Origin of the sequence: Subsaximicrobium wynnwilliamsii (assembly GCF_007997225.1) — a bacterium.
GTDB classification, from domain to species: domain Bacteria; phylum Bacteroidota; class Bacteroidia; order Flavobacteriales; family Flavobacteriaceae; genus Psychroserpens; species Psychroserpens wynnwilliamsii.
This window is the reverse complement of record NZ_VORM01000021.1, coordinates 1-80,889: the sequence shown is the minus strand read 5'-3', so window position 1 is coordinate 80,889 and position 80,889 is coordinate 1. Positions and strand designations below refer to the sequence as shown.

Here is an 80,889-nt window from a genome sequence, read left to right as displayed (position 1 = left end):
CCAACAAACCAAATAACATTCGTGTATTCGTGGCAGTACTATACTTCATACCGAATAACCTTCCCCAATATCTTTCGTAACGCGTCCTCAACCCAGCAAACCAAATAACATTCGTGTATTCGTGGCACTACTATACTTCATACCGAATAACCTTCCCCAATATCTTTCGTAACGCGTCCTGAACCCAGCAAACCAAACAACATTCGTGTATTCGTGGCAGTACTATAACTCATACCGAAGAACCTTCCCATTTCTTTCATAACGAGTCCTGAACCCAGCATACCAAATAACATTCGTGTATTCGTGGCACTACTATACTTCATACCGAAGAAGCTTCCCCAATATCTTTTATAACAAGTCCTGAACCCAACAAACCAAATAACATTCGTGTATTCGTGGCAGTACTATACCTCATACCGAAGAAGCTTCCACTTTCTTTCATAACACTTCCTGAACCCAGCAAATCAAATAACATTCGTGTATTCGTGGCAGTACTATAATCCATAACGAAGAACCTTCCCCTTTCTTTCGTAACTTTGCAATTCTAAAATTTCAACATGCGTTTTAAAGTCAAATCAGATTTTCAACCTACGGGCGACCAACCTCAGGCCATTAAAAAATTGACGGCCGGCATCGAAGCCAATGAAAAATACCAAACCTTACTGGGTGTTACCGGTTCCGGTAAAACTTTTACCGTCGCCAATGTGATTGAAGAAGTCCAACGCCCAACCTTGGTTTTGGCACATAACAAAACCTTGGCTGCGCAGTTGTATTCGGAATTCAAACAATTTTTTCCAGAAAATGCTGTGGAATATTTCGTCTCCTATTACGATTATTACCAACCGGAAGCTTACATCCCCGTTTCTGGGGTTTACATCGAGAAAGACCTTTCCATCAATGAGGAAATTGAGAAAATGCGACTCAGCACCACCTCTTCCCTATTATCGGGACGTCGCGATGTGATCGTGGTGGCTTCGGTGTCTTGTTTGTATGGTATTGGGAATCCGGTGGAATTTCAGAAGAATGTCATTTCCTTGGAAATCAATCAGCAAATCTCAAGAACCGATTTATTGCACCGCTTGGTTCAAAGCCTTTATTCTAGGACGGAAGCTGAATTCAACCACGGGAATTTCAGAATAAAAGGCGACACTGTGGACGTTTTCCCAAGTTATGCGGATGATGCTTTTAGAATCCACTTTTTTGGCGATGAGATTGAGGATATTGAACAATTCAACATCCAAACCAACGAAGTGATTGAGCATTATGAGCGTCTCAACATTTATCCTGCCAACATGTTCGTGACCTCGCCAGATGTTTTGCAGGGCGCGATCAAGGAAATTCAGGATGATTTGGTCAAGCAATACGACTATTTTAAGGATATTGGAAAACACCTTGAAGCCAAACGCTTAAAGGAACGCACCGAATTTGACCTCGAAATGATTCGGGAATTGGGCTACTGCTCTGGCATCGAGAATTATTCACGTTATCTCGACGGAAGATTGCCTGGCACGAGACCTTTCTGCCTATTGGATTATTTTCCGGAGGATTTTTTAATGGTGGTTGATGAGAGTCACGTGACCATTTCTCAAGTGCATGCCATGTACGGTGGCGACCGAAGCCGAAAAGTGAATTTAGTGGATTACGGTTTCCGACTGCCTGCGGCGATGGATAACCGTCCGTTGAAGTTCGAGGAATTTGAAGCCTTGCAAAATCAGGTCATTTATGTGAGTGCCACGCCTGCCGATTATGAGCTTCAAAAAACAGGCGGTGTTTTTGTGGAACAATTGATTAGACCAACCGGACTCTTGGATCCCGTGATTGAAGTGCGCCCAAGTTTAAACCAGATTGATGATTTGATTGAGGAAATGCAACAGCGCATCGAGAAGGACGAGCGTACCTTGATAACCACCTTGACCAAACGTATGGCTGAGGAATTAACCAAATACCTTGACCGCATCCAGATCAGATGTCGCTACATCCACAGTGATGTGGACACTCTAGAGCGTGTGGAAATCATGCAAGATTTAAGAAAAGGGGTCTTTGATGTGTTGGTAGGCGTTAACTTGCTGCGAGAAGGTCTGGACCTACCGGAAGTCTCTTTAGTGGCCATTTTAGATGCCGATAAGGAGGGCTTTTTGAGAAGTAACCGCTCCTTGACCCAAACGGTTGGTCGTGCCGCGCGACACCTCAATGGGAAAGCAATCATGTATGCTGATAAAATTACCAACAGCATGCAAAAAACCATCGATGATACCGAATACCGACGCGAAAAACAGATCGCTTATAATACCAAACACAACATCACACCAACCGCGTTGAAAAAGAGCTTGGACAGTGCTTTATCAAGGAACTCGGTAAGCACTTACAGCTATGCCTTGGAAGCCGCCAAAGCTGCGGAACCTGAAAGCAAATATTTAACCAAGGAACAGTTGGAAAAGAAAATCAAGGAGAAACGCAAACTCATGGAGCAAGCCGCAAAAGCCCTCGACTTCATCATTGCAGCACAGTTGCGTGATGAGTTAAAAGGATATCAAGAGAAGTTGCAGGCGGTCAAGCAGTAGTCGTTGAAGATGAAGACGAAGATGAAGACGAAGATGAAGACGATCCCGATAGCTATCGGGAGAAGACGAAGACGATCCCGATAGCTATCGGGAGAAGATGAAGATGAAGATGAAGATGAAGATGAAGATGAAGACGAAAATGAAGATTTAAGCGGAAGTTGAAAGCACTTGATTATAATTTACAAATTGTATTAAGCCAAAGCAGATTGCTTCCCGCTTCGTGCCTCGCAGTCGCAATGACGGTTTCATTGAATCGTGGACTGGAAACTGAAGACCGAAGACCGAAGACTGCAAACTAATTATACTGCACCTTAAAGATATCTATCAAAAAATCTGGCGGCACGATTTTGTTGGGAAAACTCTCCATAACATAGAGCACGCGATTGATGCATTCATGACCGAGCCCCATCCGGAGTCCGAAATTATGCAGTTTTACCAATTCTCTATTGGTAATGGCTTGATCGAGATTCATGAGCAAAACCAACCTGTGGAATTGCACAATCCGCTCGCTATGCGATTTTAGATGCACATAAGTGACAGGATGCTCAAACAGGTAATCAAAATCTGCTTTTGGTATTTCCAACTGTTTTGAAATGCTAAACAGGAACTTATATTCAATGGATTTTATTTTATCGTCTGTTTGTGCAAATGAAATCATTTCTGAAAGCAAGCTCAATTTTTCAACGCGATTTATCATAATAGGAAACGCTTTAAATTTGTTTTATAAAGTTAGTGAGATTAGCTTTTTGATAATCGTTGATAATCTGTCAGTTATCGAAAAAAAGTCTGCGTTTCGTCGCTATTTTCTCACTTTCAAAAGGTATTTAAGTGTAAGTATTTAAAAATCAGTACTTTGAGAATTAATTACGGTTCATCGATTTTTGAACTTTCAAGATCTATTATCGATAAACGGTGGGGGCATCCTAGTGTTAGATTTTACGTAATTTGCAATCTTTAAATTATAGCGATGAAAATAACCATTATCAGTATTTTATTTATTCTGCTCACACTTGGTTTCCTGCACGCCCAAAGTACCGCCGGCAGTCAGGTTTCGAAGTTTAAAATTGCTGCGCCACAGCTAGACACGCAAAAAATAATTTGGGTCTACACGCCGAAATCCTATAAAAAGTCAAAAAAAAATTATCCCGTGATATACATGTTTGATGCCCAAAATCTTTTTGATGCGGAAACCTCTTATGTCGGCGAATGGAAGATTGACGAATATTTAGACCGTCTAACAGAAAACCAAGTGATAATTGTAGGCATAGAGCACGGTAACGATAAACGACTTGAAGAACTCACGCCTTACCCCAATGAAAAATATGGCGGCGGCAAGGGCGACGACTTTCTCGACTTTATGATCAACACCGTGAAACCACATATCGATATTAGCTATAGAACCAAAACAGATGCTCCAAACACCAGTATTTTTGGTTCCTCCTTGGGCGGACTCATGGCCTGCTATGCCGTAATCAAACATCCTAAGACCTTTGGGAGTGCTGGCGTATTTTCTCCTGCTTTTTGGATCAATCCAGAAATTTATGAGCTTGTTGAAACTACTGAATTGCCAGAAAGTGCTTACTTCTATTTTATGGCAGGTGACCAAGAAGATGAGAATATGATAACAGACCAGCAAAAAATGCTAAGGCTTTTAACTGAAAAAGGAATTCCAAATGATCATATTAAGACAAAGGTGATTAAAGGCGGAACACATAATGAAGCCTTATGGCGTAACCAATTTCCTGAAGCCTTTGAGTGGTTGAACCAAAGAGCGTTTGACTGAAAGACATCTTCCTAGATTTCAAAATCATTATAAGGCCTCTAATTAAAGTTGATTTCATATATTTATAATTAATTTTAAAAAATTCAGTACAATCGGAAACCTTAGATTAAACAGCTTCAGAAAAAACTGTTTTCACAAGATTGATGCAAGTTTCACAACGATATAATTATACACATGACCAACAACGATATATTCAAAAAACTAAGAGTTGCGCTCAAATTGCGCGACGACGATATTATAAAAATCCTCGAGCTTGTAGATTTCAGAGTTTCTAAACCTGAGCTGAATGCGCTATTCCAGCGGGAGGATCATCCCAACTATGTGGAGTGTGGCGATCAAATATTGAGAAACTTTCTCAACGGATTGGTCATTCATCTGCGTGGCCCAATGCCAAATAAGCAAAAAAAAGAGGACTAAAGTATCATATTCCCAAAAATTTTCGGCGAAGCTCCATTTAAAAAATTAGCGTGTAACTTGCGACTTATACCAATCCCTAGTTATGTTTGAAACCCCATTAGCTCATAAAGTAATCCCTGATCTTTCCGAAGCGGAAATCAAGGCTCTCAATAAAAAGTACAAAGCACTTACAGCAACCGAACGCATAGCGGCACTTTACAGCGATTTTGATGTTTCTGAAGTGATGCTCACCAGCTCCTTCGCAGCAACCTCGGCGTTTTTGCTGAAGCTTTTTTCCGAAGTAAACCAAGAACAAACCGTGTTTTTCATTGATACCGGCTATCATTTTGAAGAAACGCTGCGTTATAAAAAAGAGCTGACCAAACGCTATGGCCTAAACGTCAAATCCATTGGCGCCATTAAAGAAGAGCACGAGTTTACAACCAAGGATGAAACTTGGAAGAAAAATCCGGACTTTTGCTGCTCAATCAATAAGGTAAGACCATTAGACATCATCAAGAATCAATATAAGGTTTGGGTTTCTGGTTTGATGGAATGGCAAAGTGACCACCGCTCTACCCTAGATATTTTCGAAATGCGCGGTGAGATATTGAAGTTTTATCCGTTGTTGGACATCACAAAGGAAGCACGCGATGCTTACATCAAGGAGTACGATTTACCGTTTCATCCCTTAGTGGCCAAAGGATATAATTCCATAGGTTGCTCACACTGCACGGTGCCTGGAGAAGACCGCAGCGGTAGGTGGAACAATAATCCAAAAACCGAATGTGGCTTGCACCTCTAATCCAAATCGTCTAAACCAAGGTCTAACGGCTAAGACTTCAGTTTTTCAAGAACAGCATCCAATCCCAATCGGCAGGATCCCCTATCCCAACACTTGGCGTATATAAAAACAATTGTATTTTGGCTTCCGGATTACTTTGTCTAAAGTCTTTTACAACAGCCAACTTATCAATCGCGCTCCAAATAGTGGCAAGGTTCATATCTTCCGGATAATAAGCGTATTCATCATACATGACTTTTGAGAACGCTTCAGCACTTGGCAGCGGCAACGCTTCTTCCAAAGTCTCAAAACTGGAGGCTGGTTTGATGCTGGCAGGGTATTCCATAAGGCCAAGTCCCATCCAAATGATGGTACCATCAAACAATAAGGTGTTTGAATTTGCGGAATACAACTGGATCCCTCCAAAATCTCCGGGCGCTTGATAGGAAGATGTAATATCGAAATCTGAACTGGGCTCAGCAACTACAATTTGGGTACCGCCTTCAAAAGCATGAGTGGTAAAATCTACCTTGAGCATCAAAACATCAGACTCCTGCAAGTCATCTATTGCTTCCGTAGCATCTTCTGAGCAACTAAATAACAATGCCAGCATTAAAATAAATGTGATTGGTTTCATAATAGTCATGCGTTTAATGGTTCATACTAATTGTTTTGGTCAAGTTTGAAATGCAATGAATTCTACTGCTGAAGCTAAGTATAAACAAATCAGTTTAAAGATACAAAAACTTAGCAATCTGAAAGTTAGGGCAAAAAAGGATTCGCAAGCATGGTTTATTCCAGTTTCACGTATTTTTCCCTACAAGCTTCAATGCAGGGATAATCGATTATTAAATTGGTCGCACTTATTTCAAAAACTAAATTAAAATCTGAGCAATCGGCGATGCTGATACTGGCATCGGTTTCAGAATAGGTGCCAGCGGATGGTTCTCCCACATCTGAAAACACCAAGCATAAATTGGCATTGGAGCTCAAACTTCCATCCGCCTCAAAGGTGATGGTTTTTGAACTAGTTAGAGGCTGGAAATCCCCGCTACCGTCTCCGGGATCGCCATAAAACGCAACCAATTGCCATTGGCCAACCAGCGTCAAATCGTTTTGGGAGGCATCGTCGTCGTTGGCACAGGAGTTTATCAAAAGCAGACTCATAACACCAACAAGAAGTCGTTTCATACTAAAGCGATTTGATTAGTAGATGCTTAGTTCAACAAAAGGTTGCGTAGGCGCATAAAAAAATCCTTCAGCTTTTAAAAACCTGAAGGATTCGTTGTAATTATTTTATTGCTTTTATTATGCCAAAACCTGCTGTACTTTATCGGCAGCTTCTTGAAATTCTGTTGCACTCATCAAGTCCAAACCAGCGTTGTCAAGCAACTCCTTCGCCACATCGGCATTGGTGCCTTGCAAGCGCACGATGATTGGGACATCAATACTTCCCATGTTTTTATAAGCATCGATCACACCTTGCGCCACACGGTCGCAACGTACAATACCACCAAAAATATTGATCAAGATTGCTTTCACAGCCGGATCTTTCAAAATGATTTTAAAGGCAGCTTCCACACGTGCAGCATCTGCAGTGCCACCAACATCCAAGAAGTTTGCTGGCTCACCCCCTGCTTGTTTGATCAAATCCATGGTCGCCATCGCCAAACCGGCACCGTTGACCATGCAACCTACGTTACCGTCAAGATCCACATAATTTAAACCTAAAGCTCCTGCTTCAACCTCAATTGGGTTTTCTTCGCGAAGATCCCTAAGATCTTTGTAATCTTTATGTCTGTACAATGCATTGTCATCGATAGTCACTTTGGCATCTACTGCCATGATCTTGTCATCACTGGTTTTAAGGACCGGGTTGATTTCAAACAAAGACGCATCAGACTTCACATAAGCGGTGTATAATGCGGTCACAAATTTGGTCATCTCCTTAAAAGCCACCCCCGAAAGTCCTAAGTTGAAGGCAATGCGACGTGCTTGAAAAGGCATCAAACCTACAGATGGATCCACTTCTTCATTAAAGATCAAATGAGGCGTTTCTTCAGCTACTTTTTCAATATCCATACCACCTTCGGTAGAGTACATGATCATGTTACGACCCGTGGCACGGTTTAAAAGTACCGACATATAATATTCGTTGGGCTCATTTTCGCCTGGATAGTACACGTCTTCTGCGACTAAAACTTGATGCACTTTTTTTCCTTCCGCCGATGTTTGTGGCGTTACCAAGTTCATCCCGATGATTTCACCTGCAATCTTTTCAACTTCCTTAAGGTTTTTGGCCAATTTCACGCCACCGCCTTTTCCACGACCACCTGCATGCACTTGCGCTTTAATAACGTGCCAGCTTGTACCTGTTTCTGCAGTTAATTGTTTTGCAGCATTTACTGCGTCATTTGCATTTTGAGCGACAATCCCACGTTGGATTCGTACGCCAAAACTCGCCAATATGTCTTTACCTTGGTATTCGTGTAGATTCATTTGATTTCGAAATTTATGGTTGTGCTTGGATATAAGTATTCCGAAGCATTTTTTTACAGCCACAAAAATAAACATACTAATAGTTTTTACCAATATTTTTCCATTGAGATTATGCGCAATGGAGAATTGGAAAAAAAACCTTAAAACTTTTAGGGAATTTACATGCATTTCATAAAAAAAAGAAATTAGTTTTGTGTTTCACAAATACTATAACCAATGGAAGGGAATACCTTATTACAGATTGCAAAGGACTTTGGAAGTCCAGTTTACGTTTATGATGCTGAAAAAATCCAGTTTCAGTACAAACGCTTGACCTCGGCATTTAATAAGGTAAAACACTTGAAATTGAATTATGCAGTCAAGGCCTTGTCAAATATTTCGATATTGAAACTCTTCAACCAAATGGGTTCTGGCCTAGATACGGTCTCCATTCAAGAAGTGCAATTAGGCCTAAAGGCAGGTTTCAAGCCAGAACAGATCATCTATACACCCAATGGTGTGTCTTTAGACGAAATCGAAAAAGCTGCTAAGCTAGGCGTGCAGGTCAACATTGATAATCTTTCGATATTAGAGCAGTTTGGCACCAAACACCCAAAAACGCCGGTCTGTATTCGTATCAATCCGCATGTGATGGCTGGAGGAAACACGAACATTTCGGTTGGACATATTGACAGTAAATTTGGAATTTCAATACATCAAATTCCGCTTTTATTGCGCATTGTTGAAAACACGAAAATGAACATCAACGGCATCCACATGCACACCGGAAGCGATATTTTAGACATCGATGTTTTTTTATATGCCAGTGAAATTTTATTTGATACCGCAAAACATTTCACACAACTCGAATTTATAGATTTCGGCTCGGGCTTTAAAGTCCCTTATAAGCCTGGCGATATAGAAACCAATATTGAGGAATTGGGCGAAAAACTCAGCAAACGCTTCAATGATTTCTGTAAGGAATACGGTAGGGAATTGACGCTTGCCTTTGAGCCCGGAAAGTTTTTGGTGAGTGAAGCTGGCTATTTTTTGACCAAGGTAAATGTGGTCAAGCAAACCACCTCCACGGTATTTGCGCAAGTGGATTCTGGTTTCAACCATCTCATAAGGCCTATGCTCTATGGGTCTCAACATGAGATTAGCAACATTTCCAATCCCGAAGGTCGCGAACGTTTTTACAGCGTCGTGGGCTATATTTGTGAGACCGATACTTTTGCCAACAACCGTCGCATCAGCGAGATCAAAGAAGACGATATCTTGGCTTTTAAGAATGCTGGTGCCTATTGTTTTTCTATGGCTAGCAATTATAATTCGCGCTATAGACCTGCGGAAGTCCTGTGGTACAAGCAAAAAGCGCATTTAATAAGAAAACGGGAGACCTTTGAAGACATCTTGAACCATCAAATAGCGATAGAGATCTAAGCAAAAGATTAGATATTGGAAATGAGCTAGGATTATTATGGTAATGAGCCATTAGGTTATGTTGTTTTCATTTACATTTGGTACCGCTTAAAAGTCATAAAAAACACTATGAACCGACAGATTCCACCTAAGATCATACGCCAGATCTTTGTACTCCTGCTCATACTCTTTATGGGCATCTTAATCATAAGGGAAACCATTCCCTATTTGAGCGGTGTGTTGGGTGCCATTACCTTTTATATCTTGCTCAGAAGATGGATGGTAGCACTTGTGAAAAGGTACAATTGGAAACCAGCCTTGGCTGCATTAACACTCATGCTTGCCTCTTTTGTGGTGATTTTAATACCATTGACGGGATTGGCCTTAATGCTTGGCAACAAAATTACCAAAGCTGTAAATAACAGTGAAAAGGTGGTCAAAGCCTTTAAAGAGCAATTTAGCAGGATTGAAGACGCCACTGGAATTGACATCAACTCACAAATTGACACCAAATCCATAACAACTTGGTTCTCCCAGAGTTTACAGGATATGGCGGGTGGAACCTTCAACGTGTTTATCGCCATTGGCTTGATGTATTTTATGCTGTATTTCATGTTGACCCATCGCAGAGAACTACGGGAGTCCTTACGTGAATACATTCCAATGGGTATCGATAATTTGAACACGATTGGTAAGGAAATGCAAGTCATGGTCAAATCCAACGCTATTGGGATCCCGTTGGTTGCGTTGGCGCAGGGCATCATTGCTTTGATTGGTTTTCTAATCTTTGGTATTGATGATCCTTTCTTCTGGTTTGTGATTGTGACTATAGGCTCCGTAATCCCATTTGTAGGTACTTTTGTGGGTATTATACCTGTTTTTCTGCTTACCCTCTCCAGTGGCACGAGCTTTCAAGCTTGGGGTGTATTGATTTATGGTATTGTGGTGGTAGGCTCCACAGATAACATCATTAGGCTGTATGTTCTCAAAAAACTGGATGATGTTCACCCCTTAGTGACTTTGATTGGGGTAATAGTTGGAGTGCCCTTATTCGGTTTTATTGGCTTAATTTTTGGTCCTTTATTGATAAGTCTGTTTATGGTAGTCGTGAAAATTTACAAGGAAGAATACGGTAAAAGTAAAGAGCAAATTGACAAGGAGCATCTTTAATTGGCACAGTGGCACTTAAAAGTTGGGTAATAAAACCCTCTGGAAAGATTCAAATTGCAAGGGTATAAAAAAGCACTTATACACTAATAAATTATCTGTTTTCAGCAAATATTTTCCTTTTAATTTTAATCCTTTTTTTTTTACTTCGGAAGGCATCTGCAGGATTCACGGGCTAAAAGCCTATTGATCAACCACAATCTCCATGATTTAAATTAAACGAAACGCTTTTCAGGCTAAAACGCGTTTTTCTATTTGAGGCTAATCAAAATCAGGAGCCAATTATTTGATTTTATTTAATTATATTGACAAAATATTAACACATCTTGACTTTTTAAGTAGCACTAACCAATTAGACCATTAAATCCCTAATTAAATGGACCATATTGAAAAACGCGTATTGACCTCTAAAAAACCATCCATTGCAAACGACGAACTAAAGTTTTTGAGCTCCATCCAAAATTCCATCGCAATGGGCTCTTGGGAAATCAACCTACAAGAAATGGATCTCAAATGGAGCGACATGACCAAAAAGATTCATGAAGTTTCATCAGACTACAAACCAGACTTTGAGGAGGCCATTCATTTTTTTCCGGAAGGAAAATACCGAAATCGTCTTTTGGAAGTTTTTGACAGAGCTGTAAACTTGGGGGAAAATTACGATGTTGAGCTTCAACTTAAATCTGCAAAGAACAACATCAAATGGGTTCGGTCCATTGGGTATCCCATTTTCGAAAATAACAAATGCATAAAAGTACATGGCGTATTTCAAGACATTACAGATAGGACCAACAGAATAGCTGACATTTTACTAAAGGAAAAACAAATCAATAGCACTTGGCACCACTCACCAAACGGGATGGCCATTATTGGTTTGGATGCCAAGCTCAAATCTGCCAATAAGAGCTTATGCCAATTTTTAGAATATACCGAGAATGAATTGATTGGCTTAAATTTCTCCCATCTTACCTATCATGAAGACAAAGAGGTTGCAACTGCCCAAGTGCTCGAAATGATTGAAGGCACAAGAGATCATTTTGAGGCTGAAAAACGATACATCAGCAAAACCGGTAAATTGGTGCCCTGTTTGGTAAACGTTACCATGTTAAGGGATAATAACAATGTGCCAATGCATTTTATCGCTAACCTTACCAATATTTCAAAAATAAAAAAGGCAGAACAGGATATAAAGAATCTGTTAGACACCACAGAAAGTCAGAATCTACGCTTGTTGAATTTTGCACATATCGTTTCGCATAACTTGAGATCACACTCTGGCAATCTGCAGATGTTGCTTGATCTGGTGCAAGATGAAATCCCAGAATCCACAGATAACGACTATTTCCCCTTGATCAATGAAGCTGTGAATAATTTGAGCGAAACCATTTTCAATCTCAATGAAATTTCTAATATCAATACAAGAGTCAATAATGACATAGCATCTCTCAACTTGCTGCATTTTGCAGAAAAAGCAATAAGCAACAACAGGGCAAAAATCTTAGAAACCAACGCTGTCATAGTACTGGATATTGATAAAAGCATTGAAGTTTTGGCGATCCCTGCCTATCTCGATTCCATATTGCTTAATTTTGTGACCAACGCAATTAAATACAGACAACCAAATGTAGCGCTCTTGATAAAGCTCAAAGCACAAAAAACAGACGAGCATGTTCAGTTAGATATTGAAGACAATGGATTAGGCATTAACCTTAACTTACACAAGGATAAGCTCTTCGGTCTTTACAAAACCTTTCATAAGCATGACGACGCTAGGGGTCTAGGCTTATTTATTACCAAGAATCAAATAGATGCCATTGGCGCAAAGGTCACAGTTACCAGCACTGTTAATGAAGGCACTACATTTTCACTATTTTTTAGATATGAATAAAATCAACTTGACCTGCATCATTGATGATGATCCCATCTTCATTTTTGCTGCAAAACGTATATTAAAAGTTTCAAATTTCTGCAATAATTTTACCATATTCAATGATGGCGAAGAAGCCATTAATAAGCTTAAACCCATTATAGAATCTGGCGATAACGTCCCAGATATCATTCTGTTGGATCTCAATATGCCAATTATGGACGGTTGGCAGTTTCTTGATGAATTTATCAAAATGAAAACCACCAAGCAAATCGCACTTTACATTGTAAGCTCTTCCATTGATCCTGTAGATCTGGAAAAAGCCAAAACCTACGAAACAGTGACCGATTTTATCATCAAACCCTTATCCAAGGCGAAATTGGAAAAAATCACAGCCGACTTTAGGTAGTCGACCTTGATTTTGTTTTATTACTTTACGTATATCCGCAAACAGTACTAAAAGTCAATTTTAATATCCCATAGCGAATATGTCTTTACCCCTCCCGATAGCTATCGGGACTAAAGAGTGTTCATATTCTCAAAATTTAGAATGATTCTAAAATTTTTACTTCAGCCGCGGCTGATGGGAGAAACAAAAAATTTTTGCGTTTTTAAGTTTAGAATATCTATTAGGACGCAAAGCGGCTATGCATTTATTACTTTTAATTAGAACCGTTCTTAAATACGTCATTAGGTCTATTTTAACATAATTTGCCTGTGTTATTCGTATTTTACTTAAAAATATAAAACTATGGCAACCAAAGGAAAGTTCTGGACCCAACGCAAACCTGCAGATATGCATGGCGATGGTGTTCATTTTAATGAAGAGCAACTCGCTAGAAAGGAAGCAAAAGAAAAAGAGGACAAAGAAAACGAAAATAACGCCGTAAAACCTGAAGAGTAATCCTCAAAATTTTACAAGCGATTCATGAATAAATCCCTCTAGACTATCATTGACTCTCGCGTGATACCATTGCCCGGTTTGCGCCAAAATGACTAATGGTTTTTCGCCTTTCAAATCTGTAATCTTTTCGTTCTTAACACCAGCGCCAGTGCGCAGCTCGTTGACGCGTAATTTAGTACTGCCAATTTGAGGCAGTTGCTGAAAGTCATTTTCTGGAATTGTTTTACGAGCTATGAAGGGAAGCGGATCGATGGCGCCCGCAAACGTATAAATCCCATAATGCAAATGTGGACTTGTTGTTCTAGCATTGCCCGTATTACCTACGAAGCCTAGTGTATCGCCAAGTCTCACTTTGGCACCACTTTTTACTGCAATACTATCTAAGTGCGCATAATATTGCGATTGGCCAAAGCGCCGGTCACGCAACCAAACCTGTTCGCCGCCAAGTCCGCGATTTCCAACGCTAGATACATACCCATCGCTGGCAGCAATAACAGCAGTACCTCTTTCAGCAAAGATATCCACACCTTCATGTGACCTTGCACCGCCACTTCGAGATGCGCCCCAAAAACTTTGAATGGCGCTATTTTCTTTTCCACTAACAGGAAAAAGATAAGTGGGTTCCGTAAAAATTATCATTACATAATCACGCATTTTTTGTATTCGCGATACTATTACAAGTTTATACCTTCCATTTTTGATGACTTCGAATTCCAGTGCATTTTCATTTGGCATATTAGAAAAAAGCGGCTTTTTTGACACAACCGAATCATTTTCAAAAGCATACACGTCTATTAGTAGTTGCAAACTATCTGCTTCATTTTTGGTAAATACTTTAAAACGTTCGCCTCTTTTTAACTCAAGTGTGTAAGCCAGTATCTTAATTGATGCGCTATCTGTTTTAGTACTTACTGCGGAAGGCAAATCTAATCTTAAAGCATTCTGTTTTGCTTCAGAATAGGTTATTTCATAGTGCCGATAAAGACTATCCTCAGGTTTCAAATCCCTTTCAAAAAGATCCCTAGCGGAAGGATTGGTAATGGCATCAGACAATTTTTGGACTTGTGTGCAGGAAGCAAATACAAATAAGATTAGGAGCAGTTTTATATTCCATTTCATGACATTGAATGTGCAGAAACCGTACCAAAATTTGTGCGCTGTGGCATAGATGACATTTGGTATGAGTGTTTTATTAAAAAAGTAATTCGACAGAGGAATGCCCGCCACTGTTGGTGTTTTCCACCAACAGCTACCCGAATGTCCAAACCATCTCCCAAGCCTCCAACCAAATCTGCCGAGACAGAATCTTCGGAAACCAAAGTGCTAAAAAATCAGAATTTTCAGGAATCAACCCTTTGTTGCTGGAAAACACCAACAAAGGCATTCGCTTTCAAATCAAAGCTTAGCTTTTCTGGCTGTGTGTTGAGACTATCGGAAGCAGAATGTTCTGAAAGCCAATGCCCGCCACTGTTGGTGTTTTCCACCAACAGCTACCCGAATGTCCATAGCGTCTCCCTGGCCTTCAACGAAACCCGCCGCGCCCGAAACTTCAGAAACCAAAGTGCTAAAAAATCATAATTTCAGGAAACAACCCTTTGTTGGTGGAAAACACCAACAAAGGCATTCGCTTTCAAATCAAAGCTTAGCTTTTCTGACTGTGTGTTGAGGCTATCGGAAGCAGAATGTTTTGAAATCCAATGCCCGCCACTGTTGGTGTTTTCCACCAACAGCTACCCGAATGTCCATACCATCTCCCAAGCCTCCAACCAAACCTGCCGAGACAGAATCTTCAGAAACCAAAGTGCTAAAAAATCATAATTTCAGGAAACAACCCTTTGTTGCTGGAAAACACCAACAAAGGCATTCCGTTTCAAATCAAAGCTTAGCTTTTCTGGCTGTGTGTTGAGGCTATCGGAAGCAGAATGTTTTGAAATCCAATGCCCGCCACTGTTGGTGTTTTCCACCAACAGCTACCCGAATGTCCATACCATCTCCCAAGCCTCCAACCAAACCTGCCGAGACAGAATCTTCAGAAACCAAAGTGCTAAAAAATCATAATTTCAGGAATCAACCCTTTGTTGGTGGAAAACACCAACAAAGGCATTCGATTTCAAATCAAATTGGAGCTTTTCTGGCTGCTACATGAAGACTTATGGCATGAGTAGGTTTCGCGATCTACTGCCCGCCACTGTTGGTGTTTTCCACCAACAGTTACGCGAACGTTTTTTCGCAGGTTTAGTTCTTCAGCTTTGTTTCGCTGCTTATAGTTTCAGTACCATATTTATCGATGAGATATACCAAAGCTGCCATTGAGGCCGCACCCAACTCCAATTCGCGTTTATTGACCGCTTCAAAAGTATCATTGGCGGCATGGTGGTAATCAAAATAACGTTGAGAATCGGGTCGCAATCCTGCCAAAACGATGTTATCATCCTTGAGCGGGCCAATATCTGCGCCACTTCCGCCTTTTTCAAAATAGTGAATCAAATACGGTTTAAACAAAGGGATCCAACTCTCAATCTTAACCATCATGGCATCGCTACAGTCAAAACTAAAACCTCTTGGGGTAAAGCCACCAGAATCACTTTCCAAAGCAAAAATGTGCTTTTCGTTTTTAGTTTTGGCCACCTCTGCATATTTTTTTCCACCTCGTAATCCGTTTTCCTCATTCATGAAAAGTACGGCACGAATGCTGCGTTTTGGTGTGATGCCACTTTCCTTGAGCAAGCGCAAGACATCCATGGACTGCACCACGCCGGCGCCATCATCATGCGCCCCGTCGCCCAAATCCCAAGAATCCAAATGCCCACCAACGACAATGATCTCGTTGGGAAATTCGCTTCCGGTAACTTCGCCAATCACATTATAGGATTCCACATCTGCCAGTTGTGTGCAATTCTGACTGAAAAACAATTTGGTGTTTTTATTCAACGCCATCATTCCGCTTAATAACTCGGCATCATTGGTACTGATTGCTGCGGAAGGAATGCGTTGATTGTTTGGCAAATCGCCATAACTCATGGCACCGGTATGCGGAAAATCATCCATTCGCAAATTCATGGAACGCACAATAACACCAACGGCACCATATTTTGCAGCTTCCATGGCACCGGCATAACGCTGGTCCACGCAACCGCCGTAAGCTTCAAAGGTTTGGATTAAATCGGCTTGCATGGGTCTATTGAAAAACACAATGTTTCCACTTATTTTATCCTTGCCTAAGGCTGCCAGTTCCTCAATGCCCATTACCTCGACCACAGAAGCCTTGACACCTCCTAATGGCGTGGCAACAGATCCACCAAGCGCGCAAATATTTAGGTTAGTGGTTACTCCAGGGGAGGTTTCGATATAGGCGAATTCTGGCGCTCCTCTTACCCATCTAGGCACCATCACAGGTTGCAGCCAGACCTTATCGAGACCTAATTTTTCTAATTCTTCTTTGGTGTACGCCACCGCTCTCTCAGCATTTAAAGAGCCAGAGAGGCGACCGCCAATTTGATTTGATAAATGGTCCAGCCATTCATAACTCATGCCATTGGTCAAGGAGGTAGTATAGATTTTTTTGAGGTTGTCGGCATCGGTTTGGGCAAAAGTCGTAAGACCAAATAAGAGTAGCGCGGTGTAAAGCAGTTGTTTCATTTTAAGGCAATTTTTGATAAGGGTTAAATATACCATTAATTGCGATGTTCAGTCTCCATGAACGGATAAAAAACATACCTCAGCGCCCTCAAAACGAGGTCTCTTACTTATAAGACATTACATGCCACAGGTATTTTAAAATCAAATCCAGGTTACGCATTAGAAAAAATTAAAATAACAGTATGAAAATTAATCGGCTTTAAGATATTAATCGTAATATTGCAATAAATAAATCCAACGACATGGGGCTTACCAAAACTGCCATTTTTAGTGACACTCAAAACGAGATATCTGTATTTGCCAAAGTGATTGGTCATCCGGCGCGGGTTGCCATACTCGAGCAACTTTTCAAAATAGACTCTTGTATTTGCGGCGATTTTGTTAGTGAAATCGGACTTGCGCAAGCAACCATCTCCCAACATCTAAGAGAATTGAAGCAAATGGGACTCATCAAAGGCACGATAGAGGGCACCAGTGTTTGTTATTGCATTCATCGCGAAAATTGGACGAAGATGAAAAAAGTAATGACTCAATTTTTAGATCAAGACCTCAGCGAAGACAGTTGCTGTTAACTATTTCAAACCAAACATCTTTAAACCATTTTAAATATGAAACTTTCAGAAATCAAGACCGCATTAAACAACTTAGAGCATATTTCCTTTCAATTGCCAAACGGTAGCTTGGTACCCAATCATTTTCACGTGACCGAGATTGGAAAAGTCTCGAAAACCTTTATAGACTGTGGCGGGACAAAACGCCATGAAGACCGTGTGAATTTTCAGCTGTGGAATGCGAATGATTATGACCATCGCTTGCATCCAGAAAAACTAGTTGACATCATAACACTATCTGAGCAACTACTGGATCTCGAAGATTTAGAAATTGAAGTGGAATATCAGGCGGAGACCATTGGGAAATTCGGATTGGATTTTGATGGCACTACCTTTCTATTGACCAGCAAACAAACCGATTGTTTGGCAAAAGACAACTGTGGGATCCCTGAAGAAAAACCCAAAACAAGGCTATCTACCTTGCAATCTGCCTCAAGTTGTGAGCCTGGAAGTGGCTGCTGTTAGATTGTTGAGTCCACTTTTTAGCCGAATAGTACTCGTCTTAAAGCGACACTTGGCGGTCATTAAATTTCATTATCATAGGATTTCCTGATCAATTCGGCCTTAGAATTAATCTCGAGCGCTTTGTAGATATTCTTGATATGACTTCTTACCGTGTCAAGTGACACACAAAGATCATCGGCAATCATTTTGTAGCTCTTACCATCCACAATACCGCACACAATATCTTGCTGCCTCTTGGTCAAGACCTTTAATTTGGTACGTTGAGGGGCATAATGGTTAACAATTTTTCTGGCGATGGAAGGCGACATGTAAGACCCGCCATCATAAACCACCTCAACCGCTTCCAATATTTTTTTCAAGGGTGTTTTTTTAGACAAATAGGAACAAGCGCCGGCACATAAGGCTTTGAAAATACTGTCGTTATCCTCGAAGGTTGTGAGCATGATGATGTCCAACTTTGGCAGCTGCTCCATAATCAACGGTATCCCGTCAATTCCAGACATGCCCAATAAATTGATGTCCAAAAGCAATACTTCTGGCAGTTTTTCAAACGCGTCAAAGGTTTTGAGAAAGTCTTCCACCGAAGGAGCTACCTGCAAAAATTCCACATTGGGCTGGGCTTCAAAAAACTCCTTAAGGCTTTCTTGAACCAAAGTATCATCTTCTATTATGGCAAGCTTGATGGTGTTCATGTTTTTATAGTTGCGCTTGAATTGTAAATTTATAACAATTACTCAATTCTGCAACCACATCATGATGTGGTATTACATGCTAAAAGGCAAATGAAGAACCACCGAAAACCCATCGTCCTGTTTAAAATCCACACACCCCTTGATACTTTCAGCGCGCATTCTCATATTGTCCAATCCCAATCCAGTCGATTTGTAAGTCTCTTTTTTACAGCCATTATCTAAAATAACAAGATCACAGCTGTTGGTGTAATTCACAAATTTTATATGGACTTCGGTCGCGTTTGAATGCCTTAAAATATTGGTAATCGCCTCCTTATAGATCAAGAACAAATGCTGTTTGGTCTGGGCAAGTAATTTCCTGCTGGGATTTTTCACGCTTGTACTGTCAATTTGGAAGCTAATTTGTGCCGGTAGCAGGACTTCTTCCGCCAACTCCTGCATGCGCTCAATCAAATCGCCCACGGTTTCGCGCCTACTGTCAATACTCCATACCAAATCGCGCAATCTGGATACGGCGTTTCTACTAATTTCTGCGATTTTTTGAAGCTTGAATTTATCGGCTTGATTGGCGTTGATTTCCATGAGTTCGGTTTGCATGGCGAGACCAGAAAGTAATGATCCGACGTCATCATGTAAGTCGCTTGAGATTTTGGTGCGAAGTCTTTCCATAGCAAGCACTTGTTGCAATCTGTATCTAAAAACAGCATACATTAGACCTATAACCGTCAATAACACAAGTAAAATAAACCACCATTCTTTATAAAATATTTGCCGTACAGTAATTGGAATTGATAAAACAGAAGCACTATCAATTCCTCGGGAATCTTTTCCTTTTATTTTTAGAGTATAGTTGCCAGCCGGCAATTGGTTATAGCGAATTGATGCCGAGTTGCCTTGGTAAAACCAACGGTCTTCAAGACCTTCAAGTTTTGTGCTAAAGGTGTTTTTTTGATTCTGAAAATAGCTTGTCATCGTCCATTTGATTTCAAAATACTGATCGTAGGGAGATAATTCTAAAGCTGAAAATTTAGTTTTGTTATAATCCGCTATAAAACTAGATTTATTTTGGTTGTTATATCCCGATGCACTTAGAAGACTCAGTTTTGGTGGATTGGATTCCCTAACTATTTCTTTGGGCTCAAACCTATTTAAGCCATTCATTCCGCCGAAATAGAAATTACCTCTACTATCTTTAAAAAAAGAGGCATAGTTAAACTCGAAATGTGTTAAGCCATCTTCGGTGTAATAATTCTGAAATATTTCGGTGGTTTTATCAAAATGAGATAAGCCATTGTACGTACTTATCCATAAGCCATTAGCATGGTCTGATAACAAACCAACCACATTGTTATTTGGTAGTTGTTGAGATTTGGTAAAGGTTTTTACAGTATTGCCATCTGCTGAAATATGATTGAGACCACCACCATAAGTCCCAACCCAAAGGCTTCCGTCGGTATCTTCTTCAAGCGCTCGAATACAATTTCGTGAAATATTTGGAGTCGTTTTTATTGTAAACTGCTTCTCTAAGCGACCATTTAGATGTACTTTAAGTAATCCATCGTTTTGAGTTCCTATCCAAATAAGACTGTCTGTTTTACTTTCTTCAAAATACATGAAGTTTGAAATATCATCCTCTATTTCAGAATCCTTAAATAGTAGCGTGCTTGTTTCGTTTTCTATATCAAAAAGTACCAACTGTGATAAACTTTGACCAAAAAGCAGTTTCCCGTCTCTCAATTTAATCAACGGGTTTTGGCCTTTAAAAGTAACGTAGTTTCGAAACTCATCGTAACTTTTTACGCTGCCATCCTTTAGGTTTATTTTCATTAAGGTCTCACCCAAGGTAAAAACATGTTCTTTTTTGTTGTCTACAACAAAAAAATTAGCCGTGTGTTGCATGGCCTCTAAGTCCACTTTATCCAATTGAATTTGCAATGTATCCACTTCACCATTTAGGGTTTTGTACAGCAGGGTGTTGCTATTTTCGCATTTCGCAAAAATTGTCCCGTTTTTATCTTCAAAAATACCGCGCATGGTATTTCCCCAACCTTCAGTATTGGACTTAAATAATGGTTTAAAAAGTTCATCGCCTATTCGTATTTTAAAAGAACCATTATCTGTTGCTACCCAAAGTAATTTGTTGGCATCTATAAACAGATCTCTAATTATTGAATACTCAAATCGAGCTTTAAGCTGGGCTGTATAGTCTGTAAACTCACCTTCCGGACTCATGCGGTAAAGTTCATCTAATCCGGCAAACCAGACATGTTTTTGATAATCTTCTATAGCATTATAAAACTGAATGGGTTTATCAAGGATGCGTTTATGAGTTAGGTTGTCTTCATCAAAAATATAAATACCGCGTTCCTGTTGTGGAAAAAAATAGTGATTATTGCAAGAATCATAAAAGGATACATTAAATTTTAAATCGGTTCCAAGCCACTTAAAACTTGACAAATCAAAATTGGCTTCTAAATTTCCGTCGGGATCAAATTTTAAACTTCCATTAGGGGTACTCCATAAAATATGACCACGATAATCTGAAATTAATCGGATGTAATCTACTTTACCTCTTAAAATAGCATGTTTAATTTCGAACCGGTCACCATTAAATTTTTGAAGATATTGTTTTGCCTTTCCTTTTTTGGCGGTCTTGAAATCATCACTTATAATCCAAAAACTACCATCTTTATTTTTTAGCAAGAATAAAACTGAACCCATGATGTTATGAGTTTTATCGTAAGCTATCGATTTGTCAGTCAATGGATTGAGCGTAAAAAGTTCCCCATTGGCTATATACCAAAGGTCATTGGTAGCATCATCAAAATCCAACCCAGCCATTATATATTCTTCTTCTATAAAAAGGGAATTACTTTTATTTGAATTATAGGTTTTGATATTATATCCATCATAACGCAGCAAACCAAGCGCTGTGCCCATCCATATAAATTCATTCTTGTCTTGGGTAATGGATTTGATGTCTCTATAAGGCAAACCTTGTTCGGTTGTAAAAACATCAATTTGTGAAGGATTTTGAGCAATAAGCGCATTTAGGAATGCGAAATAAAAACAAGCGACGGGTACTATTTTTCGAAAAAGGCTCAAAATGGTGTTTTGCGAACTGCAAGATTAATTGTTTCCCAAATATACAAAAAGATAGTAGCTAAAAATCACATGAACATGTGATTGACAAAAGGTTATGAAAATATTAATTTTACTTCATGTTGATATTCAATATTGAAAACTATTAATCAAAAACAAAACATTATGAAAACCTTAAAAACAAGTGCCATTGTATTATTTCTAATCATTGGGCAAATCACTTTTGCCCAAGCGAAAAGTTACAAGGAAACAGTGACCGAAAATCCTACTGCCGAAGAAGACCTAAAAGTAGTTGGTGATTATTTAGACGCTCTAATCAACAACAACATGGACAAGGCTGCAAGCTTCATTGCAGACAGCTATGTAGGTACTGGGCCTGATTACCAAGAAACCGAAACCAAAGCAGAACACATTGCAGGTTGGAAAGAAGCGCATAAGTCGCGAAAAAATGAAAAAAATGATTATATAAGCCAGACTTTTAGGGTTATTGATGGCGACTTAAAAGGCGATTGGGTCTCTGTGTGGGGCACATACACCTTCACGGAAAATGATGTTACCGTAAATTTACCTTACCAATATACCGCAATGGTTGACAATGGAAAAATAGTGCAATCCGTTATATATTACAATAGATTAGCCGTTAGCACCGCAATGGGTTACGAGTTGACAGCCAAGCAGAACTAATGAGATAAAATAGAGGGGACAATGCCAAAACGCTATCAAAGATTTAGCAGCATCGTCTTTTTACTTATTAGGGATCGCGAGGGTTGTCTCGTTAATAGCGCTTCTATTTAAAATGATGTTCCTAATAATCTGTTGCGTGCTTACGCATCAAGCAAACACCCTCTAGAAGCTATTAATGAACGTTTAGCTCAGGAAGTATAACCCTTTATATGCGGGTTGCCATTGCAGAACCGGGAATTATCAACACACAACTGGCCAGTGCTTTTTCAGTTGATCAAAAATCCTTTCATCCACATTCCAAACGTTTGGGCGTCCTGTATTCAGCATCGCTTCAAACGTCAACAGCAGCAACACTTGTGGCTGACCAGATTTTAGAAATCGCAGAAAGCAATACTTAGAAATTGAGAAACCCTGTGAGTCCTGATGCGCAAGCCTTATCGATTGGAGAGCTTCCAAGACCGATGAAGAATGGGGGGGATTGAAATGCCTCCAAGGATGACAATTGGTATGAAGCTGTAAGAAACACAATTGGCCTGGATGCTTCACCTCTATCACACTTAACGTATCTGCATTTTGGTCTGTGATTCTCTAATTTGCGTGTAAATCCAAAATCGTTCTACTACATGGGCTTTATAGTATTTGAAGTTCTTTTTAGTATTAGTAAATTAAATAAAACATTATGAAAACAACTCTAGCCATTAGCATAATAGTTCTAACAGCCCTTTTATTTGGCTGTAGCGAAAATCAAACCACAAGAACCATAACTATCGAAGATGGTAAAATAGGCATGATTGAATATGGATCTTTGATGTCTAAAAATAGTATGGAAAAAAGATTAAAACGCAGCTACGAAGATTCAGTTTACCGTGTTCATCTCCAAGGCTACAAAAGAGATTGGAATTGGCACACTTCAATGAATAGCCCCTCTGGAGCATGGTTTTATTTGCGTGGAACCGATACTGTTCCCGTAAATTATATACGTGCATTGAATATCACGGCATCTGAAAATGACAAGATTAATGCTTTGCTGTTTTTAATAACACCTGAAGAATTAGCTGAAATCGATAGGCGTGAATTTGGTTACACAAAAGTGGATGTTACAGATAAAATCGCAGGTCTTGAAATTGAAGGTGGTCCCGTATATGCTTATCAAGCAAAACAAGAATACACCTATGATGGAAAAAAAGAAACTAACAGCGTTTTGAGTCAATGTTATATCGATAGGGTAGCCATTGCATGTGATAGCATTGGAAAAGAGTTTCGAGATGAATTTGAAGCATCCACAAAACCCTACAATAAAGAAACCGTTGCGTCTCATTTAATATGGAAGGATAAAAAATAAACCATAAAGTTAATTACACCAACCGTAGGCTTTCATGACAGCAAGCCGATGACATAAAAACAAATTAATGATTAAACCTTTAATAACGAAAGTACAAGAATGCCATGTATAATTGCTTATTCTCGCCAGCTCTTTAAATTCCTATTGAATTTTCCGTTTGGCCTGCACCTTTCTATAGGCGAGCTCGCAAAGTTTAGTATTGAAAAACACAACTAGTACCTCATGAGATAAATGAGCTAATAAAAAAATAAATCATGAACAGAAGCATTATTGTTTTACTCATTTTGGTGCATCAGTTTTTGTCTGTACAATCCCAGACGAGAATTATCGACATGCACCTGCATTGTTATTCGCCAGAAGTTTTAGCAGAAGAGCGATATGATCACTATGGAGTCAAAGGTGAGCAAGATCTAGAGACCCACTTCCAGGAAACCTATGCCGCCATGAAAAAATACAACATCGTTAAAGCTGTTGTGAATGGAATGCCCGGTACCGTGGAATATTGGATGTCAAATGATACTGATAATCGCTTAATACAAGGGCTTCATTTTATGCATCCTGATGAATTAAAAATGAATATTACTGAATTTGAAACATTGATCAAAAGTGGTAAAGTAAAAGTTTTGGGTGAGTTGGGACCTTATTATTCCGGTACGACATTAAGCGATGCTGTATGGCAACCCTATTTGAAAATCTGTGAAAAATATGATATCCCTGTGGCTGTGCATACGGGTGGTGGCGATCCAGGAGGCACTTATACTTGGGCACCAAAATCACGACTTTCATTAGGTGATCCTTATCTCATTGAAGATGTTTTAGTCAATTATCCCAAATTAAGAATCTACATGATGCATGCAGGTGGTGAGGATTGGCCAGAACGTGCCATTCGGCTTATGGCCTATTATCCTCAACTTTATACAGACATTGCAGTAATGCTGTGGGTTGAACCGAACACACAGCGGTATATCAAAGAGTTTCTAAAGAATATAAAGGAAGCTGGCTATTTAAACAGGGTCATGTTTGGTTCTGATCAGATGATGTGGCCTTATGCCGTAGGAAAATCAATTGATTTTCTGAACAGTATTGACTTTTTAACAGCGCAAGAAAAGGAAGCTATTTTCTATAATAATGCTGCAACGTTTTTAAAACTGAAAGATTAAAAATCGCAATAAATAAATACCATGAAAACCGTATCTAAAATTAACACAGAAGGCTTTCAGAAGTCGGAAGTCATGAGGCTAAATTCAGACTTATCAGATGTTTTTGGCCCTCGGTTAACAGGCATAAATCAATGTTACACAGCCGCAGAATGGGCAAATAAAACCATGTCTTATTGCTAATGTCATTAAACATGCGCATAGAAACATCTGAAGCTTATGATTTTTCGTTTTCAGATTTTAATGAGTTATGTGATGACGTAGGATTTTCTAAAATGTACCATATGCCATTGACAGCACCAACCAGTGCAGCAATTGCTCTAAAACAATTAAATAACCATAAAATATTTTATCACAATGAAAACAATACATACAATCCTAATCTCAGGAGCTAGCGGGAAATTCAGTGCAATTTCTGGGCTGGATGACCATGCCAAAAAAAGCGGAAGTGTAATTCTAAAAAATGTGGTTTTCCAGCCGCAAACAAATCTTTGGGCCGGATATGGAACGCCTTTAGACAATGAAGGCACCGTGCTTATTGAGGAAAAAAATGAAGCCGGCGAATCCTTGAAAACTTGGAAATTAAGCAACGCAAAGGCCACGAAATTTTCAACCGGCGACTCCATTGATGGAGCGGGACCAAGTTTCGAAAGTATTGAACTGTCCTACGACGGTATTGAGGTTGAAACACGATAATTTCTAGTTATATTTTACCTAATAAACATTTAGCAAATAAATCGAGAGACCAAAAAATGTTAACAACGAAACTATGATTAGCCATTGCTTTATTAAGCATTTCAACAGCATTTGCCAAAAAAAGTAACATTGCAATACCCTTCCTATATACCCGATGCATCAGTTCTTTTTTTGAACTAAAATTTAAAAATTCTAAATCAAAATTTTATGAAAGTTTCAGCATTTGCGGCCAAAGGACCGAACCAAAAATTGGAAGCGTTCTCCTACGAAATGGGAGCACTTGGACCAGAACAAGTCGATGTCAAAATCCTCAATTGTGGAGTCTGTCATTCAGATCTCAGCATGATGAACGATGAGTGGGGAATGACCTCCTACCCCATTGTCCCCGGCCACGAGATTATAGGCGAAGTAGTAGCCGCCGGCAATGCGGTTAAAAGTATAAAAGTTGGAGATAAAGTGGGTGTGGGCTGGTACTCCGCATCCTGCATGTCCTGCCATGAGTGCATGGACGGGTCTCATCACCTCTGTTCCTCTGCAGAATATACCATAGGCGGCCGACATGGTGGCTTTGCGAATTATGTGCGAAGTCATTGGTCATGGGCCATTTTATTACCCGAAGGAATCAATTTGGCAAAAGCAGGCCCGCTGCTTTGCGGAGGGATCACTGTCTTTAATCCAATACTAATAGCAGATGTAAAAGCGACAGACAAGGTAGGCGTCATCGGAATCGGAGGTCTGGGTCACATGGCACTCAAGTTCCTTAATAAATGGGGCTGCGAAGTGGTTGCCTTCAGCTCCAATCCAAGTAAAAAGGAATCCATTTTGGCAATGGGAGCCACCAAAGTTGTGGATTCCACCAATCCTGAAGCATTGGCTAAAATCGCCGGCACCTTGAATTTTATCCTGAACACCACCAACGTAACTCTGGATTGGAACTCCTATTTGGTGGCGCTGGCTCCTAAAGGAAAATTTCACAATGTCGGTGCGGTCTTGGAACCTATGGCTATTCCGGCATTTACCCTACTTACTGGAGAAAAATCGGTTGCAGGCAGTCCACTTGGAAGTCCGGCGCTGACCCGAACCATGCTGGAATTCTGCGTTCGCCATGACATCTACCCAATTACCGAAGAATTTCCCATGTCAAAGGTAAATGAAGCCATAGCACATTTAGAATCAGGAAAAGCGCGTTTCCGAATCGTATTGAAAAACTAAAGGCGAATTAATGACTATGAATAAGATGTGAATATAAATACAAAATAAAACAAGCTATGCGGCAACCCTATTTAGTAATAAAAAATAAAGCCATCGAACTATCTAATTTCTAATTATTTAACAAAAAATTAGTATATTTAACCCCCCTCAAGTCTTGTTAGTAGTAGTAATTAAGACTTATGAAACATTCTCTAACCGCTGTATTTTTACTTTATTTTACAACTTTTTTTCATGCTCAAAACTCTGATACGGTAAAGTTGGATTCTTTATTGATTTGGTTGGACTCGCATATCAAAATTCCAACCGATTCCGCAGCAATTGCGAACCATTCATATCGCGCCATTTCACTTTCCAAAAAAATCAATAATCAGGACGCGCTTGCCAAAACCTTTGGTTATTTGGCCACCTACCATAAGGACTATTCAAAACTTGATTTGGCATTTTATTATGTTGAAAAATTAAGAGACATCCATTTAGAACAGAATAATGACGACCAACTTGTCTTTACTTATCTAAAATGGAAAGATCTTTTGATGGTAAAGGCAGATTATGCGGAAGCCACACAAACCGTATATAAGGCACTTGATCTATTTGAAAAAACCAATAACCAAAAAGGAATTGCTGAATGCTATACAGCTATCGGTGATTTAAAATATTATGAACGAAGCTATGCCGAAGGCGTCAGATGGGCAGATAAGGCAACCGCCATATTAGAAAGATTGGATGCCAAAGAAGAGCTAGCGAATGCCTATCGCATAAAGGCTAATGACCAATTATTTTCCACAACTAACCTTGAACAGGCATTCGCATCCATTAATAAGTCAATCGATTTGTATGCCGAACTAGGAGAATATGGCATTCCTATGATGGCATCCATTAATTGGAGAGGTAATATTTATAAGTACATGGATCGCTATGATGAAGCCATTGCCGCTTACGAAGCCAATTTTGACAATTCCACCAAAATGGGTTTGGAACGCTATTTAATTCCTTCATTGGGAAATATTGGCGATGTGTATTCATTACAAGGAAAATATAAAGAGGCACTTCCCTATAACCTTCAAGCAATTGACATCATGAAAAAGACTGGAAGGGAGAAAAACCTTTGGGAAAACTACATGCATGTTTCTAATAGTTATGAATCTCTTGAAGATTACGCATTAGCATTATTCTATCACCATTTATATGCACAAGCCTTTGAAGAGTTTAAGGACAATACCATCCATGGGCTGGAAACGGAAGCACAGGCAAAGCATGAAACGGGTCAAAAAAATGCAACAATTTATTTTCAGGATGAAAAAATAGCACAACAACAGAGGGCAAAAGTATTGTACATCGTGTTAGCTAGTTTATTGGCAATTATAGTATTCGGACTGTTTTATTATTATAAAAAACGTCAACATAAAAATAATGAATTAAGAGTGTTGAACTCGCAATTGGATACCAAAAACAAACAGAACGAATTACTTCTGAAAGAAATCCACCACCCTGTGAAAAATAATCTCGAATTGGTAAAAAGTCTGCTCGCTTTACAATCCGCCAAACTGGAAGATTCCACCACAAAAGATGCGATGATAGCCAGTCAAAATCGGGTGCAATCCATGGGAATTATCCATCAGAAATTGTATCAAGGAGAAAACTTGGGCAGCATCGAGCTGAAAGATTACTTTTTAAATCTAGGTAAGGGGAGTTTAGATACCTTCAATGCGGAAGACAAAGTAAAAATAGAATGTGCCATGGAAAATTTGGAATTGGATGTGAACACCGCTGTGCCTATTGGCCTGATCGTGAATGAACTGCTTACTAATACTTTGAAATACGCCTTCCCGGAGGACGGCAAAGGCAATATCCTAATCAGTATATCTCAATCCACTCTAGAAACCTTAACCTTAAAAGTTGCCGATAATGGTGTTGGAAAAGTGTTTGGATTGGCTCCTAAAGGAACTGGTTTTGGCACACAACTCATCCAACTATTGACGCAACAATTGGACGGTAAAATGTTAGAAGAACACGACAATGGCACTTCTGTTTCATTTCAATTTAAAACCAAACCAGCAGCATAATGCATAGAATTCAAAATCTTAATCGGTTTAATGTTACAACCCTTAAAAACTTAAGAACCAATAGGCTCTTATTTAGAGACTTTATCGTAAAAATAATCAATGTTCAAATAAATGGAACTCGTAAAACAATTCCCTGCACCTGTATCAAATCCATAATACTCTGTGCTGTTATACTCTTTTATTCGAACGGATTCTCACAAAGTTCCCATATTGAAAATAACACACCAAAAAATGCCCTGGCATTGAGCGACAATTATTCCAAAAAAGCTTCTTGGTTTACCAATATGCTGCAGTTTAACACGAACAGCTCTCTTTTTTATGCACATAAAGCGCTTAAGGTATTAGAATCCGGGGAACCCCTTCATCAATCAAAACCTTATGGTTTGCAGTTTAAAAAAAAGAATATTGAGCAAAACCTTTCATCTGAGCAAGTTGCTGCTTTGAGCAAAGCCTATCAGGACAAGGCCTTGTGGTTTAAAGAAATGCCCCATTTTAACCGGGACAGTACTGTTTTCTATTTTGATATGGCTGCGCTACTACTCCAAAATAGCCAGCCCCTACAATATGATGGTTTGGCTGAATTGTATCGTGATATAACAGATAGAGCGAATAGGTCTCATAACTTTAATATAGTGGATTCACTCGCACCCATAGGTTGGGCTTATTACGAAAAAATACCGGAAAGCAAAAAAGATAAGGTTTTGGGTTATGACTTATTGATTAATTGGGCTTTGATAAAAATTATAAGAGGAGAACCAAAACCGGGACTCGAGCTTTTTGAAAAAGCTTTGGATTTGTTGAAAGATGATTCCCGACCTGAAATTCAGCTTAAGATAATGAAAGATAAGGCTAGGTTCTATTATCAATATGGTTTGCCTGAAGAAGAAGAAATAGCAATTCAATATTTAAAGGAGAGTATGATTGGCTATCAAAAATCAGATTACCCGGAAAAGAAAGAGTCCCTTGTCATGGCCTACAAGCTATTGACTTACCATTTTGGAGATTCAAATCCCGATTCAACTGACTATTATATGAATCAATTTCAACAGCTATTGCCCCAACTCACCAATCCCTTTCATCATACTTGGTACTACTACTCAATGGGCAATAACCTAATTAAAAGAGAAAATTATGAGGAAGCAAAATCTTACCTGATTAAAACCATACAACTCTTAGAGGAATATGATCTCACTACGATTGATACTTATCAATTTGCACATTCGCGGATAGGAGACATAGCCAAGGCAGAAGGCAGCTATGGTGAAGCCATTGCCTATTATGAAAAAGCCAAGAATTCCTCAATGGCAATTAATACCAAAGCAAATACCGCATATTTTATCAAGAAATTATTCAGTATTTATGAGCTCAAGGGCGACTACAAGACCGCTCTTGAATATCATATTGAGTGGGCAGAGGCCAATCAAATTATCGAAGTAGAAAGAAACGAAAGAAGCCTTCGTGAAAGCGAATTGCAGGTGAATGTTCTCAAAAAAGATCAAGAGCTTGCTGCTAATCAGCAACGACAAATTATTTATATTGTTGCCTTAGTTATTGGTGCTTTACTGCTCGCATTATTATATCGTAATTACAGACTTAAACAAAGGGGTAATCAGAAACTGAAAGCATTGAATGGAGAGTTAGCAGATAAGCATGTTTTGCTTGATAAACGCAATGCGGAAAACGAATTGCTCCTCAAAGAAATCCACCATCGTGTGAAAAACAATCTCGAATTGGTAAAAAGTCTGCTCGCTTTACAATCCGCCCAAATGGAAGATTCCACCACAAAAGATGCGATGATAGCCAGTCAAAATCGAGTGCAATCCATGGGAATTATCCATCAGAAATTGTATCAAGGTGAAAACTTGGGCAGCATCGAGATGAAAGACTATTTCTTGAATCTTGGGGAAGGGATTTTGGATACGTTTGATGCGGAAGACAAAGTAAAAATAGAATGTGCAATGGAAAATCTCGAATTGGATGTGGACACCGCCGTTCCCATCGGTCTGATCGTAAATGAATTGGTAACCAATGCCTTAAAATATGCTTTCCCAAACGATGGGAAGGGAAATATTCTAATAAGTTTATCGCAATCAACGCCAGAAACCTTGACCCTCAAAGTTGCCGATAATGGCGTTGGAAAAGTCATTGGGCTGCCTCCAAAAGGAACTGGTTTTGGCACACAACTCATCCAACTTTTGACGCAACAATTGGACGGTAAAATGTTAGAAGAACACGACAATGGCACTTCTGTTTCATTTCAATTTAAAACCAAACCAGCAGCATAATGGCAACACCTGTAAAAATATTGATTGTAGAGGACGAAATGATCATCGCTGCCAATATTTCGTTGCAACTGTCAACTTTAGGTTATGAAGTCACAGGCATCATTCCTCGTGGCGAAGAAGCACTCATCAATATCAAGCAAGACCAGCCGGACATTGTATTGATGGATATTGCCCTAAAAGGTGAACTCGATGGCATAGAAACGGTTCAAATTATGCAAAACGATCATGATATTCCTGTCATCTACCTGACAGCAAATGCCGATGACAGTAATTTCAATAGAGCAAAAGCCACCAATCCTTATGCTTTTATATCCAAACCCTTCAAAAAACTGGATCTCCAAAGAGCCATTGAATTAACCATCAATCAAATACATTGTCGCAAGGATTCTGAAAGCAGTGCAACCATGACCAACAATTCGTCATTCATATTGAGCGATTGTATTTTCGTTCGCCATCACGAAAAAATGGTCAAAGTGGATATTAAAGATATTCTCTATATTGAAGCCGAACGCAATTATTGCCGCATTTATTCCAAAGACAGAGAATATCTCCTGGTCATGACACTCAAGGAAATGGATGAAAAATTGCCACAAAAACACTTTATAAGAGTGCATCGCTCTTTTATCGTCAATATCTCCCAAATTGATGAAGTGGCAACTAGCCATATCGTGATTGCAAGAAAGGCCATTCCTGTGAGCAAAACCTTAAAAGAGGAATTGCTCAATAGACTGCATACCATTTAATTTTCTTCCCACTTTTTTCTACTTGAATAGCTTCCGATAAATAAAACGGTTGTTTCGGACAGGTTTTGCCACTGTTCGTCCTAGATTGCTTTCATCTTATATTGATATACAGTAGTTTAGGTTAATAATAACCATAAAATTTATTAATCATGAAAACTTTAAAAACAAGCTTTTTTGCACTTTCACTGCTATTGATGCTGCCAATGATTTCACAATCCCAAGAACAAGAAAGTTTTATTATGAATCTAACCGAATTCACCATAAAATATGGCCATGACGGTAATTTTAAAGAGGGTGTGAAAAAATGGAACAAATGTTATAAGGACAATAACGGAACAGACACATGGAATGTATGGCATCGTTTGCAAGGCAAAGGAAATGTGTATGTGCTTTCCGGAAACATGGCGAATTGGGCCGAAATGGATAAAGAAGATGCAGCAGGAAAAGCATGTCGTGCCGTTGGTCTAGAATATATTACACCGCACATAGAAAGCACAGCATTCAATATGGCAAGGCCTATGCCCGAAATAAGCCGAAAAGCGCCTTTGGGAGACATGTCTATTGTTTGGGTAACAAGCTTTAAAGTACAAAATGATGCAGCCTTTAATGAAGTTATAAAGGACGTTATGTCTACTATGAGTTCAAAAGAAGGTGAGAGTAAATCCTACTGGTACAGTGTGATGGGCGGAGAAGATAGCGATTATTTTGTATCAACTCCCTTTAAAGACTTTGCTGCTCTAGACGTCGAAAGTGATGGTGTATGGAAGATCTACGAAAGTGTACATGGTAAGGCAAAAACAAAAGAGACTCGTACAAAACTAAGAGCATCGGTGGATAATATTTGGGACTATACTTATACGCTTGACAAAGAGATAAGTATGCAATAACTACTGAACACGAATGCTTTAAGCCCCACAAGTCTTTAAACATATGGCATATAAAAATCATTTGAAAAATGAAAACTATAGCTCTAATAGTACTTGCATTGGTCTTATTCGCAGCTTGCGAAAATTTAGAAAGCAGCATCAAACAAGAAGATGATTCGTTTAGAACCACCAAAACAAGCTTAAAAAATTACAATACCAAAAGTTACAATACCAATGTTTACGTTGACACTTCAGAAAACTATTTACTAAGGAATGACATAACAAAACGGCAAATGAAAATGGTACGAATAACTAAGCATGTGTTGCCAACTTCTAAAGTAGAGGGTTTGATAGTGACGTTGAAGAATTTGAAATGGAAGTAACCGATGACGCTGAGACACGGATGAATAGTTGGTTGGATTGAAAAGCCAAGAAGGCTGAAAATGGCAAATAAAAAATTGCCAGTTAAAGAAAAGAGCCAAAGAACAGGTATAGAAAATAGTGCTAAGACTTGGATCTCAAATAACAAAGCGCTTCAAAATAAATTATAAGAATCAATTTAACAGGCAGAACAAATTTGTGGGGACGATGTGTTAGCAATTGTGTTTTTCAGATTTAGTGTTTTAAAAGTTAATCAATATAACACCATTGCAGCTGCCTGTTTTAATTACACAAAACCTTGTAGGTTTTAAAACAATCGAAGTTTTATTTAATAGATACCCACTTTCGCGGGGAGTTAACATGAAAAAACTAATCTTATTGGGTCTTGCAATAGTCCTATTCACAGCTTGCGATAAACAAGACAAACGCTACACACAACAATCTCCAGAGATTGAAACGGTAAAAAAATTCCTTGACGATTATAACAATAAAGTCTATGACACATCAATCTATGCTGACAGCTCGAAATCCTTTTTTAATGCATCAAAGGATGAATTTATGTCACCAAGCGAAACCGTTGCCATGCACAAACAAAATGATGAATTATATTCTAAAAGAGGCTTTACCAATGAAGATCCTGAATATGAAATGGTCGTAACAGATGATGGTGAGACTTGGGTCAACTGTTGGTTGGACTGGAAAGGCACTCTTGCCGCCAACAACAAGGAATTTGAAATGCCAGTGCATTTGACTTACCGATTTGTCGATGGTAAAATTGTAAGGGAAGTTGCCATGTTTGATCCTTCAAAAATTGTTTTGGAAGTTCAAGCGATTGAAGCAGAAAAAAATATGTCTGTCGATGAAAAAACAATACTAGCTGCCGCCAACACCGCAATCAAAGCTTGGAACACCAATGACAAAGAGCTCATGTCTAGTTTTATGACTCCAGACATCTCAAGACTTACCGATGGTGTTAAAACTCAAAGCGGCACAAAGGAATATGGGGAAATGATGGATTCATTTCATAGTGCCTTTACCGGTTTTACGGTCACTATGAATAACATAGACATCAAAAACAATAAGGCCTATATCAGTTGGACAATTTCTGGAAAAAATACATCAACTTATATGGGAAACCCTGCTACAAACAAAGAATTAAGTCTTCCAGGTTTTAGCGTTTGGACATTTAATGGCGATGGTAAAGCTGTTGAAGAACATGCATATACGGATAATTTAGCGATGCTTCAACAATTAGGATATTCAGATCCTGCACCTCCCAAATAAGCTATTAAAACAGGCAGATGTATCGTGGAGAGAAATATGGCAATCGTAATGAACCGATTAGAGTTTAGTCTTAATTAATTCACCAAAACCGATTGCCATTCTGCCTTTTTTTTTAAAGCATAGACCTCACTTATTTCAATCCTAAAGGGAAAGGACTGTGAGGTTTTTTAAATACCAAAAATCACTATAGACATGAAAAAAGTAGGAATCATAGGAGGTTCAGGTTTTATAGGAAGCCACATCACACAACGGTTTTTAGAAAACGGATTTGAAGTTAAAGTCTCTGCAACCGACATTACAAAACAGGAAAAATATGAGCATTTGATGGAGTTGAATCATTCTGATCATCTTTACATCAGTGAACTCAATGTTGAAAATAAGGCACAATTAAAAGAATTTGTAAAAGATTGTGATATCGTTGTGCATGGCGGCACACCATTTCAATTAGACGTAAAGGATGCCAAAAGCGAGTTGTTTGACCCAACCATTAAAGGCACCGAAAACTTTTTGGAAGTCATCAACGAAACGCCAACGGTAGATAAAGTAGTACTCATCGCTTCGGTTGCAGCTTGGAACACCAATTTCCCATTTCCTGCAGGCGGGAGAATATCAAGCGATACATTTAGTGAAAAGAACACCGCTTTTATGAGCGACGAAAGCCACCCTTATGCCCAGGCAAAATTCATTGCCAATCAAACAGTCAATGACTATATCAAAACCCATCCAGACCTCGATTTTGAGATTACAAGTGTCTCCCCTGTTGGTGTTTTCGGGAAGTCCTTGTCGCAAAGAGAAGATTCAGTTTCAACAGGTTTACAATATTTAATCAAAAATAATCTTGCGCCCAACCCATACATCCAAATGTTTTACGATACAGATGTTGAAATGGCAATTGTGAATGTGCAGGACGTGGCAACTGCCATATACAAAGCTGCAACAATCTCTGGGTTACACGGTAGAAATTATTTGCTGAGTAGTGAAACCTATACAATTTCGGATGTGAGCTTAATGCTAAACGGAAAACCACCAAAACATCCCGCAAAGATCATTTATCAAAACCAGAAGGCAGAACGGGAGTTGGGCCAGTCATTTCAATCTGTAATGGACACTTTAAATCAATATTCTAATTGAAATCAAAACATCATGAAAGACGTCAAAAACCATTGGTCCAAAAAAGAACTGAAGCTCTATATCCTCATGTTCTGTGCAAAGGTAGAATTAAGCAGCGTGTCCCAAGACTCAGAAAAAAGAAGGTCATAAATGAACTACCCCGAGGCAAGCCCACAAGGTATGAATTGAAAGATTTTCTTTGTATTTCGAGGCAAGCCTTGGGGAGTAAAACCCTCTGGAGCGACTAAATAATACTTCAGAAAGTCTTTTTAAAAACAAATGTTTTAACCTGCCCCATAGATTCATCGAACCACAATGTAAAACAAAAACAAAATGACAACAAAATCAAACAACTGGACTAAGACCGAATTAAAGATCTATATGCTGTTGCTCTGTGCCAACGCAGATACTAAAGAAACCGAAGAAGAGCTAAAGTTCATCAAATCAAAAGTGGATGCTCCAACTTTCGAGCGTATTTACATGGAATTCAAAGCCGACACGGAAGACGAGCGTTTTGAAAAAATCGATGACAATATTCAAATACACGATTTTGAAAATAAGGAACTTGCACAGATGCGACGCGAGATGCACGAAATTTTCTACTCCGATTGCGATTTTAAGATGTTAGAGCGCAATCTGGATCGGATTATGGACAACATACTTTATTGAGAATTTTTCAATAGTGAGCTTCTCTTAAGGCCAAAAACCCTAACATTACCGAAGCCTACGGACTAATCATTGTTGAGCTGCTCACGGTAATCGTCCAGATTGGCCTCAATCTCAGGGTCCAATCTAGGTTCTTTGATATCGGTGTAAGTAATCAAGGTATCGTATAAAGTTCTAGCAACAATGTAGCGTGCAGTTGGCTTGTCATCGGCTGGCACGATATACCAAGGCGCATGGAATTTTGAGGTTTTATTTATGGCATCCTCATAGCAGGCTTGATAGGTATCCCAAAGTTTACGCTCTTCAAGATCACTTGGAGAGAACTTCCAGTTTTTTTCGGGTTTGTCCAAACGTCTTAGCAGTCGGTTTTTCTGTTCATCTTTAGAAAGGTGGAGAAAAAATTTAAAGATGATGGTTCCGTTTTCGGCGATGTGCTTTTCAAAGTTATTGATTTCCTCAAAGCGCTTTTCCCAAAAAGCTTCATTGATATCTTCCAGCGTATTGACATCGGGCAGGTTTTCCCCTAAAATGAATTCAGGATGCACGCGGGTTACCAAAACATTTTCGTAATGGGTTCTATTGAAGACGCCAAACTTCCCGCGAGCAGGTAAGGCGATGTAATGACGCCAAAGGTAGTCGTGTTTTTTCTCGAGATCGGTAGGTACCTTAAAACTGTGCACCACCACGCCTCTACTGTTGAAATCCTTAAACACCTCACGTATCAAACTGTCCTTTCCAGCGGTATCCATCCCTTGAATGCACACTAAAACCGCATATTTACCGTGCGCGTAGATTTTATTTTGAAAATCACCAAGATCTTCCCTTACCTCTTCCAATTCCTTTTCAATTTTCTTTTTATCGGCATCCAGATCAAAGGATGTAGATACGTTTTTAAGTTGGAATTGTTCCGTAATCTTAAAATCTTTGATGTCAATCTTTTTCATATGAGTGTTGAAATTAGCGCTTTGAAGAAGGTTAGAGTTCTAAAATTAAGAAAATAAAACGAAATAGACGTATTGGGTCTGAGTCTTGTGTATTCTGAAACGAAAAACAGAAAGTACAAATGGTTGAGACTCGTTTCAATCCTGATCGTTTGCGACCTGCCTTCCGAAGTAAAACTAGTGCCTTTGGCTTTTACAGATAGTAAACTACAAAAGCGCTAGTTCGATTAAAAATTAAAGTCTGCGAGTGAAGCGCCAGCACTTTGTTGCGCTGCTTAAAGAGCCCAGGCTTATTTCGACGCAAACATCCTCACGTCACTCTCGCTCACTTTGGCTTCTCCCAAGATGATCAAACGCTCCACCACATTACGAAGTTCCCTGATGTTTCCGGTCCAATCGTATTCTTGCAATAACTTTATGGCCTCGTCTGTAAATTCTTTTTTAGTGTTGCCTTGTTCTTCAGCAATCTTTGCTGAAAAATGCGCGATGAGCATAGGGATGTCAGCTCTCCTATCGTTCAATGCGGGCACTTGAATAAGGATGACTGCCAATCTATGGTAGAGATCTTCACGAAATCGACCTTCGGCAATTTCCTTATTCAGGTCTTTATTGGTTGCAGCAACGACGCGTACATCCACCTTGATATCCTTATCATGACCCACCCGTTGGATTCTGTTTTCCTGTAAGGCACGCAAAACCTTAGCTTGAGCAGAAAGGCTCATATCGCCAATTTCATCTAAAAACAAGGTACCGCCATTGGCCGTCTCAAATTTGCCGGCACGGTCTTTTACCGCACTGGTAAATGCGCCTTTGATGTGGCCAAACAACTCACTTTCAATTAATTCTGATGGTATTGCTGCACAATTCACTTCAACCAAAGGCCCTTTGGAGCGGTCACTTTTTTGATGCAACCAATGGGCAACCAGTTCTTTACCGGTCCCATTGGGTCCCGTGATCAATACCCGTGCATCTGTGGCAGCCACCTTTTCAATCATGTCCTTGATGTGGCCAATGGCGTCGCTGTTACCGATCATTTCATACTTTTTGCTCACTTTTTTCTTGAGCATGGTATTTTCAACTTTGAGCACTTTTGTATCCAACGCTATTCTTACCGTATTGAGCAGTCGGTTGAGGTCTGGTGGTTTTGAGATGTAATCAAACGCGCCCAATCGCATGGTATTGACGGCGGTATCGAGATCACCGTGACCAGATATCATGACCATTGGTGTCTCGGGCTTTATTTTCTTGACTGCCTCTAAGACCTCAACACCATCCATTTTTGGCATTTTGATATCGCAAAGCACGAGATCGTAATCTTCTTTCTTGATTTTTTCAATGCCAGCAAGGCCATCTTCAGCTTCGTCAACTTTGTAGGCGTCATTCTCTTCTGAAAGAATTTTTACCAGTACGCGCCTTATAGAAGCTTCATCTTCTATCACTAAAATTTTAGCCATATTATATTTTGAATTTAATTCCTGTTCTAAAATATAAGGTATTTTTTTCTTCTATGGTATAGATATCATCACGTTTGTTATTGCGCAATCTAAAATCGTTGGAGATGGTGTAGGCTGCATAACCGTAATACATGATATGGTCTGTAAAATAGTGCTCATACCCTAAACCTGCCAAGACCGTGGTCATGGAAATGTTTTCGGCGATTTTACCATTGACCTCCTTATTACCTTGAATGTTGGCAAAGAAGTTATCTAAGGTAAGAAATGCCTGAACATGGTTTGTCTTGTCAAATTTATAGCGTAAGTTGGTTTTTGGCACGCCCAGGGTGTAGGTCCAATCTGGATGGAACTCGCGATAATAGTTCAAGATAGGCAAAGGGAAATTTCGACCCGGGGTGGTGGTGTATTCCAAACCCATAATCAAGCGGTCTGGTATGCCATCTTTCCTTTTGGTACGATCTCTAATAAAGAATACGTTAGCAGCGTAGATATAATCGTCTGACCGCAACTTGGTCTCAAAATTAGACTGCAGTCTTACCGCAGCTTTAGCCGCATAATACCAATCGCCCTGTGTTTTATGAAGATAACCCAAGGAGCCTTCAATACGCTGTACAGCATTGAGATCATCAATTGAAAATGGCAGATCGTCCTGAAGGTCGAGCTTGGTATATCTGTACTCGCCGCCAATAATGATAAAATTGTCTTTTTTGAATTCTAAGGGTAACTGAAAAAGCGTTCTAAAGCGGCTCACACTGTTGCCCGTATTGTTGTTTGGCACGTTGAGATATTCCGCACGGAATAAATCTGAGGTTTGTGCCATTAGTTGTTGTGAAAAACCAAGCATAAGCCCAATAATCACAAATTTTAATGTTTTTGATATCACGTGAGCTATAGTCCTTTGTTGGGTTTGTGTTGAATTAAACAATTGGCATTGGGGCTGTTCTCTTGATTTTGAGATATGGGTACACTATTCTTTTACTTTGGAAGTATTTACGTGTAAACCCAACGTTTGGTCTTTTGCCTGAATGATGTGAAGGTCCCTTTGCGGAAATGGTATAACAACTTGATGTTCCCTAAATAAGCGATCTATCTCAAAACGAATGTCACTCTTAGGAAACTGTGCCCTAAAACTGTCACCCAGCGTGAACACAACCTTAAAGTTCAAGGAACTCTCTCCAAAATCTGTAAAAACCACCGTGGGCTTAGGTTCACTAACCACCTCTTCATGTGAGGTTGCCGCTTCCAAAAGCAGTTTTTTGACCAATTGCACATCGCTACCATAGGCCACGCCAACCTCAACGCTTTCTCGGGTCAAGACCCCATTTTGGGTCCAATTATACAGGCTATTGGTCAAGTACAAATGGTTGGGTATGACCAACACTTTATTTTCAATGGTCATGGCTCGAGTACTGCGCAATTTAATCTCTACGACCCTGCCCACTTTACCTTCTATCTCAATGACGTCGCCAACATGCACTGTTTGATCTACCAGAATAAGCACTCCAGAAATGATATCCTGAAACAAGGTTTGCATCGCTAAACCAACACCTATCAATAAGGCTGCTGAAGCTGCAAAAACCGCCGTGATGTTAACACCTAATGAATTTAAGGTCACAAAAAAGATCACGAGATAGATCAACCATCTAAAATAACCAAAAACGACCTTGAATTTATCCTTTTCTTCCTTCGGAAGTTTTCGCGTCAACAATCTAAATACGAGTCTCAAAATGATAGTAGTCAGAAAAATAACCACAACCAGCAAGAGCATATCAAAAATAGAAATAGTTATATTTTCTGTAACATCAATATATTGCCCAAAAAAGGTTTTTAGGCCTTCCCAAGCGCCGCTCTCTGAAATCTTATCCTCGATTTTTTTTAGATCCTGCATTATATTAATACCTCAACCATTTAAATAGCTCTTTGTAGCTCGGTTTCTTACCGTACATCAAAATACCCACACGATAGATTTTTGCTGCAAACCATACGGTAAACGCAAAAGTGCTCAACAAAATTGCCAGAGAAAGCACTTGTTGCCAAATGGGCACCCCAAACGGAATGCGCATCAACATGACTACAGGCGATGTAAAGGGAATGAATGAAAATACAGTGGAAACTGTGCCATGCGGATCTTCGATAACTGTGAATAAACCCACATAAACCGACAAGATCAATGGCATAATGATAGGCAACATAAATTGCTGAGTATCGGTCTCGTTGTCAACCGCTGCCCCAACTGCTGCATAAAGTGAGCTGTACAACAAGTACCCTCCAATAAAGAATAAGAGAAAGGCAATCATAAGATTGGCCAGTGGCAAATTGAAAAACGATTGAATGGCCAACTGCACTTCGTTGGATACTGTAGGATTTGCCATCGCATCCTGCATCATTTGTTGTTGCGGTGTTTGTAGATCGGCTATACTAATTCCTAAAATGGCGGTCAATGCAAATACCAAGATACCACCTAAAACCAGCCAGATCGCAAATTGGGTGATTCCCGCAAGTGAGGTGCCTATGATTTTCCCCATCATAAGCTGTATGGGCTTGACTGAAGAAATGATGATTTCAATGATTCTGCTGGTTTTTTCCTCAATCACGCTGCGCATGATCATGTTTCCGTAGATGATGATAAACATGAAGAGCAAATAACCGGCTGCGCCACCAAACCCCAATTTTAGGTAACTGTCCAATTTTGAAGTCTTTTGGCCCGAGAAGGTTTCTTGAGCAATGTTCACAGAGGTTATTGAGGCTTTTATCTTGTCAAGATCCATACCATCCAACTGCAGTTTGGTTTCTGAAAGTTTTTTCTCAATTTTCCGCTCAAGTCCAGATATTATGGACAAGGAAGGTGATTCATCTGAAAAGAAACGCACCCTATCCACCACATTTAGACTGTCTTTACTTTTGGAAATGTACAACAAGCCAAAATCGCCATCCGTTTCAACCAGCTCCTTAGCGCTCTCTAGGGTAATTCCATCTAAGACTTTATATGAAGTGTACTCTGTATTTTCAAAAAGGCCGCTTACCAATCCGGTATCGTCCAAAATGGCTATGCTGCGCAGTTTATCGTTATTTAGCTGTGAAAGATAGGCAACCACTGCAATGAGTGCCACCCCCACCAAGGGGCTCACAAAGGTCATGACGATAAAGGACTTGTTTCTAACTTTGGTCAAATATTCCCGCTTTATAATGAGTGGTAGGTGATTCATCTTAATTATTTTTTACAGTATGGATAAAAATATCACTGGCACTGGGAATCACTTCCACAAAATGGTGCACTTCAGCATTGGAGGTCAAGAAATGCAACAAATCGTTGGATGAGTTGTTGGCGTTCAACTTGACGTTCATCTTAAGGTCATCATTCAAATTCTTGAAAGTCGCTGGAAGCACCTCAAACCGAGTCTTTATGGCTTCAGTCACTGTTTGCACTTGATCTGTTTGTAAGCCAACCTCAAAGGTGTTGGTTTTGAACTGCCGCTTTATATCGGTAAGCTTTCCGTCGAGAACCTTGTTAGATTTATGAATCAAGGCGATATGGTCGCAGAGTTCTTCAACAGATTCCATGCGGTGGGTAGAGAAAATGACCGTAGCACCTTCATCTCTTAGCTGAAGGATCTCATCCTTGATCAAATTGGCATTGATGGGATCAAAGCCTGAAAAGGGTTCATCAAAGATCAATAATTTGGGCTGATGCAACACCGTAACGATGAACTGTATTTTTTGTGCCTGGCCTTTACTGAGTTCTTGGATCTTTTTGTTCCACCAATCGCCAATATCCAATTTATCAAACCAGTATTTAAGGCGGTCCTTGGCCTCTTGTTTGGTCATGCCTTTGAGTTGCGCCAAATAAAGTACTTGCTCACCAACTTTCATCGATTTATAAAGCCCACGCTCTTCTGGCAGGTAACCTATGTTTTGAATATCATTGGGCGTAAGAGGCTTACCGTCCAATAGAATCCTGCCTTGATCTGGCATGGTAATTTGGTTGATAATCCTAATGAGCGTCGTTTTTCCAGCACCGTTAGGCCCAAGAAGACCAAAGATACTTCCTTTGGGAACGCTAATAGATACATTGTTTAATGCTTTGAAATCTCCGTAACTCTTCGATACGGAATCTGCAACTAAAAGATCGGTGGTCATTATCAAAAAAGATTTTATGCTAAAAAAAATTAGCGTGCAAATATATAAAGGATAAGCCTGTAATAAGCACTATAGCCCTTAAAATTTCAAACGTCAAGACAAATGTGGCTTTATAGCGGCAAGTAGTAAAAGGTCAAAAAACAAAACCCACCCTTAATGAATTAAGGATGGGAAAAAATTGCTATGAAAAAGAAAAATTATCACTAATCTAGATTAGTGATAATCAAATATAGTGTTTTTTATTAAACTAAAGTAAACTTATGAAAACATATCCTTAACTTTTTCAAAAAAGGACTTGTCGCTGCTTTCTGGTTTTGGTTCAAAATGCTCATCATCTTTCATGGCTTCAAAGAACGCTTTTTGGTCTTTGTTAAGGGTTTTTGGTGTCCAAACATTAACATGAACCAATAAGTCCCCACTGCCATAACCGTTGATGCTTGGAATTCCTTTACCGCGTAAGCGCAAAATTTTACCAGATTGCACACCAGGCTCTACTTTGATTCTCACTTTACCGGTAACGGTATCGATTTCTTTTGAAGTGCCTAAAACTGCATCTGGCAAACTAATATACATGTCGTAATGCAGGTTATCGCCTTCCCGTTTGAGTGACACGTGTTCTTGCTCCTCGATGACAACCAACAAATCTCCAGGAATACCATTACCAGGGGCTTCGTTACCCTTACCTGTTACCTTTAACTGCATGGTATCTACCACACCAGCTGGTATTTTCACTGAAACAGTTTCCTCATTTACAATAAGTCCCTGTGCATCGGCATCACTGGATTTACTGTCAATACTTTGGCCTGCACCGCCGCAGGTGGGGCAAGCAGAAGCCGTTTGCATACGTCCCAAAATAGTATTGGTAACTCGCGTCACTTGGCCTGCACCATTGCAAGTTTGGCAGGTTTTGTAAGTTGTGCCAGGCGCCTGTACCTTACGTTTTACTTTTATATTTTTCTCTACGCCATTGGCTATTTCCTCAAGTGTGAGCGTTACCCGAATTCTTAGATTGCTGCCTTTTACGCGTCTTTGGCCACCGCCGAAACCGCCGCCAAAGCCGGAGAAACCGCCGCCACCGCCGCCGCCGCCGAAACCACCTCCAAAAATATCGCCAAATTGGCTGAAGATGTCGTCCATGTTCATGCCACCGCCATTAAAGCCACCAGCACCGTCAAAAGCTTGGTGACCAAATTGGTCATAACGTGCTTTTTTATCGGCATTGCTCAACACTTCATAAGCTTCGGCTGCTTCCTTAAACTTAGTTTCAGCCTCATGATCATCTGGATTTTTATCTGGATGGAACTTGATGGCCATTTTGCGGTAAGCCTTCTTAATTTCGGCCGCAGTTGCGTTTTTTTGTAAACCTAATACTTCGTAATAATCTCTTTTTGCCATATCTCTTTCTTTTATTCTTCTAGGGTAAGAAAAATAATCATTCGTTATTCAATTTTACCTTCCTATTACAACTTTAGGAAAACGTATAATGCGCTCGCCCAGTTTGTAACCCTTCTCTACCACCTCAACGATCTTGCCTTTTAAATCATCACTTGGCGCCTCAACTTGAGTGATTGCTTCATGCATATCGGCATCAAAAACGTCTCCTGCCTCAACTTGTATGAGCTCCATTCCTTTTTGATTTAGGGTATTGACCAACTTATTGTAAATCAATAGCACCCCTTGTCTCATGGCTTCCGCCTCCTTATCGTCTTGACTGTGCAACATGGCACGCTCAAAATCGTCTAAAATGGGGAGTAGCGCCGTCATTGTATCTTGACTTGCCGTTTTAAAGAAATCCATGCGCTCTTTAGAAGTTCTTTTTTTATAATTTTCAAATTCTGCGAACAAGCGCATGAATTTGTCTTTTTCTTTTGCCAAATCGGCGTGCAGCTGCTCCTCGGTGGTTAGCTCGTCCTGTTCGGTGGTATCTGCTGTATTGGTTTCTTCTTGCAGTTGTGATTCTTCAAGAGTTTCTTCGTTATCTTTAGTACTCATAAAATTGTTCTTTTATAAACTTCTATTATGTTCCATTCAATGAAAGCAAACGATGGTCTGCAATCGGTTTTAAGACTGGCAAAAGTACTGCCAATAATGCTAAGATGTCAAAATGTCATCAAAATTCTTAAGCCGGTATTTGAAGTGTTTTGACCATTCGGAATACATTCCTTACTTTTGTTTTCAATAGTATAATTATAAATCATTATCCATGAAAAACAGACCGTACATCAGGCTTATGCTTTTCGCCGTAATATTTACTGCACTGAGCTGCCAAGACAAAGCTAAGAAATCAAATACCAGTGATGCTCAGGCTGCAGCTATGAGCGCAAGCAACCATTCTCAATTCGAGTTGATTATTGAGGAATCTAAAGTTGATTGGAAAGGCTTTAAACCTACTGGTACCCACACCGGTACCATCGCCCTAGAGAAAGGGGATTTAGCCACCGATGGTGGGAAATTACAAAGTGGTACCATTGTAATTGATATGTCCTCCATTAATGTGACCGATTTAGAAGGTGATGACAAGGCCGATTTAGAAGCACATCTCAAGGGAACGGTCGCAGGCAAGAAAGGCGACTTTTTTAATACCACCGAGTTTCCTAAAGCAATTTTTGAAATCACATCCACCGAGTCTTTAGCAGCCGGAAAGACCACACTCTCTGGAAACCTTGAGATGCTAGGTCAAAAACACAATATTACCTTCCCTGTAAACATTACCAACTCTGAAGATATGATGACCATTGAAAGCAAGGCTTTTACTATTGATCGTACTCAATGGGGTATAAATTATGGGTCTAAATCTGTTTTTGACAACTTGGGCGATAAATTCATCAATGATGAAATTGAATTGAAGTTTACCGTCAAGGCCAAGAAAGTTTCAGCAGAATAAAAAAGTCAATTAAAAAGCCATTCAATTTGAATGGCTTTTTTTATGAGGTACTACTTTAACACTATGCGCTTAAGATTCACTGCCCAACAAATCCTGAATCGCTGGCTCCAGATGTACCCATCTAAATTCAAAGCCTTCCGACTGGATTTTATTGGAACTTACCCGTTGACTTTCAAATAATAGAATATGCATCTCGCCAAGCGCTAATTTCATTACAAATTTTGGAATATTAGGAAGCAACAAAGGTTTATCCAACACCTGAGCCACGGTTTTGGTGACCTCTGTATTGGTCACGGGATTTGGTGATACCGCATTGTAGATTCCTTCAAGATCATTTTGCACCGCATACACAAATAAGCGCGCCAAGTCTTTGACATGAATCCAAGATTGCCATTGGTCGCCACTGCCAAATGCTGCTCCAGCGCCTAATCTAATGGGTTTAGCCATTTCGGGCAAGGCGCCTCCTTTATTAGAAAGCACCAAGCCAATTCTAATTTTTGCGACACTTATGCCAAGCTCCTTAAACTCATCTACAGCTGCTTCCCATTTTTCTACCACCTGGCCCAAAAATGAATCGGAAACTTTTGTGAAATCCTCTTCATAGTAATTGGTCAAGGAATCTGGATACAGGCCAATCGCACTAGCGCTGACCATTTGCTTTACGGGAAAATTATGTTTTTTTATGGTATTCTTTAAAAGTTCGGCAGTTTCGGTGCGGCTTGAAATGATTTCCTTTTTATAATCGCTGGTCCAGCGTTCGGCAATGGTGGCACCCACCATATTGATGATGGCATCCACGCCCTCAAGACATTTTGGGTCAATTTCGTTTTCGTTGGGGTTCCAGTAAAAACCTTGGTAATTCTCCTTTGAAGACAACTTGTCTTTAGAAGTCGTGAGATAATTTACAGCAATGCCTTTATTATGGCAAACTTTTACAATTTCGCTGCCAATCATTCCTGTTGCTCCCGTAATCAAAACTTTTTTCATAGTTTTAAATGTAATGAAAATGCAGCCTTAACACATCTACTTTAGTAAGGGTTTAACTTTATTGATTTTAAGATTGTCTTCTTTCCGAAGATGAAGATGAAGATGAAGACGAAGATGAAGATGAAGTTGAAGATGAAGTTGAACTTGAACTTGAACTTGAAATTGAAGACGAAGATGAAGTTGAAGTTGAAATTGAAATTGAACTTGAACTTGAAATTGAAGACGAAGATGAAGACGAAGATGAAATTGAACTTGAACTTGAAATTGAAGACGAAGACGAAGATGAAGATGATCCCGATAGCTATCGGGAGAACTTGAAACCTAAACCACAAACCTAATGTTCAAAAGGGAAGGCGCTATGAGATCGTTACTAAGCCAATTCGTGTTGGAAACTTAAAATCAAAAAGATTTATAAACAAATGAAATCTTAGGTTTCGATTTTACAAACCCCTTACCTACACCCCACAACCTACAACCTACAACCTGCAACCTCATCCCTAATGCCTAATCCCTACTGCCCACTACCTTTCTTAACCGCCCGCAACATTTCCCGTTTCCCGGGAGGGCCTGCTAATCGCTCCACCTCAAAACCCACAGCTTGCATGGCACGACGCACACTGCCTTTTGCTGAGTAAGTGGTTAATACACCGTTGGGTCTCAAAGCATCGAACATGAGTTTGAAGATGTCTTCAGTCCACAATTCGGGTTGAACTCTTGCGCCAAAGGCATCAAAATAGATGAGATCATAAGCGTTCACTTCAGCGATGTCCTTGAAAAAAAGTTGCTTTTTGGTTAGTGTGAATGCTTCGGAAATGGCATGCGGCTCTTCCCAAGAGCAGTTGTGCAAGCGATCAAATCGATGCTTATCCATTTGAAGTTGCTCCACATAATTGAGTTGCTGTAATTCTTCCGAAGAAACAGGAAATCCTTCAACGCCTACATAGTTGATATGAAGCTTCAATGCTTCCGCAGTCAACAAGCTAAGTATGGCATTGAGACCGGTACCGAAACCTATTTCCAAAAGCGAGATGCCTTTTTTTTCTGCAGAAAGTGCTTCAGAACAAAAAAGCAAACCGTGTTTGATGTAGACATGGTTTGCTTCTTGTATGGCACCGTGAACGGAATGGTATTGCTCGTTCCAATCTTCGATTTGGATGGTGGCTGACCCGTCTTCAGTAATAATTATTTTTCGTTGCACTTTAAATGGATTTCAAAAGCACACCGTCGGCCTCAAAGGAAAATGTTTTTTTAGGCGCTGTGATCAAGGCGATTTCCTCTTTGCTGGCACCACCATCTTCGGCATAATGACGTTGCTCATCAACAGGCACCTCATTTACATAGGCCTTACCGTTGATGATTACCTCTTTACCAGCAATGTCTTTAGGCATGAAAAAGCCGTAATCCTTAAACTTAACCATTGCTTGCTCACCATTTTCCAAATCCAGTTTCATCCAACATCCTTTGGCTTGGCAAACCTCGTCAACCTTCGCCATGACCTTGGCATCCATAGAGTCTCCCACAGTCATGTTTTGATAAGCCTCGGTCATTTTTTTGGTATTCATCGCGTTGTTTGCGTCGATCTCCTTACCAAATGATTTATAAGCGATTTCCTGTTCCATTTGGGAATCTTCAGTAGCAGCAACATCGGCCGTTTTGCTTTCCTGCTTACAAGCCAACAAACTACTCACTACTAATACTAAGACGATTATGTGTTTCATTGCTTTGTCTTTTTAGGGTTTAGGTCTTCAAAAGTACACTTTTTTTTAGAAAACATTCACTTTTTTAACCGACCTAAAATGTCTAGTTTTGCAAGACTAAAAACTAGCATCATGTCAAATACTGCAAACGCCAAACTACAGATAGAAAAAGTTAAGGAATCTCGGGTAAGTTCGATAGATTTTAGCGACTTAGCCTTCGGAAAAACCTTTACAGATCACATGTTTTATTGTGACTATAAAAATGGAGCCTGGCAAGAGCCTAAGATTGTCCCTTACCAACCGATGACTATAGATCCTTCGGCACGTGTGTTTCATTACGGACAAGCAGTTTTTGAAGGCATGAAAGCCTATAAGGACGACAACGGAAAGGTTTTTCTCTTTAGACCAGACCAAAACTTTAAGCGCATTAACAAGTCTGCTGCCCGTTTGGCCATCCCAGAATTTCCTGAGAATTACTTTTTTGAAGGCCTAAAAACCTTGGTAAATATGGACAAAGCTTGGATCCAACCAGGTGTAGGCAACTCCTTATATTTGAGACCCTTTGTGATTGCGATAGATTCAGCCATTGCAGCTGCTCCTTCAGAAAGCTACCGTTTCATGATCATTTGCGCACCAGCAAAAGCCTATTACAAAGGCACCGTGAGGGTATTGATTGCTGAGAAATTTAGCCGTTCGGCCAGTGGAGGTGTGGGTTTTGCAAAAGCAGCAGGAAATTATGCCGCACAGTTTTACCCAACCAAATTGGCACAAGATCGCGGGTACCAACAAGTAATCTGGACCGATGCCGATACCCATACTTATTTAGAGGAAGCTGGTACGATGAATGTGTTTTTCAGAATCAATGATACTCTAATCACGGCACCAATAAGTGACCGTATTTTAGATGGTGTGACTAGAAAGAGTTTGATTCAATTGGCAGCCGATAATGACATCCCTTGCGAGGTTAGACCCATCAAAGTATCAGAAATCGTTGAAGCTTCCAAAGATGGTAGCTTGAAAGAGATCTTTGGAGCTGGCACTGCGGCGGTAATCAGTCCAATCTCAGCTTTTGAATTTCAAGAGCAGGTTTATGAATTGCCAGAGGTTAACGAGCACTCCTACTCCAGCCGATTGAAATCTAAAATGCTCAATATTCAGCATAATCTTGCGGAAGACAAGAATGGCTGGAGAATGGAAATTTAAATTTAAATTTAAATTTAAATTCCATACTAAAAAATTCCAAATTCCAAATTCCAAAACTGCCGAAGCTTTGGAATTTGGAATTTTTTTTTTAATCAATAAGCCCGTGGCAAGTCCACGTGGTACGAATTGAACGAAGTTCTTTGTAGTTCAGGGCAAACCTCGAGGCATAAAACCCTATTGAGAGATTTATTTCTCAAGGATTTCAGAAATATTGGGCTTGAAGTAATTTGGCCCTTTAAGCACTTTCCCATCCTCACGGTAAATGGGCTCGCCATTTGCTCCCAATTTGCTCATGTTACTGCGTTGGATTTCGTCAAAAACCTCCTCTATTTTATGTTGGAGACCATGCTCGATGATGGTACCGCAGAGAATGTAGAGCATATCGCCAAGCGCATCTGCCACTTCCACCAAATCATCTGCATTGGCAGCTTCAAGATATTCCTCGTTTTCCTCGCGCATCAATTTATAGCGCAGCATGTTTTTCTCCAGTCCTAAATGGGCCTTGGGAGTTTCGCGATGGCCGATTTTAAATGCGCTGTGAAAAGCCTTGACAGCTTCTATTTTTTGTTTCATAAGGTATTGCTGTTGGTTAAAATTTCTTGATTCAGGCTCCTAAAAATTGAAGCTGCTTCGGTTTATGATTGTAAGTTTATAGTGGTATTTATGTTTTGTAGATAGCAAATTCAATGTTTAATAATTACTTTTGCATAAAAATAGCAATATGTTCAGTACGGGTCAATTGGTTTTCGGTATTTTATTTGCGATTGTCTTCATTATCGCTCTCATTTATGCCTATCGGAAGGACTCAAAACTCCACAGAAAATATTACAAAGGAAGCGTTTGGATCCTTATTGCCTTTATTTCATTTTTGCTTATGATTGCTGCCATTAAATTCATTTTTATTTAAAAAGCTTTCTTTGGCAGCTATCAAGCACTCCTTCCCTTATTTTTTACTTTTAAGTATCTTACCCGCTCAATATCCCATGTATTAGCTATGTTATGATGTTGTTCTACATTGCATCTTTGTAATGGGTATTGAGTAGGATTCAATTTTAGCGACTTAACATTTCACAATCGCCTAAGTTTATTGACACAGGAAGTGCTTTGCGCATGCCTTCTTGCCATTTGGAATGATAGCGAACCTTATAAAACAACTATTTTAAATCAATATTGTCATACAAAGACTTAAGACCCTGCCGGCAGGCGCTGCGCTGCAAGACATAAGACCTTCATATCCGGCATGCAGGCATAAGACTTGATTCGTAAACATTTGAGAATTAAGCCCATCTGACTTTCATTTTTAATTTCAAAACTTAAAATGTCTTTTAGAGCTTAAGCAAGCTATTGTATTTAAAATTTGCCTTAATGTTTGCTGCTGTTAACAAAATCATTGTTCGTAAAAGTTCAATCGGACAACAATGAATTTCAATCTATCAACTGACATAATTTTACATATCTTTCAAAAAAAATAAACACCCATGACTTTAAAGAAGTTTTTATTCGGTTTTGGCTTTGTAGCTATGGTTTTAACTTTGCTTCCATTGATACCAGCAGATTATTGGTGGATTCGAATGTTCGACTTCCCACATATTCAACTTACGACGCTTACGTTTCTCGCCATTCTTGCTTTCTGTATAAAATTTGATTTTTGGAATAAAAAAGATTTTCTATTCATAATACTACTTGTTTTATGTTTTGTTTTTCAATTTTTTAAAATTGCGCCTTATACGCCTTTTTTCAAGAAAGAAGTGATGGATGCTACAAAAACCGACGACAAATTTAAAATAAAACTTCTTACTGCCAATGTGTTGCAAAAAAATGAGAACAATGATATTTTAATGGATGTCATTAGAGAACTCGATTCGGATATTATGATTTTCACAGAGGCGAATAACCAATGGAAAGATGCCATCGTAAAAAATCTATCTTCAGAATATAAGTACAAGGTTGAATTGCCTCTTGAAAACACATATGGAATCTTGCTGTATTCGAAATTGGAACTCATTGACCCACAATTGAAATTTATGGTTACTGACAGCATTCCTTCAATTCACACTAAATTCCGCTTGCCATCTGGAGAAATTGCACAATTATATGCAGTCCATCCCACGCCACCAATGCCACAGGAAAACCCCTTATCGACTGATAGAGATGCAGAATTGATGATGACTTCCAAATTGTCAAGAGCGTCTGAAATTCCAGTCATTGTCATTGGCGATTTCAACGATATTCCTTGGTCTTCAACCACTCGATTATTTCAAAAAACGAGCGAATTATTAGATATTAGAGTTGGACGCGGCTTTTACAATACGTTTAATGCTAAAAAGTATTTATTACGTTGGCCTTTGGACCATATTTTTTGTTTCGCCTGAATTTCGTTTAGCCGAGATGAAAAGTTGCCAATCGATAGACTCTGACCACTTTCCTTTTTACGTGGAATTGAGTTTCGAACCTCAAGGCGCAAAAGAGCAAATGCCCAAAAAAGCTACGGAAGAACAGTTGGAAAAGGCAGCAAAACAGATTAAAAAACTTCAAGAAAAATAATTCTAATTATATTAACTCATTATAGACTTAACATCTAATGAACCATTTTGGTTGGTAAAAAAACGGTTTATTGGAATCTTATCCTTCATTGAGGAAAAATATCGAAACCGAAATTCTCATCGTCGGAGGCGGCATCACAGGAAGCTTGATGGCTCACTAATGCATGGAAGAAGGTTATAAAACGGTTGTGATAGACCGACGCGAAGTTGCCAATGGAAGCACTTCAGACAACAATTACAACAACACGTCTATTGGCCAAAGCGCTAAATTTCAATTGCCAACAGCTTTACACGTTTTAGTGGATTATCGTCTGACTAAAAAATTCTTGGTAAGTGCTCAAGCGGATATATCCATGGTAAAACAAGACAATGAGCTCTCCAATAATGTGATCAATACTTTTACTTTGGCGCCGCGATTGGAAACCAAATGGTTTAGTTTGTATGCCCCGTTGAGCCTTAGACAATATGGGGATTTCGCATTTGGAACTGGTATTAGACTTGGCCCATTGACTGTAGGATCGGCATCGGTTTTTAGCAATTTATTATCTGATAGCTCAAAAACCACAGATGTGTTTGTTGGTCTCAACATCCCTATTTACAGAAAATAGACTGGACGGAAACACCAAGTTACTTTTTTAAAAATCCCCACTACTGGGGATTTTTTTCGTTGATGAAGATGACTCAAATTGTAGTGTGGCAGCAATTCAACCAATGACAGCTATGCCTATTGCCCAATTACTTTTCACGGTCCAAAAGACCTGGCAAAACCTGTTGTTTGTAGGCAATTGAAACCTTCAGATTAAGACTATTTCGCTTGCCAATGACGACATATCGCAACTAATGCGATGTCATTAAAATCAGACACTTATGAGCATCTTCCTTTTCCGTTTCCGCATTGATCCTTTTGAATTTCATTCTGCTCAAAATCAGCATCAATAAAAAGGAATGTAAAACCAATTACATCCCTTTTCATTTTCAGCTAAAACCTTTGCTTAATTCATTTCAGGAAGAAAGCCGAATGTTTTACTATACTCCAACATTTGCTGGTCAAAATGGTCTGGCTGGGTCACTTTGATATCGTAGATCTCACCATTTTTATCCAATTCTGGGACTAAAACAGGATTCACAAAACCGTTGTAAGGCGCAGCTGTAAATTGTTTGTTGCGTTCCAAAACCTCGTTATGGATGTCTTGATCCACTTTCACGCCATAACCTTCCACCAAATCTTCAACCGCTTTATAATCGCCTTCCGATTTTATGCGCTGTGTTTCACGCAACAATTCTCCAAAGATGGCGTGCAATTTTTCATAATCGTTGATATTGAAATACGTCTTACCATCTCTAGTGATCTTTTCAATAACGTTATCCTTCATTCCTTTTTCATAAGCCCAAGCCGCAACCCACTGCCTGTTTCTCATGTGTGCCTCCTCAATGTTGTCGCCAATGTTCAAGCGAATCAATTGCGTAATCAAACCGTAGATACCCATCGCAAAAACAGGACCCGAATCTTGGGTTTGAGTGGTAAGGGCGAATTGATGCGCTATGCCTTAGAACGGAAATATCGGTTCTAAGCGATTGCTTCCGTTTTAAAAAATACCCATTAATGGGGATGTTTTTGTGACATTTTTTAAAATAGATTGCATACTTAAATTAAATTTCTTTTTTTTACCACTACTTAACCTAAACTAAATTTACATGAAAAATTTTTCTTTAGCCTTAGGCTTCTGCTTTTTGCTTTCTTTCCAATTCAGCCATAGCCAAAGTTACATCGGCCACACGGTTGATAATTATGCCGGCATTCATGGCGTTGTCTACAACCCTTCAAGCATTGTGGGCTCTAACTTTAAAGCCGATATTAACCTTGCCAGTGCCAGTGTATTTGGCGGCAGTGATTACTTCGGAATCAATGTGAGTGACCTGATAAAATCTGATGGCGGTTTTGACTTTGAAGAGGATTCCAATCGCTTTCCTTCCGAAGCAAACAATTTTTTCATCAATACCGATATTGTAGGACCTTCCTTTATGTTCAATCTCAATAAAAAGAGCAGTATCGGAATCATCACGAGAGGCCGTGGTATATTAAACCTCAACAATATCAATGGGCAACTTTATGAGAACATTATTGATGAATTCGATACCAACGACGATTTCAATTTCAATTCTGAAAACCTCAGCGGCACCATACATGCTTGGAGTGAAATAGGATTATCCTACGGTCGTATTTTATTGGCCAAACAAAACCAAATGCTTAAAGCCGGTGTAACCCTAAAGTACCTCATGGGCGCTGGCGGTGTTTACATCAATAGCCCAGGACTGCAAGGTCAATACACTGCTGCCAGTAAGAATTTGACCACCCGAGGTTTTTTAAACTACGGAAGCACTCAAGGCTTTGACAATAATGATATTGATTTTGGGAACCTGAGCTCAGGATTTGGTATGGATCTGGGCTTTACCTATCAATGGCATCCCAATAGGGAAAATGATGATGTTCGCTATTTTCAGGATCCCTATAAATTAAAAGTTGGGTTATCTATTACCGATATTGGCAGTATCAATTATGAGGATGCTGAAACTACCAGTTATGACCTGAATGCTTCGGTAAGCACATTAACATTAGAGGACGATTTAGAGGCCTTTTTAGATAATAATTACAACAACACGTCTATTGGCCAAAGCGCTAAATTTCAATTGCCAACAGCTTTACACGTTTTAGTGGATTATCGTCTGACTAAAAAATTCTTGGTAAGTGCTCAAGCGGATATGTCACTGGTAAAACAAGACAATGAGCTCACCAACAATGTGATCAACACTTTTACTTTGGCGCCGCGATTGGAAACCAAATGGTTTAGTTTGTATGCCCCGTTGAGCCTTAGACAATATGGGGATTTCGCATTTGGAACTGGTATTAGACTTGGCCCATTGACTGTAGGATCGGCATCGGTTTTTAGCAACTTATTATCTGATAGCTCAAAAACCACAGATGTGTTCGTTGGTCTCAACATCCCTATTTACAGAAAATAAACACCAAAGAATTTCCAAAACACTTTATTAAAAAATCCCCACTACTGGGGATTTTTTTCGTTGATGACCTTGACTCAGATGGTAGTGTAGCATCCATTCAACCAATGACAGATTTGCGTTGTTACGCCATAAATTTTCGCATTCAAAAAGACCTGGCAAAACCTGTTGTTTGTATGCAATTGAATCCTTCAGATTAAGACTATTTCTCTTAGCATTGACGACATATCGCAACTAATGCGATGTCATTAAAACCAGACACTTATGAGCATCTTCCTTTCCGTTTCCGCATTGATCCTTTTGAATTTCATTCTGCTCAAAATCAGCATCAATAAAAAAGGAATGTAAAACCAATTACATTCCTTTTCATTTTCAGCTAAAACCTTTGCTTAATTCATTTCAGGAAGAAAGCCGAATGTTTTACTATACTCCAACATTTGCTGGTCAAAATGGTCTGGCTGGGTCACTTTGATATCGTAGATCTCACCATTTTTATCCAATTCTGGGACTAAAACAGGATTCACAAAACCGCTGTAAGGCGCAGCTGTAAATTGTTTGTTGCGTTCCAAAACCTCGTTATGGATGTCTTGATCCACTTTCACGCCATAACCTTCCACCAAATCTTCAACCGCTTTATAATCGCCTTCCGATTTTATGCGCTGTGTTTCACGCAACAATTCTCCAAAGATGGCGTGCAATTTTTCATAATCGTTGATATTGAAATACGTCTTACCATCTCTAGTGATCTTTTCAATAACGTTATCCTTCATTCCTTTTTCATAAGCCCAAGCTGCAACCCACTGCCTGTTTCTCATGTGTGCCTCCTCAATGTTGTCGCCAATTTTCAAGCGAATCAATTGCGTCATCAAACCGTTTCTAATGTAACCATCGTAGGCAGCTTTTCCTACCGATTTCCAATCATCCACCAAACCGAGTTCCTGTAATTTTGGGCTGTACAAATAGTAAAGTCCCACCAAATCGGCACGCCCTTCTTCTAGGGTAGACGCATAACTCTTGAGCGTTTCCTTGGTTTCACCCACGCCAGGGTTCAATTGCCCAGAGGCGTGACCAATCACTTCATGCAAAGCGGTGTGCAATTTATCGGCCAGCTGACCGTATTTTTCTTCCAATTCAAATTCTTCATCATCGTTTACAAATTCCTTCAAACGACCAGAACTACCTGCATTGTTATAGGCATTGATGATGTTTCCCAAGGACACCGATTTGCTTCCTACAGCCGCACGAATCCAGTTGGCATTTGGCAAATTAACGCCAATGGGTGTGCTCGGGGAAGCATCTCCAGCCTCTCCCGCAACGTTCACGACCTTATAAGTGACGCCCACCACGTTTTCCTTTTTATGGGCCTCCATCAAGGGCGCATTGTCTTCAAACCACTGTGCATTTTCAGACAAAACTTCCATTTTTTGAGACATGTCAAAGTCCTTGATCTGTACGATCGTTTCATAAGACCCTGTGTAACCCAAGGGGTCATTATAAACTTCAATAAAGCTGTTGATGTAATCGATATTGCCTTCCGTAGCAGCAGTCCAAGCAACATTATAATCGTCCCAAGTTTGCAAATCGCCAGATTTATAATAGTCGATCAAAAGGCCTAAAGCTTTGCCTTGTTCAGGATTCTCGGCCACTTCCTTGGCTTTTTCCAACCATTTTACAACCTCATCGATGGCTGTTCCATACAAACCGCCAGACTTATAGGTCAATTCCTTTAGGGTTCCGTTCTCCTTGACCAATTTTGAGTTCAAGCCAAAAGACAAGGGTTTCTCTGGGTTTGGCGAAGTTTTCGTTTTATAAAAAGCTTCAACATCAGCATTTACCACATTTGGCCCGTAGAAATTTACTGCGGAAAGCTTCACGTTATCTCCTCCTTTTGTCAAATCCACTTTTTTGGAATCTTGGTCGTTGAAGAGCACTTCAAAGGCCTCTCCTTCTAAGGTGGTATTGGTATCTGCCAAAAGTTGCTTCAAATATTCTGAAGAGAATTCTGGCTTCATTTTCTCGTTGGAATAATGGTGATGAATGCCGTTTGAAAACCAAACCCGTTTCATGTAGGTTTCAAAAGCAGACCAATCTGCTGAAGATTTGTCACCAGCATAATTAGCGTACACATTCTCCAAAGCTTTTCTAATGGTCAAATTATAACGGTAGTTTTGATCCCAAATCATGTCACGTCCCGAAAGACCGGCTTGGGTTAAAAAATAGACCAACTTTTTCTCCTTCAAGCTCAGGTTTTCCCATCCCGGAATTTGATAGCGCAGGATTTTTATGTCGGCAAACTGCTCCACATTATAATCAAACGCATCGGTTTGTTCTGTTTGAACCGTTGCGGGCTTGAGGTCATTCTTCTCTGCCTTACAAGCGTTCATTAATCCTGCGATGACAGCAAGACCCATTATCCATTTTAATTTCATTAGATGTGATTTAAGTGTTGTTTCACAAATGTAATCATTTATAGACATCTGTTAAAATTGATTACCTTTGGCTTGCCAACTAACCAACAATCATCGTCATTATCATTATGAAAGCATTCAAATACTTATTTTTTCTACTACTTATTTTTGTGATTGGTTTTGCCATTTATATCGCGGTGCAACCCAACGAATACAATTTTAGCCGAAGCAAGATCATCAAAGCACCCTTACCTGTGGTTTTTGAAAAAGTTTCCGATTATGAAGATTGGACCACTTGGGAAGGCAAGCATTTGAGAATTGCAGCCATTGAAACAATTGCTTCCGAAGAAAATCAATCAATTACCCAACAATTCCAGCTGAGTTCTCCTTTAGAAAATAAGGCCACGATGCGTTACAGCTTTGAGCCCGTTCCTGAAGGCACCCAAATCACTTGGCAAGTGGAAGGCAAATACGATTTTGCCAATAAGCTCAACATCGCCATGTCTGGAAAGCTGGAAGATGCCATTGCGCCAGATTTAGAGGAAGGCCTTGATCGTTTGGACCGCATCGTACGCGCCGAAATGAAAAAATACAGCATCAGCATTGATGGCATCACGCAACACAGTGGCGGATTTTATCTATACACTACAGGCTCGGTTAAGATGGACGATTTTACGAACAAGCGCGAAACCATGATTGCCAAGATAAAGGATTATGCCATTGCCAATGCCGTAAGCATGGCTGGACCAGCATTTGTGATGTATCTCAAAAAAGACGAGCTGAATGATGCCGTCATCTTTTCAGCCTGTGTGCCAACCACTTCCCAAGTGATGTCTTCTGAAAGTGACATTCTCACCGGACAATTAGAACCCTTCAAGGCCGTTAAGACGACGCTAAAAGGCGATTATCAATATTTAGAGGAAGCACGCCTGAAAACCTTCAACTACATCGAGAAAAACGAATTGGTGCCATTACCTGATGGGCCACAGCTTGATGTGTTTATCAACGATTCGAAAAGTGTGCCCAACCCAGCAGCATGGCTTACAGAAATTTATATTGCTATAGAATAATGCGTTTTTCAAAACCAATTAAAATACACCAATGAAACAGCTACTACTCGTTTTTGTAGGTGGTGGTATTGGCAGCGTGTTGCGTTTCCTTATCGGGAAATTTCTCAACAATCCCAATACCGGAATTCCCTATGGCACTTTTGCCGCCAACATTTTGGGGAGTTTGTTAATTGGGATCATTTTGGGTATGGCTGCAAAGAATGATGCGCTCAGCTCCAATCAAACCTTACTTTTGGCCACTGGCTTTTGTGGTGGTTTTACCACTTTCTCAACCTTTGCTTACGAGAATCACGTGTTTTTGAAATCTGGCGATTTTATGAGTTTTGCCATTTACACCATCGCCAGCTTTGTGCTCGGTTTTCTAGCCGTGTTTTTGGGGATGTATTTGGCGGATTAGTTGGTTGTTGTGGAGTTGTAGGTAGTGGGTAGTGGGTTGTAGGTTTTTGTGGAGTTGTGGGTTGTAGGTAGTTGGTAGTGGGTAGTGGGTAGTGGGTAGTAAAAAATACGATTCAATCTCAAAAGCCAACTTTATTATTCAACATTGGTCATTCGGTGTTCGATATTAGATATTAGAAGTTTGTTAAGTTGTTAAGTGAAAATACGATTCAATCTCTGAAGCCAACTTCATTATTCAACATTCGTCATTCGGTGTTTGATATTAGATATTCGATATTAGAAGTTAGAAGTTAGAAGTTAGAAGTTTGTTAAGTTGTTAAGTGAAAATACGATTCAATCTCTGAAGCCAACTTCATTATTCAACATTGGTCATTCGGTGTTTGATATTAGATATTCGATATTAGAAGTTAGAAGTTAGAAGTTTGTTAAGTTGTTAAGTTGTTAAGTTGTTAAGTTGTTAAGTTGTTAAGTTGTTAAGTGAAAATACAATTCAATCTCAAAAGCCAACTTTATTATTCAACATTCGTCATTCGGTGTTCGATATTAGAAGTTTGTTAAGTTGTTAAGTTGTTAAGTGAAAATACGATTCAATCTCTGAAGCCAACTTCATTATTCAACATTCGTCATTCGATATTCAATGTTCGATGTTCGATGTTCGATGTTCGCTATTTTAGAAAATCAAAAATCTTCAATCGTCAATCGTTAATCGTTAATCGTTAATTCAAAAATAGTCACGACTGCGACTGAAACCACCCTCTACCCTCTACCCTCTACCCTCTCATTTCTCTCTTCTCTATCTTCTTTTCTCTTTTTTTCAAATAAATCAAAATTCACTTGCACGTCTGCAAAAAATGATTTTACTTTGTAATTCAAAGTACTTTAATATGGAATCTAAAAACTATCTTCAGGACATCAGCGACATCAAAAGCATGATGCACAAATCGTCACGGTTTTTGTCCCTGAGTGGACTTTCAGGAATCATGGCAGGCATTTACGCACTTATTGGGGCGTTTTTAGGATATCATATCATCTATGCAAACAATATCATAAGTGCAGACGGGTACAGAACCATAATACTTACTCAGAAACACATGATTGAGATTATTGTCGTAGCATTTGCTGTGGTACTCCTATCTCTCATTACAGGTATCGTTCTAAGTTATGCCAAAGCTAAAAAGCAAAATGAATCCCTTTGGGACGCGACTTCCAAACGTTTATTGATCAATTTCCTCATACCTTTGGCAACAGGCGGATTTTTTATAATGTTTTTATTGGAAAAGAACATCTTTGCCTTTGTGGCACCAATGACCTTGGTGTTTTACGGGCTCGCTTGCGTGAATGCCAGCAAATATACTTTGGGCTATATTCGTTATTTGGGCATTACGATGATTGTCATCGGACTTCTATCCGTTTACTTTCTGGGCTACGGTTTGTTCTTTTGGGCGCTGGGCTTTGGCGTTTGCCATATTGTTTACGGGACGATTATGCATTTTAAGTATGACCGAATTAGGAAATAGGAAGTAGGAAGTAGGAAGTAGGAAGTAGGAAGTAGGAAGTAGGAAGTAGGAAGTAGGAAAATTAAAAATCCAAAAGCAAAGCAGCAAATGCCAAAAACGGAAATATTGAAAAATTAAAAAAATATTAGCGTCCCGCCTGCCAGTCATGGTTCTGGACTCTAGAATTTGGAATCTTGAACTTTGAACTTTGAACTTTGAACCAAAAAACCTTAAACTCTCAGCATGAGCATCATCAATAACATCAATAAAGTCTTTGACCATCGCATTCGATTGGGCATCATGTCTGTGTTGATGGTCAATGAATATGCCGATTTCAACATGCTCAAGGAACTTTTGGCTGCGACCGATGGGAATTTGGCCAGCCATACCAAAGCTTTGGAAAAAGCAGACTACATTTGGGTGGAGAAACAATTTATAGGTAGAAAACCCAACACCCGCTACGCCACCACAACATTGGGAAGAGCAGAATTCAACAAACACATTGAAGCCCTTGAAAAATTAATCAATAATCAATAATGCATGATATAGAATCAAAGCCCTGCAAACCGGCAGGCGATGCGCTGAAGGAATCAAGAACCAAGACGCGCATCAACTCGCTGAGAGGCTGTAATAATTTATTGATAGAACTAAAAACTAGCTAAAACATGCAGACAGCATTAAGTATCAAACGAACAACATCTTGAACCCTTTACTCTCAAAAATCGGCATCCAATTTAATACACTTTTTTTTTATCATTTTACTTTGAATTTCAAAGTACTTTAAACTTTACACTATGAAACAAATTGTCATTCTTATCGCCGCTGTCCTATTCAGCCTTCTATTTTACGGGCAGTCCGTTGGGCTCAACCTTGCGTTATTTGCAGTGTTGGCGCTCGTGCTTCTGCTATTTTACAACCTCAAAAAATTTCGCGACAGAGGTGTTTTGCTCCACAGTGTTGCCTATCTGCTCAGTGCTGTTTTGGTATTTGTTCATCGTTCATCGCTATCTGTCATGGCCAATCTGCTCATGTTCGTGAGCTTGGTTGGCGCGGTTTCAGAATCCCAATCTTCCATTTACCTCAAATGGCTCAACGGACTTTACACAAGCATCGCCGGGTTTTTCCATAGAAATATCGACCGCCAAGAAGCCTCCAAAGCCTCAAATTGGAAACAGAAGGCAGACCTGCCTCAACTTGCCAAATTGATAGGTATTCCTATTGTGTTTATCATCTTATTTGTGCTGCTCTACCGACAGGGCAATCCCGTGTTTGAGGGGCTTATCGCCCGCATCAACTTCGATTTTATCAATTTGCAATGGTTGCTATTCACGCTCATGGGCTATTATCTCTTCAGCAACATCGCCCAACCTGTTTTAGTGGAGCCAGCAACTTCAGCCGATTTGAGCGTATCGAACAACCTCTTGGAAACTGCTAATTTTTCCGAAGCAAGCCTTAAAAAAGAACAGCAATTGGGCACGACTTTATTGGGACTTTTAAACCTGTTACTCCTTGTTTACATCCTAACCGACATCATTTCCATAAACGCGATGATTGTCTCAAAAGCTTCAGAACTCTCTATTCAAGTACACAATGGCATCAATACGCTCATTGCATCCATCATCATTGCGATTATCATCATCCTCTATTTTTTTAGAGGCAATCTCAATTTTTATGCTCACAATCGCATCCTTAAAAACCTCAGTTTTCTTTGGATTTCCCTCAATGTGGCGCTCATTGTATTGATCGCGATTAAAAACCAGAATTACATTGGCGCTTTTGGTTTGACCTATAAACGCATTGGGGTGTACGTTTATATTTTTATGACCTTGATCGGGCTGTTGACCACGTTTTTGAAAGTTCTCAACCTAAAAAATCTCGCCTTTTTATTTCGGAGCAATACACAAGTCGCTTTTATGACCCTATTGCTGCTGAGTGGAGTGAATTGGGACCGCAGGATAACCCAATACAACTTGACCCAGGCTCAGGATTTTGATATGGACTATCTTATAAAATTATCCAATCGAAACGCCATTTTACTTTATGACTTGAAGGATAGTGTTGCTATTTCTGAAACCCAAAAACGCGCCATCGAAAAAAAATACCAGTATTACATCCAGGAGTTGCAGCAACGCAACTGGCAGGAACTTAATTATGATAATTTTAGTTTAGACCTACTCAAAACCGAGTCAAATTCCGTTTTCAAATGAACCTATCAAGCAATCTGGGTAAATCTACGCTCTTGGCAAGTGCTGTGTTTTGGGGCATCTTGGGCAGCAAAGTGCTTCAAATAACCTTCATGCCTTTTGTACTGCTGTCTTTTATCCCGATATTCATTTGCGTCGCCAGCAGTGTCATTGTGAGTATTTGTCCTATTTTTTGGCTAACGGAACGTGAGTCTTTCAACAAGAAGCGCATTTTTAAGGCCTATTTCCCCTATTACGCTATTGTGGTCTTTGGGATTTGTGTGCTTGCCATCATCGATAACTCCTTCAGTATATTGGCAATTGCTTTTTTCAGTTCAGCATTTATTAGCACCTGCCAATCTTGGGTTTGGTTTGCAAAAGAAGAACAACCATGAAAGCCCTACGTGAACAATTCATTGAATGGCTGTTTAAGCATTCCCAAAATGGCTATACGGGTTTATTCAAGCATCACGCTTCGTGGGGAATTAGCAGAACCGATTTGTTGCGCTACCCTAAAGATTCCTTCGGAAGGCATCTTGGTTTATTTTTAGATAAGCACGATTTCGAGCTCATTGCCAAGGTAGAACGTCACGACGCTTACCACACGCTCACTGGTTTTGGCACGCAGGTAGCCGATGAAATTGCCTTGCAGTGGTTGTGTTTTGGTAACGGAAAACGCAGCCCCTACTTATATGGTGCCATTATTTTGGGCACTGTGATTTTACCCGACTATTGGGCCTATTATATCGCATCTTATAAATTGGGCAAAAACGCCAATCCATTTCATCAACTGGATTACAAAAAGCTGCTTCAGTTAAAACTGAAGGATTTGAGAGCTGCTTTTTTCTCAAAACGGCAACAAATTCAATTGACCCAACTTAAACATACAACCCATTCAGCAATTTTAAAATCAAATCAAACCCCGCGCATGGAAAACAGTACCTGATCGAAATCTTAAAGAATCCTGAAAACTGTAATTTCTGTCGCAATAATGCCTATATTTTATGGGTATTCAACTTTAAAACATTAATCGCCTGCAATACAGCTTATGAAAAAACTCAAACTTTTACTTTTGGCAGTGGTTTTCGTCCTATTGGGTGTGATAACGACCAATTATTGGGTGGCATTCAAAGCCAGTGGCCATGTGTATGATGATCTGGACTTGATCCCAACCAATAAAGTAGGGATGGTTTTGGGCACTTCAAAATATGTTTCTGGTGGCAATATCAATCTTTTTTACACATACCGCATTGAAGCCACCGTAAAATTGTATCAGGCTGGCAAAATAGAATTCGTTTTGATTAGCGGCGACAACGGCAGTAAATATTACGATGAGCCCAACACCTTCAAAAAGGATTTGATTGAAAAAGGCATCCCAGAAGCCAAGATCTTTCTCGATTTTGCTGGATTTAGAACTTTGGATTCTGTGGTTAGAGTCAAAGCGGTATTTGGTCAAGATGAAGTGACCATCATTTCACAGAAATTCCATAACCAGCGCGCCATCTACCTGGCTCAAAATTACAACATCAAGGCCGTTGGCTTTAATGCAAGGGATGTTAGTGGCAAAGGTGGTCTCAAAGTACAACTTCGCGAATATTTGGCGCGCGCAAAAGCATCCATCGATATTTTATTTGATGTGGAACCCAAATTTTTGGGGGAGAACGTAGAGATTGAATGACGATGAACTTGAACTTGAACTTGAAATTGAACTTGAAGATGAAATTGATGCCGATTGCCAGCAGAAGAACTTGAAAAAACAATGAAACTGAAATTCAATCCCTACTATTTCACTGCGACCTTGCTATTATTTGCTACGGAAGTGTGCCTTGCCTTATTTCTCAAAACAGGATTTATACGGCATTCGTTTGGCGATTATTTGGTGGTTGTTGTGCTGTATTGTTTTTTCCGAAGCTTTATGCAGCTGCGCCCAATGTATCTCGCCATTTTCGTTTTGATACTTGCTTTTACAGTGGAAGTTTCACAGCTTTTCAAGCTTTTGGACCTGCTGCAACTTAGACAAAATAAATTCGCAGCAATCGTTTCGGGAAGCACCTTTAGTGCATTGGATCTTATCGCCTATACTTTGGGCGTCCTAAGCATTTATTCAATAGACAGGAGTTACTGCAAAAAGCAGCTTCATTATAAAACCGACAAGACTTTAGCTGCGAAGCTTCGGAAAAATCAGCTCTAATTTAGATCAATTTAACTTCTCATGGAACCACTCAAAATTCTTATTTTCAACCGATTCAAAATCCTCTCCATACTCTTTGCTGCGATGGCATTGAGCATGCTATTGCTTATGATTCGCATGAAACTCAATCAATCGTTCCATTTCTTGTTTTTGGTTTGGAATCTATTTTTGGCACTCATTCCCTTTGCAATCACCACGGCCTTGGCCAGCGGCAAAAAACCGTATAAACTTTACTTTTTAGTGGTGTTTTTGGTTTAGTTGCTATTTTTACCCAATGCACCTTACATCGTTACCGATTTACTGCACCTTCAAAACAGTGATCGGTATTTGATGTGGTTGGATGTGCTTGTGATCTTATCATTCGCAACCAATGGGCTGGCACTATACTTTTTATCACTTTATGATATGGAACAATCCCTAAAACGCTTCTTCAATCCTAAATTCACTAAAGTCATTCTGGTTTTCATCATTCTCCTCACTGCTTTCGGCATTTATTTAGGTAGGTTCTTGCGCTATAACTCATGGGAAATCTTGAATCATCCCTTCGATATACTTTTGGATGTTGGTCATATCCTGTTTCAGCCCAATATCGAAGCATGGATGTTTACCTTGACTTTCGCTTCTTTTTTGGCAATGCTGTATTGGACGCTAAAAACCTTTACCATAAGCGAGGATTCCAACGAAAAAGACTAAGGCTTAATATTTCTAGAAAGCGCTGTTATTCACCCTTTCATTAAGCAGTTTTTATCTAAAAGTTGTATTCACTTTTCAGCAATAAGTCTATCCTAAAAATCGGTACGGGAAAAACCCGTAAGGTAAATTCAAATCATTCGAGGAAAACAGCGATTTCTATATAGATTTCAATTGAAAATTTATCTTACCTTTAAGTGGTCTGTAATTCAATATCATATGAAAAATTTATTCATTTCTTCGCTACTTATTTTGAGCCTAATTTTAAATGGTTTTAGCCAAAATAATCCCTCTACGACTATTATCTGGGATACTTGGGGTGTACCACACATAAAATCGGACAATTTGGAAGATTTGTTTTTTGCACAAGGTTGGGCAGAAATGCATAATCATGCAAATCACATCATAGAGCTTTTCGGCGTTTCTAGAGGACGAGGAGCAGAGTATTGGGGCAAGGACAAGTTGATGGATGACATGTTGATTCATACATTGGGCTTTTCGGAATTGGCCGATACGTGGGAAAAAACCCAAGACCCCACTACCAAAAAAATCTACGATTCCTTCGTGCGAGGGCTCAATGCCTACGCAGATGCGCACCCAGAGGCAATTGAGGAGGCAAATAAAAAATTACTTCCCCTTACATCCAAAGATGCCAAGATGCATAGCATGTACATCGTTTTCACAAGATTTATAGGGGGTGGAGATTTGGGTCGTGTTCAAGAATGGCCAGACATGGGATCAAACGCTTATGCCATAGGCCCATCCAAGTCAGCCTCTGGCAATGCAATGTTGGTACAAAACCCTCATCTACCATGGTTTGGGGAATTTTTGTTCTTTGAAACTCATTTCAATTTAAATGGAAAGAATATGTACGGCGCCAATCTTGTGGGATTGCCGGGCATTGCGATCGGATTTAATGACCATCTTGGTTGGAGCCATACAGACAATACCATTGATAATGCCGATACCTATGAATTAGATTTGAAAGATGGTGGCTATTTGATTGATGGTGAAAGAAATGATTTTGAAGTGTCAAGCAAGACCATTAAGATCAAACAAGAAGATGGGACATTGATCGAACAGGACATCCCTATTATGAAAACAAGATATGGACCTGTGGTTAAGAAATCGGAAGACAAGGTGTTGGCCATAAGAATGGTGGGAATGGACAGACCGGATATGGCCTTACAATGGTGGAAAATGATCAATGCTGCAACTTTTGATGAATTTGAAACAGCCCTTAAAATGGCTCAGATTCCTTTTTGGAATGTGATGTACGCAGATGATGCGGGCAATATATTCTATCTTTTTAACGGGCTGGTTCCTAAACGGAGTTCTGGAGATTGGAAGTATTGGAACCGATTTATCCCTGGCGGAAAGTCCGCCGATCTGTGGACCGAAGTCCACTCCTATTCTGACTTACCAAAAGTGAAGAATCCAGAGACGGGATGGTTACAAAATTCGAATGATCCTCCATGGACCAGCACGCTACCAATGATTCTAAAACCAAGTGATTTTCCGTCTTATATGGCGCCCATTTATATGTCTTATAGATCGCAAAGGGCTGCCAGAATGCTGATGGAGGACAACTCCATAACCTTTGATGAATTGGTTGATTATAAGCTTTCCACTCATTTGGAATTTGCTGACAGAATTCTTGACGATTTGCAAATTGCCGTTGAAAACTCTAATTCAGATAGAGCCAAAGTGGCCATGAAGGTATTGAATGCTTGGGACAGGGAGGCAGATAATGATAGTCGAGGAACCTTGCTTTTTTATAATTGGGCAAGAAAATTTAATTTAAGGAAAGACGGCAATTATGCTCAAGCTTGGAGTTTTGATTCTCCAGGCACCACACCAGATGGTATTTCCGACCCAAAAAACGCTGTCTCATCATTAGAAAATGCAGCGAACGAAATTGAAGCTGGATTTGGCAAACTCGATGTTGCGTGGGGCGATTATTACCGCATCACATATGGAGATAAGGATTTACCAGCAAATGGAATGGATGGTGCCCTAGGAACCTTTAGAGTAGCTTGGCCAGGGCGTGTTGATGCTACACATGCATATGTAGGGGGCGGGGATTCTTGGGTAGGCGTCATTGAATTTGGCGAAACACCTAGAGCAAAAGTCTTACTAAGTTATGGTAATGCAACCCAAAAAGACTCTCCACACTTTGGTGATCAACTAGAACTTTTCTCCAAAAAAGAATTGAGGGAGGCATGGTTTACAGATTCAGAAATTGAAGCTAACACAAATTATGTAGAAGTCTTGACAGGTAATACGTTTGTTAAGGAATAACACATCCAGTGGCTATATGCAAAGACCTAGACATTGATCATTTTACTACTCCTTCCCATCCACAAAGTTCTGCAAATATTTGAAACGCTTGGTCAGTTTGCCATTTTTGGTGATTCTGGCGCGTTTTAAAATGCCATCATTATCCTTATTGAAAAATGCGGGAAGCACTTCATCCACAAACGAATCTCCAAAACCTTCACTGGCGTCCTTAGGCAACTCGCAAGGCAAATTATCCACTGCCATGACGGTAATGGCATTTTTCGCATCAAAAGGCACTTCTTTTTCACTTTGAGGATCATAACCGTAAAAAGGAGCTGCAATGGTTGAGGCTCTAATGGTGCTGGCTACCGGGCCATCGATATCGCAGGAAATATCGGCAATGAGATTGATTTTGAAATCGGGGTGTTTGGCATCATCCCGTGTAAAAAGATAGGGAGCCGCATTGCCAAAAAAGTGACCAGCAATAAAAAAATCACTAACCTTGGCATAAGGCATAAAGTTACTTTCGTAGCCTGTAGGATCGGCGTAGAATTCGTACTTATCACCCACGGTTCCATCCTTACGTTTGTTGTATTCCATCACATCGACCATGCAATACACAGGTTCAGTAAATTCTGAAGTGAGATATAGGGCATCATTCACTTCAATAATATTTAGGTAGTCGAGGATTTCCTTGGCACCGTGCGCCACTTTGCCGGTGCCAGAAAGTAGGATTTTCAAGTTGGGCAGCTTTATTTTATCGAGTTCCTGCTTTAGCGCATTCAAATCGGCCAGCGTTTCCACTTTAGGCAGTGTGAACAAACCATCACGCAGTCCCAAAGCCCGAAACCCGTTGTAAGCGCCTACCAAACCGGCATAGCGACCGAAGCCTATGAGTCTGGCATTGTTTTTAGCAACAATGGTCTCATGGTCGTACAATTCGATATTCTTTTCTAAAATGGCTTTTAGCAGCGCTCGATTATAGGGTTGTTTTTTAATGGTATGTGAAAAGAAAAAATATGTTTTATTTGGAACAAGCGCCTCAATGGGCACTTCTTTCACACCAATCATTACATCACAATCTGAAACATCCTCAAGCACCTCAAACCCCTTTTCCTCATAGGCAGCATCAGGAAACACGCGAATATTGGAAGCCTCGACCTGAAACACCGCATTTGGGAATTGCAACTGGGCCTCTGCCAATTTTTCAGGAGAAAATACGACACGACGGTCGGGTGGGTTCTTACGTTCTTTGATGATGGCGAATTTCATTTTACGGGGTTTTGGCCACGAATTCACGAATCTCTAACCTTTTACAGAAGACTATTTAATGAAAACGGAGCTAATTTTTTACGAAAATAAGCTGAATAAAACGGATTTACAAGCTAAATTTTTTAGCCCCAAAAAATCAGTCGGCAGGTTTTACCTCGCTTTCACTCTTGAGCACATAATCGCCATCTTCCTGTTGGATGTAGAGTGCTTTATCGTTTTTTTCGCCATTTCTGGTGACCTCGGTGCCCTTGATGGTTTTGGTCACTTTTTCAGTATAGGTTTGCTGAACTTTGCCTTTGGCTGTGCCACTGCCCCATTTCCAGGTGACTTCTGTTCCTTTTTTTATCATATATCGTGAAGTTGTTTGTTGTGAAGTTGTTGAGTTGCTTGTTGTTCAATTGTTCGTGGGTTGTAGTTCGCTATCATAATACATATTGAGACTGAGACTGCCTAAATTTACCTTTAATTACTGAAAAAACGTTCTTAATGAAAATATAAAATCATCTCGGGATGGCTTTTGCGCTGTTCTTTTTAGTAGATTTGTTGTTCTTGTTATTTGAAATATGATGTTTTGAGGATTTGCGTTAGGGATTGAGCAATTTGTTTGAGCTCTTTTTTTGATATTTCATCAAAAAAAAGCGAGTTGCGAAAGCCCGACCTCCCGATAGTTATCGGGATTGGTAACGCCCAAAGAATGAACATTATCTTTCAAATCATAAGGTTTCTGCAATCGCAGGAATATGGGGTCGACTGGTTTTGACAGCGAGACTCATTGGATGGTAAGCACGTCGTGTAATGACTTTGAGACACGTAAAAGGCTAGGTCAACTTTTTAATCGGCGAGAATAACTACGCTTTAGCTGCATAATCTGAATTACAGTAAGATTAAGCTAGTTCCTACTAGGTAGGAAAGCTAAATGTCTCCGGAAAGCCTTGGTTAATGGCGTTCTATTTGAGGCATCGAAAAAATTGACTAAGGCAGCATAGCGCTTCGATGTGCTGTCGAGATCAAGGAGCTAAGTTGCAGGTAGGTTGTCTTTTGCCAGCCTGCAATCGAAAACCCAATGAAAGACTAAACGTGAAGAAAGCTCTTCAATAGCTTGTTTGGACGAGGGTTCGAATCCCTCCGACTCCACTGAATGACTATTAATTGACAACAAAAACCCTGTAAACACATGATTTACAGGGTTTTTCATTTTTATTGAGATTATTTGATAGCAAGTAATAGGAGATTAAAAGACACCTATTCGACACCTATTTTTGAAACCAAAAATGGGTGTCGATTTAGCTGTAATTATTTGATTTTATGTTAAATATAAAATTGCGTTCGATGGTTTTACCCAACTTTATCAGGTATTAATCGACACCTATTTTATGAAAAACACATTCTCAACTCTTTTTTACCTCAAAGATGAGCGTAAAGATAAAAATGGAAAAGCTGGCCTATATCTAAGGATTACAGCAAATGGCAGACGTACAACTATCAGTATGCACAGAAAGATTGACCCCGAAAAATGGGATTCACGAATGAATAAGTTAAGAGGAAAAGGTACTGAAGTAGGTGAGATTAGCAATTTGATGACCAATGTTAGGCATAAGGTTTATCGCATTCAGAACAAACTTTTTGATAAAGGTGATCCTTTTACAGCACAAGATATTAAAGACCTGTACATCGGCAAAAAGGACAAACCGAAAATGCTGCTTGAGATATTTAACGAGCACAATAAGCAGATGAAAAAACTTATCGATATTGAGTTCGCACTCGGTACTTACAAGCGGTATTTTACCACCAGAAATCATATTTCGGAGTACCTCAAAACATCTTATAATATGCAGGACATTCCTATAAGAGATGTGAATCTCAAGTTTATTCGCGGTTTTGAGTATTTCCTGAAAGAAATCAAAGTTTGCAATCACAACTCTGCACTTAAGTATGTCAATAATTTCAAAAAGATCATCCGTATTGCAGTGGGCAATGAGTGGATTACCAAAGATCCGTTTTACAATTATAAAATCAAATTTAAAACAGTAGAACGAGACTATCTCTCACAAGAGGAGATAGACGAACTAATCAATAAAGAAATCAAGGGATCACGCCTTTCTGTCGTGAGGGACATGTTTGTGTTTTGTTGTTATACAGGGCTTTCCTATATCGACATCCAAAAGCTAACTGATAATAACATCGTGATGGAAATTGATGGGGCACTCCGTATCCAAGCTAACAGGACCAAGACCAAATCGAAATTGGGTATTCCCCTACTTCCACCAGCGCTAGCTATTCTGGAAAAATATAAAAAGCACCCTAAAGTCATCAATGGCGACTGTTTGATACCCGTATTAAGTAATCAGAAATCCAATGCCTATCTTAAAGAAATCGCAGAAGTTTGTGGTATTAAGAAAAACCTAACCACTCATTTGGCGCGACACACCTTCGCAACTACAGTCACGCTCTCAAATGGCGTGCCTATAGAAACCGTTGGGAAGTTGTTAGGACATAAAAACTTACGTACCACACAACATTATGCCAAGATTATCGATAGAAAGGTTAATGAAGATATGAAGATTTTACAGAAAAAAATGGCAACTGAAAAGAAAAATAATAAGGATCTAACACAAAAAAATTAGGTTATGCCGTCGATTAAATTTAAACCTGTTTGATTAGTTTTAATATCGTTTTATATTAAAATCACAGTCCCAAATATGGACTAGTATTGAACAAATACCATCCCATTATAGGACATGTTATGGGACACTACCGTCCCAAATATGGACTAGTACTGTACCACTACCATCCCATGAGTGGACAAGCACTGGTATCTATTAATAAACAATACCAAACAAAAGAAACATTACTAAAAAAAAGGGCAGGCCTGTTTTTCATTTTTTTATTTTTATTTAAATCTTCTTATGACTTGAACACAAACTCATATATCTATTTTAAGGCACTTCAGAGATTCCTCACAGAACTTTTACAGGTTTAATTGATAAGTTTGTTTCGGTCGAATTATTAAGTATTAAAAATGCTTAAAAACCCGCAAAGGACCAAGTACAACGGCTATCATAGCAATTGATACATTTTGTTTTCATTTGATGTTTTGATCACAATCTCTCAAATTTAGCTATGGCCTGAGTTTGCTCTATGGTCTTGATAATTGTTATGATCGTATACATTTGTTTCCTTAAATTGGTTCTAATTGGTCTTTCTGGTGGCCCCACTCCTTCTTTTATGGATATATCTTTTTATTCGAAAAAAATCGATAATTGAATCCATCGATTCCGTACGTATCTTGAAATATTTCAAAAAAATTCCTGAAACGTTTTGCAGCTCCCTTTTTAAATCTAATTCCGGTAAACAAGTCCATAGTTTTGCTAATTTGTCGCAAATCCATCCGTAAAGTTGGGCGTTTCAAGGGCATTTGTCGCAAATGGCTGAAACACAAAAAACTGTAAATTTTTCAAGTAATTGATTGTCAGTATTTTATAAAAGAAAAGGAATACTCAACATCGCGCAGCGTGTTACCCTCTTGCTATTCCTTTTCGTTCCGCCCAGCGGAACAAAAATTTCATACAATCTGCTTAAAAGCACATTGCCATTTTCAAAGAACCGAATTTCCCGTATCTATTTAAAAGAAGTTCACTCTCATCAACAAAAACCGAAAAATGAATAACGTTATTTTACTTTAAACACTAAAATTCATCAAATTGAGAACATTTATTTTTTTCATTGATATACTTATTATATCCTGAGCGTTTTCCTTTTCCGAAAAATAAAAAAGTGAAAACAAATGCTCATTTAAACTTGTCTTGCATCCTGGAATCGAAGAATGGGTCGCTCAACTCTATTGATTTACTTCCCATAGCGCCATCGCTGTTACCTTTCCGATATCGTCATCCTATGATTTGAAATTAGGAAAGGACTTACAAAAGGGAGTGGGCGACCGGTTATGCAGTCCACTAATTTTAAATCATAGATATTTACGGAGGAAAGTTAATGGTGGTACGGGATGAGAACAGTTGTCAAGTGGTGTTTTATGACTTTCAAATCTTATCAGAAATCGGAATCTAGCAGATTTAATATTCATCAAATGATGATCGTGATCATTTTAAAGTCGATAAGAAGCTTTAGGAGACTCCTACCCTCAAAATCATCTACGTACCCTTATAATAAAATAGGTTTTAGAACAATTAGGCAATTGTTTTTAAATTCATCTAATGCATAAGCAAAGTTTATATTCTGCATTCTTATTGATTTCAATGTGATTGGACAAAACCATTCGTCTAGACACATAACCACTCAAGCTCAAGGTCTAAGAGGATTTTAAGTTCTTGTACAATTAAATCTAAAGTTATTTGCTGTTCTTATTCTGAAAATACTTGCTAAACACCAAAAACAATACACCGCAAAGCAACCAAGAAGGAAGCGTAACAAAAGATAAAAAGACATCAAATTGAATTGATATAAAGTAAAATAAGCCAAAGCTAATTGCCCAAGCGAATATCACTGCTTTGTTGAATTTGATGTTTGCTACTTCGGCATAATTTTTAATGATTCCATATTTTTTGTGGAAGAAATGCTCAAAAACAATTATAGCACCAAAAGGAGCTAATATGAATCCGTAAAGTGCGACAAAGCCTAAAAGCTGCATTGCAAAGGCAGGAAATAATCCTGCAATAGTTGCAATGGAACCTGCGAGAATCGTCACCCAAAAGGTTGATGCCTTAGGAATGATGGCCTGAAACGCCAATCCTGCTCTATAGATTGTAGGATTAGCCGTTGTCCAACCGGCTAAAACCACCGCTATGATCCCGAATACACCTATGGCATTATTTGCCAAAGGCCCTGGAGCCACCGGAGGCGCTTCGCCATTTGCTAAAAAGTTTAAAGCTTCTGGTGACTTCAAATAAACAGCATACAATAAAGCAGCAGCTATCCAAGCCATGTAATGGCCAACATACATTCCCGCAGCTGTGGTCCATCCCGAACTTGCTTTTTTGGCAAAACGAAATACCGATAAATCGGACATCCCAACGTGCATTGCTGCATTGGCAAACCAAGACCAAATAACCACGTGCCAAAATGTGAACTTTATCTGTCCAGGAAATGGTTCTGAACCTTCTCCCCAGATATTCCAAAAATCGGAAAAACTGGCAACGCCCAATTGATTCAAAGCAACAATCCCACAGGCTAAGAAGGCCAGTACAATTGCAGGCGACATCCAGTTGGCTGCTTTAGAAACCGTATCGTACCCTCTTGAAGCAATCAAAGAAATAACGGCACCAATAACAATCACAATGATTTCCCAAGTGGCGCCGTTAGGCATAGTATCTGTAAGTTTTGGCATTTCCATGTCAAATGGAATTCCTACAGCGGTTGCAGAAACCGTAATCATCGCACCTGCCAAAAAACAGAACAAAACCCCATTTGCGAGGTTATAAAACGTGACTAATTTTTTGCCGCATATTTTTTCCAGTTGAAAATACAAGGTCAGTTTATTTTTGATGGCAATTTCAGCAGTTAAAAAACGCCAGCTTAATACAGCCAATAAATTTCCCAGAAGCAATCCTATTATTAAATCGAACGCACTTACACCGGCCGTTAAAAACAAAGGACCAATCATAAACTCTGTTCCAGCAGCATGTTCTCCGGCGTACATACCCAAAAAACTTTTCCAGCTTTTCAATTTTGACTGGGGAACAGGAATTCTTTCGAATTCACCACCTGCGATTTCTTCGATTTCTTCCTCAATATTGTATTGGCTCATTATGTTCTTTATTTGGTTATTAAATGATTTGGGAAATCTTCTACTCGTTCACAACACAATTGATCCATTACTTGTTGCAGTTGTGTCTTAATAATAGAAATGGTGTGGTCTCCACCTTTGGCTCCTAGAGCCGCAACGCCATACATAAAACTACGACCCATAAATGTAAACTTAGCACCACTGGCCATGGCTCTGGCAATGTCTGGTCCTGAACGCAAACCACTGTCCATCATAACCTCTATTTGGTCGCCGTATTTTTTTGCAATTCGTTCTAATGGCCTGATGCTAGATTCACCGGCATCTAATTGCCGGCCACCATGATTGGAGACAATTACGCCATCAATCCCTAATCTAATGGCTTCTTCCACGTCAACCTCATTGGCGACTCCTTTGAGCACTAGCTTCCCTTTCCACATATCGCGAATAGGCTTTATCTTGTCGGCATTTAACCGACCAGAAAACGTCTGGTCCATGAATTTACCCAACTGTTTCAAATCTAACCCCTTGGGCATATAAGGCAATAAATTTGCAAAACCTGGCTGACCGTGCTTTAAGGTCTGTATTGCCCAATTTGGTTTCCCCATGACTTGCAAAATGTTGCTCAAAGACATTTTTGGAGGCATAGCCAAGCCGTTTCTAATGTCTCTTGGGCGATAGCCGAAGGATGGCACATCGCACAAAATAACCAATACAGGACATTGTGCTGCTGCCGCCCTATTAATAATATCATCTCGCAATCTGTCTTCTGTAGGATGATACAGTTGAAACCAGGCCTTGCCTTCAGTAAGTTCACTGGCGCGCTCAATATTGGTTGTTGTGACGGTACTTAAAATAAAAGGAATATTGTGTTCAAAAGCCGATTTTGCCAGTATTTCTGCTGCATTTGGCCAAATCAATCCTTGCAATCCCACAGGTGCAACCCCAACAGGCGCATCATATTCAATACCGAACAACTTCGTTTTCATACTTGATCCATGATGACTTCTCAAATAATTCGGCTTTAATTGTACGTCTCTTAATTCCGAAGTGTTTCGCACAATATTGACATCGTCATTACAGCCACCATCTAAATATTCAAAGGCGAATCTTGGGATGCGTTGCATGGCTCTGTTTCTTAAGTCGTCTATGGAAGGGTATTTTGTGTTAAAATCTAATGCCATTTTTTTCTTTTATTTTACGATGAAGGGAACGTGTTTTTTGAGCGAATAATTATTCTTTAAGAATTTGGAATTCAATTTGGAATCAGAAATAGCGATGGCTGCTCCAAGAGCGGAGCCTAAGGAAGAGTCTGTAGTTCTCAATTTCTTATCTCTAAAATAATGCGAGAGCAATTTGATGTACACTTCATTATCACTAAAACCACCATCTACATAAAGCCGTTTTATCTCATCGTCTCCAATGACTTTTTTAATACTTTTAATTTGCAAAAGCACTAATTCTGTCATTAATTGATGGTAAGCATGTTCAAATTCGTCAAATGGAATTTTGGTTTCTGAAGGCATATCTGGATCTGTGATACTTTCCCATTTGAAATAATGCTGAAAGTCCTTTATGATTTCAAAATAGGTATCATAATCAAATTTTATGGAGCGATGGTAGTCCTCACTCACATCAAAATGCTTGTCAAGTTTCTGTACTTGGATTTTATATTCATTGCCTAAAAACAAACGGGTTGCTTTTACGGGTTTTCCATTGATACGCATATAATTTATGGCTTCCTTATCTTCTAGGTCCTTGGATATGGCATCGTCATCAAACGGATTGAAAGCAATGCTCCAAGTACCCGTAGAAACCAATACAAATTTCTTTTTGACGCTTCTTACATAAGACAGCAATGCTGCAGAACTATCATGAATGCCAACGCCTATTTTAATGCGTTTGCCATTGTAATTCATATTCACGCTGGTTTCCGTAGATACAATGGGCGGTAAAATTTTATGGATGCCTTCTTCATAAACCCAGTCGTAATAGTCCTTAATTTCGTAATTCCAAAGTCCTGTATGGCATCCAATACTTGTGTATTCACTTAAAGGGATTCCAATAAACACATAACTCAAATATTGTGGTAAATGCAATGAATACTTGATATTCTTGTAAATTTCAGGTTTGCCGTGTTTGATCCAATACAATTGCAGACCGGAATTCAACAAACTCAAATCTGCACACCCTGTTGTGTTGAGAAATTCTTCCCTTGGACCATATTTTTCTAAAAATCCATCAATGATATGTTGATCAATTTGTTTGGTGTAATTGTAGAGTGGGGTTAACGGATTTCCGTTTTCATCCAAATGAACAAAACTGGCGCCATAGGTAGAAAAGTTGATGGCTTTAATTTCATAGGCCTCGGTTGCAAGAATTCTATTAAACACCTGCTTTAACCATTTTTGTAAGGAAGCAAGATCTTCTGTTGGATATCCGTCTTCATCAGATATTTCGTCAAATTTTATATATTCTTTATGAACCTGTTGATAGGCTTCATCAAAAAGAAAGAATTTTTTATTTGTTTTTCCGATATCGAAAACTGCTGTTACTTTTTGTTTCATCTTTAAGAATTCTTACAGACCTGTAGCAACATTATGCTTGCCTCTTTCTTTTATCAATTCATTTCTAACATTCAATTTACGATAGGATTGTATTGGGCTCAAAGCCCCTCCACTTGCTAATCTTGCACTTTCTAAAAGAGGTCTTACATCTGTTCTAAAGGCATCTTGTAAAATTTCTTGGCACTTGACCACATCATTGTTAAGTTGCGCATTTTTCAACTCCGTTTGATCAATGAGCAAGGCTTTGGCGTAAGCTTCTTGAATGGCTTCCAGTGATTGAATCAAATCCTCAAGCGGATCTTTGATATTGTGGCTGGCATCAATCATCCAGGCCAAATCTGGATTTTGCGGATTGTTCTGCATGCCATAGACCAACTCATTGAAAATTAAAAATAACGCATAAGGCTTGATACTACCTACAGTTACATCGTCATCGCCATATTTACTATCGTTGAAATGAAATCCTCCTAATTTTCCTTTTAGCATCAAAACCGAAACTATTTGTTCAATATTGCTGTTGGGTAAATGATGGCCCAAATCAACCAAAGAGTAGGCTTTTTCTCCACAAGCATTGGCCAACATAAACGAGGTGCCCCAATCTTGTATGACAGTACTGTAGAAATTAGGTTCGTAAGGTTTGTATTCAATCAGCAATTTCCAATCATCAGGAAGTCCTTGATAAATTTTCTTGAGACTGTCTTCTGTGTGGCTCAATGCCGTTTGAAAATTATTCTGTCCAGGAAAACTAGACCCATCAGCCAACCAAACCGTGAGGCTTTTGGATCCTAATTGGTTGCCTATTTTAAGTTGCCAAAACTACAAGCTGAACTGGCCACTGTAAAGAGGGAACCTGTCAGAACAAAAGAACCACTCTTGCATCGCCGATGTCCTGTCTGTAAAAAAGGGAGATTGCATACGATACTATTGTTCAACGATCGTGGGCCTCCAGAGAATTGGCGGGTTTTACTGAAAGACAGGAAATTGAATGGGAGCAACTGAAAATTATTCTGCACATGCGGACTGGCTCTACTATGCCTTAACTTTAAAATTAAACGATGAAAACCAGCTATTGAAAATTTAAACCACTAAAAAGCACTCATGGCGTTAGAAAATAATTGAGCTTCATACCTTCTGACCTTGTCAATAACAGCGCAAACTCCAGCCATCCTTCTTTAAATTCATCGTTTTACCCATAGACGGCAAATCAACCGGATTCGTCAACACAGTATTCAGCTCTGGCCTATCGGCGAGCCGAATACTTAGTTATTAGCTGTAGTGTTTTATTCTTATTTATATTTTTTTTTCGATTTTTCAATCCCATTCTCATAGATTATTTCTTCCTTGAGATTTCCTTCATCATCATAAGTTTTAGTAACTCCGTGCTCTTTTCCTTCCGACATTTCTTGATATAAAGTCAGTCTATCATTACTGTAAGAATATTGTTTTCCGTGACGCTTGTGATTTTTATACTCTTGTTCGTTTCTGTCAGTTACTCCATCAAAAATTGAGTATTCATTAATATAAAGACCTGTTCCATCTTTCATTATTTGACTTCCATCTTCTTTCCAGCAATTTTGCACAAAAAACTCTTTGTTTATAAATTCAGTTTCACTTTTCATTTGACCATTAGGATAATATTGTATCCATTTACCATCTCTATCATTCTGGGGAACATAAATTTCAGTCGATTTTAGATTTCCGTTTTCATAATAATGAGAGTGTAAGTTTCCTTTTGGGTTTTGAGATTTTGTTATTGAAAATTTATTGCTCCCATTTTCATAATATTCTGTTCTCTTGCCTGTTTGCTCTCCATTTAAATAATGGATTTCGTCTTTCAGTTGTCCATTTTCGAAGTAACTTCTAAAAGTGCCTGATATAGTTCCATTTTCAAGTGGAATAATTTCCTTAATACTTTTATTTGGGTGGTAAGTTTTAAGCTCACCCGAATAGTTTAGGTCAAATTCATTTCCATCTTCATCACGGCAAATTTCATTTGAATTGTTACGAATATATTTCTCAATGATTTTCATAGTCTGCTCATTGAGTTCATAATATTCATCATCTAATTCATCAAAATCTTCTATTTCTTTATATAGATTGCTAAAAGCTTGTAATCCACCTTTTCTTGCGTCTTTAATTTTTTTGTTTTCCTTGAGGTAGAGTTCGTAAGACCTGTTTACAAGTTCTGCCATTTTATCGTCACCAATATGTTTTAATCCTTTTATGATTGTCGGTACATACTTTCCATAGTCATTGTAATAAAATTGCGTAAATCCACCATTATTAACTTGTGCATCTACATACCACCAATAATAGAGTGCTTTTTGTCCATAAGACAATGTTTTTCCTTTTTTTAATTCACCTTTTCTATCCTTTATATACTCAGAAATCGGTTCGAGAACATACCAACCAAAGTCAAATCCAGTCAATTTGAAAAACTCTCCTTTGTCCAAGCTTGGTCTAAAGTGTTTAGATTGGTCAAATTCCCAATATGGGTCATTTTGCAGTTAATTTTGTCCGAAAAGATTAAATATGTTCATTGTCAATATGATTAAAAATAGATTTCTCAAATTTTCGGTTTTCGCATTACAGCTAACGTCAGTCCGTCTAATAACCTGCCTTGATTTTTGTTAGTAGAAACAAATTACAGATTTTGTTTTAAACCGCGAGTGCCATTTTAATTTTCCTATTGTGATTGGCAAATGTTGCTATACAGGCTAAAAATAGGTTTATGGCGGTTTCTAGTGTCTCAATCATGTCAAAGCCCGTCGTATTGTCTTGTTTTATTATGTTCCAAATTCTCGTGAGATTATATGCTATAAAGATAAAGCCAACATCTGCGCTAGCTCGTAGTTTGGTTTGTTTGGTGATTATATGGTCACAGCCCCATTGTCTTTTCATTGTGCCATAAGGATGTTCCACAATTGCTTGCCGTCTTTTATAAGCTTGGGGATTTTCTAGGACCCGTTTGGCATTCTGTTCTATATATTGGGTGAACTCACTTCGTTGAATGACCTTTCCATTTATTTTGGAAGTAGTGCACAGCGCCCTTGCCGGGCAATTCTTGCACTTATTTGTCTTATACTGCTTGAAGCGGTAATTACGCCCTTTGTATGTGCTTCCGTTGCTCTTCAGTGGATTTCCCTGCGGACAGGTATATGTGTCGTTTTGCTCATTATACACAAAATGTTCGGAGTTGTATTCTGGATCTGGAGCTTGTGAGGCCCTGCCAATTCCCGGGATGGCGACAAGTGTGTCAATTCTCAGGTCGAAAGCTGTTTTCAATTCGCTTCCCGTATGGTATCCCTTATCAAATAGTGCTGTGTGATTGTTTGTTCTTAAAATGGTTTTGGAGCGCCTTAGCATCTGCCCCAT

At 39.3% G+C, this 80,889-nt stretch carries 74 protein-coding genes, 1 other RNA gene and 3 pseudogenes; 48 read left to right on the top strand and 30 right to left on the bottom strand.

Annotation, left to right across the window (positions count from 1 at the left end; translation table 11 throughout):
- Positions 1–557: 557 nt before the first annotated feature.
- Positions 558–2,561, top strand: coding sequence for an excinuclease ABC subunit UvrB (gene uvrB / locus ESY88_RS15875; protein ID WP_147088064.1), 2,004 nt, complete (start codon positions 558–560; stop codon positions 2,559–2,561).
- A 295-nt stretch (positions 2,562–2,856) separates the two neighbouring features.
- Here the strand turns inward: uvrB and ESY88_RS15870 are convergent, their stop codons facing one another.
- Positions 2,857–3,258, bottom strand: coding sequence for a TerB family tellurite resistance protein (locus ESY88_RS15870; protein WP_147088063.1), 402 nt, complete (start codon positions 3,256–3,258; stop codon positions 2,857–2,859).
- Between the two features lie 270 nt (positions 3,259–3,528).
- Between ESY88_RS15870 and ESY88_RS15865 the strand changes: the two genes are divergently transcribed.
- The 3 genes from ESY88_RS15865 to ESY88_RS15855 all read left to right on the top strand — a co-directional run bounded on the left by ESY88_RS15865 (position 3,529) and on the right by ESY88_RS15855 (position 5,545).
- The gene (locus ESY88_RS15865) at positions 3,529–4,344 is read left to right on the top strand and encodes an alpha/beta hydrolase (RefSeq protein ID WP_147088062.1); all 816 of its coding nucleotides are present in this window, start codon (positions 3,529–3,531) and stop codon (positions 4,342–4,344) included.
- A 174-nt stretch (positions 4,345–4,518) separates the two neighbouring features.
- Positions 4,519–4,761, top strand: coding sequence for a DUF1456 family protein (locus ESY88_RS15860; protein ID WP_147088061.1), 243 nt, complete (start codon positions 4,519–4,521; stop codon positions 4,759–4,761).
- 82 nt (positions 4,762–4,843) lie between these two features.
- Complete coding sequence (locus tag ESY88_RS15855; RefSeq protein WP_147088060.1) at positions 4,844–5,545, top strand: phosphoadenylyl-sulfate reductase; 702 nt, start codon at positions 4,844–4,846, stop codon at positions 5,543–5,545.
- A 37-nt stretch (positions 5,546–5,582) separates the two neighbouring features.
- Here ESY88_RS15855 and ESY88_RS15850 read toward each other — a convergent pair whose 3' ends face one another.
- From ESY88_RS15850 to sucC, 3 genes are all read right to left on the bottom strand, one after another.
- Positions 5,583–6,161 carry a hypothetical protein gene (locus ESY88_RS15850; protein WP_147088059.1) on the bottom strand — a complete coding sequence of 193 codons (579 nt, stop codon included), beginning with the start codon at positions 6,159–6,161 and terminating at the stop codon, positions 5,583–5,585.
- A gap of 155 nt (positions 6,162–6,316) precedes the next feature.
- Positions 6,317–6,715 carry a lipocalin-like domain-containing protein gene (locus tag ESY88_RS15845; protein WP_147088058.1) on the bottom strand — a complete coding sequence of 133 codons (399 nt, stop codon included), beginning with the start codon at positions 6,713–6,715 and terminating at the stop codon, positions 6,317–6,319.
- A 117-nt stretch (positions 6,716–6,832) separates the two neighbouring features.
- Complete coding sequence (gene sucC / locus ESY88_RS15840) at positions 6,833–8,023, bottom strand: ADP-forming succinate--CoA ligase subunit beta (RefSeq protein ID WP_147088057.1); 1,191 nt, start codon at positions 8,021–8,023, stop codon at positions 6,833–6,835.
- Between the two features lie 216 nt (positions 8,024–8,239).
- On the opposite strand from sucC, the gene lysA reads away from it, so the two are divergent.
- From lysA to ESY88_RS21130, 5 genes are all read left to right on the top strand, one after another.
- The gene (lysA, locus tag ESY88_RS15835; RefSeq protein ID WP_147088056.1) at positions 8,240–9,445 is read left to right on the top strand and encodes a diaminopimelate decarboxylase; all 1,206 of its coding nucleotides are present in this window, start codon (positions 8,240–8,242) and stop codon (positions 9,443–9,445) included.
- A 108-nt stretch (positions 9,446–9,553) separates the two neighbouring features.
- Positions 9,554–10,594 carry an AI-2E family transporter gene (locus ESY88_RS15830; protein WP_147088055.1) on the top strand — a complete coding sequence of 347 codons (1,041 nt, stop codon included), beginning with the start codon at positions 9,554–9,556 and terminating at the stop codon, positions 10,592–10,594.
- A gap of 373 nt (positions 10,595–10,967) precedes the next feature.
- Positions 10,968–12,479, top strand: a complete 1,512-nt coding sequence (locus ESY88_RS15825) for a sensor histidine kinase (protein WP_147088054.1) — start codon at positions 10,968–10,970, stop codon at positions 12,477–12,479.
- A complete protein-coding gene (locus ESY88_RS15820; RefSeq protein ID WP_147088053.1) occupies positions 12,472–12,867 on the top strand; it encodes a response regulator in 396 nt (131 codons plus the stop codon). Before ESY88_RS15825 ends, ESY88_RS15820 begins: the two co-directional genes overlap by 8 nt.
- 342 nt (positions 12,868–13,209) lie before the next feature.
- Positions 13,210–13,362 (top strand): hypothetical protein, encoded by a 153-nt coding sequence (locus tag ESY88_RS21130; protein ID WP_189702623.1) that lies wholly within the window; start codon positions 13,210–13,212, stop codon positions 13,360–13,362.
- Positions 13,363–13,365: 3 nt separating this feature from the next.
- On the opposite strand, the gene ESY88_RS15815 is transcribed toward ESY88_RS21130, so the two are convergent.
- A complete protein-coding gene (locus ESY88_RS15815; RefSeq protein ID WP_147088052.1) occupies positions 13,366–14,481 on the bottom strand; it encodes a M23 family metallopeptidase in 1,116 nt (371 codons plus the stop codon).
- 138 nt (positions 14,482–14,619) lie between these two features.
- On the opposite strand from ESY88_RS15815, the gene ESY88_RS15810 reads away from it, so the two are divergent.
- Complete coding sequence (locus tag ESY88_RS15810; protein WP_147088051.1) at positions 14,620–14,940, top strand: hypothetical protein; 321 nt, start codon at positions 14,620–14,622, stop codon at positions 14,938–14,940.
- Positions 14,941–15,597: 657 nt separating this feature from the next.
- On the opposite strand, the gene ESY88_RS15805 is transcribed toward ESY88_RS15810, so the two are convergent.
- Positions 15,598–17,001, bottom strand: a complete 1,404-nt coding sequence (locus tag ESY88_RS15805) for a M20/M25/M40 family metallo-hydrolase (protein WP_147088050.1) — start codon at positions 16,999–17,001, stop codon at positions 15,598–15,600.
- Between the two features lie 242 nt (positions 17,002–17,243).
- Here ESY88_RS15805 and ESY88_RS15800 point away from each other — a divergent pair, with 242 nt between their 5' ends.
- Together ESY88_RS15800 and ESY88_RS15795 are read left to right on the top strand one after the other, a co-directional pair.
- On the top strand, positions 17,244–17,573 hold the full coding sequence (locus ESY88_RS15800; protein ID WP_147088049.1) for an ArsR/SmtB family transcription factor: 330 nt from the start codon (positions 17,244–17,246) through the stop codon (positions 17,571–17,573).
- Between the two features lie 36 nt (positions 17,574–17,609).
- Positions 17,610–18,077 (top strand): DUF6428 family protein, encoded by a 468-nt coding sequence (locus tag ESY88_RS15795; RefSeq protein WP_147088048.1) that lies wholly within the window; start codon positions 17,610–17,612, stop codon positions 18,075–18,077.
- 59 nt (positions 18,078–18,136) lie between these two features.
- Here the strand turns inward: ESY88_RS15795 and ESY88_RS15790 are convergent, their stop codons facing one another.
- Both ESY88_RS15790 and ESY88_RS15785 read right to left on the bottom strand, forming a co-directional pair.
- Positions 18,137–18,769 carry a response regulator gene (locus ESY88_RS15790; RefSeq protein WP_147088047.1) on the bottom strand — a complete coding sequence of 211 codons (633 nt, stop codon included), beginning with the start codon at positions 18,767–18,769 and terminating at the stop codon, positions 18,137–18,139.
- A gap of 72 nt (positions 18,770–18,841) precedes the next feature.
- Positions 18,842–21,874, bottom strand: coding sequence for a sensor histidine kinase (locus ESY88_RS15785; protein WP_223270854.1), 3,033 nt, complete (start codon positions 21,872–21,874; stop codon positions 18,842–18,844).
- A 162-nt stretch (positions 21,875–22,036) separates the two neighbouring features.
- Between ESY88_RS15785 and ESY88_RS15780 the strand changes: the two genes are divergently transcribed.
- The 15 genes from ESY88_RS15780 to ESY88_RS15715 all read left to right on the top strand — a co-directional run bounded on the left by ESY88_RS15780 (position 22,037) and on the right by ESY88_RS15715 (position 36,363).
- Complete coding sequence (locus ESY88_RS15780; RefSeq protein ID WP_147088045.1) at positions 22,037–22,555, top strand: nuclear transport factor 2 family protein; 519 nt, start codon at positions 22,037–22,039, stop codon at positions 22,553–22,555.
- Positions 22,556–22,764: 209 nt separating this feature from the next.
- Positions 22,765–22,953, top strand: coding sequence for a hypothetical protein (locus tag ESY88_RS15775; RefSeq protein ID WP_147088044.1), 189 nt, complete (start codon positions 22,765–22,767; stop codon positions 22,951–22,953).
- A gap of 281 nt (positions 22,954–23,234) precedes the next feature.
- The gene (locus ESY88_RS15770; protein WP_147088043.1) at positions 23,235–23,897 is read left to right on the top strand and encodes a gamma-glutamylcyclotransferase family protein; all 663 of its coding nucleotides are present in this window, start codon (positions 23,235–23,237) and stop codon (positions 23,895–23,897) included.
- A gap of 254 nt (positions 23,898–24,151) precedes the next feature.
- Positions 24,152–25,057: an amidohydrolase family protein gene (locus tag ESY88_RS15765; protein WP_147088042.1), complete on the top strand. Its 906-nt coding sequence runs from the start codon at positions 24,152–24,154 to the stop codon at positions 25,055–25,057.
- Between the two features lie 191 nt (positions 25,058–25,248).
- Entirely contained in the window at positions 25,249–25,449 is a 201-nt protein-coding gene (locus tag ESY88_RS21125) for a hypothetical protein (protein ID WP_189702622.1), read from the top strand.
- Positions 25,412–25,750: a hypothetical protein gene (locus ESY88_RS15760; RefSeq protein ID WP_147088041.1), complete on the top strand. Its 339-nt coding sequence runs from the start codon at positions 25,412–25,414 to the stop codon at positions 25,748–25,750. Before ESY88_RS21125 ends, ESY88_RS15760 begins: the two co-directional genes overlap by 38 nt.
- Before the next feature lie 207 nt (positions 25,751–25,957).
- Positions 25,958–26,962, top strand: coding sequence for an NADPH-dependent aldehyde reductase Ahr (gene ahr / locus ESY88_RS15755; protein ID WP_147088040.1), 1,005 nt, complete (start codon positions 25,958–25,960; stop codon positions 26,960–26,962).
- A 179-nt stretch (positions 26,963–27,141) separates the two neighbouring features.
- Positions 27,142–29,025, top strand: a complete 1,884-nt coding sequence (locus ESY88_RS15750; protein WP_147088039.1) for a sensor histidine kinase — start codon at positions 27,142–27,144, stop codon at positions 29,023–29,025.
- Positions 29,025–31,310, top strand: coding sequence for a tetratricopeptide repeat-containing sensor histidine kinase (locus ESY88_RS15745; RefSeq protein ID WP_147088038.1), 2,286 nt, complete (start codon positions 29,025–29,027; stop codon positions 31,308–31,310). The genes ESY88_RS15750 and ESY88_RS15745 overlap by 1 nt, the downstream gene beginning before the upstream one ends.
- Positions 31,310–32,053 carry a LytR/AlgR family response regulator transcription factor gene (locus tag ESY88_RS15740; RefSeq protein ID WP_147088037.1) on the top strand — a complete coding sequence of 248 codons (744 nt, stop codon included), beginning with the start codon at positions 31,310–31,312 and terminating at the stop codon, positions 32,051–32,053. Before ESY88_RS15745 ends, ESY88_RS15740 begins: the two co-directional genes overlap by 1 nt.
- Positions 32,054–32,202: 149 nt before the next feature.
- On the top strand, positions 32,203–32,940 hold the full coding sequence (locus ESY88_RS15735) for a hypothetical protein (RefSeq protein ID WP_147088036.1): 738 nt from the start codon (positions 32,203–32,205) through the stop codon (positions 32,938–32,940).
- A gap of 68 nt (positions 32,941–33,008) precedes the next feature.
- The gene (locus ESY88_RS15730) at positions 33,009–33,302 is read left to right on the top strand and encodes a hypothetical protein (RefSeq protein WP_147088035.1); all 294 of its coding nucleotides are present in this window, start codon (positions 33,009–33,011) and stop codon (positions 33,300–33,302) included.
- Between the two features lie 358 nt (positions 33,303–33,660).
- Complete coding sequence (locus tag ESY88_RS15725) at positions 33,661–34,584, top strand: nuclear transport factor 2 family protein (RefSeq protein WP_147088034.1); 924 nt, start codon at positions 33,661–33,663, stop codon at positions 34,582–34,584.
- Positions 34,585–34,776: 192 nt separating this feature from the next.
- On the top strand, positions 34,777–35,715 hold the full coding sequence (locus ESY88_RS15720; protein WP_147088033.1) for an NAD-dependent epimerase/dehydratase family protein: 939 nt from the start codon (positions 34,777–34,779) through the stop codon (positions 35,713–35,715).
- 312 nt (positions 35,716–36,027) lie between these two features.
- Positions 36,028–36,363, top strand: a complete 336-nt coding sequence (locus ESY88_RS15715; RefSeq protein WP_147088032.1) for a hypothetical protein — start codon at positions 36,028–36,030, stop codon at positions 36,361–36,363.
- A 62-nt stretch (positions 36,364–36,425) separates the two neighbouring features.
- On the opposite strand, the gene ESY88_RS15710 is transcribed toward ESY88_RS15715, so the two are convergent.
- From ESY88_RS15710 to ESY88_RS15675, 8 genes are all read right to left on the bottom strand, one after another.
- Positions 36,426–37,304, bottom strand: a complete 879-nt coding sequence (locus ESY88_RS15710; RefSeq protein WP_147088031.1) for a PPK2 family polyphosphate kinase — start codon at positions 37,302–37,304, stop codon at positions 36,426–36,428.
- 287 nt (positions 37,305–37,591) lie between these two features.
- On the bottom strand, positions 37,592–38,755 hold the full coding sequence (locus ESY88_RS15705; RefSeq protein ID WP_147088030.1) for a sigma-54-dependent transcriptional regulator: 1,164 nt from the start codon (positions 38,753–38,755) through the stop codon (positions 37,592–37,594).
- Between the two features lies 1 nt (position 38,756).
- The gene (locus ESY88_RS15700; RefSeq protein WP_223270852.1) at positions 38,757–39,575 is read right to left on the bottom strand and encodes a hypothetical protein; all 819 of its coding nucleotides are present in this window, start codon (positions 39,573–39,575) and stop codon (positions 38,757–38,759) included.
- Between the two features lie 147 nt (positions 39,576–39,722).
- Positions 39,723–40,643: a mechanosensitive ion channel family protein gene (locus ESY88_RS15695; RefSeq protein WP_147088029.1), complete on the bottom strand. Its 921-nt coding sequence runs from the start codon at positions 40,641–40,643 to the stop codon at positions 39,723–39,725.
- A gap of 4 nt (positions 40,644–40,647) precedes the next feature.
- On the bottom strand, positions 40,648–41,961 hold the full coding sequence (locus tag ESY88_RS15690) for an ABC transporter permease (RefSeq protein WP_147088028.1): 1,314 nt from the start codon (positions 41,959–41,961) through the stop codon (positions 40,648–40,650).
- A gap of 1 nt (position 41,962) precedes the next feature.
- Positions 41,963–42,892, bottom strand: coding sequence for an ABC transporter ATP-binding protein (locus ESY88_RS15685; protein WP_147088027.1), 930 nt, complete (start codon positions 42,890–42,892; stop codon positions 41,963–41,965).
- A gap of 258 nt (positions 42,893–43,150) precedes the next feature.
- Positions 43,151–44,287, bottom strand: coding sequence for a molecular chaperone DnaJ (gene dnaJ / locus ESY88_RS15680; protein WP_147088026.1), 1,137 nt, complete (start codon positions 44,285–44,287; stop codon positions 43,151–43,153).
- Positions 44,288–44,341: 54 nt separating this feature from the next.
- The gene (locus tag ESY88_RS15675) at positions 44,342–44,884 is read right to left on the bottom strand and encodes a nucleotide exchange factor GrpE (RefSeq protein WP_147088025.1); all 543 of its coding nucleotides are present in this window, start codon (positions 44,882–44,884) and stop codon (positions 44,342–44,344) included.
- Positions 44,885–45,095: 211 nt separating this feature from the next.
- On the opposite strand from ESY88_RS15675, the gene ESY88_RS15670 reads away from it, so the two are divergent.
- Complete coding sequence (locus tag ESY88_RS15670; protein ID WP_147088024.1) at positions 45,096–45,776, top strand: YceI family protein; 681 nt, start codon at positions 45,096–45,098, stop codon at positions 45,774–45,776.
- A gap of 69 nt (positions 45,777–45,845) precedes the next feature.
- Here the strand turns inward: ESY88_RS15670 and ESY88_RS15665 are convergent, their stop codons facing one another.
- The 3 genes from ESY88_RS15665 to ESY88_RS15650 form a co-directional block, all read right to left on the bottom strand.
- Positions 45,846–46,763 carry a TIGR01777 family oxidoreductase gene (locus tag ESY88_RS15665; RefSeq protein ID WP_147088023.1) on the bottom strand — a complete coding sequence of 306 codons (918 nt, stop codon included), beginning with the start codon at positions 46,761–46,763 and terminating at the stop codon, positions 45,846–45,848.
- A 511-nt stretch (positions 46,764–47,274) separates the two neighbouring features.
- Positions 47,275–47,961: a tRNA (5-methylaminomethyl-2-thiouridine)(34)-methyltransferase MnmD gene (mnmD, locus tag ESY88_RS15655; RefSeq protein ID WP_147088022.1), complete on the bottom strand. Its 687-nt coding sequence runs from the start codon at positions 47,959–47,961 to the stop codon at positions 47,275–47,277.
- A 1-nt stretch (position 47,962) separates the two neighbouring features.
- A complete protein-coding gene (locus tag ESY88_RS15650; protein WP_147088021.1) occupies positions 47,963–48,481 on the bottom strand; it encodes a DUF4920 domain-containing protein in 519 nt (172 codons plus the stop codon).
- Between the two features lie 111 nt (positions 48,482–48,592).
- Here ESY88_RS15650 and ESY88_RS15645 point away from each other — a divergent pair, with 111 nt between their 5' ends.
- Positions 48,593–49,663 carry a branched-chain amino acid aminotransferase gene (locus ESY88_RS15645; protein ID WP_147088020.1) on the top strand — a complete coding sequence of 357 codons (1,071 nt, stop codon included), beginning with the start codon at positions 48,593–48,595 and terminating at the stop codon, positions 49,661–49,663.
- A gap of 186 nt (positions 49,664–49,849) precedes the next feature.
- Here ESY88_RS15645 and ESY88_RS15640 read toward each other — a convergent pair whose 3' ends face one another.
- Positions 49,850–50,236: a pyrophosphohydrolase domain-containing protein gene (locus ESY88_RS15640; protein ID WP_147088019.1), complete on the bottom strand. Its 387-nt coding sequence runs from the start codon at positions 50,234–50,236 to the stop codon at positions 49,850–49,852.
- A gap of 905 nt (positions 50,237–51,141) precedes the next feature.
- Between ESY88_RS15640 and ESY88_RS15630 the strand changes: the two genes are divergently transcribed.
- The 3 genes from ESY88_RS15630 to ESY88_RS21120 all read left to right on the top strand — a co-directional run bounded on the left by ESY88_RS15630 (position 51,142) and on the right by ESY88_RS21120 (position 52,814).
- A complete protein-coding gene (locus tag ESY88_RS15630; RefSeq protein ID WP_223270851.1) occupies positions 51,142–52,035 on the top strand; it encodes an endonuclease/exonuclease/phosphatase family protein in 894 nt (297 codons plus the stop codon).
- 16 nt (positions 52,036–52,051) lie between these two features.
- Positions 52,052–52,207, top strand: coding sequence for a hypothetical protein (locus ESY88_RS21500; RefSeq protein ID WP_223270850.1), 156 nt, complete (start codon positions 52,052–52,054; stop codon positions 52,205–52,207).
- Positions 52,208–52,370: 163 nt separating this feature from the next.
- The gene (locus tag ESY88_RS21120) at positions 52,371–52,814 is read left to right on the top strand and encodes a DUF5723 family protein (RefSeq protein ID WP_189702621.1); all 444 of its coding nucleotides are present in this window, start codon (positions 52,371–52,373) and stop codon (positions 52,812–52,814) included.
- Between the two features lie 384 nt (positions 52,815–53,198).
- On the opposite strand, the pseudogene ESY88_RS15620 reads toward ESY88_RS21120, so the two are convergent.
- Positions 53,199–53,681: pseudogene (locus tag ESY88_RS15620) on the bottom strand (dipeptidyl-peptidase 3 family protein); the annotation flags it as partial.
- 220 nt (positions 53,682–53,901) lie between these two features.
- Between ESY88_RS15620 and ESY88_RS15610 the strand changes: the two are divergent.
- Positions 53,902–55,227: a DUF5723 family protein gene (locus ESY88_RS15610; RefSeq protein ID WP_147088558.1), complete on the top strand. Its 1,326-nt coding sequence runs from the start codon at positions 53,902–53,904 to the stop codon at positions 55,225–55,227.
- Positions 55,228–55,613: 386 nt separating this feature from the next.
- Here ESY88_RS15610 and ESY88_RS15605 read toward each other — a convergent pair whose 3' ends face one another.
- Complete coding sequence (locus tag ESY88_RS15605) at positions 55,614–57,653, bottom strand: dipeptidyl-peptidase 3 family protein (RefSeq protein ID WP_147089873.1); 2,040 nt, start codon at positions 57,651–57,653, stop codon at positions 55,614–55,616.
- A 107-nt stretch (positions 57,654–57,760) separates the two neighbouring features.
- Between ESY88_RS15605 and ESY88_RS15600 the strand changes: the two genes are divergently transcribed.
- From ESY88_RS15600 to ESY88_RS15545, 12 genes are all read left to right on the top strand, one after another.
- Positions 57,761–58,702: a transcription activator effector-binding protein gene (locus ESY88_RS15600; protein ID WP_147088296.1), complete on the top strand. Its 942-nt coding sequence runs from the start codon at positions 57,761–57,763 to the stop codon at positions 58,700–58,702.
- Positions 58,703–58,733: 31 nt separating this feature from the next.
- On the top strand, positions 58,734–59,099 hold the full coding sequence (gene crcB / locus ESY88_RS15595) for a fluoride efflux transporter CrcB (protein ID WP_147088295.1): 366 nt from the start codon (positions 58,734–58,736) through the stop codon (positions 59,097–59,099).
- Between the two features lie 883 nt (positions 59,100–59,982).
- Entirely contained in the window at positions 59,983–60,615 is a 633-nt protein-coding gene (locus ESY88_RS15590; RefSeq protein WP_147088294.1) for a hypothetical protein, read from the top strand.
- A 222-nt stretch (positions 60,616–60,837) separates the two neighbouring features.
- Positions 60,838–61,131 (top strand): winged helix-turn-helix domain-containing protein, encoded by a 294-nt coding sequence (locus tag ESY88_RS15585; RefSeq protein WP_147088293.1) that lies wholly within the window; start codon positions 60,838–60,840, stop codon positions 61,129–61,131.
- Between the two features lie 257 nt (positions 61,132–61,388).
- Positions 61,389–62,801 (top strand): DUF4153 domain-containing protein, encoded by a 1,413-nt coding sequence (locus ESY88_RS15580; protein ID WP_147088292.1) that lies wholly within the window; start codon positions 61,389–61,391, stop codon positions 62,799–62,801.
- Positions 62,798–63,172, top strand: a complete 375-nt coding sequence (locus tag ESY88_RS15575) for a hypothetical protein (RefSeq protein ID WP_147088291.1) — start codon at positions 62,798–62,800, stop codon at positions 63,170–63,172. Before ESY88_RS15580 ends, ESY88_RS15575 begins: the two co-directional genes overlap by 4 nt.
- Complete coding sequence (locus ESY88_RS15570; RefSeq protein WP_147088290.1) at positions 63,169–63,723, top strand: Coq4 family protein; 555 nt, start codon at positions 63,169–63,171, stop codon at positions 63,721–63,723. Before ESY88_RS15575 ends, ESY88_RS15570 begins: the two co-directional genes overlap by 4 nt.
- A gap of 102 nt (positions 63,724–63,825) precedes the next feature.
- Positions 63,826–64,455, top strand: a complete 630-nt coding sequence (locus ESY88_RS15565) for a SanA/YdcF family protein (protein WP_147088289.1) — start codon at positions 63,826–63,828, stop codon at positions 64,453–64,455.
- A gap of 81 nt (positions 64,456–64,536) precedes the next feature.
- The gene (locus tag ESY88_RS15560; RefSeq protein WP_147088298.1) at positions 64,537–64,968 is read left to right on the top strand and encodes a ribosomal maturation YjgA family protein; all 432 of its coding nucleotides are present in this window, start codon (positions 64,537–64,539) and stop codon (positions 64,966–64,968) included.
- 21 nt (positions 64,969–64,989) lie between these two features.
- Positions 64,990–65,226, top strand: a complete 237-nt coding sequence (locus ESY88_RS15555) for a hypothetical protein (RefSeq protein ID WP_147088288.1) — start codon at positions 64,990–64,992, stop codon at positions 65,224–65,226.
- Complete coding sequence (locus ESY88_RS15550) at positions 65,227–65,661, top strand: DUF1361 domain-containing protein (protein ID WP_147088287.1); 435 nt, start codon at positions 65,227–65,229, stop codon at positions 65,659–65,661.
- Between the two features lie 216 nt (positions 65,662–65,877).
- Positions 65,878–67,959 (top strand): acylase, encoded by a 2,082-nt coding sequence (locus ESY88_RS15545; protein ID WP_147088286.1) that lies wholly within the window; start codon positions 65,878–65,880, stop codon positions 67,957–67,959.
- A gap of 45 nt (positions 67,960–68,004) precedes the next feature.
- On the opposite strand, the gene ESY88_RS15540 is transcribed toward ESY88_RS15545, so the two are convergent.
- The gene (locus tag ESY88_RS15540) at positions 68,005–69,210 is read right to left on the bottom strand and encodes an NAD(P)-dependent oxidoreductase (protein WP_147088285.1); all 1,206 of its coding nucleotides are present in this window, start codon (positions 69,208–69,210) and stop codon (positions 68,005–68,007) included.
- Positions 69,211–69,346: 136 nt separating this feature from the next.
- Positions 69,347–69,559: a hypervirulence associated TUDOR domain-containing protein gene (locus ESY88_RS15535; protein ID WP_147088284.1), complete on the bottom strand. Its 213-nt coding sequence runs from the start codon at positions 69,557–69,559 to the stop codon at positions 69,347–69,349.
- 393 nt (positions 69,560–69,952) lie between these two features.
- On the opposite strand from ESY88_RS15535, the gene ssrA reads away from it, so the two are divergent.
- Positions 69,953–70,347: a transfer-messenger RNA gene (gene ssrA, locus ESY88_RS15525) on the top strand.
- Positions 70,348–70,583: 236 nt separating this feature from the next.
- Positions 70,584–71,834 carry a site-specific integrase gene (locus ESY88_RS15520; protein ID WP_147088283.1) on the top strand — a complete coding sequence of 417 codons (1,251 nt, stop codon included), beginning with the start codon at positions 70,584–70,586 and terminating at the stop codon, positions 71,832–71,834.
- A 1,721-nt stretch (positions 71,835–73,555) separates the two neighbouring features.
- Here ESY88_RS15520 and ESY88_RS15515 read toward each other — a convergent pair.
- The 4 genes and pseudogenes from ESY88_RS15515 to ESY88_RS15500 all read right to left on the bottom strand — a co-directional run.
- A complete protein-coding gene (locus tag ESY88_RS15515) occupies positions 73,556–74,971 on the bottom strand; it encodes a purine-cytosine permease family protein (protein ID WP_147088282.1) in 1,416 nt (471 codons plus the stop codon).
- A gap of 8 nt (positions 74,972–74,979) precedes the next feature.
- On the bottom strand, positions 74,980–76,131 hold the full coding sequence (locus ESY88_RS15510; protein WP_147088281.1) for an alpha-hydroxy acid oxidase: 1,152 nt from the start codon (positions 76,129–76,131) through the stop codon (positions 74,980–74,982).
- Positions 76,132–76,140: 9 nt separating this feature from the next.
- Entirely contained in the window at positions 76,141–77,514 is a 1,374-nt protein-coding gene (locus ESY88_RS15505) for an FGGY-family carbohydrate kinase (protein WP_147088280.1), read from the bottom strand.
- Positions 77,515–77,526: 12 nt separating this feature from the next.
- Positions 77,527–78,321: pseudogene (locus ESY88_RS15500) on the bottom strand (sugar isomerase); the annotation flags it as partial.
- Between ESY88_RS15500 and ESY88_RS21985 the strand changes: the two are divergent.
- A pseudogene (locus tag ESY88_RS21985) lies at positions 78,319–78,513 on the top strand (IS91 family transposase); the annotation flags it as partial. The pseudogenes ESY88_RS15500 and ESY88_RS21985 sit on opposite strands and share 3 nt — an antisense overlap.
- A gap of 287 nt (positions 78,514–78,800) precedes the next feature.
- On the opposite strand, the gene ESY88_RS15490 reads toward ESY88_RS21985, so the two are convergent.
- Both ESY88_RS15490 and ESY88_RS15485 read right to left on the bottom strand, forming a co-directional pair.
- Entirely contained in the window at positions 78,801–79,967 is a 1,167-nt protein-coding gene (locus tag ESY88_RS15490; RefSeq protein ID WP_147088570.1) for a DMP19 family protein, read from the bottom strand.
- Between the two features lie 205 nt (positions 79,968–80,172).
- The coding region (locus ESY88_RS15485; protein ID WP_223270849.1) for a transposase at positions 80,173–80,889 on the bottom strand (717 nt) is incomplete at its 5' end.

Bases quoted from the DNA above. Each gene is read 5' to 3' on its own strand.
- ESY88_RS15855 (WP_147088060.1), top strand. From the start codon at position 4,844: ATGTTTGAAACCCCATTAGCTCATAAAGTAATCCCTGATCTTTCCGAA.
- ahr (WP_147088040.1), top strand. From the start codon at position 25,958: ATGAAAGTTTCAGCATTTGCGGCCAAAGGACCGAACCAAAAATTGGAA.
- ESY88_RS15690 (WP_147088028.1), bottom strand. From the start codon at position 41,961: ATGAATCACCTACCACTCATTATAAAGCGGGAATATTTGACCAAAGTT.
- ESY88_RS15850 (WP_147088059.1), bottom strand. From the start codon at position 6,161: ATGAAACCAATCACATTTATTTTAATGCTGGCATTGTTATTTAGTTGC.
- ESY88_RS15695 (WP_147088029.1), bottom strand. From the start codon at position 40,643: ATGCAGGATCTAAAAAAAATCGAGGATAAGATTTCAGAGAGCGGCGCT.
- ESY88_RS15545 (WP_147088286.1), top strand. From the start codon at position 65,878: ATGAAAAATTTATTCATTTCTTCGCTACTTATTTTGAGCCTAATTTTA.
- ESY88_RS15720 (WP_147088033.1), top strand. From the start codon at position 34,777: ATGAAAAAAGTAGGAATCATAGGAGGTTCAGGTTTTATAGGAAGCCAC.
- ESY88_RS15740 (WP_147088037.1), top strand. From the start codon at position 31,310: ATGGCAACACCTGTAAAAATATTGATTGTAGAGGACGAAATGATCATC.
- ESY88_RS15735 (WP_147088036.1), top strand. From the start codon at position 32,203: ATGAAAACTTTAAAAACAAGCTTTTTTGCACTTTCACTGCTATTGATG.
- ESY88_RS15710 (WP_147088031.1), bottom strand. From the start codon at position 37,304: ATGAAAAAGATTGACATCAAAGATTTTAAGATTACGGAACAATTCCAA.
- ESY88_RS15645 (WP_147088020.1), top strand. From the start codon at position 48,593: ATGTCAAATACTGCAAACGCCAAACTACAGATAGAAAAAGTTAAGGAA.
- ESY88_RS21120 (WP_189702621.1), top strand. From the start codon at position 52,371: ATGGAAGAAGGTTATAAAACGGTTGTGATAGACCGACGCGAAGTTGCC.
- ESY88_RS15650 (WP_147088021.1), bottom strand. From the start codon at position 48,481: ATGAAACACATAATCGTCTTAGTATTAGTAGTGAGTAGTTTGTTGGCT.
- ESY88_RS15705 (WP_147088030.1), bottom strand. From the start codon at position 38,755: ATGGCTAAAATTTTAGTGATAGAAGATGAAGCTTCTATAAGGCGCGTA.
- ESY88_RS15715 (WP_147088032.1), top strand. From the start codon at position 36,028: ATGACAACAAAATCAAACAACTGGACTAAGACCGAATTAAAGATCTAT.
- ESY88_RS15820 (WP_147088053.1), top strand. From the start codon at position 12,472: ATGAATAAAATCAACTTGACCTGCATCATTGATGATGATCCCATCTTC.
- ESY88_RS15580 (WP_147088292.1), top strand. From the start codon at position 61,389: ATGAAACAAATTGTCATTCTTATCGCCGCTGTCCTATTCAGCCTTCTA.
- ESY88_RS21500 (WP_223270850.1), top strand. From the start codon at position 52,052: ATGAAAAGTTGCCAATCGATAGACTCTGACCACTTTCCTTTTTACGTG.
- ESY88_RS15570 (WP_147088290.1), top strand. From the start codon at position 63,169: ATGAAAGCCCTACGTGAACAATTCATTGAATGGCTGTTTAAGCATTCC.
- ESY88_RS15815 (WP_147088052.1), bottom strand. From the start codon at position 14,481: ATGAAATGGAATATAAAACTGCTCCTAATCTTATTTGTATTTGCTTCC.
- ESY88_RS15505 (WP_147088280.1), bottom strand. From the start codon at position 77,514: ATGAAACAAAAAGTAACAGCAGTTTTCGATATCGGAAAAACAAATAAA.
- ESY88_RS15790 (WP_147088047.1), bottom strand. From the start codon at position 18,769: ATGAACACCATCAAGCTTGCCATAATAGAAGATGATACTTTGGTTCAA.
- ESY88_RS15665 (WP_147088023.1), bottom strand. From the start codon at position 46,763: ATGAAAAAAGTTTTGATTACGGGAGCAACAGGAATGATTGGCAGCGAA.
- ESY88_RS15775 (WP_147088044.1), top strand. From the start codon at position 22,765: ATGCGGGTTGCCATTGCAGAACCGGGAATTATCAACACACAACTGGCC.
- ESY88_RS15725 (WP_147088034.1), top strand. From the start codon at position 33,661: ATGAAAAAACTAATCTTATTGGGTCTTGCAATAGTCCTATTCACAGCT.
- ESY88_RS15800 (WP_147088049.1), top strand. From the start codon at position 17,244: ATGGGGCTTACCAAAACTGCCATTTTTAGTGACACTCAAAACGAGATA.
- ESY88_RS15765 (WP_147088042.1), top strand. From the start codon at position 24,152: ATGAACAGAAGCATTATTGTTTTACTCATTTTGGTGCATCAGTTTTTG.
- ESY88_RS15520 (WP_147088283.1), top strand. From the start codon at position 70,584: ATGAAAAACACATTCTCAACTCTTTTTTACCTCAAAGATGAGCGTAAA.
- ESY88_RS15610 (WP_147088558.1), top strand. From the start codon at position 53,902: ATGAAAAATTTTTCTTTAGCCTTAGGCTTCTGCTTTTTGCTTTCTTTC.
- ESY88_RS15685 (WP_147088027.1), bottom strand. From the start codon at position 42,892: ATGACCACCGATCTTTTAGTTGCAGATTCCGTATCGAAGAGTTACGGA.
- ESY88_RS15795 (WP_147088048.1), top strand. From the start codon at position 17,610: ATGAAACTTTCAGAAATCAAGACCGCATTAAACAACTTAGAGCATATT.
- sucC (WP_147088057.1), bottom strand. From the start codon at position 8,023: ATGAATCTACACGAATACCAAGGTAAAGACATATTGGCGAGTTTTGGC.
- ESY88_RS15515 (WP_147088282.1), bottom strand. From the start codon at position 74,971: ATGAGCCAATACAATATTGAGGAAGAAATCGAAGAAATCGCAGGTGGT.
- ESY88_RS15780 (WP_147088045.1), top strand. From the start codon at position 22,037: ATGAAAACCTTAAAAACAAGTGCCATTGTATTATTTCTAATCATTGGG.
- ESY88_RS15730 (WP_147088035.1), top strand. From the start codon at position 33,009: ATGAAAACTATAGCTCTAATAGTACTTGCATTGGTCTTATTCGCAGCT.
- ESY88_RS15825 (WP_147088054.1), top strand. From the start codon at position 10,968: ATGGACCATATTGAAAAACGCGTATTGACCTCTAAAAAACCATCCATT.
- ESY88_RS15805 (WP_147088050.1), bottom strand. From the start codon at position 17,001: ATGAAACAACTGCTTTACACCGCGCTACTCTTATTTGGTCTTACGACT.
- ESY88_RS15540 (WP_147088285.1), bottom strand. From the start codon at position 69,210: ATGAAATTCGCCATCATCAAAGAACGTAAGAACCCACCCGACCGTCGT.
- ESY88_RS15865 (WP_147088062.1), top strand. From the start codon at position 3,529: ATGAAAATAACCATTATCAGTATTTTATTTATTCTGCTCACACTTGGT.
- dnaJ (WP_147088026.1), bottom strand. From the start codon at position 44,287: ATGGCAAAAAGAGATTATTACGAAGTATTAGGTTTACAAAAAAACGCA.
- ESY88_RS15585 (WP_147088293.1), top strand. From the start codon at position 60,838: ATGAGCATCATCAATAACATCAATAAAGTCTTTGACCATCGCATTCGA.
- ESY88_RS15670 (WP_147088024.1), top strand. From the start codon at position 45,096: ATGAAAAACAGACCGTACATCAGGCTTATGCTTTTCGCCGTAATATTT.
- ESY88_RS21125 (WP_189702622.1), top strand. From the start codon at position 25,249: ATGCGCATAGAAACATCTGAAGCTTATGATTTTTCGTTTTCAGATTTT.
- ESY88_RS15870 (WP_147088063.1), bottom strand. From the start codon at position 3,258: ATGATAAATCGCGTTGAAAAATTGAGCTTGCTTTCAGAAATGATTTCA.
- crcB (WP_147088295.1), top strand. From the start codon at position 58,734: ATGAAACAGCTACTACTCGTTTTTGTAGGTGGTGGTATTGGCAGCGTG.
- ESY88_RS15590 (WP_147088294.1), top strand. From the start codon at position 59,983: ATGGAATCTAAAAACTATCTTCAGGACATCAGCGACATCAAAAGCATG.
- ESY88_RS15630 (WP_223270851.1), top strand. From the start codon at position 51,142: ATGACTTTAAAGAAGTTTTTATTCGGTTTTGGCTTTGTAGCTATGGTT.
- ESY88_RS15535 (WP_147088284.1), bottom strand. From the start codon at position 69,559: ATGATAAAAAAAGGAACAGAAGTCACCTGGAAATGGGGCAGTGGCACA.
- ESY88_RS15555 (WP_147088288.1), top strand. From the start codon at position 64,990: ATGGAACCACTCAAAATTCTTATTTTCAACCGATTCAAAATCCTCTCC.
- ESY88_RS15600 (WP_147088296.1), top strand. From the start codon at position 57,761: ATGAAAGCATTCAAATACTTATTTTTTCTACTACTTATTTTTGTGATT.
- ESY88_RS15700 (WP_223270852.1), bottom strand. From the start codon at position 39,575: ATGGCACAAACCTCAGATTTATTCCGTGCGGAATATCTCAACGTGCCA.
- ESY88_RS15560 (WP_147088298.1), top strand. From the start codon at position 64,537: ATGAAACTGAAATTCAATCCCTACTATTTCACTGCGACCTTGCTATTA.
- ESY88_RS15605 (WP_147089873.1), bottom strand. From the start codon at position 57,653: ATGAAATTAAAATGGATAATGGGTCTTGCTGTCATCGCAGGATTAATG.
- ESY88_RS21130 (WP_189702623.1), top strand. From the start codon at position 13,210: ATGGCAACCAAAGGAAAGTTCTGGACCCAACGCAAACCTGCAGATATG.
- ESY88_RS15860 (WP_147088061.1), top strand. From the start codon at position 4,519: ATGACCAACAACGATATATTCAAAAAACTAAGAGTTGCGCTCAAATTG.
- ESY88_RS15640 (WP_147088019.1), bottom strand. From the start codon at position 50,236: ATGAAACAAAAAATAGAAGCTGTCAAGGCTTTTCACAGCGCATTTAAA.
- ESY88_RS15750 (WP_147088039.1), top strand. From the start codon at position 27,142: ATGAAACATTCTCTAACCGCTGTATTTTTACTTTATTTTACAACTTTT.
- ESY88_RS15675 (WP_147088025.1), bottom strand. From the start codon at position 44,884: ATGAGTACTAAAGATAACGAAGAAACTCTTGAAGAATCACAACTGCAA.
- ESY88_RS15830 (WP_147088055.1), top strand. From the start codon at position 9,554: ATGAACCGACAGATTCCACCTAAGATCATACGCCAGATCTTTGTACTC.
- ESY88_RS15845 (WP_147088058.1), bottom strand. From the start codon at position 6,715: ATGAAACGACTTCTTGTTGGTGTTATGAGTCTGCTTTTGATAAACTCC.
- ESY88_RS15745 (WP_147088038.1), top strand. From the start codon at position 29,025: ATGCATAGAATTCAAAATCTTAATCGGTTTAATGTTACAACCCTTAAA.
- uvrB (WP_147088064.1), top strand. From the start codon at position 558: ATGCGTTTTAAAGTCAAATCAGATTTTCAACCTACGGGCGACCAACCT.
- ESY88_RS15510 (WP_147088281.1), bottom strand. From the start codon at position 76,131: ATGGCATTAGATTTTAACACAAAATACCCTTCCATAGACGACTTAAGA.
- ESY88_RS15575 (WP_147088291.1), top strand. From the start codon at position 62,798: ATGAACCTATCAAGCAATCTGGGTAAATCTACGCTCTTGGCAAGTGCT.
- ESY88_RS15565 (WP_147088289.1), top strand. From the start codon at position 63,826: ATGAAAAAACTCAAACTTTTACTTTTGGCAGTGGTTTTCGTCCTATTG.
- ESY88_RS15810 (WP_147088051.1), top strand. From the start codon at position 14,620: ATGTCCAAACCATCTCCCAAGCCTCCAACCAAATCTGCCGAGACAGAA.
- lysA (WP_147088056.1), top strand. From the start codon at position 8,240: ATGGAAGGGAATACCTTATTACAGATTGCAAAGGACTTTGGAAGTCCA.
- ESY88_RS15770 (WP_147088043.1), top strand. From the start codon at position 23,235: ATGAAAACAACTCTAGCCATTAGCATAATAGTTCTAACAGCCCTTTTA.
- ESY88_RS15760 (WP_147088041.1), top strand. From the start codon at position 25,412: ATGAAAACAATACATACAATCCTAATCTCAGGAGCTAGCGGGAAATTC.